The organism is Streptococcus suis YS56 (assembly GCF_000440115.1).
Classification (GTDB): Bacteria; Bacillota; Bacilli; order Lactobacillales; family Streptococcaceae; genus Streptococcus; species Streptococcus suis_L.
In genome coordinates, this window is record NZ_ALMY01000069.1 from 1 (window position 1) to 90,551 (window position 90,551).

The 90,551-nt window shown below is 41.9% G+C and carries 75 protein-coding genes, 4 pseudogenes and 1 riboswitch; of the genes and pseudogenes, 55 read left to right on the plus strand and 24 right to left on the minus strand.

Going from position 1 to position 90,551, the window contains the following annotated elements; translation table 11 throughout:
* From SST62_RS1000000112920 to SST62_RS0108120, 4 genes are all read left to right on the plus strand, one after another.
* The coding region (locus SST62_RS1000000112920; protein WP_228376855.1) for a DUF1542 domain-containing protein at positions 1-1,578 on the plus strand (1,578 nt) is incomplete at its 5' end.
* Positions 1,579-1,804: 226 nt separating this feature from the next.
* On the plus strand, positions 1,805-2,506 hold the full coding sequence (locus tag SST62_RS0108110) for an AzlC family ABC transporter permease (RefSeq protein ID WP_029186939.1): 702 nt from the start codon (positions 1,805-1,807) through the stop codon (positions 2,504-2,506).
* On the plus strand, positions 2,493-2,816 hold the full coding sequence (locus SST62_RS0108115; protein ID WP_029186940.1) for an AzlD domain-containing protein: 324 nt from the start codon (positions 2,493-2,495) through the stop codon (positions 2,814-2,816). The genes SST62_RS0108110 and SST62_RS0108115 overlap by 14 nt, the downstream gene beginning before the upstream one ends.
* A 9-nt stretch (positions 2,817-2,825) precedes the next feature.
* Positions 2,826-3,848: a YeiH family protein gene (locus tag SST62_RS0108120; RefSeq protein WP_029186941.1), complete on the plus strand. Its 1,023-nt coding sequence runs from the start codon at positions 2,826-2,828 to the stop codon at positions 3,846-3,848.
* Between the two features lie 34 nt (positions 3,849-3,882).
* On the opposite strand, the gene SST62_RS0108125 is transcribed toward SST62_RS0108120, so the two are convergent.
* The 3 genes from SST62_RS0108125 to SST62_RS0108135 form a co-directional block, all read right to left on the minus strand.
* Positions 3,883-5,505 carry a hypothetical protein gene (locus SST62_RS0108125; RefSeq protein WP_029186942.1) on the minus strand — a complete coding sequence of 541 codons (1,623 nt, stop codon included), beginning with the start codon at positions 5,503-5,505 and terminating at the stop codon, positions 3,883-3,885.
* Positions 5,506-5,514: 9 nt separating this feature from the next.
* Positions 5,515-6,213, minus strand: coding sequence for an ATP-binding cassette domain-containing protein (locus SST62_RS0108130; RefSeq protein ID WP_029186943.1), 699 nt, complete (start codon positions 6,211-6,213; stop codon positions 5,515-5,517).
* Between the two features lie 309 nt (positions 6,214-6,522).
* Positions 6,523-7,698 carry an NAD(P)/FAD-dependent oxidoreductase gene (locus tag SST62_RS0108135; RefSeq protein WP_029186944.1) on the minus strand — a complete coding sequence of 392 codons (1,176 nt, stop codon included), beginning with the start codon at positions 7,696-7,698 and terminating at the stop codon, positions 6,523-6,525.
* Between the two features lie 237 nt (positions 7,699-7,935).
* Here SST62_RS0108135 and SST62_RS01000000111680 point away from each other — a divergent pair.
* From SST62_RS01000000111680 to SST62_RS0108175, 8 genes and pseudogenes are all read left to right on the plus strand, one after another.
* A pseudogene (locus SST62_RS01000000111680) lies at positions 7,936-9,337 on the plus strand (glycoside hydrolase family 1 protein).
* Positions 9,338-9,506: 169 nt separating this feature from the next.
* Positions 9,507-10,001, plus strand: a complete 495-nt coding sequence (locus SST62_RS0108145) for a DUF536 domain-containing protein (protein WP_012774919.1) — start codon at positions 9,507-9,509, stop codon at positions 9,999-10,001.
* A 582-nt stretch (positions 10,002-10,583) separates the two neighbouring features.
* Positions 10,584-12,626 carry a BglG family transcription antiterminator gene (locus tag SST62_RS0108150; RefSeq protein ID WP_029186945.1) on the plus strand — a complete coding sequence of 681 codons (2,043 nt, stop codon included), beginning with the start codon at positions 10,584-10,586 and terminating at the stop codon, positions 12,624-12,626.
* A gap of 1 nt (position 12,627) precedes the next feature.
* Complete coding sequence (locus SST62_RS0108155; protein WP_002935998.1) at positions 12,628-12,912, plus strand: PTS sugar transporter subunit IIB; 285 nt, start codon at positions 12,628-12,630, stop codon at positions 12,910-12,912.
* A gap of 53 nt (positions 12,913-12,965) precedes the next feature.
* Positions 12,966-14,312: a PTS ascorbate transporter subunit IIC gene (locus tag SST62_RS0108160; protein ID WP_029186946.1), complete on the plus strand. Its 1,347-nt coding sequence runs from the start codon at positions 12,966-12,968 to the stop codon at positions 14,310-14,312.
* 1 nt (position 14,313) lies between these two features.
* The gene (locus SST62_RS0108165; RefSeq protein WP_029186947.1) at positions 14,314-15,162 is read left to right on the plus strand and encodes a transketolase; all 849 of its coding nucleotides are present in this window, start codon (positions 14,314-14,316) and stop codon (positions 15,160-15,162) included.
* On the plus strand, positions 15,159-16,085 hold the full coding sequence (locus SST62_RS0108170) for a transketolase family protein (RefSeq protein ID WP_029186948.1): 927 nt from the start codon (positions 15,159-15,161) through the stop codon (positions 16,083-16,085). Before SST62_RS0108165 ends, SST62_RS0108170 begins: the two co-directional genes overlap by 4 nt.
* Before the next feature lie 190 nt (positions 16,086-16,275).
* Entirely contained in the window at positions 16,276-18,042 is a 1,767-nt protein-coding gene (locus SST62_RS0108175; protein ID WP_029186949.1) for a glycerophosphodiester phosphodiesterase, read from the plus strand.
* A 41-nt stretch (positions 18,043-18,083) separates the two neighbouring features.
* Here the strand turns inward: SST62_RS0108175 and SST62_RS0108180 are convergent, their stop codons facing one another.
* Entirely contained in the window at positions 18,084-18,383 is a 300-nt protein-coding gene (locus SST62_RS0108180) for a YbaB/EbfC family nucleoid-associated protein (protein WP_002941492.1), read from the minus strand.
* 275 nt (positions 18,384-18,658) lie between these two features.
* Here SST62_RS0108180 and SST62_RS0108185 point away from each other — a divergent pair, with 275 nt between their 5' ends.
* Together SST62_RS0108185 and SST62_RS0108190 are read left to right on the plus strand one after the other, a co-directional pair.
* Complete coding sequence (locus SST62_RS0108185; protein WP_029186950.1) at positions 18,659-19,828, plus strand: SIS domain-containing protein; 1,170 nt, start codon at positions 18,659-18,661, stop codon at positions 19,826-19,828.
* 141 nt (positions 19,829-19,969) lie between these two features.
* Positions 19,970-22,369 carry a GAG-binding domain-containing protein gene (locus SST62_RS0108190; RefSeq protein ID WP_029186951.1) on the plus strand — a complete coding sequence of 800 codons (2,400 nt, stop codon included), beginning with the start codon at positions 19,970-19,972 and terminating at the stop codon, positions 22,367-22,369.
* 71 nt (positions 22,370-22,440) lie between these two features.
* Here the strand turns inward: SST62_RS0108190 and SST62_RS0108195 are convergent, their stop codons facing one another.
* Positions 22,441-24,708 (minus strand): Xaa-Pro dipeptidyl-peptidase, encoded by a 2,268-nt coding sequence (locus SST62_RS0108195; protein WP_029186952.1) that lies wholly within the window; start codon positions 24,706-24,708, stop codon positions 22,441-22,443.
* Positions 24,709-24,889: 181 nt separating this feature from the next.
* Between SST62_RS0108195 and SST62_RS0108200 the strand changes: the two genes are divergently transcribed.
* The 4 genes and pseudogenes from SST62_RS0108200 (at position 24,890) to SST62_RS0108215 (ending at position 28,164) form a co-directional block, all read left to right on the plus strand.
* A complete protein-coding gene (locus SST62_RS0108200; protein ID WP_029186953.1) occupies positions 24,890-25,624 on the plus strand; it encodes a CppA N-terminal domain-containing protein in 735 nt (244 codons plus the stop codon).
* The gene (locus SST62_RS0108205) at positions 25,621-26,562 is read left to right on the plus strand and encodes a serine hydrolase domain-containing protein (protein ID WP_029186954.1); all 942 of its coding nucleotides are present in this window, start codon (positions 25,621-25,623) and stop codon (positions 26,560-26,562) included. The genes SST62_RS0108200 and SST62_RS0108205 overlap by 4 nt, the downstream gene beginning before the upstream one ends.
* Positions 26,559-27,100: pseudogene (locus SST62_RS01000000111685) on the plus strand (DUF1697 domain-containing protein). Before SST62_RS0108205 ends, SST62_RS01000000111685 begins: the two are co-directional and overlap by 4 nt.
* Before the next feature lie 272 nt (positions 27,101-27,372).
* Positions 27,373-28,164, plus strand: a complete 792-nt coding sequence (locus SST62_RS0108215; RefSeq protein WP_029186955.1) for a LysM peptidoglycan-binding domain-containing protein — start codon at positions 27,373-27,375, stop codon at positions 28,162-28,164.
* A gap of 376 nt (positions 28,165-28,540) precedes the next feature.
* Here SST62_RS0108215 and pflB read toward each other — a convergent pair whose 3' ends face one another.
* Positions 28,541-30,886: a formate C-acetyltransferase gene (gene pflB / locus SST62_RS0108225; protein WP_029186956.1), complete on the minus strand. Its 2,346-nt coding sequence runs from the start codon at positions 30,884-30,886 to the stop codon at positions 28,541-28,543.
* A 277-nt stretch (positions 30,887-31,163) separates the two neighbouring features.
* Here pflB and dinB point away from each other — a divergent pair, with 277 nt between their 5' ends.
* From dinB to SST62_RS0108250, 5 genes are all read left to right on the plus strand, one after another.
* Positions 31,164-32,258: a DNA polymerase IV gene (dinB, locus tag SST62_RS0108230; protein ID WP_029186957.1), complete on the plus strand. Its 1,095-nt coding sequence runs from the start codon at positions 31,164-31,166 to the stop codon at positions 32,256-32,258.
* Positions 32,242-32,661 (plus strand): Rrf2 family transcriptional regulator, encoded by a 420-nt coding sequence (locus tag SST62_RS0108235; RefSeq protein WP_029186958.1) that lies wholly within the window; start codon positions 32,242-32,244, stop codon positions 32,659-32,661. The genes dinB and SST62_RS0108235 overlap by 17 nt, the downstream gene beginning before the upstream one ends.
* 137 nt (positions 32,662-32,798) lie before the next feature.
* Complete coding sequence (locus SST62_RS0108240; protein ID WP_029186959.1) at positions 32,799-33,425, plus strand: NAD(P)-dependent oxidoreductase; 627 nt, start codon at positions 32,799-32,801, stop codon at positions 33,423-33,425.
* Between the two features lie 100 nt (positions 33,426-33,525).
* Entirely contained in the window at positions 33,526-34,446 is a 921-nt protein-coding gene (locus SST62_RS0108245) for a 1-phosphofructokinase family hexose kinase (protein WP_029186960.1), read from the plus strand.
* 46 nt (positions 34,447-34,492) lie between these two features.
* Entirely contained in the window at positions 34,493-35,131 is a 639-nt protein-coding gene (locus tag SST62_RS0108250; RefSeq protein WP_029942712.1) for an endonuclease III domain-containing protein, read from the plus strand.
* Between the two features lie 272 nt (positions 35,132-35,403).
* Here SST62_RS0108250 and SST62_RS0108255 read toward each other — a convergent pair whose 3' ends face one another.
* The 3 genes from SST62_RS0108255 to rnhC all read right to left on the minus strand — a co-directional run bounded on the left by SST62_RS0108255 (position 35,404) and on the right by rnhC (position 39,483).
* Positions 35,404-37,893: an ATP-dependent RecD-like DNA helicase gene (locus SST62_RS0108255; RefSeq protein WP_029186962.1), complete on the minus strand. Its 2,490-nt coding sequence runs from the start codon at positions 37,891-37,893 to the stop codon at positions 35,404-35,406.
* Positions 37,894-37,956: 63 nt separating this feature from the next.
* Positions 37,957-38,580, minus strand: a complete 624-nt coding sequence (lepB, locus tag SST62_RS0108260; RefSeq protein ID WP_228376856.1) for a signal peptidase I — start codon at positions 38,578-38,580, stop codon at positions 37,957-37,959.
* A gap of 12 nt (positions 38,581-38,592) precedes the next feature.
* Positions 38,593-39,483: a ribonuclease HIII gene (gene rnhC, locus SST62_RS0108265; protein ID WP_029186964.1), complete on the minus strand. Its 891-nt coding sequence runs from the start codon at positions 39,481-39,483 to the stop codon at positions 38,593-38,595.
* 84 nt (positions 39,484-39,567) lie between these two features.
* Between rnhC and SST62_RS0108270 the strand changes: the two genes are divergently transcribed.
* Positions 39,568-40,551: a Gfo/Idh/MocA family protein gene (locus SST62_RS0108270; RefSeq protein WP_029186965.1), complete on the plus strand. Its 984-nt coding sequence runs from the start codon at positions 39,568-39,570 to the stop codon at positions 40,549-40,551.
* Positions 40,552-40,898: 347 nt separating this feature from the next.
* On the plus strand, positions 40,899-42,140 hold the full coding sequence (locus tag SST62_RS0108275) for a LysM peptidoglycan-binding domain-containing protein (RefSeq protein ID WP_029186966.1): 1,242 nt from the start codon (positions 40,899-40,901) through the stop codon (positions 42,138-42,140).
* Positions 42,141-42,223: 83 nt separating this feature from the next.
* Here the strand turns inward: SST62_RS0108275 and SST62_RS0108280 are convergent, their stop codons facing one another.
* From SST62_RS0108280 to treP, 3 genes are all read right to left on the minus strand, one after another.
* A complete protein-coding gene (locus SST62_RS0108280) occupies positions 42,224-42,586 on the minus strand; it encodes an iron chaperone (protein ID WP_029186967.1) in 363 nt (120 codons plus the stop codon).
* 63 nt (positions 42,587-42,649) lie between these two features.
* A complete protein-coding gene (treC, locus tag SST62_RS0108285) occupies positions 42,650-44,275 on the minus strand; it encodes an alpha,alpha-phosphotrehalase (protein WP_029186968.1) in 1,626 nt (541 codons plus the stop codon).
* Positions 44,276-44,364: 89 nt separating this feature from the next.
* Positions 44,365-46,359 carry a PTS system trehalose-specific EIIBC component gene (treP, locus tag SST62_RS0108290; RefSeq protein ID WP_029186969.1) on the minus strand — a complete coding sequence of 665 codons (1,995 nt, stop codon included), beginning with the start codon at positions 46,357-46,359 and terminating at the stop codon, positions 44,365-44,367.
* A 235-nt stretch (positions 46,360-46,594) separates the two neighbouring features.
* On the opposite strand from treP, the gene treR reads away from it, so the two are divergent.
* The 15 genes from treR to SST62_RS0108365 all read left to right on the plus strand — a co-directional run bounded on the left by treR (position 46,595) and on the right by SST62_RS0108365 (position 64,186).
* Positions 46,595-47,308, plus strand: a complete 714-nt coding sequence (treR, locus tag SST62_RS0108295) for a trehalose operon repressor (protein WP_029186970.1) — start codon at positions 46,595-46,597, stop codon at positions 47,306-47,308.
* 57 nt (positions 47,309-47,365) lie between these two features.
* On the plus strand, positions 47,366-47,677 hold the full coding sequence (locus SST62_RS0108300; protein ID WP_002935948.1) for a hypothetical protein: 312 nt from the start codon (positions 47,366-47,368) through the stop codon (positions 47,675-47,677).
* Positions 47,674-48,222 carry a CvpA family protein gene (locus SST62_RS0108305; protein ID WP_024383140.1) on the plus strand — a complete coding sequence of 183 codons (549 nt, stop codon included), beginning with the start codon at positions 47,674-47,676 and terminating at the stop codon, positions 48,220-48,222. Before SST62_RS0108300 ends, SST62_RS0108305 begins: the two co-directional genes overlap by 4 nt.
* A 414-nt stretch (positions 48,223-48,636) precedes the next feature.
* Complete coding sequence (locus tag SST62_RS0108310; protein WP_029186971.1) at positions 48,637-50,970, plus strand: endonuclease MutS2; 2,334 nt, start codon at positions 48,637-48,639, stop codon at positions 50,968-50,970.
* Positions 50,971-51,057: 87 nt separating this feature from the next.
* The gene (locus SST62_RS0108315) at positions 51,058-51,711 is read left to right on the plus strand and encodes a GNAT family N-acetyltransferase (protein ID WP_029186972.1); all 654 of its coding nucleotides are present in this window, start codon (positions 51,058-51,060) and stop codon (positions 51,709-51,711) included.
* Positions 51,712-51,916: 205 nt separating this feature from the next.
* Positions 51,917-52,231, plus strand: a complete 315-nt coding sequence (trxA, locus tag SST62_RS0108320; protein WP_002941035.1) for a thioredoxin — start codon at positions 51,917-51,919, stop codon at positions 52,229-52,231.
* A 139-nt stretch (positions 52,232-52,370) separates the two neighbouring features.
* Entirely contained in the window at positions 52,371-53,900 is a 1,530-nt protein-coding gene (locus SST62_RS0108325; RefSeq protein WP_029186973.1) for an AMP-binding protein, read from the plus strand.
* Between the two features lie 39 nt (positions 53,901-53,939).
* A complete protein-coding gene (gene msrB / locus SST62_RS0108330) occupies positions 53,940-54,878 on the plus strand; it encodes a peptide-methionine (R)-S-oxide reductase MsrB (protein ID WP_029186974.1) in 939 nt (312 codons plus the stop codon).
* 136 nt (positions 54,879-55,014) lie between these two features.
* Complete coding sequence (locus SST62_RS0108335; RefSeq protein ID WP_032499410.1) at positions 55,015-55,872, plus strand: helix-turn-helix domain-containing protein; 858 nt, start codon at positions 55,015-55,017, stop codon at positions 55,870-55,872.
* A 182-nt stretch (positions 55,873-56,054) separates the two neighbouring features.
* Positions 56,055-58,040, plus strand: a complete 1,986-nt coding sequence (locus SST62_RS0108340; protein WP_029186976.1) for a DUF1430 domain-containing protein — start codon at positions 56,055-56,057, stop codon at positions 58,038-58,040.
* A gap of 19 nt (positions 58,041-58,059) precedes the next feature.
* Positions 58,060-60,042: a DUF1430 domain-containing protein gene (locus tag SST62_RS0108345; protein WP_029186977.1), complete on the plus strand. Its 1,983-nt coding sequence runs from the start codon at positions 58,060-58,062 to the stop codon at positions 60,040-60,042.
* A 1-nt stretch (position 60,043) separates the two neighbouring features.
* Positions 60,044-60,676, plus strand: a complete 633-nt coding sequence (locus SST62_RS0108350; protein ID WP_029186978.1) for an ABC transporter ATP-binding protein — start codon at positions 60,044-60,046, stop codon at positions 60,674-60,676.
* A gap of 256 nt (positions 60,677-60,932) precedes the next feature.
* Positions 60,933-61,037, plus strand: a riboswitch (glycine riboswitch).
* Between the two features lie 109 nt (positions 61,038-61,146).
* A complete protein-coding gene (locus SST62_RS0108355; protein ID WP_029186979.1) occupies positions 61,147-62,487 on the plus strand; it encodes an alanine/glycine:cation symporter family protein in 1,341 nt (446 codons plus the stop codon).
* A gap of 252 nt (positions 62,488-62,739) precedes the next feature.
* Complete coding sequence (locus SST62_RS0108360) at positions 62,740-63,588, plus strand: mechanosensitive ion channel family protein (protein ID WP_029186980.1); 849 nt, start codon at positions 62,740-62,742, stop codon at positions 63,586-63,588.
* 10 nt (positions 63,589-63,598) lie between these two features.
* Entirely contained in the window at positions 63,599-64,186 is a 588-nt protein-coding gene (locus tag SST62_RS0108365; protein ID WP_029186981.1) for a DUF4352 domain-containing protein, read from the plus strand.
* A gap of 366 nt (positions 64,187-64,552) precedes the next feature.
* Here the strand turns inward: SST62_RS0108365 and gdhA are convergent, their stop codons facing one another.
* The gene (gene gdhA, locus SST62_RS0108370) at positions 64,553-65,899 is read right to left on the minus strand and encodes an NADP-specific glutamate dehydrogenase (protein WP_029186982.1); all 1,347 of its coding nucleotides are present in this window, start codon (positions 65,897-65,899) and stop codon (positions 64,553-64,555) included.
* 207 nt (positions 65,900-66,106) lie between these two features.
* On the opposite strand from gdhA, the gene SST62_RS0108375 reads away from it, so the two are divergent.
* Positions 66,107-67,045, plus strand: coding sequence for a dihydroorotate oxidase (locus SST62_RS0108375; RefSeq protein WP_029186983.1), 939 nt, complete (start codon positions 66,107-66,109; stop codon positions 67,043-67,045).
* A gap of 332 nt (positions 67,046-67,377) precedes the next feature.
* On the plus strand, positions 67,378-68,610 hold the full coding sequence (locus SST62_RS0108380; RefSeq protein ID WP_029186984.1) for a CapA family protein: 1,233 nt from the start codon (positions 67,378-67,380) through the stop codon (positions 68,608-68,610).
* Positions 68,611-68,827: 217 nt separating this feature from the next.
* Here SST62_RS0108380 and SST62_RS0108385 read toward each other — a convergent pair whose 3' ends face one another.
* Positions 68,828-69,676, minus strand: coding sequence for a helix-turn-helix domain-containing protein (locus SST62_RS0108385; RefSeq protein ID WP_029186985.1), 849 nt, complete (start codon positions 69,674-69,676; stop codon positions 68,828-68,830).
* Between the two features lie 81 nt (positions 69,677-69,757).
* On the opposite strand from SST62_RS0108385, the gene SST62_RS1000000113100 reads away from it, so the two are divergent.
* The 3 genes from SST62_RS1000000113100 (at position 69,758) to SST62_RS0108395 (ending at position 72,734) form a co-directional block, all read left to right on the plus strand.
* Positions 69,758-69,829 carry an SHP2/SHP3 family peptide pheromone gene (locus tag SST62_RS1000000113100; protein WP_133057281.1) on the plus strand — a complete coding sequence of 24 codons (72 nt, stop codon included), beginning with the start codon at positions 69,758-69,760 and terminating at the stop codon, positions 69,827-69,829.
* A 101-nt stretch (positions 69,830-69,930) separates the two neighbouring features.
* A complete protein-coding gene (locus SST62_RS0108390) occupies positions 69,931-71,505 on the plus strand; it encodes an ABC transporter ATP-binding protein (protein WP_029186986.1) in 1,575 nt (524 codons plus the stop codon).
* 389 nt (positions 71,506-71,894) lie between these two features.
* Complete coding sequence (locus tag SST62_RS0108395) at positions 71,895-72,734, plus strand: Cof-type HAD-IIB family hydrolase (protein WP_029186987.1); 840 nt, start codon at positions 71,895-71,897, stop codon at positions 72,732-72,734.
* 77 nt (positions 72,735-72,811) lie between these two features.
* Here the strand turns inward: SST62_RS0108395 and SST62_RS0108400 are convergent, their stop codons facing one another.
* From SST62_RS0108400 to SST62_RS0108415, 4 genes are all read right to left on the minus strand, one after another.
* Positions 72,812-73,594 carry an ABC transporter permease gene (locus SST62_RS0108400; protein WP_024411418.1) on the minus strand — a complete coding sequence of 261 codons (783 nt, stop codon included), beginning with the start codon at positions 73,592-73,594 and terminating at the stop codon, positions 72,812-72,814.
* A 1-nt stretch (position 73,595) separates the two neighbouring features.
* Positions 73,596-74,375 (minus strand): ABC transporter permease, encoded by a 780-nt coding sequence (locus tag SST62_RS0108405; protein ID WP_024380162.1) that lies wholly within the window; start codon positions 74,373-74,375, stop codon positions 73,596-73,598.
* Complete coding sequence (locus SST62_RS0108410; protein ID WP_029186988.1) at positions 74,368-75,351, minus strand: ABC transporter ATP-binding protein; 984 nt, start codon at positions 75,349-75,351, stop codon at positions 74,368-74,370. Before SST62_RS0108410 ends, SST62_RS0108405 begins: the two co-directional genes overlap by 8 nt.
* Before the next feature lie 83 nt (positions 75,352-75,434).
* Complete coding sequence (locus tag SST62_RS0108415) at positions 75,435-75,968, minus strand: TetR/AcrR family transcriptional regulator (RefSeq protein WP_029186989.1); 534 nt, start codon at positions 75,966-75,968, stop codon at positions 75,435-75,437.
* A 127-nt stretch (positions 75,969-76,095) separates the two neighbouring features.
* On the opposite strand from SST62_RS0108415, the gene SST62_RS0108420 reads away from it, so the two are divergent.
* Positions 76,096-78,555 (plus strand): YhgE/Pip domain-containing protein, encoded by a 2,460-nt coding sequence (locus tag SST62_RS0108420; RefSeq protein ID WP_029186990.1) that lies wholly within the window; start codon positions 76,096-76,098, stop codon positions 78,553-78,555.
* A gap of 49 nt (positions 78,556-78,604) precedes the next feature.
* Here the strand turns inward: SST62_RS0108420 and SST62_RS0108425 are convergent, their stop codons facing one another.
* From SST62_RS0108425 to SST62_RS0108435, 3 genes are read right to left on the minus strand one after another with little or no spacing between them, the layout of a single operon-like run.
* On the minus strand, positions 78,605-79,669 hold the full coding sequence (locus SST62_RS0108425) for a DUF4097 family beta strand repeat-containing protein (RefSeq protein WP_029186991.1): 1,065 nt from the start codon (positions 79,667-79,669) through the stop codon (positions 78,605-78,607).
* Entirely contained in the window at positions 79,666-80,421 is a 756-nt protein-coding gene (locus SST62_RS0108430) for a DUF1700 domain-containing protein (protein ID WP_029186992.1), read from the minus strand. Before SST62_RS0108430 ends, SST62_RS0108425 begins: the two co-directional genes overlap by 4 nt.
* Positions 80,408-80,734, minus strand: coding sequence for a PadR family transcriptional regulator (locus SST62_RS0108435; protein WP_002941094.1), 327 nt, complete (start codon positions 80,732-80,734; stop codon positions 80,408-80,410). The genes SST62_RS0108430 and SST62_RS0108435 overlap by 14 nt, the downstream gene beginning before the upstream one ends.
* A 293-nt stretch (positions 80,735-81,027) precedes the next feature.
* Between SST62_RS0108435 and SST62_RS0108440 the strand changes: the two genes are divergently transcribed.
* Together SST62_RS0108440 and SST62_RS0108445 are read left to right on the plus strand one after the other, a co-directional pair.
* Positions 81,028-81,408: a CidA/LrgA family protein gene (locus SST62_RS0108440; protein ID WP_024384743.1), complete on the plus strand. Its 381-nt coding sequence runs from the start codon at positions 81,028-81,030 to the stop codon at positions 81,406-81,408.
* Positions 81,401-82,096, plus strand: a complete 696-nt coding sequence (locus SST62_RS0108445; RefSeq protein ID WP_029186993.1) for an LrgB family protein — start codon at positions 81,401-81,403, stop codon at positions 82,094-82,096. The genes SST62_RS0108440 and SST62_RS0108445 overlap by 8 nt, the downstream gene beginning before the upstream one ends.
* A gap of 33 nt (positions 82,097-82,129) precedes the next feature.
* Here SST62_RS0108445 and SST62_RS0108450 read toward each other — a convergent pair whose 3' ends face one another.
* Complete coding sequence (locus SST62_RS0108450; protein WP_029186994.1) at positions 82,130-82,930, minus strand: formate/nitrite transporter family protein; 801 nt, start codon at positions 82,928-82,930, stop codon at positions 82,130-82,132.
* Between the two features lie 139 nt (positions 82,931-83,069).
* Between SST62_RS0108450 and gla the strand changes: the two genes are divergently transcribed.
* The 3 genes and pseudogenes from gla (at position 83,070) to SST62_RS0108460 (ending at position 84,911) form a co-directional block, all read left to right on the plus strand.
* Positions 83,070-83,915 carry an aquaglyceroporin Gla gene (gla, locus tag SST62_RS0108455; RefSeq protein WP_029186995.1) on the plus strand — a complete coding sequence of 282 codons (846 nt, stop codon included), beginning with the start codon at positions 83,070-83,072 and terminating at the stop codon, positions 83,913-83,915.
* Positions 83,916-84,018: 103 nt separating this feature from the next.
* Positions 84,019-84,193 (plus strand): annotated as a pseudogene (locus tag SST62_RS1000000113065) (DUF853 domain-containing protein); the annotation flags it as partial.
* Between the two features lie 112 nt (positions 84,194-84,305).
* Entirely contained in the window at positions 84,306-84,911 is a 606-nt protein-coding gene (locus tag SST62_RS0108460) for an NUDIX hydrolase (protein ID WP_029186996.1), read from the plus strand.
* Positions 84,912-85,228: 317 nt separating this feature from the next.
* On the opposite strand, the pseudogene SST62_RS1000000112350 reads toward SST62_RS0108460, so the two are convergent.
* Together SST62_RS1000000112350 and SST62_RS0108470 are read right to left on the minus strand one after the other, a co-directional pair.
* Positions 85,229-85,447 (minus strand): annotated as a pseudogene (locus SST62_RS1000000112350) (tyrosine-type recombinase/integrase); the annotation flags it as partial.
* 525 nt (positions 85,448-85,972) lie between these two features.
* Entirely contained in the window at positions 85,973-87,523 is a 1,551-nt protein-coding gene (locus SST62_RS0108470) for a DNA cytosine methyltransferase (RefSeq protein ID WP_029186997.1), read from the minus strand.
* 189 nt (positions 87,524-87,712) lie between these two features.
* Here SST62_RS0108470 and SST62_RS0108475 point away from each other — a divergent pair, with 189 nt between their 5' ends.
* The 4 genes from SST62_RS0108475 to SST62_RS0108490 all read left to right on the plus strand — a co-directional run.
* Positions 87,713-88,174 (plus strand): helix-turn-helix domain-containing protein, encoded by a 462-nt coding sequence (locus tag SST62_RS0108475; protein WP_029186998.1) that lies wholly within the window; start codon positions 87,713-87,715, stop codon positions 88,172-88,174.
* On the plus strand, positions 88,174-89,394 hold the full coding sequence (locus SST62_RS0108480; RefSeq protein ID WP_029186999.1) for an MvaI/BcnI family restriction endonuclease: 1,221 nt from the start codon (positions 88,174-88,176) through the stop codon (positions 89,392-89,394). Before SST62_RS0108475 ends, SST62_RS0108480 begins: the two co-directional genes overlap by 1 nt.
* 17 nt (positions 89,395-89,411) lie before the next feature.
* Entirely contained in the window at positions 89,412-89,606 is a 195-nt protein-coding gene (locus SST62_RS1000000112925; RefSeq protein ID WP_029187000.1) for a hypothetical protein, read from the plus strand.
* A gap of 439 nt (positions 89,607-90,045) precedes the next feature.
* Positions 90,046-90,551: DeoR/GlpR family DNA-binding transcription regulator (locus SST62_RS0108490; RefSeq protein ID WP_029187001.1), on the plus strand; the 506-nt coding region annotated here is incomplete at its 3' end.

Sequence of the window (90,551 nt, forward strand, 5' to 3'; positions counted from 1 at the left end):
ATCGACGCAGCAGCAACAGCAGATGCAGTAGATGCAGTCACTCTTGTAGGTGAAAAAGCAGTTGCTAAAGAAGAGCTTAAAGCGGCAGCTGATGATGCGAAAGCAGCTATCGATGCAAACACTCACTTGACAGACGCTGAGAAACAAGCAGCTAAAGATGCAGTAGACGCTGAATTGGCAAAAGCTAACGATGCCATCGACGTTGCAACAACAGCTGACGAAGTAGATGCGGTTACTCTTGTAGGTGAGAAAGCAGTCGCTAAAGAAGAGCTTAAAGCGGCAGCTGATGATGCGAAAGCAGCTATCGATGTAAACACTCACTTGACAGACGCTGAGAAACAAGCAGCTAAAGATGCAGTAGATGCTGAATTGGCAAAAGCTAACGAAGCTATCGATGCAGCAACAACAGCAGATGCAGTTGACGCAGTAACTCTTGTAGGTGAAAAAGCACTTGCTAAAGAAGAAATCAAGGCAGCAGCGGAAGATGCTAAGAAAGCCATTGATGCAAATCCAAACTTGTCAGATGCTGAGAAAGTAGTTGCCAAAGATGCAGTAGATGCATCAGCAGCAGAAGCAAATAAAGCAATTGACGGTTCAACGTCTTCAGCTGAAGTTCAAGCTGCTAAAGATAAGGGCAACGCTTCTATTGCAGAAAATGTTCTTGATGCAGCTAAACAAGGTGCTAAGAACAAGCTTATGGAAGAAGCAGAGAAAGCGAAAGCTGCTATCGATGCAAATCCAAACTTGACACCAGAAGAGAAAGCAGCTGCTAAAGCTGAAATCGATAAAGCTGTTGAAGAAGCGATTATTTCTATCAACGGTGCTGGAACTCATCATGCATTGGACGAAATCAAACTTCCACTTTCAGCTCTTATCAAACCAGTTGTAACAGTAACACCAGTACTTGATCCAAACAACTTGACTGAAGAAGAAATTGCTCGCATCAAGGCTCTCCTTGAAGAGAACAATACATTCCCAGAAGGAACTGAGATTATCGTTTCTAAAGGTGCTTCTGTGTCAATCAAGTACCCAGATGGTTCAATTGATGTATTGACACAAGAAGAAGTTGTTAGACGTGCGAATACAGCAGCTCCTCAAGTTACAGTAGGTAAGGAAGGAAGTGTTGTTGTCACACCTTCTAAAGAAGCAGTTGAGCTTATTATTACGTATGTAGATAAAAATGGTAAGCAACAAACAGTTATTGTTACTAAAGGTGCAAATGGGCTATGGTCAACAATTGATTCGGTAGTTACGGTGAACCCTACTACTGGTCAAGTTATGATTCCAGGTTCTGCTATCAAGCCAGGAACAGTTGTGACAGCTTACTCTAAAGATATGGCTGGAAATGTTTCAGGATTAGGTTCAGCAGAAGTTGAAGCAGTAGATGCAAACAATCCTGCAGCAGGAGTGAAAGTGAAATCTGCAGCTACAAATGCGAATAAGGCTGATAAGAAAGCTAAGCAATTGCCAAATACAGGTGAAAAAGCAACTTCAGCAACTTCACTTGGATTAGCAGTTCTTGGAATGGGCTTAGCACTTTTCGCAGCAAAGAGAAAAAAAGACGAAGAAGAAGCTTAAAATAGGCTATTCATCGAAAACTCTTTGAGGAGGAACAATCTTTTCTCAGAAAGTTGAGTACATGTGGATGCCTCTTGATGGATCATCTATCTGTACAGCTCAAATAAAAAGGATCTAAAGTCAATAGACTTTAGGTCCTTTTGTTTTTGTAGAAAATGGTTGAAAAACGAGTTACAATGTGAGAAAATGAGAGAATACTTTTTACGAATTATTAAGGAGATATGGAATGAAGGAACATGCTTTTCGTGAGGGTTTGCGGGATGCTATTCCCACAGCTCTGGGCTATGCCAGTATCGGCCTAGCCTGCGGTGTCGTTTCGGTCAATTCAGGCATTTCTGCGGTGGAAATGGGCTTAATGAGCCTCTTGGTCTATGCAGGGAGTGCTCAATTTGTCATGTGTGCCATGATTTTGGCAGGTGCTCCCTTGTTGTCGATTGCGGTGACGGTTTTCTTTGTCAACCTGAGGAATTTTCTCATGTGCCTGCATACGACGACCATTTTTCAGGGAAATAGGCTGGGCTCCAACATCTTGATTGGCTCATTTTTAACAGATGAATCCTATGCGGTTCTCTTGCGGAAACACATTGAGGAAAAGCAGATTGCCCCTAGCTGGATGTACGGTAACAACTTCGCTAGCTATGCTTCTTGGGTTATCTTTACCACTCTGGGCAATCTCATCGGTGGTTTGATTCCAAATCCCGAGCAGTTTGGCTTGGATTTTGCCTTGGTTGCCATGTTTGTCGGCATTTTTTCAGGTCAGCTGGAGGCTATGGCTCGGACTATTCCTTTGAAAAAAATCGGTTTGATTTTGCTGGCGGTTGGTCTAGCCTATGTCGGCCTGTCTGTGCTGGTATCGTCCTATGTGGCGGTGCTTCTGGCGACGCTCTTAGGTTGTTTTGTGGGGGTGATGATTGATGATAAAAACTAGTATTCTATTGATTATTCTGGCGGCGGCCCTAGTGACCTGGGTACCACGCGTCCTGCCTTTTGTACTGACGCAGAACAAATCCCTGCCTCCAAAGTTGGTGAAATTTCTCAGCTTTCTACCCATTACCATTATCTTTGCCCTGACCCTGTCCAGCATCATGGACGAAAAGGTGGGCTCCCTTCCCAGCCTTCTCCCCGTCGAAAGTCTGGCCCTCATTCCGACCTTTTTGGTGGTCCTAAGAACCAAAAATATCCTCCTCGCAGTAGTGGTTGGTGTCTTGACGACAGCTGCTCTCCGCTTGATTTTCTAGGAGGGGCTTATGGTTAAGGAAAATGCCAGAGGTATCGGATTGTGTCTGGTCTTGGCTGCAATCAGCCAGTGCTTAGGAAGTTGGGTTACACTAGTGGGTGGGCCTGTTTTTGCCCTTCTAATCGGGATGAGCTTGCATTCTTACATTTCAAGGAAAAATGCCTTTCAGTCAGGCTTGATTTTTACCTCTAAGAAGATTTTGCAGTATGCGGTGATTTGCTTGGGATTTGGATTAAACTTATCTGCGGTCCTTGCAGTCGGTCGCCAATCACTTCCAATTATTCTGTCAACCATCAGTATTGCCTTGTTTTTGGCATTTCTGATGTGGAAATGGTTGCCCATTTCCTCTCGTCTGGCGACCTTGATTGGTGTAGGGACCTCTATCTGTGGAGGGTCAGCCATTGCGGCGACAGCTCCCATTATTCAGGCGGATGATGAGGATGTGGCACAAGCTATCTCAGTCATCTTTCTCTTTAATGTCTTGGCAGCTTTGGTCTTTCCGACCTTGGCAACTTGGCTTGGGTTTTCGACCGATTCGGGTCAGGCCTTTGGGATGTTCGCCGGAACGGCGGTCAATGACACCTCGTCGGTGACCGCAACAGCAGCCACCTGGGATAGCCTTTACGGATTGGGCAGTCAGACCTTGGACACGGCAGTGACGGTTAAGTTGACACGGACTCTGGCCATTATTCCCATTACGTCGGTTTTGGCGATATGGCAGGCTCGAGGGAAGGGGGAGCAGGCAGACAAGAAGTCCCTCTTGGCAGGTTTTCCAACCTTCATTCTGTACTTTATCCTAGCCAGTTTGGTGACAAGTCTTGCAGGTCACTTTGGACTGGGTGCGGAGATTTTTACTCCGCTCAAAACCCTGTCCAAGTTCCTCATTTGTATGGCTATGGCGGCCATTGGTTTGCGGACCAATGTGCTTGCTTTGGTGAAAAATGGCAGAGCAGCTCTTTTTGTTGGACTAGTTTGTTGGCTAGGCGTGACCATGTTGACACTGGTTGGGCAGGCGATTTTGGGTATATGGTAACAGTAAAACAGCCTTCTCTTGCGAGAGGCTGTTTTTATGCTTTCAATCTAAAAGTCTGCGGAGCTTTTTTCAATAAAATCCAGTAACCGATGCTGACATAGGCAATCATAGCCAGGGAAATGAGTAGGATATACAAGTGACTGCCTAGGTCCAGCTGGGTGTTGAGGTAGGCTACCCAGTAGAGGGCACCGCTGAGAAATTTATAGACTGGGTTGACCACCTCCATATCCTTTGTAAAAGGCTGGAGGATATAGTAGATAAAGAGGTCGTGGAAGGAGAAGAGAGCTGTCAAACTCAGCAGAAGCAGAGCGGTCAGAAGAACGGTTTCCAAGCTGAGAGCAAACCGCCACAGGATCAGGATTACCAAAAAGAGGCTAGTCGCAAAGATGAAATTGAGCTTGCAGGTTTGCAAAAATCGGTAGTTAAAACCAGCGATAATGGTCTTAGCCTCACGATAAAAAGGATAGTGAAGCATGGAAATATCGCAGTTAACAAAGACCATCTGAGCCACCACCTTGCCCGACGAAGCTACATACATAATCATGAAGGAAAGCGGTAAGAATTGGAGCAAGTAGTCTTCCGTAAAGGTAAACGGCTCTAAAAAGTAACGAATCCCCTCCAGGGCTGCCAAAATGACTACTAGTGCCAAGACCCAGTTCCGCACCTTCTTATAGAGGACTTTTTTGTAGCGGTCAAATAGCAGAGCGTTTAAGTAGGTCATGCCAGACAGGTGGGACAGGTCTTTTCCCTTTTCTGTACTCAGCTTAGCCTGCATCTGCAAACCCTGACGAGTATACTCGTTACCCTTGGTCAGCTCAAACAATTTCTTATCCATTTGCAAGGACTGGTCCATGCAATAGGAAAGATAATCAAGGTGGTTGGTCTGTTGCTTCAAATAACCATAGCTAAGCCAAATCAGAAATGGTTGGACAAGCAGGATAGGGACTAGCATGCCTAAGGAGAGCTGATGACGGAAGAAAATAGCCAGAACATATAAAACAAAAACAAATGCGATCCATAGCCAAGCATGCCAAGAATTGCGACGGGTTAAAATACGATGTTCAAAGAACCAACGATTGAGAGCATGACCAGTCAGGTGACCTGCTAGTACGGTCATCAGACCGACAGGAAAGACCAGCCATTGATTTGTCATTAGGCAAAAAATAACTAAGGCTGGAAGATAGTAAATGGTAGTCAGGAAAGGTTCGATAAAGAGTTGGCTTTGCAGAAAGTTAGATTGTGAAAGACTGAAGTTCTGCATAAATTCTCTATCTGCTTTCGAGATAACTGGGTCTAGACCTTTGCTAAAACGATAGTTTAGTCCGACAAACAAAAACCAGAACATAAAGCCAAGGAGCCAAGTGTTTGGAAGAATAATCCAAAAGGTCGGTTCCCCGGTAGCTAGGATATTCATCCAGAAAGAAGCATGATAGAAATGAAAAACCAACCAGAAGCCCTTGGTCAAAAAGCGACTGGGGATGGAGAGGATGTGCAGGATCAAAAAGAGACCAGACTTAAAACTGTAAGACTTGAAAATACTTTCTGGAATGCTCTTTCCAACAAGTGGCAGTTTCCGGAGATAGTAGAAAAATCCGTTGACGGAGCGATGGAGAGCATACTTTTCCCGATACCAAAAATAACGTAGAATGGTTTTCATATGCTCCTCCTAATCTGCTGTCAGTAGCTGAACAATCTCCTGTTCAAAATCAGGGTCGTGGAGTTTGTCGCTTGGAACAGCCTGCAATTCTTGGTGATGGAGCAAAACAATCTCATCACAGAGGTCTTGTGCTAATTGGAGAATGTGGGTGGAAAAGATAATGACGGAATCTTTTTTTGCTTCCCGAATGAGCTGCTTAAACTCGTGGGCAGCCACAGGGTCAAAGGAAGTCAGCGGCTCATCTAAGAGAAGGACAGGTGGCTGGACAATCAAAGACAGAAGCAACTGGACCTTGTTCTGCATACCGTGGGAAAAATCCTTGAGCAGGCGATGCTGGTCTTCTTCCCCGATACCGACCAAGTTTAGCCATTCTTCTGGACTGCGAAGAGATTTGAGTTTATCCTTGTGAATGTCCATATAGAAACGGACAAACTCATAGGCCGTCATAAAAGCAGGCAGTTGCGGATAGGTCTGGGTAAAACCGATGTCCGTATTGTCGTAGTCAATCAGTTCTTCCCTCTCTACAAACTGGATACTGCCACTGTTTAGTGTCAGATTTCGAGCAATACAGTTAAACAAGGTTGTCTTACCAGCCCCGTTCCGTCCCAGCAAGCCGTAAATCTTGCCTTGTTCAAATTGAAAACTGGCATCCTCCAGAATCATCTTGTGGTCAAATTTTTTAGAAATAGAAGACAGTTTCAGTTGCATAGCGAATCTCCTCTTGTTATATTGTTATGACTTTATCATACAATAATGAACAAAAAAATTCAAGCAAATTTTTGCTTGAATTTTTCAGTCATGAAATAATTAGTAGTGTACTACTCAAAGGAAATCGAACTCAGACTAGCTCCAAAGGTTCGGGGAACCTTTGGAGGTTGGAGATAAGGCGAACAAAGTTCGCTACAAAAAGGTTCGGGGAACCTTTGGAGGTTGGAGATAGAGCGAACGTAGTTCGTGACACTAGATGTAGATAGAACTGAAGTTCATCAAATCAAGTCAACAACGTCTGAGTTTGATTTACGAAGAATAGGAACTCCCTGCCACCCAGCCAGTTGCTAGACAGTAGGTAATGTTAAAGCCACCTGTGTGGGCATTGATGTCCAAGACCTCACCGGCAAAGTGAAGGCCAGGAATTTTCTTACTTTCCAATGTTTTTGGATTGATTTCCTTGAGGTCAACGCCACCCTTGGTCACAAAGGATTTGGCCAGGGACATCTTGCCTGTAATCTTGATAGGTAAGGCTTTGATGAGGGTGACTAGCTGGGCCAGGTTCTTTTGAGAAACTTGCTTGACCTTGCTATCATAGTTTTCAGCGAAAAAGTCTGCTAGGCGGTCTGGCATGAGTTCTCTGAGGGCATTCTTGACGGATTTTTCCCTGTTGGCTTCTAAATGTTCAAACAAATCTTGTTCAGAATGGGTCGGCAGAGCATCGAGAAATGCGGTTTCGTCGCCTTTGACAAAACTAGACAGACGAAGGGCAGCGGGGCCCGACAGGCCAAAGTGGGTGAAGAGCAGGTCGTGGGTGATGACGTGCTTGCCGTAGGTCAGGGTGACGTCGTCCAGGGAAATGCCTTGGAGCTTCTTGTGGGGGAAGTCGGTCAGAACGGGGCTTTCTGCAGCCTCAATCTCCGTGACTTCTAGCTTGAAGTGGCGGGCAATGTCGTGACCAAAGCCAGTCGAGCCAGTGGAGGGATAGGTCTTGCCGCCGGTAGTGACAATCAGCTGGGGTGCGGTAAAGGTTTCCTCGCGGGTCTTGACATGGAAGAGGTCATCAATCTTGCGGACGGAAACCACCTCAGTTCCTGTGCGGATGTCCACGCCATTTTCCAGCATCTTCATCTCCAGACACTTGATAATGGTCTGGGAACGGTCGGTGGTCGGAAAGACACGGCCGTGGTCCTCGACTTTGAGCTTGACCCCATTTTCCTGAAAGAAATTCATGATGTCGTGGTTGTCAAACTGGGAAAAGACGCTGTAAAGAAAGCGGCCATTTCCAGGAATGCCAGCCAGCAGGTCCTCCAGTGTGCCGTTGTTGGTCACGTTGCAGCGTCCGCCACCTGTGCCAGATAGTTTTTTGCCCAAACGCTTGTTTTTTTCGAGGAGTAGGGTCTTCTTGCCGTAAAAGCTGGAAGAAATAGCGGCCATCATGCCTGCAGGCCCTGCTCCGATAATAATGGTATCTACTGTATTCATGCCTTTATTGTATCATATTTTCATCAAGAAAGTAGTTTGAGTCTTTGCTATGATTTGTGGAGTTTTTCCTTGAAATAGCGGAAGACCATTGACGGGTTAGGGGAGTATACTTAGACTGAGGGAAATTAGTTTTTATCAGGAGCCTGTATGTACAAGCAAAGTATTTTTGTGGAGGCTGCATTGTGAATTCAGGTTCTAACAATTCCGTCTGTAGTATGAAAGGAAGTAGGTAGAAGAATGGTAACTGAGCAAAGAGAGTATCGTTTTCCAGAAGGTTTTTTGTGGGGCTCCTCCACTTCAGGGTCTCAAAGTGAGGGAAGCGTAGCTGGTGATGGAAAGGGGTGGAATAACTGGGATTACTGGTACAATCAGGAACCTGAGCTCTTTCACCAGCAAATAGGATCGGAACAAACATCTACTTTCTATGAACATTTCCAGTCAGATTTGGATTTGTTGGTGGAAACAGGTCATAGTATTTTTCGCACCTCTATACAGTGGTCACGTCTGATTCCGAAAGGGATAGGCGAGGTCAATCCGCAAGCTGTGGAGTTTTATAGGGCTGTATTTGCAGGTATTCGAGAGCGTGGGATAAAGCTTTTGGTCAATCTTTATCATTTCGATTTACCCTATGTCTTACAGGAAAAAGGGGGGTGGGAAAATAAGGAGATTGTGTGGGCCTATGAGGCTTATGCTCGCCAGTGTTTCAGTCTCTTTGGAGATCTGGTGGATTATTGGATCACCTTTAATGAACCCATTGTTCCAGTAGAATGTGGCTATCTAGGAAGCTATCATTATCCTTGCAAGGTGGATGCAAAGGCAGCTGTGGTCGTAGCGTATCATACTCAACTAGCTAGTTCTTTGGCTGTTCGGGCCTGTCACCAACTACACCCAGACCACAAAATTTCCATTGTTCTCAATCTTACTCCTGCCTATCCAAGAAGTCAGAGTCCAGAAGATTTACAGGAAGCGCGGATTGCTGAGCTATTTCAAACGAGAAGCTTTTTGGATCCATCTGTTTTGGGACAATACCCGAGGGAACTGGTTGACATTCTTGAAAAACACGGTTTACGTCCAGAAACCACAGAGGAGGAATTGACCATTATCAAAGAAAATAGGGTTGACTTCCTGGGGGTAAATTACTACCAGCCCCTGCGCGTGCAGGCTCCTTCAGAAGATGGATGGAACGGAGAAGCCACTTTCCTATCCCGATATTTCCTGCCTTATGATAAGCCTGACAAGAAAATCAATCCCCATAGAGGCTGGGAAATTTATGAAGAAGGGCTGTACGACATTGCCAAAAATATCCAGGAAAACTATGGGAATATCGAATGGTTGGTAACTGAGAACGGCATGGGAGTTGAAGGGGAGGATGTTTTTGAAGAAAATGGCATGATTCAGGATGACTATCGGATTAAATTCATGGAAGACCATTTGATTCAGCTCCATCGAGGTATTGATGAAGGGGCGAACTGTAAGGGCTATATGGGTCTGGACCTTTATTGACTGCTGGTCTTGGTTAAATGCCTATAAAAACCGATACGGTTTGGTCTCGCTTGACCTCCAAACTCAGAAGCGTACTGTCAAAAAATCTGGATATTGGTTCAAGCAAGTGAGTGCTAAAAATGGTTTTATTAGATAGAATGTATATTTCGTTTCTACATAACATTGCATTGAGATAGGATGCTTTTGAGGTTTGTGATTATCCACTAATGCTTGGTAAGAAAATTCCCCTAGATTTGACAGGGATAGGGTTCTGTGGTAATATTTTAATGATACAAACTATGAGAAATGTAAGTACCGAGGATATTATGGGAATCGAAAAAACAGTCAGTGAGTTAGCTGAAATTTTAGGAGTGAGCCGGCAGGCTATGAATAATCGTGTCAAATCACTTCCTGAAGAATTTGTAGATAAAAATGACAAGGGTGTGACCGTTGTAAACCGTGCTGGCTTGATTAAGTTGGAGGAAATCTACAAAACAACCATTTTTGAAGATGAGCCGATTAGCGATGAAGTCAAGCATCGTGAATTGATGGAAATTTTAGTTGACGAGAAAAATGCTGAAATCATCCGCTTATATAGTCAATTAAAAGCCAAAGATAAGCAACTTGCCGAAAAAGATGAACAACTCAAGGTCAAAGATGTGCAGATTGCTGAGAAGGATAAACAGTTAGATCAGCAACAGCAATTGACACTAAAAGCTATGGCCGATAAGGAAGTTCTCAAGTTGGAATTGGACGAAGTTAAAGCACAGGCAGAAGAAGTGCAAGCTAAAGGCTTCTTTGCACGTTTGTTTGGGAAATAAAAAGGTCCGGGGGACCTTTTTATCATGAGCTTGAAAACAAGAGAGCGAATAAAGGTCCGGGGGACCTTTTTATCATGAGCTTGGAAACAAGAGAGCGAATAAAGGTCCGGGGGAGTGAAACAGTCTGGGAAGAGACTGTTTCAGCCCGAGCCTGGAAATAGGAAAGCGAGGTACAGTCTGGGGATAGACTGTTTCAGCCCGAGCTTGGAAATAGGAAAGTGAGGTACAGTCTGGGGATAGACTGTTTCAGCCCGCGCTTGGAAATAAGAAAGCGAGGTACAGTCTGGGGATAGACTGTTTCAGCCCGAGCTTGGAAATAGGAAAGCGAGGTACAGTCTGGGGATAGACTGTTTCAGCCCGAGCTTGGAAATAGGAAAGCGAGGTACAGTCTGGGGATAGACTGTTTCAGCCCGCGCTAAAAAATGGAAGATGATATGTGATATAAGAAGATTGGTGGGCACCAATCTTTTTTAGTTTAAGTAGTGAGCACAATTGAATTTTTGTTTTTCATTATATTAATTGGGCTCAAAGACTCTAGAAATCAGAAATGAAAAGGGATACAATTAAGACAAGGAGGAAAATATGGTTGATAATCGTACCATGGCAATTCTGATGGAATTGTTTGCGACTCGAAAAGAAAGTTTGTACGAACTTAGTATTCAAACAGGAATTGAAAAGGAGCAGCTACATTCTAATTTGGAACTAGTCAATCAATTGTTGCAAGAACATTCCTTCCCGCAGATACAATACAAAGATAGCGAGTTTGTTATTTCTACGGAGCTTTACAATCAAAAAGAAAGTGTATTTTCGCTCTTTCGCAATCGCCAGATCTATCTTTCGCAAGAAGAAAGACAGCTTCTTATCTATCTTTATACCTTTATCCGAAAAGAATTTGTATCAAACGTTCACTACCAAGAATTATTGAGTGTGAGCCGTAATACAACGTTGACGGATATTAAGAATGTAAAGGAACTTTGCTTGAACTTTCAAGTACGTTTGGAATATACGAGGGCGAAAGGCTATCATCTAATTGGTCGAGAAGAAGATAAACATCGCTTGGCGCTTTATGCACTCAGTAATTGTTTGCAGTCTTCGATTGGTGTGTGGGCTTTGGATTATATTCTTAAATCTTGGGGTGAGGAAAATCCTATTGAAGAATTGAAAATAGTGAGTCAACAAGCTTGCAATTATTATAAAGTCTCAGCTTTAGAAGAGAGATTGGATGAATATTTGTATTTTTTGATATTTTTATTTATCCGTCAGGCGCGTGTTGGCAACCTTATTAACTGGAATTTTGAAGGAAAGGTAGGGTTTGTAAAAGATTTTCTGCAACGCCTTTGGAAATTATTACGTTTAAAAAGTACTAGCACATTAGAATTAAATGCTGCGACACAAGAGTATCTATCACATTTACTGCAAGGATGCTTAGAAGGTGAGAGCGGAGAAAAGGATGACCTATTTTACCACTTGACTGTAGAAATAGTGGAAGAGATGGAACGTTTGTCCTTAATTGCTTTTGAACATCGCTCGGAAATGATTGAAGGTTTGCAACGTCACCTAATTCCTGCTTACTACCGTTTAACATCTCGTTTGGTAAATGTCAATTCATATACTGAAACCATCAAAGAAGAGCATGCCGACTTGTTCTATCTTGTAAAAAAAGCTTTGCGGCCTTTGGAAGAGCATCTAGGTTTTACTATACCAGATAGTGAGGTATCTTATTTTGTCATCCACTTTGGTGGCTACATCGAAGCAGGTCAACAACGTTCATATCGTTATCGGGCCTTGGTTGTTTGCCCAAATGGAGTGAGCTCTTCGCTGATTGTAAAAGAAAATCTACGGCAACTATTTCCTAATATCTATTTTGCCGATACCCATTCCTTACAGGATTGGAAGATGCTAGACATGACAGACTATGACATGGTATTTGGAACTATCAAGCTGAATATAGAGCTACCATTTTTCTTGGTATCCCAGCTGATGACCTCTAATCATAAAAAAGAATTATTTCATTTGGTTAATCAGCATTTCCCAAATGCAGCTTATTTTCCGATTGAGATTGAGCAGTTATTATCACTTGTTGGGAAACATGCAACCATTCATCAGGAGCAGGCTTTAAAATATGAATTGGTGCAGTTTCTCAATCAACGCTCCCATGAGCAAAGGGGAAGGAGTCCTATGTTAGAAGAATTGATTACAAAAGAGACCTTTCAATGGTCTGAGGAAGTTTTAGATTGGCAAAAAGCAGTTGCCCTGGCTGCACGACCTCTGGTAGATAAAGGAGCTATAGAAACTCGATATATTGATGCTATGATAGCGAAGGTAGAGGAGTTTGGTCCTTTTATTGACCTAGGTAAAGGAATTGCGATTCCACATGCACGACCAGAAGATGGGGTTAATGAGGTAGGGATGTCAATGTTGGTATTGGATAAGCCAGTTTATCTATTGGATGATCCTAGTCATGAAATTCAGCTGTTCATTTGTATTGCAGCCGTGGATAATCAAACCCATCTCAGAGCACTCTCGCATTTGACAAAAATTTTGCGAGAAGAAGAAAATATTCAACAACTTGTCGGCGCCAAAGAATTTGCCGACGTACAACATTTATTAAAGGAGGAACAGTAATATGTTACGAATTGGAACAGCCTGTGGCTCAGGTTTAGGCTCTAGCTTTATGGTTCAAATGAATATTGAATCCATTTTGCGAGATTTAGGTGTATCAGATGTTCATGTGGAGCATTATGATTTAGGTGGTGCCAATCCGAGTGAAGCAGATGTGTGGATTGTCGGACGTGACCTGGCTGATTCTGCAACTCATTTAGGAGATGTTCGAATATTGAATAGTATTATTGATATGAATGAGTTGAGGGAACTTGTCACGGCTATCTGTCAAGAAAAAGGTTTGGTTTAAATCGTATACACGGGGGATGACCCGCAAAGATAAAATTATAAAGGAGACAGAAAATGATATTGGATTTTCTCATTGATATTGCTAAAACTCCGGCAATTCTGGTTGCTCTCATTGCTATTCTAGGTTTAGCCTTACAGAAAAAGCCCGCAGCAGATTTAATTAAGGGGGGCTTGAAAACTTTTGTTGGTTTTATTGTTGTTGGTGGTGGAGCGAATATTATTGTTGGCTCGCTTGAGCCATTTGGTCAAATGTTTGAACAAGCTTTCAACTTGAAAGGGGTTGTTCCAAATAATGAAGCTATTGTAGCGATGGCTTTGGATAAGTATGGAACTGCTACATCCTTGATTATGTTGCTTGGAATGGTCTTCAATATTGTTATTGCTCGCTTTACACGCTTTAAATATATTTTCTTGACAGGACACCACACACTATATATGGCCTGTATGATTGCAGTTATCATGAGTGTTGCAGGATTCACTTCTGTCGGCTTAATTGTGATGGGTGGGTTGGCTTTAGGTCTGATTATGACACTCTCCCCAGCCTTCGTTCAAAAATACATGATTCAATTGACAGGAAATGATCATGTTGCTCTAGGTCACTTCAGTGCACTTGGTTACTGGTTGAGTGGTGTAGTAGGCGGTTTGGTCGGTGATAAGTCTAAGTCTACGGAGGATATTAATTTCCCTAAAGGTTTGGCATTCTTGCGTGATTCAACTGTCAGCATTGCCATTTCTATGTCCTTGATTTACATGATTGTGGCTTTGTTTGCAGGCGGTGATTATATTAAGGAAAACCTTAGTGGCGGTACTAACAGTATGATTTATGCCTTGACCCTAGGTGGAACTTTTGCAGCAGGTGTTTTTGTTATCTTATCTGGTGTACGCTTAATTTTGGCGGAAATTGTTCCAGCCTTCAAAGGAATTTCAGAGAAGTTGGTTCCGAATTCCAAACCAGCCCTAGACTGCCCAGTTGTTTATCCTTATGCACCAAACGCCGTGTTGATTGGCTTTATCTCTAGTTTTGCAGGGGGTATTGTCAGCATGATTATTCTTGCCTTGACTGGCGGTGTCGTTATCCTTCCAGGTGTCGTACCACACTTCTTCTGTGGAGCTACTGCAGGTGTTATGGGGAATGCCTCAGGTGGTGTTCGTGGAGCTGTTTGCGGTGCTTTTATGCAAGGCGTTCTCATCAGTTTCTTACCGGTGTTCTTGCTCCCAGTTTTGGGAGACCTTGGTTTTGTAGGTTCAACATTCTCAGATGCAGATTTTGGTATATCAGGTATTTTCTTGGGAATTCTTGCTAAAAATGGCGGTATTCTCACAGTTTCTGTTGGTATTTTTGCAGTATTGGCCTTGATGCTTGGATTGTCATTGGTGAAAAAAGAACAGAAAGAAGGATAATATGACTAGTGGTACAGCTGATTTGAAACGATTTGCCAAAGAAATTCGCTACCATACCTTGGCGACTTTGAATCAATTAGGATTTGGTCATTATGGTGGTAGCTTATCAATCGTAGAAGTGTTGGCTGCTCTATATGGAGAAATTCTGGACATTCGTGTCCTGAATTTCTCTTCTAAGGAGCGGGATCACTTTATTCTGTCTAAGGGACATGCAGGTCCAGCACTTTATAGTACGTTGTATTTGAAAGGCTTCTTTGATAGAGATTTTCTCTTGTCGCTAAATCAAAATGGAACACATTTGCCTTCACACCCTGACCGAAACTTAACGCCAGGGGTGGATATGACAACAGGTTCGTTGGGGCAAGGGATGAGTGTCGCGACAGGTGTTGCTTATGGTAAGAAGATAGAACAGTCACCGTACTATACCTATACTCTGGTAGGGGATGGGGAGCTTAACGAAGGTCAATGCTGGGAAGCAGCTCAGTTTGCAGCCCACCACGAATTATCGAAACTGATTCTGTTTGTGGATGACAATAAAAAACAACTAGATGGTCGTACCCATGATATTTGCCAAACCTTTGATTTTGTTGAAAAATTTCAGGCTTTTGGTTGGGAATCAGTGCGTGTGAATGGTGCCGATATAGATGCTATTATAAATGCTATTCTAACAATGAAGTCAAGTAAGTCTCCTCAACCAAAATGTATCGTTCTGGATACTACTAAGGGGCAGGGAGTTACCTTCTTAGAAGAATTAGAAAGCAATCACCATTTGCGTTTGTCGGGTCAATTACGGGAAGATTTAGAGCAAGTAACTCTTGTTTTAGCGAGAGAGTTGGAGGTGACGGAATGAGACAGACAAAGGAGATGCGACTGGTTTATAGTGATTTTCTAGCTCAGGTAGGGCAGGAAGACACAACCATAGCAGCTATTGAAGCAGATTTATCCAGTTCAATGGCTACCAACAAATTGTCCTCTGTTCTGGGTGGACGCTATGTCAATGTAGGTATCATGGAACAGGAAATGGTAGGGGTAGCAGCTGGATTATCTCTTCTAGGATACAAGCCATACATTCATACTTTCGGACCATTTGCTAGTCGTAGAGTCTATGATCAGGTGTTTATCTCTCTAGCTTATGCCCAGCTTAATGCCACGATCATTGGTTCCGATGCGGGGGTATCAGCGGAGATGAATGGTGGGACTCACATGCCGTTTGAGGAGCTGGGCTTAATGCGGCTCATTCCAAAAGCGCGTGTTTATGAGGTCAGTGACGATGTCCAGTTTCAAGCTGTTCTAAAAGAAACCATCAAGGTAGACGGGTTGAAGTACATTCGTACCATTCGGAAAGCTCCAACGGCTATTTATCAAGGTGGAGAAGATTTTAGCAAAGGCTACTGTGTCCTTAGGCAAGGGGAGGATATGACCTTGCTTGCGAGTGGTATTATGGTAGAGCAGGCATTAAAGGCGGCGGATCAGTTAGAGGCTCAAGGAGTATCTGTTCAAGTCATTGATCTTTTTCGTATCAAACCAATTCATGAAGACATACCAGCTCTATTATCAGGAAGGCCAGTATTAACCGTAGAAAATCATAATCGAATTGGCGGCCTAGGTAGTAGCATTTGTGAATTAATGGCTACAGATTTGACGACCCCAGTACATCGAATTGGTATTGAGGAGTCATTTGGTCAAGTTGGCCAACAGGCCTATTTGATGGATGTTTATGGACTGACAGCAGAGCATATTGTTAAACAAGCACAATTAATGTTACAACAATAGTGAGATAGTGATTCGTATTTTATGTAGCCTTTCGATTTACTTTGGCTTGGAAATAGGAAAGCAAATCAAATGTAAAAAATCAAGCTCCACTTAGGAGCTTGATTTTTTCTATACTTCATTCATTACTTTCACAATATTCCATCCTTGATGAAGGCTTGCAATTCCTGTCAGAATATGGGACACTAGAATCATGAAAAAGATACAACGTGAATTTCAAAAAATATATTACAACTTAGACAAGATTCTTTTGCTCTTTTTTACCCTGTTTACCTTTATGGAATTTGTTTGGATACCGCTCAATTCATGGATTTCTGAGGGACTCTTAGCTATGACAGGGCATGCCTACCTTTCACCGACGAATTTGTTGTCGGTGTTTGCTGAAAATCTGCTCGTGACAGGCTTGTTTATTCTCCTCTTTTTTGTCAACATTGCCATTGCCTATCTAGAATTAGCTCTATTGTTCACAGGGGTTTGGCAACTGTTGGATGAAAAAGTCAAGCACCTCCCCGACTATTTACGGGATGTACGAGATAGTATGGTGGCGATTATCCGTCACAGCAGCCTACCAAAGGTTTTATTTCTGCTCTTTTACTCAGTTATTCTTCTCCCGTTTTTACGACGGGTATTAAATATCTATTATTTTAATAAAATCGTAGTACCCCAATTTATCGTAGATTACCTATCTAACACAGTCTGGCTAGGGATATTGATTTTGTTCTTTCTCCTCTTGTTCTTCTGGCTCGCATCACGCTTTATGTACGCTCTGCCGAACATTTACTTTGAACACAGGAGTGTGAAGGAGTCCATCGCTTATTCTTGGAAGAAGACCAGGGGAAGAAAACAAGTCAGTTCCTTTTTCCGTCTGATTTGGCTGGTCACTTTTCCAGTCCTCCTATTCACAGGAATAGGGATATTGCTCTATCTAGTACAGCTAGTGGTTGAACCTTATCTACCAGACACAGGCCCTTCATATTGGCTGGCAGTTGTTTGTTATGCAATCCTAAAATTAGCCTACTACGGAGTAGTTGCGCTCTTTATGATGGGATTCATTAGTCTCTTAACAGGGAAACAATTGCCAAACTACCGCCGTAAACGCCTCCGTCATCGCCTGCGATTGGCAATTTTGCTAGTATCTGGTCTGGTATTCGGTACCCAAGGAGCGCTTGCACTCTACTATCCCTTCGATACCCTGCCAGTTACCATTTCCCATCGCGGTGTTGACAATGGCAATGCTGTCCAGAACTCTATCGAGGCCCTAGAGAAAACCTCTCAACTCAAGCCAGACTACATTGAGATGGATGTTCAGGAGACGAAGGATGGTCAGTTTATTGTCATGCATGATACGGATTTATTGGCTTTGACGGGCAATCCCGGAGGTACACATGACTATACTCTTGCAGAGTTGACAGGGATGACTGCATCAGAAAACGGCATGGCAGCTCCAGTTCCTTCTTTTGATGAATATCTTGAAAAAGCGGATGAGCTGGGACAGAAATTATTGGTAGAAATTAAAGTGACCAAGGCAGATTCGCCAAAACTCACCCAGAATTTTTTAAAAAAATACGGTCAACGTTTGATTGCCAAAGGACACCAAATGCAATCATTAGACTACCGTACTATTATCGAAATAAAGCAGTATAGCGAGAAATTAGTATCCTTCTTTATTCTTCCGTTCAACTCTATCTATCCGACGACGGTTGCTGACGGCTATACTATGGAGTATACCTCGCTTGATCAAAACTTTATGGTAAAATCTTGGATTCGTGGGAAGTCGGTTTATGCTTGGACACCGAATGAAGAAGAGAGTATGACCAAGATGTTGCTGCTACAAGTGGATGGTATCATCACTGACAACATGACCGATCTCCAAAGTCTGATGGAGGAAATGAAAGAGAATCGACGTTATCCAGACCTCTTTTTCCTGCAATTTCAGTCTTTGATTTATAATTTTGAATAAACAAAGACGCGAAGGCCTGGCCCAATCGCGTCTTTTCTGTCTTAAAATGGTAATTTACCTGCAAAGGCACCTAGTTTTTTCTGAGTTGCCTCGTCAACTTTTGTAAGTGCAGCGTTGACGGCTTGGATTGTCATTTCTTGCAAGGTTTCAAGGTCGTCTGCATCCACAACATCAGCCTTGAAGTCGATAGAAACCAATTTCTTATCTCCAGTAAAAGTAGCAGTAACCAAGTCCTGTACAGAGCTACCAGTAAATTGAGTGGCAGCCAACTCAGCCTGGCTCTTCTCCATTTGTTTTTGAAGTTTTTGAGCTTGGCGCATCATGTTTTGCATATTCATCATAAGATTTTTAAGATTCCTTTCCTATCAAGGGTTTAGACCTTGTTTGTAAATTTTCCTTGCCTTATTTTTCCTTATTGTTAAAAATTTTCAAAGGCAGAGGCGTAGTAAATATTATAACATGTTTTATGTAGATAATGCTACCTTCTTAAAATAAGTTATAGTCAGCAATATTGGACATCAATTTGACATATTAATCTATTTTAAATTGACTTTGAGAGATAAATTCGCTATAATATAAGAAAAAACTGGTTATAACCAGAAAACAAGGAGGAGCTATGTTCCGTTTAGCAAAAGAAGAATTAGAAAAATTGGGAGCCTTTATCACAGCGACTGAGATTTACCAACAGCCTGGCTTGTGGAAAGAGGCTCATCAACTCTATATTGACCAGCTGGAGAAGATTGAAGCCTTCCTAACAGCCATCAAGGACAAGCATGACTTTGTTCATGTGATTTTCACTGGTGCAGGGACTTCAGACTTCGTTGGTCAAAGTATTGCCAACTACCTCAACCAAGTTAATGACTTGAAACACATTCGTTTTTCTGCCATTGGTACGGTTGAATTGGTTGGTCGTCCACACGATTATTTACAGGCGGATGTCCCAACAGTTTTGGTATCCTTTGCTCGTTCAGGTAACTCCCCAGAAAGCGTCGCAGCGGTAGAAGTAGCCAAACAATTGGTTGACCAACTTTATCAAGTGACCATTACCTGTGCACCAGAGGGCAAATTGGCGATTGCGGCTGAGGGGGATGCGGAAAATCTCTTACTCTTGCAACCGGCTGGTTCAAATGACAAAGGCTTTGCCATGACAGGCTCTTATAGCTGTATGGCTCTGACAGCCCTCCTCGTATTCTCTCCAGCCAGTCAAGAAGAAAAAGCTACTTGGGTTGAGGCCATTGCCCGTCTAGGTCAAGATGTCTTGGACCGCGAGGATTATGTACAAGAATTGATTGACCTTGATTTTGAACGGGTGATTTACCTCGGTTCAGGTGGCTTCTATGGTGTAGCCCATGAAGCACAGCTCAAGATTTTGGAATTGACGGCAGGTAAGATTGCGACCATGTACGAGTCCCCACTCGGCTTCCGTCATGGACCAAAATCATTCATCAATGAAAAGACCTTGATTTTCCTCCTTGCATCAAACGATGCTTATACTCGCCAGTACGATGTGGACTTGCTCAATGAGGTGCATGGTGATGGCATAGCAGAGCGAATTGTTGCCTTGTCGGCTGATAAGCTAGCAGGTACCGAGGCAGCTAATTTTGTCCTGGCAGAGGGTGGAGCAGATTTACCAGATGTCTTCCTAACCTTCCCTTACATCATCTTTGCCCAAACAGTATCTATCATGGCAGCTATCAAATGCAAGAATTTACCAGATACACCATCACCAACAGGTACCGTCAACCGTGTGGTACAGGGTGTGATAATTCATCCTTTAGAAAAATAGGCACATCTATTCAATGATGAAGAAATAGAGCTATTCGGTAGAGTTTTAACACATAAAAAACACATAAAAAACACACCCACTCACTCGAATATCATGGTATAATGATAGTATATAATAAAATATAATTAGGAATGAATAGAAATGGAAACTGCAAATAAAAAATTCAGGTATAGTATTCGTAAATTTAAAGTCGGTGTAGGCTCGGTGTTAATTGCTACTTGCTTACTTGGGGCGGGAGTCTCGACACCAACCGCTTTTGCGATGATGGATTCTTCCCCAGCCACAGAGGATACCGAAGTTAAAAAAACACCTCTTCAACACCTCAAAGAACTTGTGGAAGAGCTAAAAATGGACTTGGCAGAGTTGGAGAAACTTGAAAAGTACGAGAAATCAGCTTACCCTATTCAAGATTATTTGTGGAAGGAGTTTTCTGATTTTGGAACAAAAGAAATGGCTCGAGTTTCTTCTTTGAAGGAGGAAGATTCCCAAATTCCAAATATTGACCCTTTAGTTGACTTTGGAAATCATATTAAATGGGAGCGTTTGACGCGTCAAGTTGCTCAGTATCGTAAAAAATATCCTGATAATAAAGAAATTGAAGAAGAGTACAAGCAACATTTGGAGCAGACCAATGGTAAAAACTATGGTAGTCAAGAAGCTTTAAATTTACAAGCTTCTGTTAACGAAGCAGAACAAGCGTTTGAAAAGATTAAAGAAATAGTTAAAAAGCTAGAGCCGAAAGCTGAAGAGCCTGCTCCAGTACCAGAAGCTCCGAAAACAGAAGAAAAAGCTCCAGAATCGAAGGAAGAAACACCGAAAACTGACACGGAAGCTCCTAAAGATGAGAAAGAGGTTCCAGCCCCAACTCCAATTCCAGACACACCAAAAGAGGAAGAGGGACCAAAACCAATGGAACCAGAGGCTGATAAGCCAACTCCTCCAACACCGGAAGCAGAAGCACCAAAAGCTGAGGAAGACACTCCAGCTCCGACTCCGATTCCAGAAGCTCCAGCACCGAAATCCGAGGAGGAAGTTCCTGCACCAATACCAGATGTCCCAGCACCGAAAGAGGACGCTCCGAAAGTAGAAGAGAAGACTCCAGAAACGAAGGAAGAAACACCAGCTCCAGTACCGACCCCGAAAGAGGAAGAGGTTCCAGCCCCAACTCCAATTCCAGACACACCAAAAGAGGAAGAGGGACCAAAACCAATGGAACCAGAGGCTGATAAGCCAACTCCTCCAGCACCGGATGCAGAGCCAACACCAGAAGCACCAAAAGCAGAGGAGGCCACTCCAACCCCGAAAGTAGAAGAGGAAACACAGGTACCTAAGACAGAAGAAAAAGCTCCAGAATCGAAGGAAGAAACACCGAAAACTGACACGGAAGCTCCTAAAGATGAGAAAGAGGTTCCAGCCCCAACTCCAATTCCAGACACACCAAAAGAGGAAGAGGGACCAAAACCAATGGAACCAGAGGCTGATAAGCCAACTCCTCCAGCACCGGATGCAGAGCCAACACCAGAAGCACCAAAAGCAGAGGAGGCCACTCCAACCCCGAAAGTAGAAGAGGAAACACAGGCACCTAAGACAGAAGAAAAAACTCCAGAATCGAAGGAAGAAACACCGAAAACTGACACGGAAGCTCCTAAAGATGAGAAAGAGGTTCCAGCCCCAACTCCAATTCCAGACACACCAAAAGAGGAAGAGGGACCAAAACCAATGGAACCAGAGGCTGATAAGCCAACACCAGAAGCGCCAAAAGCGGAGGAAGAAGCACCAGCTCCGACTCCAATGCCAGACACTCCAGCCCCAGTACCGGAAACTCCAATGGACGATCCGAAAATGGAAGAACCAAAAGCGGAAATGCCAGACACTCCAGCACCAAAAGTGGACAAACCACAAATGGAAGCACCGAAAACTGATAAAGTAGAGTCTGACAAACAGATGCCAGAGGCTAAGCAACCGGAAATGGAGCAACCGAAAGCAGAAGACATGCCGAAGGAGGAAATGCCAAAGGCAGAGAAACCAAAAGCGGAAGACTCTGCACCTAAGACAGCAGTTCCAGAAGTCGCACCAAAAACAGCGGAAAAACCAAAGCTAGACTTCACAACAAAAGAACGCAAGGTAGAAGAAGCTCTCCCTATCAAAGAAGAAATCAGATATGATGCAAGCCTAGCGCTTGGCAAATCATACCTTCTTCAAGAAGGAAAAGCAGGTAAAAAAGTATCTGTTTATCAAGATGTCATAGTTGATGGTAAAGTTGTCGCAACCAACCTATTATCAGAGACTATTGTTGAAGGTCAAAACCGTATCCTTGTAAAAGGTAGCTTGGAAATGAAGAAAGAAGAAGTAAAAACAACTCCTTCAGTACAATCGAATCCGGCAATGAGTCATAAAGGTGCACCTTCTGCAAACAAAGCAACCCTACCTGCAACAGGTGAACAACGCAATAACCTAGCCTTAGTAGGCCTTGGTTTAGCTGGAATTAGCTTGGCAGTAGTCGCTACAGCTATAAACAAAAAATCTAAAGATCAAATCTAAACCATTATGAAACAGCAACAAAGAGGCTGGGCGGAAACGCCCAGCCTCTTTTTAGAACTGAAAATCAAATATTAGTGCGGTAAAATTAACTGTGATTGACTTAAATCAAGGTGGATTTGCCATTGAGAATTATCCCGAACAGTGCATTCAAAGTCGGTGGTGTAGAGAACCAACTCCAAGACATCGCCTTTTTTCAGCTGATAAATGGTCGGCTGCAGTTTCCAGCTCAGGTCCATCCATTGGTCTGGCACCACTTCCTCGACAGTCATCAGGTCGGTGCGGTTCTGCAGGTTCATAAAGCCCTTGGTTACCAAGCGTTGTGGCATGTCTACATAAGGCAACTCCAGCAGATTTTCTTGGGCATGGTAGCGACCGTTGTCCAAGCTCAATCGCGTTTTTGGCGTTGGGATCGGGGCTAGGCGTTTTTTGCTTCCCTTGTCCAATAGCTGAGCAGATAAGAGGCCTTTGGTTACACTAGAAGCTACACGGAGTTTCAGCGTGACCTGTCCGTTGAGCAGGAGGTCCTTCGTTACAGGCAGCTCGATGCTGACTTGGTTGGCCTTGCCTGCATAGAGGTCTTGGTGGAAGGCAGGGTAAGATTTGCCGTAGCGGTCAAAATCTTCTTGGGCATACTGATTGGCAATGGTCTGGCTTCCAGTTCCCAGTGGCAAGACAGCCTCTTGTCCACCGCCAAAGGTGTCCAAGGTCGTCCAAGTTTGCTCACCGCTGTTGTCCTGCCAGATGACCGTTGGCAGTTGGTAGTTGTTCTCGTAGCCCAGCAGTTTTTGACTGAGCAGGGCGTTCATGGACTCACGGAAATCAATAGACTGCCAGTTGTTCATGTAAACATGGGCACCGTTGTGGAAGAAGAGGTGCTTTTTGATGTGGCTTGGCAGGGCATGGAACATATTCCAGACATGGATTGGCTTGACATTCCAGTCCTGTGAGCCATGGGTAAAGACCACCTCACACTTGACCTTATCAGCGTGGAGCAGGTAGTTGCGGTCATGCCAGTATTGATTATAGTCGCCGCTGGTGCGGTCCAGAGCAGCACGTTCTGCTGCCAGTCCTTTTTCGTAGGCTGTTTTATTGCGGAGGAAGTCGCCTGCTTGCAGGCTCTTGGAGTAGGTCAGGGCGGTCAAGCTGTCCAGGTCTTCGCCTGGATAGCCGCCAGGGCTGGTCACCAGCCCGTTTTCACGGTAGTAGTCATACCAAGAGGAAATCCCTGCTTCTGCGATGACGACTTCCAATCCGTCCACGCCAGTTGTTGCCAAGGCATTGGACATGGTACCGAGATAAGATAGTCCCGTCGTCGCCACCTTACCATTGGCCCAATCAGCCTTGACCTCAAGCGAGCGAGTGTGGTCTGTATAGGCCTTGGTGCGACCGTTCAGCCAGTCAATCACCGCTTTGTAACCCTCCACCTGATTGTAGTCGCCAGATGTCATGTAGCCCGTCGAACCTAGCGTGCCGACACCAGACACATGGAGGCTGGCAAAGCCGCGAGCGAGGAAGTAGTCATTGAGGGAGTAAGAGGTGATGTGCCCCAGTTTTTCAGTGGCAGGGCTGACAGGTAGGTCCCGCTGGTCCAAGTCTAGCTTGGTGATGCTGGCCTGCTTGACCTGAATGGTACCGACTTGTTTTTCAGCCAGTTCCCCTTCCATCTTATGCAGGGCCTTATCGCTGGCTACATCGTTAACTCCTTGATGATAGGGACTGTTGGTAATCACCGCAGGGATTTTCCCGTCAAAGTGAGGACGGAGAATGGATAGCTTAACAATATCTGTTTGCCCAGTCCCAGCCGTATCAACAGGTGTTTCGACATAGACTACCTCACGAATGAGGTTTTTAGTCGAAAAGGTTGCCAAGGATTTGCCGTTGAAGAAATGGTAGCGATTGTCCTCAGGGATTAGGTCGTCGCTGACCAGCTGGTCAATCAAGGTGTTTCCAGACTTGGTGCGGGTATTGAGCAGCTGGTAGAGGTTATCAACGATGTCCCCATAGACAATGGGGAAATGGCTGGTTTTGCGGAATTCTTCCACATCTGTATAATCTACACCAGGCACAAATCCCAGCAACTGAAAGGCCACTTGATAGAAGATCTGGTCTATCAACTCACGGTCAGACTGGAAGAAGGTCAGGAGATCTGTCTCCCAATCCGCAATCATGTTGGACAGGGCAAAGTCGGTATTTTCTGTCAGGAAATGGCACTTTCTGACAAAGGTTTCTAAATTTGTCTTGCTACTTGCATTAGGAATCAGTTGAAATCCCAGAGAATCAAGTTCTTGCAAGTAGATAGAGGTCTCTTTTTTTATGAAAGAAAATTGATTAAAGCGCATAAATTCTCCTCTTTTTTAGGATAATAGTCTATAATAGCTATTATATCTGATAAGCCAGTGTTTGTCTAAAAATTATCAGTATATATAAAAATATTAATGTATAAAACGACGATACAATTAGTTGTAAAATGATGAAATTTTTTATACAATATTGTAGAATGACTGAGGAGTGAAATGTATCGTGTTGAGAAAAAATGAAGCTATAGTCCCTATTTTACGTATTAATAATAGGGCTATTAATCAAGGATTTTTAGAAGAAAATCTAGGAATGAAAACCAAGCTAGAAGATGGTCCTTTTGCTGATTTTGGAGATAGAACAAGTCCAGAAACGAAGCTCGTTTTGACAGAATCTCCCGGTAATCGTACCCGTGCTGTTAAGGGACTTAAAAAATTAAATAAAATTGTCATCAAAGTAGAAGAAGCCAGTGAAATTGAAGCTTTGCTGGCGCAAGGTTCACAGTATAGTAAACTCTACCAAGGAAAAAATGGCTATGGTTTTGAAGCTGTGTCGCCAGAAGGAGACACCTTTCTTTTACATGCAGAAGCGTCTCTTGATGACCTAAAAGCAATCCTTCCACCTGTTCCATTTAAGGTGCAGGATGACTTTTCTGGTCTGACTGCTTTCACGGTGGAAGCTGTCTGGATCAATAGTCCACAAGCCAGCATTAGCCAAGATTTCTATGAGGCAATCTTACCTGAACAAGACTTTTTGCATTTTGTTGGGGCGGAAGGTGAAGATTTAGTAACCCCTGCGGATCTGGTTTGGGACTTGGACAGTTTGCGTTTTCCTGTCGAGCAGGATTTTGACTGGGCAAACTTGGAAAGCCAGTTGGAAGGTCCCTTCTTTAAAGATAAAAAAGCAAGCTTTATTCAAACGGTTGACCCAAGTGGTATTGAATTGTGGTTCGAAAAATGAGACAAGTAATTTTAGACAAGATTTCAGAGCAGATTGTAGCAGGAGTCTATCCTGGTGCCAGTCTGGCTCTTTTTTCTAAGGGGCAGTGGCTGGAGTACTATCTGGGGACTCAGGATGGGCATACGCCAGTTGAGGCGGGTTTGACCTATGATTTGGCGTCTGTTTCCAAGGTGGTTGGTGTGGGGACTCTTGCGACTTTTCTGGTTAATAGCGGAGCTTTGGAGCTAGATAGGACCTTGCAGTCTTATTATCCTGCTTTTGCGGATAGTCAGGTCACCATTCGGCAATTATTGACCCATACTAGTGGCATAGACCCCTTCATTCCCAATCGGGATAGTCTGGATGCCGACCAGCTCAAGGAAGCGATTTTGAAGATTACTGTGACGGACAAGAAAGCTTTCCTCTATACAGACATCAATTTTCTCTTGCTAGGCTTTTTGCTGGAGGAACTGGGTAGAGACAGTCTGGACCAGCTGATCAGTCGAGACGTTCTAGAGCCCTTTGGCATGTCTCAAACCTCCTTTGGACCAGTCAGTCAGGCGGTACCGACGGTACGTGGCGTCAAAGCAGGTGTGGTGCATGATCCCAAGGCGCGTGTCTTGGGCCTCCACGCGGGAAGTGCAGGTCTCTTTTCGACCGTCAAAGATTTGGAAATCTTTTTGGAGCACTATCTGACGGCTGACTTTACGGCGAATTTAACGCAGGATTACGGTTTTGATGATAAGCGCAAGCGATCTCTGGCTTGGGATAAGAAGGGGGACTGGTTGTCCCATACGGGCTATACGGGGACCTTTATCATGTACAATCGTCCCTTGCAGAAAGCTGCGATTTTTCTCTCGAATCGTACTTTTGACAAGGATGAGCGGGCTCAGTGGAAGTTGGATAGAAACCAGATTATGGCCTTGATTCGGCAAGTTCTGGAGGAAGAAGGACAATGAGATATGTTCTTCTGTTGAGAGGGATCAATGTCGGTGGTCGTAATAAAATCGTCATGGCTGAATTGCGTCAAGCGGTGGCAGATTTGGGCTATGATAAGGTTGAAACCTACATTAATAGCGGCAATCTCTTTTTTGATTCAACCAAGAATAGAGGGGACATTGTTGCTGAATTTCAAACTTTTTTCACAGAAAGATACCCCTTTGTGGAGCAATTTGCTCTACTAGATGCCCAAGATTATCAAGCAGAAATCGATCAGCTTCCAGCTTGGTGGCAAGAAGAATTGGCGAGAAAGGATGTTCTCTTTTTCACCGAAGGATTGGATAAGCAGGCTATGGTGGACTATATTCAGTCCTTGCATCTAGGTGATGAAGTTCTACATCTCTCCGAGCATGCTATTTATTGGGGCAAATATACTGAAGGCAGCTATCTACAAACAGCCTACCACAAGCGGTTGGCTAAGTCAAACAAGTGACCATTCGGAATGGGAAGACTTTCTCAGTTATATCAAACTATTTAAAGAATGAAATAAAACGATAAATCGTCACAGAACGTAGACAAACTCCTAAAAATATAAAAAATTGAAGAAGTTTGCGAAAGATAGCAAGTCATTAAACTCTTAGAAACATTGATATTTCGGCGTCTCTGAGAGTTTTTTATTTTCAACATAAAGAAAAAAAGATTGAAGAAAATTGACCAAAATGGACTTTTTCTTCAATCTGAAACGATAAATCGTTATTTATTTGTAATGCTTTCGACATCTTTTCCCGTCAAAATCTTGGTAAAATGAAATCATGATGAGGAGGTGTCATATGAAAAAGTTTAGTTGCAAATCTGTTCTAGCTCTTGCAGGGATTACGGTTGCGTTATCAACCATATCTCGTGTTCAAGCCACTAGTCATGTAGTAGTGGAAGGGGATTCCGTGTTCTCTATTGCGGAGCAATATGGGGTTGATCCCTACCAATTGGCTGAAGTGAATGCAATGGAAATAGACGGACTGATTACACCAGGTCAACATTTGGATCTTCCAGCTGGTTCTAATGAAGAAGTCTCAGTTGCGAGTCAAACAGACTATGTTGTTCAAAATGGGGATTCGTTTTATGGGATTGCAGATGCTTTTTCATTGGATGTCTACGAATTGTTAACACAAAACCAAATGACCTTAGAGACGCCGCTCTATCCTGGACAGATTTTGAAATTAACAGAAACTATCTGGAATCAGGCTAGTGAGGTAAGTGCTGATAGCTACTATCTACCAGGCTATGAGTATGAGCCAGGCATTAACTACCCTGTTGGTCAATGTACATGGGGAGTACAGAAAGTTGCTCCTTGGGCAGGTGACTGGTGGGGCGATGCAGCTTCTTGGGGTGCGAATGCGGCGCGTGGTGGTTTCCGCACAGGAACAATACCTGAAGTTGGAGCCATTATTTCTTGGAACGATGGCGCTCTGGGACACGTTGCCTATGTGACAGCTGTTAACGAGGATGGACAAATCCAAGTCCTCGAAGCCAACTATCGTGGCCAACAGTGGGTGGATAATTTCCGTGGTTGGTTCTATCCGACGGATACCATCGGAGAAATTACCTATATCTATAATAACTAGGATAAATAATCATCCCTTTTCGAATCCAATTTCGAAAGGGATTTTTTTATGAACTGGTTCTGTATCCTTCCGAAAATCTGCTGTGTATCCTTCCGCAACACTCAGAAAATTTTTCGACATAGTATAGTCTTTTAGTTTACTTTTAGTACTAGGCAACGAGCCGCAGGCATAACTCAATGCTTTCTTATTTCTAGGCATTGACTTGCAACAGTCCCCCAGACTGTTGCAATCAGGCAAGGTGAGTTCAAACACTCCACTGGAGTGTTTGAAGTTAGAAATAAGGAAACAAAGTTTCCTCATTCGTCGACGTAATAAAAGATAAACTAAATGACGATAAAAAGGACCTGCGTGTGCAAGTCCTTTTATCTTTGTTCGATTAAGCTTGGCTTGAAACTTCTGCAGCGTGGTCGTCCATTGAAAGCACTTCGTGGAAGACACGTTGAGTCAATTCAGTTTTTTGCTCTTTAGTGAGGTATTTAGTGTTTACGCAGTATCCAGAGATACGAACGATAACATCTTCACCTGCCATAATCTTGTCATAAACATCGTTCAAGTCCATAACGTTCAAGTTCACGTGCTGACCACCTTGCTCGAAGTATCCGTCAAGGATGGTTACCAAGTTTGCAACTTGCTCATCGAAGGTCTTACCAAGAGCTTTTGGAGAAACCTGAGTTGTCAATGAGATACCGTCGTTGGCATGTTTGAAGTTAAGTTTAGAAAGAGTATTCAAGTTTTGCAACCAACCACCGCGAGATTTAGAAGTTGGGTTGGCACCTGGTGGGAAGAATTCTACTTTAGAAGTGTTGACAGAGCCGTCTTCGTTGAGGAATACACCACGGTGAACTGGTGAGTTAGCTGTTTGTTTAGAGTAAGCAACGTTTGAAGTGATGGTCAAGATAGACACAGTTGCTTCAGCATTCTTGTACAATTTGTGTTTGTTCAAACGAGTGAAGAATGCTTCCATGAGCCATTTCGCAATGTCATCTACACGGTCGTCGTCTTCACCATAACGTGGGAAGTCGCCAGTTACTTCGTAATCGTAGATGAAGCCATCTTCGTCACGGATTGGTTTCACTTGTGCGTACTTGATAGCTGACAAGGAGTCAACAGTGTTTGCAAAACCACAGATACCGAAGCCCATGTTAGCACGAAGGTGAGTTGGCAAGAATGCCATTTGAACTGCTTCATAGTTGTACTTGTCAGTCATGTAGTGGATGATGTTCATAGCATCTACATAAGTGTCAGTCAACCAGTCAAGGGCTTTTTCAAAGTTGGCAATAACTTGATCGTAGTCAAAGATTTCAGAAGTATTTGGTTCAACACCATCGAAGACTTTGTAATCTTTGTGAACATCGTCGTAGCCGTTGTTCCAGCTTGAAAGAAGAGCTTTAAGAACGTTAACACGAGCACCGAAGTACTGAATGTTGTGGCGTTGGTCTTCACTTTCTGGGTCAAGTGGTGACACACAGCAAGAGATACATGACATTTCACCATAACCATCTTTGGCCATTGTAGTTACACCTTCGTATTGGATAGAAGAGTGTTTGTGGCTCATTGCCATACAGTAGCGACGGAATGCGTATGGAAGTTGGTCAGACCAAAGAACTGTCAAGTTTGGTTCTGGAGAGTTACCGATGTTGTCAAGTGTGTTCAAGAAACGGTAGTCCATCTTGGTAACACGGTGACGACCATCGTTACCCATACCTGCCATAGATGTTGTAAGGAAAGTAGGGTCACCAGAGTAGATTTCGTCAAAGGCTTTTGTACGAGCGAATTTCACTGTACGAAGTTTCAATACAAAGTCATCAACAAATTCTTGGATTTCAGATTCAGTAAATGTACCACGAGCCAAGTCACGTTCTGCGTAGATATCAAGAACGATTGGCACACGGCCAAGAGAAGTTGCTGCACCGTTGATAACACGACATACTGCCATGAAGGCGATGTTTGTCCATTGGATCGCTTCTTTGGTGTTCATCGCAGGTTTGCGCACATCAACACCGTAGTGATCACCTAAGCGTACAACTTGTTGCAATGCTTGGTATTGAAGGTTGATTTCTTCACGAAGACGGATTGATTCTTCGTCGATTTCAGTAATCGCATTCCAGTCAGCTACTTTTTCTTCCATCAAGTAGTCAGCACCGTAGAGGGCCAAACGTGCGTACATACCGATGATACGGCCACGTGAGTAAGCATCTGGAAGACCAGAAACGTGGTGTGAGTGACGAGCGCGACGGATATCAGCTGTATAAGCACGGAAGATACCATCGTTTACAGTTGTTGCGTGTTTTGTGTAGATTTCATGAAGAAGTGGATCTGGAGTGTAGCCATTCTCGATAAGAGTTGTTTCGGCCATACGAATTCCACCACGTGGCATGAAATTGAGTTTGAAGAGCTCATCGTTTTGGATACCGAAGATGAGTTCGTTCTCTTTATCGATGAAACCTGCTGGAATATCAGCGATTGAAGTAGCGCGATCTACGTCCATTGGGAAGCGAGTCGCTTCGTAGCCAGCCTTTGTTTCTTCGATGATTTTTTTGATATGAAGTGAACGCTCAGTTGGGCCTGCGAGGAAGCTTTCATCTCCATCGTATGGCGTGTAGTTAGCTTGAACAAAGCGTGTTACGCTAGCTTTATCCTGCCAATCTGTACCTTTGAAGCCTTCCCAGGCTTGGGCGAAAATGTCTTCAGTTACATTTTTTGTTTTAACTTTTGTTGACATGAGGGTTCTCCTTTTAAATGTTTTGGTCTTTTACCAACATAGACATATTATACCATTTGAAAGCACTTTCCACAAGATAAAAATGCCTGAAAATTAATTGAAAATAGTTTCAAGTAAAATGAAAACAAATAGAAAATATTTATTACTAATTTCACGAAAAAATTGTTCGACAAGGTCTTTTCTACTGAGTAGAATAATGAGTGAGATTTACAAACTGTCACTTCTGTCGATTTGATGTATAATAGTGCTATTGACGTTTCAGCAGAAAGGAGTAGCCATGTTGATTTTTCCGCTGATCAATGACTTATCTCGAAAAATTATTCATGTAGACATGGATGCTTTTTTTGCTGCCATTGAGGTCAGAGATAATCCTGATTTAAAAGGTAAACCTGTTATTATTGGGGCGGATCCGAGGTTGTCTGGCGGTCGGGGAGTCGTGTCTACCTGTAGCTATGAGGCGCGTGCCTTTGGTATTCATTCGGCCATGTCCTCCAAGGAGGCCTATGAACGTTGTCCTCAGGCGATTTTCATTTCTGGGAACTATGAAAAATACCAGGAAGTTGGGCGACAGGTTCGAGAAGTTTTCCATCGCTATACGGATCTAGTGGAGCCCATGTCCATTGACGAGGCCTATCTGGATGTGACGGAAAATAAGCTGGGAATCGGGTCAGCAGTCAAAATCGCAAAACTCATTCAATACGACATTTGGAATAAACTCCATTTGACAGCCTCTGCAGGTGTTTCTTATAATAAATTCCTAGCCAAAATTGCCTCAGATATGGAAAAACCGCACGGCTTGACCTTGATTTTGCCAGAGGATGCTATTGAAGTATTAGCTTCCCTGCCTGTTGACAAATTCCACGGTGTCGGTAAGAAAACGGTGGAACGTCTGCATGAGATGGGAGTTTTTACAGGGAAGGATTTGCTAGATGTGCCAGAGATGACCTTGATTGATACATTTGGTCGTTTTGGCTATGATTTGTATCGGAAGGCCAGGGGCATTTCAAATAGTCCAGTCAAACCAAATCGAGTGCGCAAGTCTATCGGTAAGGAAAGAACCTACCGCAAGCTCCTTTATCGTGATGAAGATGTGATGAAAGAACTGGTCAGTCTTTGCAAACGGGTTGAAGCTAGTTTGGTCAGAAATGAAAAAAAGGGCAGGACCATTGTCTTGAAGGTTCGTTATGGAGATTTTTCGACCTTGACAAAACGGCATAGTTTGGAAGAAGCTACGGATCAAGTGGATGTGATTGAAAGAGAAGTTCGGCAACTATTTGAAGAGGTTGGGCAGGCTGAAAAAGGGATCCGCTTATTAGGGGTGACCGTTACCAATTTCATGGAAGGAGATAATCAAATTGCAAATATCGAGTAGATTTACCATTGCCAGCCATATTTTGGTCTTGCTGGCCTTGGAGGGAGAAAAGGAAAAACAGACCAGCACCAGCATAGCAGGTAGTGTCGGAGTCAATCCTGTTATTATCCGCAACATTCTGGCTCAGCTCAAAGAGGCTGACTTGGTTCAAGTGGCGCGTGGAGTTGGTGGAGCCCGCTTGGCACAGGCTCCAGACCAGATTACTCTCCTTCATGTTTATCAGGCTGTGGAGTTGTTTGGAGAAAAAGGCCAACTCTTCGGCTTTCATGAGCAGCCCAATCCAAACTGTCAGGTAGGCCGAAATATTCATCCTCTACTAGATAGCCGTTTGGAAAATGCCCAGTCCGCTTTGGAAAGAGAGTTGGGACAAACGACCATAGCTGATTTATTGGCAGAATTGTAGCTATATTTTCAAGAAAAGTCATCTTTATGATGATTTTTTTAATTTTTTTAGTTGTAATGATTGACATTACAACACAATAGAGTTATACTACATATTGTAAATATAAACATTACAACGAAATAAGTGAGGTATACAATATGAAATTAGCAATTATCGCAGCCAACGGTCAAGCAGGTCAAGCTATTGCCAAGGAAGCAGTAGAGCGTGGTCATCAGGTGACGGCCATTGTTCGTTCTGAAAATAAGAGTGCGGCCCAAGAAGTAATCCAAAAAGACGCTTTGGATTTGACCAAGGAAGACTTGGCGGGATTTGATGTGGTGGTCAATGCCTTTGGTGCTTGGACGCCAGAAACCTTGCCAGGTCACAGTCGATTGGCTGAGCATCTAGCAACCATCCTTGCTGATAGTCCAACTCGTCTCTTGGTGGTTGGTGGTGCAGGTAGTCTTTATTTAGACGAGAGCCAGACAGTTATGTTGAAAGATACACCAGATTTCCCTTCGGAATACCTACCAATCGCTGAGGCTATGGGTGCTGGTCTAGACCTCTATCGTCAGGCAACAGCAATCAACTGGACCTATATCAGCCCAGCAGCCGATTTTGATGCGAAAGGTCCAAAGACAGGTGCCTATACCCTTGCTGGTGAGGTCTTCCAAGTCAATGCTCAAGGTCAAAGCTATATCAGTTACGCTGACTATGCAGTGGCTCTAGTTGACATTGCTGAAAAAGGTGGTTACAAGCAAGAACGTATTTCTGTATTTGCATAAACATAAAATGGTCCAAAAGATAGTTCCGTCTTGGAATTATCTTTTTATTTTTCTTGATATATAGTATAATAATATAAACAAAACCAAAAAGGAGACCAACATGATTCACTTGATTTGTCCTAATCCAGCCCTAGATCGCACCTTGCTTGTGGAGAAGATTGAAAAGAACATTCCCCTCCGTCCGACAGAGGTCAGGGATTATCCCGGTGGCAAGAGCTTCAACGTAGCCTATGCCCTTCGTGAAAACGGCGTGACCGATTATACCATTCATACTATTTTGGGTGGGCAGATTGGTCGCTATATCCAAGATCTCAATGTCCAAAAGGGAAATCATTTACAGGTGGTTGAAAATGACCAGAATACTCGAACCTGCAATATCTATGTGGAAACTAGTACAGGTGATGTGGTGCTCTTCTATGAAAAAGGCTTTGAACTGACAGAGGACCTGCTCAATCAATATACCCAGCAGATTGAAAAGAGCCTGCAGGATGGCGACATCCTAGTCTTTTCAGGTAGTCTTATGAAGGGCATGCCTGACGACTATATCCAGCGGTTTATTGAAAAATACCCAGAGGTTCTGACCATAGTGGACACCAGTGGACCAGCTTTACGCGCAGCTTATCAAGCACGCCCAGCCCTGATTAAAATCAATAATGAGGAGCTCAAGGACATCTATCCAGAGCTAGATGAAGAAAGTCCAGAGGATATTTTGCGGATATTAAAAGAAGTCACGCCGCATGAAAATATCATCATTACCATGGGTAGTAAGGGTAGTCTGGCCAAAATTGGTCATCGTTTCTTCCGTATCCAGTCGCCTAAGAAAGAAACTCGAAATCCGATTGCGGCAGGGGATTTCTATCTTGGTTTATTGGTTAAGGGCATCAGCCAAGGGCAAGAACCCGAAATCTTCTTGAAAGAAGCGGCAGCCTTTGCGACAGCCAATTGTTTGAATTATTTTCCAGAGGTATTGTCTGAACAGTTTGAAGCGATTGTAGATACAATATTACTAGAGGAACTGTAGTATTGTATCCCCTTACTCATCGTGCTATAATGGCAAGGAGAAAAAGGTGAGATGGGGGATGGTAGTGGAACAGTTGACGGTTCTTTACCAAAATTTAAAACGGCGATATGGTGAATTTCACTGGTGGAACGATGAAAATCCCATAAAGGATTTGGTATCTATGATTCTTATTCAGCAAACAACGGAAGCAAATGCCGAGCGTGCTTTAGAACAGTTGGAGGGACGGTTGACAATTCATTCGCTTTTAGAGATGCCTGTGGAGGATTTACAAGAATGCGTTCGCCCAGCAGGATTCTTCAAGCAAAAATCACTCTACATTCGGTCAGTGGTTGAGTGGGCCAATCAGTTCGATGGAGATTTTTCTCGCCTAGATAGTGTTGAGACAGCAGTACTCCGAAAAGAGCTGCTGAGCTTGAAGGGGGTTGGCAATGAAACTGCGGATGTTATTTTGCTCTATTTGTGTCGAAGAAGTGTTTTTGTGGCGGATCAATATGCTCTTCGACTATTTAATCGGTTAGGACTTAGTCAGTCTAAGGATTATTTGAGTTTGAGACAGGAATTTACAGAGCAGATAAAAGATTGGTCAGTAAAAGACGCTCAGGAGCTTCATGCACTGATTGATGAACATGGCAAGCAGTTCAGATTAACAAAGGGGCAGCTTGATGAATCATGGTTGATGATATAGTCATACTCTTCGAAAATCAAAATCAGACGTTGTTGACTTGATTTGATGAACTTCAGTTCTATCTGCATCTGCGTCGCCTAGCCTGATTTTGATTTTCATTGAGTATCAATTAGTGTATCTTTTATTACTACGGAGAGCGAGGAAGTCTTATTTCCGAGTTCAAACACTCCACTGGACTGATGAAGTAGCCAGCATATCGTTGCCTTGTACTAATAAGCAAACGAAACGACTATAGAAGAGTAAAACCAGCAAATCTACTGACTTGCTGGTTTTTATGCTTTAAAAAATTTTTCAATATCTGCCTGATCTATGCCAATCATAGGGTCGATGGTTAGCAGGTTGTCTACAGTCAAAATATATTCTGTGGGTTGGGGACTTGTTTTTTCTGGCTGGTCTTGATCAAGAAGGGAGAGTTGTTGGTTGTTTTCTTTGACTACTTTAACCTGTTCTTTTCTGTCTGGCTGTGTAGGGAGCTGGGTTTGCGTGGTTGTAGCTGTTTTGCTTTCGGCTTTTTCAGCTAAAGCTTCCTTGCTATCCTGCTCTGCCATTTCCCCTTGGAAACGTGGGACCAGATAGGTTTTGCGGACGGTGCCGGCGTTTTTGACGGCGTAGTCGAAGGCGGAGATTTCGCCCAGGAGGATGAGCTTACTCTTGGAGCGGGTGATGGCGGTGTAGACCAGGTTGCGCTGGAGCATACGGTGGCTGGTGCGAGTGATAGGAAGGATAACGACCTGGAACTCGCTGCCTTGGGACTTGTGGATGGACATGGCATAGGCCAGTGTGATTTTGTACCATTCGTTTCGGGGATAAGTGACCTCGCTACCGTCGAAGTTGATGGTAATCTCGTCCTGCTTGGAGTCGGTGTACTTGGCAGGCAGGAGGTCGGTAATATAGCCCAAGTCACCATTGAAGACATTGGCTTCGGCGTCGTTGACTAGATGAATGACCCGGTCGCCTTGGCGGAAGGCTTGCTCATTATGGAGGAATTCTAACTCTCCTTCTGCCAGTGGATTGAGCAGGGCCTGGGTCATGGTGTTGAGTTGGTCAATGCCTGCGGCACCACGGTACATGGGAGCGAGGATTTGGACCTCGGTGGCAGGGATACCTGACTTGATGGCTGCGCCGACAATGCGCTCAATCAGGGCTGGAATTTGTTCGTTTTGCGCTTCAAAATAGGAACGGTCAGCCTTTTTCTCACGGAAATCGCTAGGTAGAGCTCCTTGACGAATCTGGCTGGCTAGGGTAACAATGGTTGAATCGTCGGATTGGCGGTAGATGCGTTCCAGAGTGATGCTGGGCAGCTTGTCAATTTTCAATAGGTCAGCTAGGACTTGGCCGGGGCTGACAGAAGGTAATTGCTCCGCATCGCCGACAATCAGAACTTGGGTCTGGGAGGAGATGTTCTGGAAGAGCTGGTTTGCCAACCAAGTATCTACCATAGAAAACTCATCCACGATGATAAAGTCGGCATCCAAATAATCATCACGGTAGGATTCTTCCTGTCCTTCTACCAGACCGAGATGGCGGTGGATGGTGGCGGAAGGCAGGCCAGTCAATTCATTCATTCGTCTGGCTGCTCGTCCAGTTGGGGCGGCAAGGAGGACAGGGCATTCTTCTTTGTTACGTGTCAGGTCAATCTTATGCAAGATGGCATAGACCGCGATAATACCGTTGATAACCGTAGTTTTTCCTGTCCCTGGTCCGCCTGTCAGAATGAATAGCGGATTGGTAATGGCTTGGACAATGGCTTCTTTTTGAATGTCATCGTAGGTCAGGGAAGACATACTTTCCAGCTCTGCTATAGCAGTCTCAACGTCTGCGCGTGGGAAGGGCTTGAAGCCATTTTTTCCCATCAGGCGGGTCAAGTTTTTATGGATACCATGTTCGGCAAAGTAGAGGCTGTTGTCAAAAATCTTGGTACCTTCTTGCTGTACCTTGTCGTCTGCAATTAGTCCTGTCAACTCGTGAGCAACTGCGGCAGGGTCCAGTTCTGTATGGCGGGATTTTTCCAGCAGTTCAAGGGTTGCTTCCAGCAAGTCTCTGGCCTCCACATAGGTATCGCCTGTTTCCATGGAGCGATGAATGAGGCTAAAGAGCATACCTGCCCGAAAGCGTTGGGGGGAATCGCTGGCAATTCCTAGATTTTCCGCAATCCTATCGGCAATGGTAAAGCCGAGCCCTTGGACATCTTCGACCAGTTGATAGGGATTTTCTTCAATAATCTGAAGTGTTTTTTCCTTATACTGGTCTTGGATTTGAAAGGCCAATTTATTGGGAATGCCATACTCAGCTAGTTTTGCCAAGATCAGCTCGGTGCCATAATTGAGGCGGAGTTTTTCGACAAATGCCTGCATGTTCTTGCTGGATAGGCCTGTGATTTGAGTTAGTTTTTCAGGTTCAGCTAAAATCTTATCAATGGTATCTTCGCCGTAGAGTTCAACGATTTTTTCAGCTGTTTTACGTCCAATTCCTTTGAAATGGTCGCTAGAGAAATACTTAACCAGACCAGCTGAGGTAGGCTTGCTGCGTTCGTAACGCGAAATTTGCAGCTGCTGACCATACTTGGGATGGGTGACCAGGTTGCCATAGAAACGATAGTCTTCTCCCTCGATGACATCGGCAATGGTTCCAGTTACGATAATCTCGTAGTCATCATAGTCTGCGTCTGTCTCCTCGATTTCAAGGAGAAGGATTTTATAAAAATTACTAGGATTTTCAAAAATAATCCGGTCAATAGTGCCGGTAAAATACACTTCGTTCATAGAGTTTATTTCCAATAATAATGAAAAAGAAGTTTGGAACGGATTGCTCCAAACTTGTTTGTATTAATCAATAGTCCCAATACGGTTGAGAGGCCACATGCGAAAGACAACTTCTCCTTTGATGTTTTCACGGGAAAATGTTCCTACACTACGACTATCTAATGAGACAAGACGGTCATCTCCCATCAGGTAGTATTGTCCTTCTGGGACTGTCACGGTAAAGTCTACGTAACCATTGGCATCTTGTGTGAAAGCTTCAGCAGCTTGTGCAACTGCTTGGAATTGTTTATTATAAGAATACTCCTCTTGCAGTTTATCCTTCTGAAAGGCAGCTAGGTACTCATCTAGGTAAGGCTCATCAACTTCCTGATCGTTGATATAGAGGACATCGTTTTCATAGCGAATGGTATCGCCGGGCATGCCGACCACTCGTTTAACAATCAGTTTTTCTGTACCATCGCTGTCAGTTTCGCTGGCCACGACAATATCAAAACGATCTATGGATGTTGTCTTGAACATAACCAATTTTTCTTGGTGTTGCAAGGTTGGGTCCATAGAGTGCCCATCAACGGATACAGGATCCCATATAAAATACCGACTGGCAAAAATAGCTAGCATAAAGAGAATGAGTGGACCCCATTCTGCAAGAAAGCTAGCAAAGCGTGAATGTTGTTTATTTCTGGCCATAGACATTTTTCCTCATTTCAATAATTTTTGTGCTTTTTGCGTATTGGCAAAGTGGAGTTTGGCAGTTTGGTTGAGTCCTGCCATGCCATAGTCTTTTAAGATGCTTGCTGCGACTTGGTCGGATTTACTGCCCGCACCAGACGGCAAATTCCTCCCAACTAGTTGACCAAGCTGGACAAGATTTTCTAAAAACATGCTTCTTGCAATGATAGATGATACTGCCACAGCCAGATACTTGCCCTCAGCCTTTTCTTCCAGAGTGACGGGGTTGGCAAATTGGTTAGCTTCCTTCTTCAAGTACTTTTGATAGTTTTGACTGGAAGTGAAGGCGTCGATGACAATCTTCTCAGGCTGCACTCCCCTTTGCAAGAGTAGGAAAATAGCCTGATTGTGTAGGGCGACCTTGACAGACACCGCATTGTAGCCTTGCTCGATGACTTCGTTGTATTTTTTCGGTGACAATAGCAGAGCTTGGTGGGGGATTTTCTCTTTTAAGAGAGGAGCGATTTGGCAGATTTTTTGGTCTGTCATTTTCTTTGAATCATCTACACCAAGCGACTTGAGAAAGGCATGGTCTTCTGGGCGGACAAAACTAGCAACGACTGCCAAACCTCCAAAATAAGACCCGTTTCCAACCTCATCGGTACCAATCATGGGCAGGTTTTGACCAGGACTGGTCGCCTGTCCAGAGCTTTCTGGCTCATAGCCCCAGAGCACTGCTTCCTGCTCTGCCATTTCCCCCTGGAAAACGACCTTTCCAGAAGTATAGATGGAGAGGCTGGCTCCATTCAGTTTGAAAAAGGCGCTGATATAGGGATTTTTACTAGGTGCCTGATAAGCAGAGTAGTGACTGGCCATTTTGGTCGCTTCTTGTGGAGAGACCTTTAGTACGACTGTATTCATGTTTTTATTGTATCACAAAAGCTGGTTAGAGTGTGCAGAAAAAGGTGGTTTTTACTATAATAGTAGGAGAAAGTGAGGAAGACGATGGAAGAACAAGTACAGTATAAGTGGGCGACTCTGGGAACAGGTGTCATCGCCAACGAATTGGTTCAGGCCTTGCAGGCAATGGGAGGAAATCTTTATTCGGTAGCCAACCGTACCTATGACAAGGGTGTGGAATTTGCGCAAAAATATGGCATCGAGAAAGTTTATGAAGAAATCGATCAAGTATTTGAGGATCCTGAAGTAGACATTATCTACATTTCTACGCCTCACAATACCCATATCAATTATTTGAGAAAGGCTTTGAAGGCTGGAAAGCATGTCCTCTGTGAAAAATCTATTACGCTTAATTCAGAAGAATTAGCAGAAGCCATTCAACTGGCGGAGGAAAACCAGGTCATCCTGGCAGAAGCCATGACCATTTTCCACATGCCAATCTATCGTCAGTTGAGCGAAGTGGTGGCCAGTGGCAAGCTGGGAGATTTGAAGATGATTCAGATGAACTTTGGTAGCTATAAGGAATATGACATGACCAACCGCTTTTTCAATAAGAACTTGGCAGGTGGTGCCCTCTTGGATATTGGTGTCTACGCTCTGTCCTTTGTCCGTTGGTTTATGACTGAAAAGCCAAATCAGGTTTTATCTCAGGTTAAATTGGCTCCGACAGGTGTAGACGAGCAAGTAGGTATTTTGCTCAGTAATGATGCGGGTCAAATGGCGACCATCGCCCTGACCCTCCATGCCAAACAGCCAAAACGCGGAACGATTGCCTACGATAAAGGCTACATCGAGCTTTACGAGTACCCACGTGGTCAGAAAGCAGTCATTACCTATACTGAAGACGGTAGCCAAGAGGTAATCGAAGCGGGCGATACAGCCAAGGCTCTTTCTTATGAAGTGGCAGATATGGAAAAAGCTGTCGCAGGCATCGAAAACACCATGCATCTAGCATTTACCCAAGATGTCATGGACATCATGACCCAACTTCGTAAAGAATGGGGCTTGGTTTATCCTGAAGAAATGTAGGTTTTTGACTAATCCGAAAATAGAAATGAGAGTGAGTTAGTAGCCAATTGTTGGATTACTGCCTTACTCTTATTTTTTACTTATACTCTTCGAAAATCCAGACGTTGTTGACTTGATTTGGTGAACGTTAGTTCTATCTGGATCTGCGTTTCCGAGTCTGTTTTTGATGTTCATTGAGTATTATCTAATAATATGACAGTCAGATGACATTTATATTGATTGTGTGACAGAAAAGTCCTAAGATTACATAGTGGAGACAGTTTATTTAAAAGAACGGTTGAAGGCTTGTTTTTCAGATTTGATTTAGGTAAGATAGAACCATCTCAAAATAAAGAAGGAATAAGATTATGAAACGTAAGAGAACAAATAAACCACAACATATGCGTCGCAAGAGAAAAACACCTATCATGAAAAACAATAAGAAGATGTTATACACATCTTCATTGGCTCTTTCCCTATTTAGTACAGGGATGATTTCGACAAATGTTTTAGCCATCGAATGGGCTCCACGTACTGTTTCTGAAATTAGCCCAGAAATTGTACAAGAAGAAGGAAAGATGACCTATACTGTTCAGTATGGAGATACCTTATCTGCCATCGCCTTAGCTATGAATATTGATATGGACTTGCTGGCGAAAATAAATCAAATTGCAGATGTCAACTTGATTTTCCCTGATACGGTACTGACGACGACTGTTGACCAAAACAATCAAGTGACTCAGGTTGAGATTGAAGCTCCTGTTCAGGGAAACACAAATGAGACCGTTCAGGCAACTGTTGACCTAACAACCAATCAAGTAACGGTTGAGGATACGGTTGTTCCCTTGGATCAAATTTCATCAGTTACCGACTCAGCACCTGTAGAGGAAGTTGTAGAACAGCCTGTAGCAGAAGCACCTGTAGAGGAAGTTGCAGAACAACCTGTAGTAGAAGCGCCTGTAGAGGAAGTTGTAGAACAGCCTGTAGTAGAAGCACCCGTAGAGGAAGTTGTAGAACAGCCTGTAGTAGAAGCACCTGTAGAGGGAGTTGCAGAACAACCTGTGGTTGAGGCACCTGTAGAGGAAGTTGTAGAGCAGCCTGTAGTAGAAGCGCCTGTGGAGGAAGTGGTGGAGCAACCTGTGGTTGAGGCACCTGTAGAGGAAGTTGCAGAACAACCTGTAGTAGAAGCACCTGTAGAACAGCCTGTAGTTGAAACTCCACAAGTGACAGCCCTATCAACCACTACAACAAGTACAAGTGCTTATGATGTCGGTTTGCAACCTCAGGTAGCAGCCTTCCGCGCAGAAGTGGCAAATGCCTTCGGTATTACTTCTTTCTCAGGATATCGTGCTGGCGATTCTGGCGACCATGGTAAAGGCTTAGCCATTGACTTCATGGTACCACAAAGTTCAGCACTTGGGGATCAAGTAGCAGAATATGCTATTGCCAATATGGGTGCGAAAAATATTTCCTATATTATCTGGAAACAACGTTTTTATGCTCCATATGCAAGTATTTATGGACCTGCATATACTTGGAACTTGATGCCAGACCGCGGAAGTATTACTGAAAACCATTATGACCACGTACACGTGTCATTTAATCCATAAAATAATTATAGCCAAACTCACGGTGAGCTTGGCTATTTTTGCGTGCTTATTAATTGGAAGGTATGGGATACAAGTTTCTTATCTTATCTCCAGAACTTGTCATAGCCCTTCTTCTCATCCATGTTAAAGGTGATGATAGTGCGGAGCAGGTCCCAGTTGACCTCTTGGTCTTCTCTGATTTTGAAGAGGTTGGAAGTCGCTTCGTAGCCCGCCTCCTTGATGTCCTTGGCAAAGGTTTCCATAGTAACCGTTTCAGGTGCAATGGAAATATGAGCCTTGGCAGCAGAGAATCCAATGATAAAAGTTCCGTCCATGATAAACATGGGCTGGTTCCACTTGATTTCTATGGTTAGACTTGGAAATTCCTGCTGGATTTGATTGAAAATGCCTTCTAGTTTGCCCTTCAAGACAGGATTGTTGACCTTGTTTAAAAATTCTTGGAGCATGGGTGTTCCTTTTCTTTTTTATTTCATTCTATTATAAAAGAGGAGCTAGCTCCTCTTCATTCATTATTTTACCAAAATCGCCAAGGCTTGATAGGGTTTCAAGGTGATTTTCTTACCTAGTTTATTGTCAGGGTAGTTGCTGATGAGGACTTGGCCGTGGGCGTAGTCATCTTCCAGGTCTAGTTCAACCTCTTCTGCGAAGAAATTGTTGAGGACCAGTAGTTTTTCGCCGTTTAGCAAGCGTTCAAAGGCATAGACTTTCTGGCTGTCCTTGTAGGCGGCCTTGTAGTCCCCTTCTGAGATGAGGGGAAATTCTTTCCGCAGGCGAATGAGTTCTTGGTAGAAGGTAAAGATTGGGCCTGTTTTTTCCTGCTCAACGTTAATCGTTTGGTAGGATTTGCCAGCCTTCAGCCAAGGTGTACCTGTTGAGAAGCCTGCATTGTCAGAAGCGTCCCATTGCATCGGGGTGCGGGAATTGTCACGGGACTTGGCCTGGATAATCTTGAAGGCCTGCTCAGGCGTGTGACCTTGGTCCAAGAGCATCTGGTAGGCATTGATAGACTCCACATCGACATAGTCGTCCATGCTATCGTAGTCAGGGTCAATCATGCCGATTTCCTCGCCCATATAAATGTAAGGCGTGCCGCGTGATAGGTGGATAGAGGCAGCCAGCATGGTTGCTCCTTCCTTGCGGAAATTCTCCACATCAACAAAGCGGTTGAGGGCACGAGGTTGGTCGTGGTTGTTGTAGAACAAGGCATTCCAGCCATTTCCAGCTGACATCTCCTCGCCCCAAGTGTGGAAGAGGCGTTTGAGTTCTTCAAAGTCAAAGTCCATAATGGTCCATTTTTGACCGTCCTTGTAGTCCACTTTCAAGTGATGGAAGTTGAAGGCCATGGACAATTCTTCCCGCTCAGGAGCTGTGTAGAGAATGCAGTTTTCAATGGTAGTGGCAGACATTTCCCCAACGGTCATGAAGCCTTTTTCTGCTCCAAAAGTAGCATTGTTCATCATCTTGAGGTAGTCGTGGGTGATCGGGCGGTCGGTGTAGGCTGGCTTGCCGTCGTTGATTGGGCAGTCTTCGAGGACTTCATCCTTACCAATCAGGTTGATAACGTCGAAGCGGAAGCCTTTGACACCCTTTTCTTTCCAGAAATTGACCACCTTGAAGAGTTCTTCGCGGACATGCGGATTGCGCCAATTGAGGTCGGCTTGGGTCACATCAAAGAGGTGAAGATAATATTTCCCAGTATCGCCAAAAGGTGCCCAGGCATTGCCGCCAAACTTGGAAACCCAGTCAGTTGGTTGGTCACGAAGGATAAAGAAATCCTGGTAATATTTGTCGCCAGCCAAGGCTTTTTGGAACCATTCGTGGTCTGTCGAGCAGTGGTTGAGAACCATGTCCAGCATGAATTCGATTCCCAATTCTTTTCCGACAGCTACCATTTCTTCAAAATCAGCCATGGTGCCAAAATCAGGATTGACAGCTGTATAGTCTGAAATGTCATATCCGTTGTCCCGTTGCGGACTTGGGTAGAAGGGATTGAGCCAGATCATGTCAATACCTAGTTCTTTTAGATAAGGGAGTTTTTCAATAATCCCACGCAGGTCGCCGACACCATTGCCGGTCGTGTCCTTGTAAGATTTGGGGTAGATTTGATAGACGACTTTGCGTTTGTCAATGGTCATGATATGTTTACCAATTCCTTTCTTGAAAATGATGTTATCAACGGCAAAGAGTTGGGGTCACCAACTCTCTACACATATTTTGTTTTATTTTATGCTTTTGTTGCTTTCAAGACAGCTTGGCCACGTTCTACTGAACGAGGAAGCTCTCCAAGAACCTCTGTGTTGAAATCAGTTTGGTTGGTCACGATAACTGGTGTTTCAGCAACAAGACCAGCAGCCTTGATGACATCGATGTCAAAGCTAATCAATTTATCACCAGCTTTTACCTTGTCGCCTTGTTTGATGTGAGCTGTGAAGCCTTTGCCTTCCAATCCAACAGTATCCATACCGATGTGCATAAGGAGTTCAACTCCGTTCGCAGCAGTAATACCAACAGCATGATTAGTTGGGAAGAGGACGGATACTTCACCGTCAACTGGAGCAACCAAGATACCTTCGCTTGGATCAATAAGGACACCCTGTCCCATGACACCTGAAGCAAATACAGGGTCAGTAGCTTGTGACAATTCTTTGGCTTGACCAGTAAGTGGGCTGATCAATTCGATAGCAGCGCCAGTTTCAACAACTGCTTCAGCTAGGACTACAACTTCTTCAACAGTTTCTTCTTTTTTTGAAAATGCACCTGTACGTTTGAAAACAGCTGTCAAAATCATTGGGACAACAATCGCAACAATCATTGTCATAAAGAATGCACCCCAGTATTCAGCCTTGATAGACAAGATACCTGGAAGACCACCGATACCGATAGAAGCAGCTTGGATGTTGAATGTTACAGAGAGTAAGCCTGCGATACTTGAACCAATCATAGCAGCTACAAATGGGTAAACGTATTTCACGTTGACACCAAAGAGGGCTGGTTCAGTAACACCAAGATATGCAGAAATCGTTGCAGGAAGAGAAACTTGAGCTTCTTTTTCATTGTGACGATTCATGAGGAAGTAGGCAAATACTGCAGAACCTTGAGCGATGTTAGAAAGAGCAATCATTGGCCAGAGACCAGTACCACCAGTATCTGCAATCAATTGAGTATCGATCGCATTGGTCATGTGGTGAAGACCAGTGATAACGAATGGCGCATAGAGGGCACCGAATACCGCACCGAAGAGCCATTTAACTGGTCCAGTCAAACCAGCCAATACGATAGTTGACAACCATTGACCGATTGTCCAGCCGATAGGACCAAGGACAGTGTGGGCCAAGATAATCGCTGGAAGAAGTGATAGGAATGGTACGAAAATCATAGATACCACTTCAGGAATCACTTTACGCCAGAAGATTTCTAGATAAGAAAGTGCCAAACCTGCAAGGAGGGCAGGAATAACTTGTGCTTGGTAACCGATACGGGCAATGCTAAATGCGCCGAAGTTCCAAGACCATTCGCTAGCGATGGTCGCTGCGTCTGTACTTGGTACAGCATATGCGTTAAGCAACTGTGGAGACACCAAACAGATACCAAGAACGATACCAAGGATTTGTGACGTTCCCATTTTACGAGATACAGACCAAGTGATACCTACTGGCAAGAAGTGGAAGATGGCTTCACCTGGCAACCAGAGAAAGTGATTGACCCCATTCCAGAAAGGAGAAACCTGAACGATGGTGTTCCATACAGGGTTACCGTCAGCGTCAAAGACCAACTGCCCGTCTTTCATGGCTTGTCCAAGCCATTCCATCTGAACGCCTTCCAAAACGTTACGGAAACCGAGAATCAAACCGCCGACGATAAGCGCAGGGATGATTGGTGTGAAGATTTCCGCCAACATGGTCATAACACGTTGGATAGCATTTTGGTTACTTTTAGCGGCTGACTTAGCAGCTTCTTTTGATACGCCTTCGATACCAGATACCGCAGTAAAGTCATTGTAGAAGATTGGTACATCGTTGCCGATGATAACTTGGAACTGACCAGCGTTGGTGAAGGTTCCTTTTACTGCTGGAATGTCTTCGATGACTTTGACATTTGCCTTCTTGTCATCTGCAAGAACAAAACGCATACGTGTCGCACAGTGTGTTACTGCATTGACATTCTCTTTTCCACCAATAGCATCTAGGAGCTGTTTGGCTTCTTTTTCAAATTTTCCCATATATTTTTCCTTCTAGACGGCTTATGGAATCCGCCACTCTATATTTTTTGGCATACTTAAAATTATATGTCTAAATTTTGAAATTTGTACGGACAAATTTCTTTTGTGTTATCATTGTATCCGATTTCAAAAAATAATGCAAGCGTTTTTACTAACTTTTTTTAAATTTTGAAATGAATTTTGTTATAATGTTGATAGTTGTATGTTATTTGACAGATGAATTTGCGAGGAAATGATGAAAAAATACCAAGAAATTTATAATGATTTAAAAGAAAAAATCCGTACAAATACGTATCCTGCGGGAGCGTCTTTGCCAACGGAACAGCAATTACAAGAAGAATATGGGGTCAGCAGGGATACGGTAAGAAAGGCCCTTTCGATTTTGACTGAGGGAGGTTTGATTCAAAAAGTGCAAGGGCGTGGTTCAATGGTCCTTAAGCAAGAAATTCTCAATTTCCCAGTTTCAGGGTTAACTTCCTATCAGGAATTGACAAATGTTCTCCAGCTTTCTACCAAGACAGATGTTGTCAGCTTAGATATGATTACCGTTAATAGTAGCCTTTCGCATTTAACAGGCTTTGAGCCGTATAGCAAGGTGTGGAAAGTTGTCCGTACACGTTCGATTGACGGTAAGGTCTCCGTTGTGGATACAGATTATCTTGCTGTCGATGTCGTGCCAGAGTTGACAACTGCTATTGCTGAAAAATCCATTTACGAATACCTGGAAAATAAGTTAGGCCTTGATATTGCTTATGCACAAAAAGAGATTACGGTAGAGCCGACCAGTCGAGAAGAGCGCGATCTAATGCAATCGAAGGATGATTATTTGGTCTTGATTAAATCTCGTGTCTATCTCGGTGATACCCAGCAATTCCAATATACAGAAAGCAAGCATAAAATTGACAAATTCCGCTTTGTAGATTTTGCTCGTAGAAAGCATTCTTTATAGGAGAGATTAGCCAAATCAAGTTTTTTACGCTATAATAGATAGAAGAAGAGGTAAGATATGGCAAACTTAAATCGATATAAATTTACATTTGGCGAGAAGCAATTAACCTTGACAACTGAGCATGATAATTTATTCATGGAAGAAATTGAGCGTATTGCACAGGAAAAATACCAAGCTATCAAAGAAAAGATGCCGACGGCGGACCCTGAAACCCTCGCGCTTTTGTTGGCAATCAATGCTCTATCCGTTCAACTAACACGCGAGATGGCATTTGAACAAAAGGAACAAGAACTTGCAAGCGTCAAAGAAAAGGTCTTGAAAAAGAATGTGACCTTGATTGACTTAGATGAGCTTGAGGACAAGGTATGATTTCATTAGCAATTATTCTCATTTTGGCATGGAGTTTCTACATTGGCTACAGTCGTGGTCTAGTTCTACAGGCGTTTTATAGCATGGGAAGTATTATTGCTATGGTGGTTGCGACGGCTACTTATAAAAAATTGGCATCCTTCCTTTATCTCTGGGTGCCATTTGCCAATGCGACTCAGGGGAGCTCCAACTATTATTTTGATGAGAAATATCTCTTTGACCTAGATATGGTATTTTATGCGGGATTGGCCTTTCTTTTGATATACGTCTTGGTTTACGCTATTGTGCGTTTCATAGGAATATTTGTCCATCTATTAGAGGCTTTTAATCCTGATACAAAAACGACCAATCTCATAAGCGGTGCCTTGGCTGTCTTGGTGACTTTTATTTCTCTTCAGATTGTGATGGTCTTGCTATCAACTATTCCGTTAGCGATGATTCAAGATAAATTGCACAGTAGTTTTCTTGCCAACATCATGATTCAGTACACACCATTCACTAGTAGCTTTTTAAAATCTCTCTGGTTGAGTAATATAGCAGGGTAAGGGAGACCTTATCCTTTTTATCGTCATTTATACTCTTCGAAAATCAAAATAGGACGTTGTTGATTTGATGAGTGGGAGTGGGAAAGAACTCGACTGTTCAAAAAAGAGTTCGTCAACAGGTCTTTATTTCTAGTTGTTGAGCTGAAACAGTCTATTCCCAGACATCAATTTATGTTAGCTGACTGCCGTCAGCTTGTATCTCCCACTTTAAAAGGTCTCCCAGACCTTTTAAACTCCCGCCCCCGCATAGCTCTAAAGGTTCTCCGAACCTTTAGAGCAAGTCTGATTCTGATTTTCATTAAGTATTAGTTGACTGTTATCCCCTTAATGTAAGAGACTGGGAAAGACTATATTTTTATCTTATTATTGTTTTGATAATGAGATAAAGCTAAGGAAAAGACTAAGTAGGAACATATGAATAATAAAATTATTGAAACCCTTGAATTTCACAAGGTAAGACAAAAAATTGAGCCCTATCTCTTGACGGAACAGGGCTTTGAAGAATTACGACAGTTGGAGCCTATGGTGGAAGTCCATCGTATCCAACAGGCCTTCGACGAGTTGACAGACATAGCGCAGATTTTTGTGGAAAATCCCTATTTCAGTCTGGCTGCTACTAGTGACATCGGTCCAGCCATGCGTCGTTTGGAATTGGATACAGACCTCAATATCTCAGAATTATTGGCAGTCAAGCGAGTCTTGGAAGTTTCTAAATCTCTCTTGGATTTTTATGGAAATCTGGAAAATGTCAGTCTTAGCCAGCTGGATAAACTCTTTGAGAAGATTGAGCTTTTTCCACATTTACAAGGCTCCCTCCAGTCCATCAATGATGCTGGTTTTGTAGAGGATTTTGCCTCTGAAAAACTAGCCCGTATTCGAAGAAAAATCCGTGAAGCTGAAGACCAAGTTCGTCAGGTCATGCAGGATATTTTGAAGACCAAGGGGGATATGTTGTCTGATAGCATTTTGGCTAGTCGTAATGGGCGCAATGTCCTTCCTGTCAAAAATACCTATCGCAATAAGATAGCAGGGGTCGTCCATGATATTTCCGCTTCTGGCTCGACCGTTTATATTGAACCTAGAGCGGTTGTTGCGCTCAATGAAGATATTACCAATAGCAAGGCAGAGGAACGTCATGAAATCAGTCGGATTTTGCAAGAGTTGTCCGACATGTTGCGGCCTCATAGCGGTATTATCCGCAACAATGCCTGGGTGATTGGGCATTTGGATTTCATCCGCGCCAAACACCTTTTTGCACGAGATTACAAGGCCGTCGTCCCAACGATTTCAGATAAGCAAGATATCGCTCTGCTCAATGTCCGCCATCCGCTCATTGCTGAGCCTGTACCAAACGACCTTTATTTTGGTAGTCAGTTGACAGCCATCGTGATTACAGGTCCCAACACGGGTGGTAAGACCATTATGCTCAAGACCTTGGGATTAACGCACCTTATGGCTCAGTCTGGTTTGCCTATCCTGGCTGATAAGGGTAGTCGGGTGGCCATCTTCAAAGAAATTTTTGCGGATATTGGTGATGAACAGTCTATTGAGCAGAGTTTATCAACCTTCTCTAGTCACATGACCCACACGGTACAGATTTTAGCGGAGGCGGATCAAGATTCCCTTATCCTATTTGACGAGTTGGGAGCTGGGACCGATCCGCAGGAGGGTGCGTCTTTGGCAATGGCTATTTTGGACGACCTTCGTCTGCGGGGGATTAAGACCATGGCAACCACCCACTATCCTGAGCTCAAGGCCTACGGGATAGAAACCTCTGGTATTGAAAATGCCAGCATGGAATTTGATACCAATAGCCTGCGTCCAACCTATAAGTTTATGCAGGGTGTTCCTGGTCGCTCCAATGCCTTTGAAATCGCCCGCCGTCTTGGTCTATCTGATATTATTATCCAGTCAGCCCAGTCTTGGACAGATACAGACAGCGATGTGAACCGCATTATCGAGAAATTGGAAAGTCAGACGGTTGAAAGTCGCCGTCGTCTAGACAAGATTCGGGATGTAGAACAAGAAAACTACAAGATGAACCGAGCCCTTCGTAAGCTCTATGACGAGCTCAATCGTGAGCGGGAAAATGAGCTCAACAAGGCACGTTTGGAAGCCAAGGAAATTGTAGATATGGCATTGGCAGAAAGCGAGGAGATTCTTAAAAATCTCCATGCTGCAGCCATTCTTAAGCCACACCAGATTATCGAAGCCAAGGCAGAGCTGAAAAAGTTGGCGCCTGAAGTGGTAGATTTGTCTAAGAACAAAGTCTTGAAAAAAGCTAAAATTCAGAGGGAAGCCAAGGTGGGCGATGACATAATCGTAACTGCTTATGGACAACGCGGCACCTTGACCAATCAGCTCAAGGACGGGCGTTGGGAAGCTCAGGTTGGCTTGATTAAGATGACCTTGGCCAAAGATGAGTTTGAATTAGTCAAGGCGGAAAAGGCAGAGCAGCCTAAGAAACGCCAGGTTCACACGGTCAAGCGTGCCAATGTACGAGGACCAAAAGCCCGCTTAGATCTACGTGGCAAACGCTACGAAGAGGCAATGATGGAGCTGGATGAATTTATCGACCAAGCTCTGCTCAACAATCTGGCCCAAGTCGACATTGTTCACGGTATTGGTACAGGGGTTATCCGAGAAGGGGTGACAAAGTACCTTCGTCGTAACAAGCAGGTCAAGGAGTTCGGCTACGCCCCACAAAATGCAGGTGGCTCAGGCTGTACTATTGTGACCTTTAAGTAAAAAAGTAAAGCACTTGCAAGTTGCAGGTGCTTTTGAATACAGTTGCAAAACTAAAAAAAAATAGTAAAATAAAATGAGGAGGTCTATATGATTATCAGAAAATACCAGCCAGCCGATGAGAAGGGCTGGGTTTATTGTAAGGCACTCAGCTATCTCTTTTCCCCATTTTTTGACGATAGAGAAACTGAAAAGCCTGAACTAATGAAAGATGTTTATGATTATCGTGTGGAATGGGTGGCAGAAGTGGACGGGCAAATCGTTGGTCTAATCGACATCGATATTTACACGGAAGAGTGCAGCCTGTCTTATATTTACGCACCAAGTAAGCGAACAGCTTATTTTACTAACCTAGCAGTTCACCCTGATTTTCAAGGGCAGGGCATTGCACAAGCGCTTTTTGAACAGGCAGCGAATGAATTGAGAGAGCAAGGTGTACAGAAACTAGCTATCTTTACCAGAGAGGACGATGCTGCTAACCATTTGTATCAGAAATGGGGTGGGCAGCTAGTGTGTTCAGATTACCTAGTCATCGGTACCCCAAAAGACACACCTTATGTCCGTTTTGGTGTAGACCTTCCCAATGCCAAATTGGCCCTTACAGATGAAGCAGGGCAACCAGCCCCCTACTATCTCCGAGAAGGTGTCTATGTAGTCAGCGAGGAAGCCGACCTGGAGCTCTTTGACATTGAAGATGCCTATCAAGAATTAACCTATGTGGTGGATTTGACAGAAAAAAGTTGAAAATCTTTTTATGATGAACTGAGCAAGTGGAAGGAATGCTCAGTTCTCTCTCGTATTTTTGTGGTTCAGTTCGGCTTATCCAATTTGTTCTTGCGTTTGAAATTTTCATAGGTATATTTACCTAATTTTATCTCCGTAGCAAAAATTCGCATTCTGTTTTCTTTTGGTGTAGAATGATAGTAGAAAAACAGAAACGGAGAAAATTATGGTTCAAGTTATTACAGATGCAAACTTTGAAGTTGAAACACAAGAAGGCGTAGTCCTTGTTGACTTTTGGGCACCTTGGTGTGGTCCATGCCGCATGCAAGCACCAATTTTAGAGCAATTAGCAGGTGAAGTGGATGAAGATGAATTGCGCATCTACAAAATGGATGTTGATGAAAATCCAAACACAGCCCGTCAATTCGGTATCATGTCGATCCCAACCCTTTTGTTCAAAAAAGATGGACAAGTTGTGAAACAAGTTGCTGGTGTTCACACCAAAGACCAAATCAAAGCAATCTTGGCAGAGATTGGTTAATTGAAAATGTAGACAAGTAGTGAGCTCAGATTCGCTGCTTGTTTTTTTCACAACTGAGAATATGTTCAAAAAGTCAGATTGTGAAGAATGGCACAAGATGTTATAATAATCTTATCATTGTCTTTTAGAAAGGTTATATATGACAGTCATAAGCTATAAACCATTAAATCTTTATCGTCAGTTTAAAACAGCAGCTCAAGAGTTTCCAAATGTTGCCATTTATTTTGACAAACCCTACGCATCCTTTCCTGAATTAGGATTGGAAAATACCTATCAAACAGTTTTTGAGGCCATTCAAAAAAGAGCTGCCCAATTTGCAGTAGCAGGTATTGGTTATGGGGATAAGGTAATTCTATATAAGAGTCCAGCTTTTGACACCTATTTGTTAGCAGTAGCGGTAACGGCATTGGGTGCTGTTCCTGTTATGATTTCCTACCATTTGCCATCTTCAAATTTAGATGTGTTTGCGGAGCGATTGGAAAAGTCTTTCATTGTCTACGACCAAGAAACGGAAGAACGTGTAGCAGGAATGACTCGAACTGACCTGGTCACAAAGGTATTTTTACCCCAAGTCCTAGTGCAAGAAGCAGTTGCTTTTGAAGAAAATCTCCTGCCAGAAGATGTCATTCAATACATGACCCATACTTCAGGAACGACAGGTGTTCCAAAACTAATCTGCCACACAGCACAGACCATGGGCTGGCGAGTAGCTTGGCAACAAACTATTTTTGACAAGATGACGGAGAGAGGCTTACTGGCTTTCCATATCTCTCCTGTTCATTCGCGCTATAATATCGGCGTGTCGTCGGCGATTGGGCTAGGATTCCCCCTCTACCCGCTTTCTTCTGCAAGAAAAGATGATGTTGAACGGGCGCTTGCTCTTCATCGTCCAAGTGCTCTGGAAACCCATCCTAACAACTTTGTCCAATGGACAAGATTGGCCAAGGAAAAACCAGAGGTCTTTAGTAGCATTCGTTATTACCATTCAACCTTTGATGCCATCAATATTGGTACGCTTCGCGCCTTCTTGGAGGCTTCTAAAATGCAACATCCAGTCTTTATGCAGGTTTATGGTCAAAGTGAATGTGGTCCAATGATTTTACGTTACCATCGTTTGGAAAATCTAGGAACAGTTAGTGGACGAGATATGGGGATTGGTCTGGAAGGTTACACAGAAGCACGCATCACAGATGCCCAAGGGAATCCTCTCCCAGCTGGAGAAAACGGACATATCCAGTTCCTGTCAAAAGGCCGTGCTGTGACCTATTATAAAGAAGATGCCCGTTTCCAAGATAATGTGTACGGTGCTTGGTGGGATAGTGGTGACTACGGCTGCATGACTCCAGAGGGGACACTTCTTCTAAAAGACCGTCAGGTTGACCTCATTGAGCACATCGACAGCAATCTTGCCTTGGAAGATTTATTGCTGGATAAATTGGACTTTTTATCAGAAGTCGTGATTATCCGCGATGTCAATGGTGCACCGCAGCCGATTATCGCTCTGGCAGAAGATGCTGAGATGAACTGGGAAGCTTGGTGGGCTATGGTTGCAGATCTACCACTATTGAAAGAACCCATCTTGATGGCTTATGACGACATTCCACGTACTGCGACCATGAAGGTTCAACGCCTCAAAATGGAAGCAGAAATGAAAGAAAAAAATCTGTAAGGGTGACGAAACCACGCTTGCAGATAAGAAGGAGTTCACATGAAAGAAATTTATCTAGCAGGCGGTTGTTTTTGGGGAATGGAAGGTTACTTTTCCCAGATCGATGGTATTCTCGACACCAGCGTTGGCTATGCCAATGGACAGGTGGAGACGACCAATTATCAACTCCTCAAACAAACAGACCACGCAGAAACGCTCTATCTAGCCTATGATGAGACTCGTATCCATTTGCGGGAAATTCTCCTCTACTATTTCCGCGTCATTGATCCCTTCTCTGTCAATCAGCAGGGGCCAGACAAGGGGCGCCAGTATCGGACTGGTATCTATTACACAGATGAGGCTGATTTGCCGACCATCGAGCAGGTCATGACGGAGCAGTCCCAGCTCTTTGGCGGACGCCCCCTAGCCGTTGAAGTGGAGCCACTCGCGCATTACATCCCCGCCGAAGACTACCATCAGGATTATCTCAAGAAAAATCCCCAAGGGTACTGCCATATCGATCTTGCACAGGCAAAAATCCCTCTGATTGATGTTGCAGACTACCAAAAGCCAGACCAGCAAGTCTTAAAAGACAGCTTGACCGACCTCCAGTATCAAGTCACTCAAGAAGCTGCGACGGAAAGACCCTTCGAAAATGAGTTTTGGAATAGTGACCAAGCTGGCATCTATGTCGATATTACGACTGGTGAGCCCCTCTTTCTCTCGACGGACAAATTCGACTCAGACTGCGGCTGGCCCTACTTTACCAAACCCATCAGCAAGGAAGTTGCGACTTATTTCCAAGATCTCTCCCACGGCATGAACCGCATTGAAGTTCGTAGTCGGGCTGGACATGCTCATCTAGGTCATGTCTTTGATGATGGTCCGCGTGACAAAGGCGGTCTCCGTTACTGTATCAACTCAGCAGCCCTTCGTTTCATACCGAAAGAGGAAATGGAAGAAGCAGGATATGGACTGTTTTTGGAGTTGCTTAAATAAATTTATGAACGCAGAAAGTCTATTCGCAAAGAATAGGCTTTTTGTGTATTAAAATTGTATGTTCAGAAAGATAATTTTGATATAATAATCTGTATAGAGATTTTTCTTAAGGGACATATATGGAAAGGTTATGAAAATGATTCTTAGTAAACGTTTTAAAAATAGAAGAAAGGAACTTGGCTTTACTCAAAAGGAACTTGCAGAGGGAATTTGTGAGCAGAGTTTGATTAGTCGAGTTGAAAAATTAGGAGTTGCTCCTACATCGGATATATTATTTGCCTTATCACAACGCTTACAGGTGTCTATGGACTATTTTTTTGATGAAAGTGTATCAGATAAAGCGCCTGATATTACGGTATTTAAACGATTGGTGGACAAAGCTTTGTTCACTCGTTCCTATGATCAACTGGCTTATCTTGTAGAGGCAGAGAAGCAGAAAGAAGCTGTTCATTCGCAGGAAAGCAGTGAATATTTAACTTATCTGGCTTGTATAGTGGACTTCCATCATTATCATAAGGAAGATACTGCAATTGTACGTATGGAAGAACTTAGTCATCGAATCAGTAAGACATCTAGTTTTTATCTTGATGTATACAATAGCTTGGTTAATTTTTATGCCTTGACTTCTCGAGATGAGGATTTAGACGGTTTGTATGAGGGGATTTCAGAAAAGCTTAGCCACTTGGATATATCAAACACAGAGAGTTTTCATAAGTATATCAAGATTCGCTACAATCACGCTCACTATCTTTTTAAAAGGAAGAGGCAGTCACAGGCAATTGATGAATTGACAGACCTAATCGAAATCTTGCGAGACAAGAAGAGTTGTTATCTTTTGGCAGATACGCTTTGTTTAATCGCAAATGTCGGAGAGGGATTTTTGTCAAAAGATGAAATTCTCTCCTACTATCGAGAAGCGGAATGTCTATTCAAATTTTTTGGTCCACAAAATAGTTATCTTAGTTTGAAAGAATATCTATCGAAAGATATTTAATAATCAAGTATAGATTCTTTTATAAAAATAATTAAAATAGGTTGAAAACTAACTGTTAATATGTTAAGATAAAGTAAAAAGCTATATCAACGAATGTTTGAGAACATGTTGATTTTGGTTACGGGTTCTAATGATAGGGAGGTGGTGGAGTCCACCTCCTTTTTGTGCAAATGGGGTTCGTTATGAAAAAAGTATTTACTTATTTATCCACTTTTAGCATCTGTCTCTTCTGTATATGGTTAGTGAGTCTGCAACTCGATTCTTTAATTTATCATTACTATCCATCGGTTTCCATATTAAGTCGTGGGGAAGAAGTGACCTATGAAGAAGTGTCGGATGCCCTGACAAATTTAGCTGAAAAGGAAAATAGTCTAATTGCTAAGACAATAACAGAAACAGATGATAGTGGGCGAACTACTACCAGTTATGATGTTTTTGGGAAGGGGGAGCTTCCACAGGGCTTGGTCAAAGCGGATAGGTTAGTAGCTAGTCAGGCCAACTTAGCTGAAAATTACTATGTTGTAAAAGGGAATCTGGACATCAAAGCGGTAGAAAATGTCTTACAGTCACTAGGATTGGTGGATAGTTATACTTACAGACCGACCCTATTAAACAGTTTAAGTCTATTTCTTGGTAGGGGAGCTCCGAGCTTAGGCCTTATTATCTTTATACTCACAAATCTTGCATTGACAGTAGTTGGGCAGATTGTCTACTTGCGGTCAGCAGGGATAGAGATACTTTCAGGTGTGAGGAGTTGGCAGATTGCTAGTCGTTTTTTAAGAGTGGATGGAAGAGATATAGCATTGGCTACAGGAGGGGCGCTTGTTTTTGGACTGATTGCTATTTTAATTTTGGGTTGGCCAATGGTATATTATCGTTTTGTAGCAATCGGTATTGCCTTTTATGCTTGTTTGCTTTTGTTCCTGTCTTTATCGACAAGTGTTGGATTCATGATTGCATTAAACATTTCTCAGTTACAAAAGCTAATTAAGGGAGCTTTGCCTCTCAAGGCGATTTTTGCTATTTTACTAATAGGTCAGTGTTTAGCGGTTTGTATCATCTCTATTGGTGCTAGTCGAACGTTGACATATGTTGGAGTCCTCCATACACTAACGATAGGAGAAAAGGCTTGGCAAGAAAGACAAGATGTTTTTAGTCTGTCTTTGAATCGTGAAGCATTCATAGCTGATGAAGCGATGGCTCAGCAACAAAGAATAGCTTGGTCTCATGTAATTTTAGAATCATATGCGAAAAATAATGTAATGTTAGTCCAGCACCATTTACGGCATAACACAATAAAAGAACATACCATCATTGAATCCAGCAAGGAAATTCCTCTAGAAAGGGTGCTGTATGTGACGCCGAATTACATACAATCAGAAGGTGGTCGGTACGATTTCAATCAGCTGGAAGAGATAAGGCAATTAGGTAAGGGAGAAATTGCTTTATTATTACCAAAGAGTTTGCAAAATGATGCGAGTGTTTACCAAGCGTATTTTGAGGACATGGTAGGGAAATTGCTTGCGGATGGAGAAAGATCCCTAAGTTTGCATTCAAATGTTTATTACATTTCAGACGAGAAGCGATGGTTCATTTACAATCGCACACCTATAAATTATGAGCAATTTTTACAGACTCCGTTGATTGTTGTTCTATCACCTGAAAGCTTTGAAGAAACGTCCTATTTTTGGGAAAATGCCTTACCAGATTTTGTATTTTTCAAAGATAAAGAGATGCTGGAACAACTGTTGGACAAATACAATTTACAAAACACAATAGGTAGCTTGTTATCTAGCAAGCAACAGTACAACATCCTGAGAAAAAATGTTCAACTTGAAATTCTTATGACCCTATCTCCGACAATCCTTGGAATATTCACTTCCATACTATTGTTCAATACGATGAATCTTCTATACTTTGAGACCTTCAAAAGAGAAATAGCCATCAAGCGGATAGCAGGGATGCGTTTTATCGAATTGCATGGTTCTTATCTAGGAGAACAAGTCGGCTCCGCTCTTGTTGGGATGGGTTTGGCAATGTTTATGACAAAGTCAGTTATTGTTAGCCTAGGAGTAGTTGTGGCTCTGTTGATGAATAGTTGGATGTTACTGAACAATCAAGCGAAGAGGGAAGAAAAAATCCAGTTGAGTGTATTAAATGGCAGATAGTTAATGAGGTGAAGTTAGAATGAAAGGAAAATTTGTACTTGTATCGACGATCATTCTATCCGTCTTTATGATTTGGTTGGGAGTTAGCCAAAAGGAGACTATGCTAGTTTATTACTATCCTTCTGTGACCACCTTGTCGGTCTCTGAGGACGTGACGTATTCAGATGTACGACAGCGATTAGAGGACTATTCACAAAGGACGGATAGTGTCATTGCTAGACGAGTGATTGAGCCAAGTACATCAGGTGGACGTACCTTTTCCTATGACAATTTTAGTCAGTCTCCCCTGCCGAGAGGACTAGAGGAATTTCGGGCATCAGAAAAGGTGGAGTCTGCACTCCTAACCAAATATTTTATTTTCCAAGGAAAAGCAACGGCAGAGGAACTTCGTTCTCTTCTTGTCTCGCTTGGCTTTGACGAGGTTCAGATTCGGAAGCCTTCGACTATTGCTACTTTACTCGCATTTCTGACACAAGGTGGTCAATTCTTAGCCATACTGGTCTTTCTCATTACCTATATGGCTTTGGTCGTGATTGCCAATGTAAGGCAGTTGCGTACAGCAGGTATCCGTTTGATTGCAGGAGATTCACGTTGGCATTTATTTCTACTATCTCTACAGGAAAATGCGAAAGAGATAGCTCTAACTATCCCATTTGTGGTTCTTCCAGCAGTTGGACTGGCATGTCTCATTGGATTAGATGGCTATTCTGTCTACTATCTGGTCGCAGCTCTAGTGGGCTATCATTTCTTGCTTGGTTTGATTGTCCTTTTTTTCGCTGCTACATTTACCTTGGCCATTCGGACCTATCACTTTTTACCCTTGTTAAAAGGGAAGATGCCCCTGCAAGGAATCCTGACCATTATGGTTATGGGGCAAATGCTGGCTCTACTGGTGGTGTCATTGGGTGTGGCTCAAACCGTCTATTATTCAGGGATTTGGCAGGAATACCAAGTAGGTGCCCAGCAGTGGGAGAATGAAGGGGATTACTATAGTTTAGCTTGGAATATTTCTGCGGATGGTCGCTCAGGACTAAATTCGCCTGAAAATTGGTACCCTTTACTAAAGCAAGCTTTGGAGGAAGACGGCGCGCTCTTTGTCAAAAGTAATTTGAATGCCTATTTAATGGGCTCCCAACTGGAAGATGGGACAAGTCTTGACAGCTACCATCCAGCAGGCAACACCCTCTACGTTAGTCCAAATTATTTGCAGATACAGGATGTAGACTTGTCGGACGAAGCATTACCTTCTCTACAAGAAGATGAATTTCAGCTTCTCTTACCTGAAAAACTGCGTCCAGAAAGCGATACTTATCTCCATCTTTACCAAGATTATATCAATCGTATGGTTAGACCTGCTAATCAAGCAAGTTCAGCTACCATTAAGGGAAAAGTTGCCTATTTAAAAGATGGGCAGAAGCAATTTATCTACAATCATCGTTCTGGTCAACATGTGCAATACCTGACAGACCCTATTTTAGTTGTGCTGGCACCGTCAAGTCTGGGAGAGGAATCTGCTGATTTTTGGTTGAATGAAGTAGATAGCAGTATGCTATTTAAAAACAGAGATAAACTTTTACGTGAATTGAAGGAAAGAAATCTGTTTCAGTTTGTCAATGAAGTGAAAAGTAGCTCCTCCCTCTTTACGGAACTTTTAGACCGTATTCGGATAGAGACCATTTCAACCTCTATGGGTGCTATTTTGGGTATCGTGACATCGATTGTTTTGTTTAATACCATGAATCTCTTATACTTCGAAGAGTTTAAACGTGATATTTTTATCAAAGAAATTGCAGGAATGGATTTTTGGTGCATTCATCAGAAATACCTAACGGTTCAGCTAATGGCCCTTTTATTAGCCTTGGGAGCGAGTATAGTAGTAACAGGTCACATGTTCATAAGCAGTATCAGTTTTGCCTTGTTTATGGTCAATGCTCTCTGCTTATTGAGGTGGCAGACAAGAAAAGAAGGAGCTTGGAATATCCGTATTTTGAAAGGAGCCTAGTATGTTTTCTATCCAATCAATTCAAAAGAAATTTGGGAAACGTAGCTTGTTTTCTGATGTAACGCTAGACTTGCAGGCTGGAAAGGTTTATGCCTTGATAGGTGCCAGTGGTAGCGGAAAAACGACCTTGCTGAATATTTTAGCCAAGTTGGAGTCCTATGATGCAGGTGACATTCTCTACAAGCGGAAGGATTTGAAAAAGTTGAAGCCCCATCTCTTTTTTAGGGAGGAATTAGGCTATCTCTTTCAGAATTTTGGTCTTTTAGAAAGTCAGACAATCAGAGAAAATCTGGATTTGGGACTGATTGGTCAGAAATTATCTAAAGATGAAAGGAAGTTGAGGCAGGAAGAGGCACTTGATGCAGTTGGTCTGTCTTATCTGGACCTGTCCCAGCCTATCTATGAACTCTCAGGAGGAGAAGCCCAGCGGGTAGCTCTTGCTAAAGTCATTCTGAAAAATCCTCCATTGATTTTAGCAGATGAGCCAACTGCTGCCTTAGACCCTAAGAGCTCCCAAGAAATTATGGATATTTTGTTATCCTTGAAGAGCCCAGATCGGCTAATTGTGATTGCGACCCATAATCCTTTGATTTGGGAGCGAGCAGACCTTATCATAAAAATGGAAGACTTGTAAAAATTCATACTCTATCAAAATTATCCGTTGTCAAGAGCCTTGATGAGTGAAAAGCTCCGGTGGAGCTTTTCAGCCTGTTACCTTGAAACAAGACAGTAACAGAGTTCTATCTTCGGCTTCGTTTCCTAGGCTACTTTTGATTTTCATTGAGTATCAGAAAATATTCTTGATTTTTTCGTGAAATTAGATTAAAATAAAATTAGATAAAACTGAATAACCGGTTGATATTGGGTAGAAGGGAAACTGACTGTTCAATGGACGGAACTCTGGAGAGACCATTTTGGCACCGAAGGGGCAAGGTAGTTCTGCTTGGAAAAGTAGAGCTACTGAAACTCTCAGGTAAAAGGACAGAGCGTTGAAAAATAGGCTTTTTCTGTATTTTTCACGTTGATTCTAGAGGTTGAAGGGTTCAGCCTCTTTTTGTTTTTCCAGCAGCTTTATCGGATTAAGAATTATGCTTAGGAGGAACTATGTTAGAACTATTTAAGGCTATCAACAATCTTGTTTGGGGACCGCCTCTCTTAATACTTTTGGTCGGTACGGGTGTTTACTTTACACTCCGTTTAGGGATGTTTCAAGTTAGCAAGTTACCAACCGCCTTTCGTCTGATTTTCTCCAGTGACCAGTCTGGACAGGGAGATGTGTCCAGCTTTGCGGCCCTTTGTACAGCTTTGGCAGCGACAGTTGGTACAGGAAATATTGTCGGAGTTGCGACAGCTATTACTACAGGTGGTCCTGGGGCTCTTTTCTGGATGTGGGTAGCGGCCTTTTTCGGGATGGCAACCAAGTATGCGGAAGGATTTTTAGCCATTAAATACCGTACCAAGGATGCCAACGGCCAAGCAGCAGGTGGGCCTATGCACTATATCACCTTGGGGATGGGACAGAAGTGGAAACCCTTGGCTGTTTTCTTTGCTGTCTCAGGTGTCCTCGTAGCGCTTTTGGGGATGGGGACATTTTCACAGGTTAATTCGATTGCATCTTCCATGTCTTCGAGTTTTGGATTAGCTCCCCAGTTGGTCAGCATTGTGACCGCCATTTCAATTGCTTTCTTTATCTTTGGGGGAATTGAAAAAATCTCGGATGTTTCGACCAAAATCGTTCCTTTCATGGCGATTTTATATATTTTGGCAAGTTTGATAGTCTTGTTAGTTCACTGGAATGAACTGTTGCCGACACTTGGTTTGGTTCTGAAATCTGCCTTCTCACCTGCAGCAGCAGTAGGTGGCTTTGTAGGGGCAACTGTAAAAGAAGCGATCCAACGTGGTATTGCGCGTGGGGTGTTTTCAAATGAATCTGGTCTAGGTTCGGCGCCTATCGCAGCTGCAGCAGCCAAATCGGATAATCCTGTTGAGCAAGGTTTGATTTCGATGACAGGTACCTTTATTGATACCCTTATCATCTGTACATTAACTGGATTAACGATTTTGGTGACGGGTCAGTGGACGACAGAAGGATTAGCTGGTGCCCCTCTGACTCAGGCGTCTTTCGCAAGTGTTTTCGGTCAGCCTGGTGCTATAGCCCTAACTCTTAGCCTAGTCCTCTTTGCCTTTACGACTATTTTGGGTTGGTCATATTATGGGGAACGTTGTATTGAATTCCTCTTTGGAACCAAGTCTATCTTGCCATACCGTCTAGTCTTTGTAGCCATGGTTGCATTAGGTGGTTTTCTCAAGATTGACTTGATTTGGACTATCGCAGATATTGTGAATGGGCTTATGGCTCTTCCAAACTTGATTGCCTTACTAGCTCTATCTCCAATCATTATCAAGGAGACACGTCAGTATTTTGCAAAGAAGAAAATAAGATAAAAGACAGTCGTTTGGCTGTCTCAGATTGAAGAAAAAGTCCATTTTGGACAATTTTCTTCAATCTTTTTTCTTTATGTTGAAAATAAAAAACTCTCAGAAACGCGAAATATCAATGTTTCTAAGAGTTTAATGACTTGCTATCTTTCGCAAACTTCTTCAATTTTTAATATTTTTAGGAGTTTGTCTACGTTCTAAGTCAGCCACTTGGCTGTCTTTTTGTTCTTTTAGGATGTTTTCTGCTATAATTATCTCATGAATGATTTTATTACCAAGTATTTGTCTCAATTTAATATTGAGGCCATTGTGACAGCAGGTCTAAATAAGGTTTTATCGCTTGTTTTACTCTTTGTTGCATTTTACATTATCAAGAAGATAGCCAAAGCTTCTGTGAAAAAGGTTTTGGTTCCCTCTCTAAAGGTATCTACACAAGACATTGGTCGTCAGAAGACCATCAGTCGTCTGGTGGAAAGCATCCTAAATTACCTACTCTACTTTATCCTTATCTACTGTATTTTGAGTATCCTCGGTTTACCGGTATCCAGTCTTCTTGCAGGAGCCGGGATTGCTGGGGTAGCTGTTGGGCTGGGAGCACAAGGTTTTCTCTCAGACTTGGTCAATGGATTCTTTATCTTAATTGAACGACAGTTTGACGTCGGAGATGTGGTTAAGTTAACCAACGGGCCCATTACCATTTCAGGAACCATCGTTAGCATGGGAATCCGAACAACACAAGTACGTGATGCAGATGGGACATTGCATTTTATTCCCAATCGCAACATTCTAGTGGTGTCCAATCAGTCAAGAGGGGACATGCGTGCTCAAATCGATATTCCGCTCAAATTTAATACCGATTTGGAACAAGTCTATCGCGTAATAGAAGAGGTCAATTTGAGAGAAATCAGCAATTTTGACCAGATTACAGGTGTGACTGTATTAGGTCCCCAAAACGCTATTTCGGGACAGTTTGTATTTCGTATTAATCTTTTCGTAGCTAACGGTCAACAGAACAAGATCTATCACCAATTCTTTGGTTTTTATCAAGATGCTCTGCGTCAAGCAGGAATAGATTTACCTTCAAGTGGACCAACTGTTTTAAAATAAGGAGTTTATTATGCAAACAAAAGATTTTGTCGTTGAAAATGGGCAGATGTATTATAAGAAGAAACCCTTGCACAAACAGACTCTCTTTTGGACGACCATTGCTGGCGCCGTTCTCTCCTTTATCCTAGGAGTAACCTGTTTTATTTTTATGATTGGCCTAAGCGCAGCAAATTTTGATAATTGGGATACAGGTAGTGACGGATACATTGACGAGACTGTGGAATACACGGAGTATCAAGTTGGTGACTCAGTTGATTTTTCTAACGGTCTTCATGTAACCGTAACGTCGATGGGCAAAGACGATAGCGTAGAACTAGTAGATAGCTACTACAGCACAGCTTATGTTGTTGAAATGGAAGTTGAAAATTCGACCGCAGAAGAACTCTATTTTGATGAATACTATTTCAGTCTCATGGACCCCGTTAGTCAGACTCCCTTTTCCCTAGATTTACGGACCTACGATGTGAATCTAGTTGAAAAGTTGAAGCCAGGAGAGAAAGTACAAGTAAAACTTATCTACGGTATAGATAATGAAACAAACTTTGGTTTTACCTACGAAGATGCCATGTGGACGGAATTAGTCGCAGAAGGTATCTAATCGCTGTAGAAAAAGTTTTAAATACTGCACAATTTTGTGGGTTTATAACACTCCTTGGTTCAGATTGTTCGGCTTGATAATCGACCTATCTGTTATTTTTACGTTTTAAAAAGGGAGTGGGAAAGAACTCGACCAGTCTAAAAGGAGTTCGTCTTCCCACCCCCGCACAGTTGATTAGGTCAGATTTGGAGCGTGAAACACGAACAAATCTGCCAATCAACCACTGCGCTGAGATGTTGACACGAACTCTGAGTAGTGTGGCAGGACTTTTTTCCCAGCCTCTCTTCTTTTAATGAAAAATACCCCCAAAATTAGCACGTCAATTTTGGGGCGTTTTTATTATAGTTTAGTAAACTAAAAGTAAGCTTATACCAAACCTTGAGCAATCATGCTATCCGCAATTTGTTCAAAGGCTGCGATGTTAGCACCTGCAAGGTAATCTGTACCAAGGTCGTATTTTTCAGCAGTTTCTTTGGCTGTGTTGAAGATGTTTGCCATGATGTCTTTAAGACGGCCGTCTACTTCTTCACGAGTCCATGAAAGACGAAGGCTGTTTTGGCTCATTTCAAGGGCAGATACGGCTACACCACCAGCGTTGGCAGCTTTTGCAAGACCGTAAAGAACGCCGTTTTCTTTATAAACTTTGATAGCATTAAGGTCAGATGGCATGTTGGCACCTTCAGCCACACAGTAAACGCCATTTTTCACAAGGGCAGCAGCTTGCTCGCCGTTGATTTCGTTTTGAGTCGCACATGGAAGGGCAATATCAGCCTTGCCGTCGTAGTTCCATACAGAACCTTCGAAGTACTTAGCAGTCGCTTTTTCTGCAGCGTATTCTGTCAAACGAGCGCGGCGTTTTTCTTTGATGTCCACCAAGAGGTCGAAGTCGATACCAGTTTCGTCAATGATGTAACCATTTGAGTCTGAAACAGAGATGACTTTTGCACCGAGTTCAGTCGCTTTTTGAACGGCATATTGGGCAACGTTACCAGAACCTGAGATAAGGACTGTTTGGTCTTTGAAAGATTTACCATTTGCTGCTAACATGTTATCAGTGAAGTAAACCAAACCGTAACCAGTTGCTTCTGGGCGGATTAATGAACCACCGAAGCCAAGAGGTTTACCAGTCAAGACACCTGCATCAAACTGGCGAAGGCGTTTGTATTGACCGTACATGTAACCAATCTCACGACCACCGACACCGATATCACCTGCAGGGACGTCAAGTGATGGTCCGATGTGTTTTTGCAATTCAGTCATGAAGCTTTGGCAGAAGCGCATGATTTCAGCGTCTGTTTTGCCTTTAGGATCAAAGTCTGAACCACCTTTACCACCGCCGATTGGAAGACCAGTCAAGACGTTTTTGAAGATTTGCTCAAAACCGAGGAACTTCAAGATAGATTGGTTTACAGTTGGGTGGAAGCGAAGACCGCCTTTGTAAGGACCTACAGCTGAGTTGAACTGAACACGGTAGCCACGGTTGACTTGAACATTTCCGTCCTTGTCTGTCCATGGAACACGGAAGCTGATGATACGCTCAGGCTCAACGATACGGGCCAAGATGTTTTCTTCGATGTATTCTGGGTGTGCTTCAAAAACAGGCTCAAGTGTAGAGAAGAGCTCTTCTACAGCTTGGAGGAATTCTGTTTCATGTGGGTTGCGGGCTTTGACTGCTTCAAAAGAAGCTTGGATGTAAGCTTTGGCATTTGACATGGGATCACCTGATTTCTTTATTTTTTATTAAATTGTCTGACAATTTAATTTATCTGATAATTATTATAGCACTCGGATTTTTTCTTGTAAAGTAAAAAATGCAAAATATAAAAAATTATTTGGCTTGAAGACGAACGTTGCTAGAAAATACTAGTCAATCGTTTCTAATTTTTGTTATAATGAGGAAAAATCAATTAAGGAGAATCTATGGTTTCAACAGCAACGACACTTGGTGGATTTGAATTTGACAATTGCTTGATGAATGCGGCGGGGGTATGGTGCATGACCAAGGAGGAGTTGGCAGCGGTCAAGGAATCTTCGGCAGGGACCTTCGTGACCAAAACAGCAACCCTCGACTACCGAGCTGGTAATCCAGAACCCCGTTATCAAAATGTGCCCCTTGGTTCTATCAACTCTATGGGCTTGCCCAATCAGGGACTCCGTTATTATTTGGACTACCTCTTGGAATTGCAGGAAAGTGAGCCTGAGAGAACATTCGTTTTATCTCTTGTAGGTATGTCACCAGATGAAACGCATGAGATTTTAAAAACGGTAGAGGAAAGTGACTTTAAGGGGCTAATCGAGCTCAATCTTTCCTGTCCAAACGTTCCTGGCAAACCGCAGATTGCCTATGACTTTGAAACGACGGAAACCATCCTGAGAGAAGTTTTCAGTTATTTTACCAAGCCTTTAGGTATCAAATTGCCGCCATATTTTGATATCGTCCATTTTGAGCAAGCGGCTGCAATTTTTAATCAATTCCCCCTTGTCTTTGTTAACTGTGTTAACTCCATTGGAAATGGTCTTTATATAGAAGATGAGCAGGTTGTCATTAAGCCTAAAAATGGTTTTGGAGGTATCGGTGGGGAATACATCAAGCCAACTGCCTTGGCTAATGTCCATGCCTTTTACCAGCGTTTGAAACCTGAGATTCAGATTGTCGGAACGGGAGGCGTTTTGACGGGTCGAGATGCCTTCGAACATATCCTCTGCGGCGCCAGCATGGTTCAAATCGGCACAACCCTGCAAAAGGAAGGGCTGGTTGCCTTTGAACGAATAACTGCGGAATTACAAGCTATTATGGCAGAAAAAGGCTACGAGACCATTGAAGATTTTCGTGGCAAGCTACAGCACTTAGATGATTGAGATTATCTGTTGAAGACATAAAAAGAAGCTAACATTGTACCGTTCGCCCAGATAGTCTTTTAGGGAGTTAGGAAGGGATAATGTTAGCTCTTTTTAAATGGTCTGTGAAGGTCGGTCTGATAATCGTTTGAGGAATGGAAGACATAGTCGGAAACATATATTTGTGAGATGGAATTCTGATTTTATTTAGATTTTTTAGCAAAAATGTCGTATACTAATATTAGAACCTCTATTTATAAGTGATGTACTTTTATGGCAGAAATAGTTTTTTGAGGGACTACTGACTGTATTTTGAACAAAGGTTCTTAAGTAGGGAGTATGAGGGTAAAGGTATGGAGAAAAGGGCGAACTCTATTCGCAGAAAACGATATGCGTCCTATCGGACAAAGATGCATTTGTTTTTTATTTGTGGCTTAGCGACTATTATCTTGGCGATTATTATTGTAAGCGAGCACCTAGTTCCTAGGCTGAATCAGGCATCAGAATCAATGCGCTCAGATAATTCTGTTCGCATCATGGCCCACGGAGATTTACTCTATCACTTGCCTATTCTTCGAGGAGCAGAACAGCCAGATGGAAGTTACGATTTTTCTGAGAATTTTACCTACGTAAAGCCCTGGATAGAACAGGCTGATTTCGCTATCGCAGACTTTGAAGGGACCATTTCCCCAGATGTCGAATTAGCAGGTTACCCACTTTTTAATGCGCCTGCCATTGTCGCCAACAATATCCATGATGCAGGCTACGATTTGGTGGACTTAGCCCACAATCATATTTTGGACTCACATCTTTCTGGATTGGTTTCCACTGTCAATACATTTAGAGATGCAGGTGTGGATACAGTCGGTGTCTACGCTGAAGGCAATCGGGCAACTGCACCACTCTACATTCGGGAAGTCAATGGTATCCGTATAGCTGTTTTAGCCTATGCTTACGGCTTCAATGGGATGGAGGCTTTGCTGAGTCAGGAGGAATATGATGCCTATTTATCGGATTTTGATAAAGAAAAGATGCAGGCAGAGATTGAGCGAGCTGAGAAAGAGGCAGATATTACCATCGTCATGCCTCAGACGGGTGTGGAATACCAGTTGGAGCCTACGGAGGAACAGACCAGTTTGTACCATCAAATGGTTGATTGGGGAGCAGACATCGTTCTTGGTGGGCATCCGCATGTAGTCGAGCCTGCAGAGATTATTGAAAAAGATGGTCAGAGAAAATTGATTATCTATTCGATGGGGAATTTCCTGTCCAATCAGCGTATTGAAAGCATGGATGATACACCAAATTCCCAATGGACCGAGCGGGGTGTCTTGATGGATATAAGGATTCAGAAAGAGAATGGGCAGACAAGTATTCGGACAGCTCAAGCGCATCCAACCTGGGTGAATCGTATCTCTCAGGGAACGTATTCGTCAGAAGGTTATGAACAATTTGCGTATCAAACCTATATCTTGCAAGATTGGGTAGAAGGCGGTCAGTATTATGGGCAGTTGGATCCAGATACCCAGGCGCGTGTGGATACAGCCTATCAAGAAATGAAAGACTTTGTCAATTTGGTATGGTGAGGAGAGAGAAGATGACAGTTCGATTAATTGCAACAGAAGTAAGAGTTCGGTAATTGATACAACAGAATATAGAGAAAGCCTTGGAAGTAGTTGTTTCCAAGGCTTTTTATCTATCCTCAGCAGTAGATGGGTCAAAGGGAGAGGTTGAAGGGAAGGATGACTTCTCATTGAGACACCCTTGATTTGTAAATCGTTAAATTTTAGAGAAATATTCCCCTTATTTTTTATTTACCAGTTTATCAAAATGGCTAGTATAGTGTAATTTTAACTTGTTTTCTCCTAAAAGATCGAGCACTTGTATGGCTTGTTTCATTTTTTCAATTCCTTTACCTGATCGCTTAAATTCAAAGTAGCCAGTAGCATAAAGAAAAACAGTTTGTTCATAAAAGTTTAGTTCATTGTCTAATAATTTTTTTACCTCACTAATCAAATAGGAACAATTTGAAAATTTTTCCATATCTATGCTAAGAATGAAACAATTTATAGCTAGCTGAGTAACGATTCGCTTATTGGTTTTATTTAATGAAGAATAGATGTAATTATGTAGCATTTCTTTTGTTAATAGGAAGTAGGAGTCGTAATTAATTGTTCGCACACAGTTACCTAATAAAATGATTTCATAGTAACCCCAGTTTTCAATTTTAAAGAGATAGTCTGTTAGTTGAAGCAACTCTTCATCTGATGGAACAATGTTACTGTCTAGTGTATGTAGAATGGACTTTACCATAGTTCTCACATACGGATTTAAATTATATTTTGAAGAGTTTGAAAGTAATGAGGCTATATTATCTATATTTTGCGATGAATATTGTTTACGAATATACTGCATTAATTTAGCAAATGATTCTGTGTTGGTATAATCACTATCATGAAGAATAAGAAATTCATCTAGAGAAATGTTTAATTTGTCTAAAATATTGATAAGTCGAACACAAGATATTTCTGACTCTCCGCGTTCAAAACGAGATATTTGTGATTTAGAAAGATGCTCATCTGCTAGAGAACATAGACTGATTTGTTTTCCTTGTCTTACTTTTCTCAAAGTTTTTCCAAGATGTAATTTCATCTGATTTCCCACTTTCCCAACAAAAAATTGAACTAGTTTTATTTATTGTACAATAAATAAAAACGGAAAGGAAGTCCAAGTATGAAGAAAATATCAAAACTTATCCCGATTTTGGTATTGATTATGGACATCATTATCATTGTTGGTGGGTAAATCGATTAGGTGTACACCTAATTCTTTAGGCATATGCCTAAAGAATTGAGTTCGCCAGCAACAACTTTAGAAGAATTTATTGTAAATGAAGAGGGGATAGAATGAATAAAAAGCGAACAATAAGTTTTTTTAGACAATTAATTAAAAGTATAGGAATTACTCAAGTTTGTATCTATGTAGGCATCATAGTCGTTTTATTCTTATTGATAGGAATCCAGCCTTTTTTAATATCTGAACTTTTTTCATTTACTAAATCAACTATAGATTATACTTATCTATTCTTACTTTTATTATCATTTTTATCTGTATCATTTGTAGCGTTTCCGAAAAATTATATGTTGCAAAAAGTCAGAAAAGTTTCGAAATCTATTGTTTTTAAGGACATATCAGATAAAAGTTATTCTAAGTTCGTTGATATGAATTTAGGAGAAGTTCAAAATTTAGCATCTGAAATTTCATACTCAGCTAGATCGCTACAGTATGAAAGTATTAGTTTTATTTTAAATGTTATATTGATTATCTCTTTGTACGCATTTTCGCTTATAACCTATGATATTTTTATTGGTGGCGTTTATATATTATTTTGTAGTCTTTATCTATGGCTATCTATTGTATTTTCAAAAGATAATGTTCGCCTGATTCAAGATGCGTTGGATTCAACTAGTGAGACCAATTCCTTTTTTGTTGATTATTTTCAAAATGTAGAGGTAATTATTTCTACATTTAGACAATTTTTTGAAACTAAGAAATACGATACAATTTTAAGCAAAGAGCAAAAAACATATTTTAATCTACAAAAAAGGATAGATAGTCATCAGTTATTGTTACAGTTAATTCTATCAGTTATGACTGTTGTCATGATTGTATTAGTATTAAATAAAAGTAGTGATGGTAGTATGGCTTATATCCTAGTCTTAGTTTACTCATCTATTCATATGAACGGATTTGGCAAACAATTTTTATCTGTTTTAGAATCCCTAGATCGATTAGATTTAGCTTTAGATAAAATTGATTTTGGTAGATTAAATAAGGTATCTATATCACATGAGAATACAGATACAGATAGTTTGATTTCTTTAAAAAATGTTCAATTTTCCCATGGTGATAAGAAAATTTTTGATAATTTAACATTCAGCATTCGAAGAGGAAAATTTATTTTAATTAGAGGAAAAAATGGAACGGGAAAGTCAACTTTATTAAAGTTAGTAAAAGGGATGATTACTCCTGATTCTGGAAGCGTTACGCATTATTTATCTTCAGAACAAATAGGGTATTTATCACAAAAGATGACTTTATTTGATCGTACTTTGAAAGAGAACATGATATACCCTTTGGATAAGGTTGATGATGCCTTGTTAATGAACCTAATCGCAGAATTAAAAATGACAACTCTTATTCAAGATGTACATGGATGGTCTGAAAGAAAACCAGGTGATTTTGGGGATAAGTTGTCAGGTGGGGAAAAGCAAAAGATATTGATTGCCAGAGGTATACTCAATCAATATGAAGTTTTATTATTGGATGAAATAGATTCTGCTTTAGATTTAGAAATGCAGACTCAATTAATGACTATTTTAAAAAAATATTACCAAAATAAAACCGTCGTTATGGTAAGTCATAGGAAAATAGAAGAGTCGTTCTTTGATGATATAATTGATATTGAAACGATTAATTGAAATTAGAATAAACATTAGTTGTTCGAGTCAATTTTTTAGTGACTATAAGATTATTCATAGTGGTAATAAAATTATTCGATTGATTGGTGAAGTTAATTCTCAATACTCACAGGTATGTCCCAAAAGAATAGTTAGATTTTATTGGGGTAGTGATATAGACCACGGAGTAACTTTGGATGAACTAAAAAATTTATTGATAACTAAAGATATTAAGAAATGTCGAAAAAATACACTTTACATTCTTCGGTAGCATTAAAAAGCCTCTCTTAATTTTTGGGGATTATGTTTCATGCTAACTGTGTGGTATAATAAAAGAAATTATACTAGGATTTAAGATGCACACCCTACATGGTTTTTGCACCCCCTTGAAAGGGAAAAGGTTAGATTGTATGATAAAGTTGATTGCGACAGATATGGATGGGACGTTTTTGGACGGAGAAGGGAGCTTTGATCGGAAGCGGTTTGCGGTTATTTTGGCCCAGCTAGCTGAGTGGAAGATTCCCTTTGTCATCGCGAGTGGCAATGGGATTGAGCGGTTGAGGCAACTCTGTGAGGGCTTTGAGGAAGACCTGATATTTGTCGCGGATAATGGTGCCCATATCTATCAAGGGGGAGAGACACGTTTGAGGCGGGGCCTGACCCAGCAGGAGTCGGGCATGGTATTATCCTATTTCAAGGGACAGTGGGCGACCATCTGCCTCATGCTGGCCAATGACCATCATATCTATATGCAGGAGGGGGCGGGTGTTCCCTTTGAAGGGACGGGCCTTCCTATTAAGCCCGAGCAGATGAAGGCCTTCCAGAATAGGGTGGTCCAGCTGGAGGACTTGGCGGCCTACCCGACAGACCAGCCTATCTTTAAGGCGGGCTTCTGGGTGCCAGAAGAGCAGGTGGACGAGCTGGTTGGGGGCTTTAACCGTCAGTACGCAGGTCAGCTGATGGCAGTGACCAGTGGCTATGGCTCGGTGGACATTTTGCCGGCGGGGATCCACAAGGCCTGGGGCCTGGAGCAGGTCTTACAGGACCTGGGAATACAGGCAGAGCAGGTCATGGCTTTTGGAGATTCGGACAATGATTTGGAACTCTTAGCCTATGCTGGGCATTCCTATGCCATGGAAAATGCGACAGACAAGGTCAAGGCAGTAGCCAAGTACCGAGCTCCCAGCCATCTGGAGGCAGGGGTCATGCAGGTCTTGGAAAATTGGTTGTCGGAAACCAAGGGAGAGTAAAAAATCCTTGAGTATTTTTATATATCCTCATGCTCTAGTATAAAAAACAAGGTCTCTCAAGCACTGAGAGCCTTGTTTTAATTTCCAACGCTGGTGAACTTGGTCATACCATAGCGGAAGAGTTTGTAATTAATGGTAAATAGGACCAGGACAACCAGTGGCAGAGCCAGTCCCCACATAGACAGGTCTAAGAAGTAGAGGGCTGGGAAATAGGCTGTAAAAGCATAAGGGAAAACAAAAATCAGCAGGATTTGAATGATTTTTGGATAGATATTGAGTGGGTATTGAGCCATCTGATTGAGGGCGAAAATTCCCATAGTCAAAGGAAATGATTCTACAATCCAAAATGCTAAAGCAGTTGGTCCCAGCTGAATAGCTGCATAGAGTAGGCCGATACAAATGGCAATAAAGATTAGTAAGGCTAGTTTTCCAAGACTCCATTCCATACCCAATTCTTTAGAAGCTTGGACTAGTGCAAGGGAACCGATAAGCGTTGTTCCGATTCCTTGTGGCTGGATTCGTTCGCAAATTAGCTGAAAAAGAGGATTGACAGGCATGAGGAGGAGGCGTTCAAATTCGCCTTGTCGGATATAGCGACTGCCAAACATCCAGAGATTATCAAAGAAAATCAAGTGAATGGAGCGTCCGACGGTGGCTATTCCATAGATGAAAAGCATTTGACCGTAGTTGAAACCAGCGATTTCCTTGATATTTCCAAAGAGGATGTTGAGGAAAATCAGGTAGACAATTTGTTCAATCAAAGAGGAGAAAAGTCCGATGAAGAAGTCCACCCGAAAGGACATCTGGGCCATCATGTAGACCTTGATGTTATATAAATAGAGGCTGATATATTTCTTCATGTTAACCTCCAAAAATGACAATACGACGCTTGGCTTGGGACCAAAGAGCAGCGATGAAGAGAGCGAGGAATGGTATCCAGAGAACTTGCAACCCCAAAGCCCTTAGATCGCTTTCCTGTCCTAATAAAATGGAAACAGGAACGTTAACTGCATAATTATAGGGAAGGAGTTTCAAAAAGTTTTCCACAGACTGTGGATAAAAACTGAGTGGCAAGAGTGCCCCAGAAGCCAAATTGAAAAGCCCCATCCGTAGGAGCATAACTCCCCAGGCATTGACCGTAAAAAATGCTAAGAAGCCAAAAGCCATATCCAGCAATTGAACGATAAACATCCCTAGAATCGAACTGACTAGAAAGAGCAAAATGGTCTGGCCATCAGGCAGGTAGAAATCTTGATGAACAAGTAGAATACCAATAAATACGATGGCAAATTTTATCAGTTCCAAGAGCTTGTTTCCAAGGTCCTTGAAAAAGAGGGCTAGGATAAAGGAATAGGGTCTGAGAAATTCTCCAGCAATACTTCCTTTCAAAATGCTATAAGACAAATCTTCACCAAGTGAGAAAGAATTTAAACTGGCTAATAAATTAGCAAAGATGATATATGTAGTAAAGGTTTGCAGGGTAAAGCCATTGACTTCTGATTGAGTGAAGAAAATGGTTTTCCAGACATAGAGAGCTACTAAAATCTTCACTGCCAGTGAAACGAAGGTCGCTAGAAAGAAAGCCTTGTACTGCATGGCATTCATCATGGTCAGGCGGGTCATGTAGAGATATTTACGCATGGATACCCTCCTCATAAATTTGGCGGACCATGGTTTCAATTTCCAATTCCTTCATGGTAACATCTTTAATCGAATAATGATTAAAGATTTGCTCAATCACCTGAGCACTGGTCCAAAACTTGCTTTGGTAGTGGATTTCAAAGTGAAAGTCATCCATTCGTTCAAATTCCCAGCCTTCTAGTTGCAAGTCTTTTTCAATCGGCTTTTCTGTGGAAAAGAGAATGGTTTTCACTGTGGAAAAGCGTTCTTTGAGGACGGTCAGAGAACCATCGTAGACCTTCTTGCCCTTATCAATGATAAAAATCCGCTCACAGAGACTTTCAATGTCCTTCATATCATGGGAAGTAATTAGAAATGTAGTCTGGTACTGCTGATTCATGTAGCGGATGAAGGAGCGAATGGTCTCCTTGACGCTGGCATCCAAACCGATGGTTGGCTCGTCCAAAAAGACAACAGCAGGCTGGTGGATAAAGATAGCCGCAAATTCACAGCGAACCCGTTGGCCGAGTGACAGATTACGGATTGGTTGCTTCATAATATCAGCTAAGTCCAATAAATCAATCAAGACAGCCAATCGCTCTTTGAATACCTTATCTGGAACATCATAAATTTTTGCGTGTAGAATAAAAGATTCTTGGACAGGCAAGTTCCAATCCAAATGGGATTTTTGTCCAAAGAGTACCCCGATTTGCTTATTGACAGCCTTGCGGTTCTCTTGTGGATTGAGGCCGTTGATTCGGACTGAGCCCTGGTCTGGATAGAGGACTCCCGTCAGCATTTTGATAGTCGTAGATTTGCCGGAACCGTTGGAACCGATATAGCCGATGATTTCGCCTTTTTTGACCTGCAAGGAAATATCTTGGACGGCAGGGATTTTCTTTTTCTTGGGTTTGAAAAAGGCCTTAATAGAACCTTTGAGACCAACTTCCTTATCTATGATGGAATAGGTTTTTGATAGATGTTCAGCTTGAATCATTTCATCATCTCCTTTAAGAAAACGTTTGCACGATATGACTATTATACCATATTTCTTAAGGGGGTGAAGGTAGAAAATAATGATTACGGTAACATTTTGATTAGAAAATCGGTCATATATTGAGGAGATTCTTGCTTACCATTTTTAATCCATACCTGCATGATACCGAAGAAGGCATGCGAAAAATAGATGCTGCTGTATTCTTTTTCAAGTGGTGATAAATCTTCTTTCCCCAAACGCTCAGCCAAATCATTTGCGACCAGCAATCTGACTTTGTTAATCAAGAAATTTTGGATTTCTTGAGTTCCGTTATGGGTCAGTAGGGCAGAAAGCAATTTTTCACGATAGAGCAATTCGAAAATTTCTAAAAATGATGATTGGCGATTGCCATCATAACGGTCAAATATAGCCTCTAATTTGTGAAAAAGTCCCTGTTGATAGGAGTCAATCAATTCATATTTATCCTTATAATGGGTATAAAAACTAGAGCGACTGATACCAGCAGTCTGTGCTAGGTGGGTGGTTGTAATCTCATTAAACCCTTGAGTTTCTAGGCAAGTCACCATTGCTTCTAAAATAGCCTGTCGTGTCCGTTCTTTCCGATTATCTGTTCCCATTTTTTGCTCCTTTTATACATTTTTAGACACATTGTCTAAAAAACGATTCTTATTACTTGATTTTGAAAATGATACTTGTATAATGTATTTTATCAGTTTTTGGACAGGATGTCTAAAGGAGGTTCTTATGTCAGAAAAAGTAAAGAATTTTTTCAAAAAACCAATGACCTTGATCACCATTCTCGGTGTTTCCTGTGTCCCAGCCTTATATAACATTAGTTTCCTAACCTCTATGTGGGACCCTTACGGCCGACTAGACCAGTTGCCCGTAGCAGTTGTCAATCAAGACCAGTCGGCGAGCTTTCAAGATAAAACCCTCACCATTGGTGATGATATGGTGGATAATATGAAAGAGAGCAAGAGCCTGGATTTCCACTTTGTATCAGAAAAAGATGCGGAAAAAGGTTTGGAAGAAGGGGACTATTACATGGTCATCACCCTACCAGAAGATTTATCAGAAAAAGCATCTAGTCTCTTGACGGATCAGCCGGAACCACTAACAATTTCTTACCAAACCTCTAAAGGTCACAGCTTTGTCGCTTCTAAGATGGGCGAATCAGCTATGGAGAAATTAAAGACATCTGTTTCAGAGACGATTACTGAAACATATACCTCTGCTGTTTTTGATAGCATGGGAGAGATTCAAGCGGGTATGGTTGAGGCGGCAGATGGAAGTCAACAATTGACAGATGGAGCTAGTCAATTAGAAACTGGAAGTCAGACTCTATCATCAGGCCTATCTACCTTATCTTCATCAGGCCAATCACTGGTGACAGGAGCAAACCAATTGGCTACTGGAGTTGTGTCTTATACAGATGGAGTCAATCAGGCTGCTTCAGGAAGTCAAACACTTTCCAGTGGCTTAACAACCTATACAAATGGGGTAGCTAGTCTTGCTTCAGGTGCGGAGCAATTAAATGCCAATTCCTCTCAGCTCATCGCTGGGGTGGGACAATTGCAATCAGGAGCAAGTCAGGTTGAACAACTGGTAACAGGAGTCAATCAATTGCAGGCAGGCTTGGAGCAACTCGCTGGTTCAACTAGTTTGTCTGCGGAACAGTCTAGTCAGATACAGGCCTTATTGACAGGGCTTCCTCAGTTGCAAGCAGCCATCAATCAATTAAATGATAGCCTCTCAAGTATCGGAGGACTTGCAGTAGATACCTCTACTCTATCTAGCCTCTTGACAGAGATGGGGGCTCAGGCTCAAGAATTGTTGACTGCAGCCCAAGCTGATAAAACAGCAAGCATTGAAGCCTTGCAAGCAACGGCTACCTATCAAAACTTGACAGCTGATCAGCAAGCTGAATTGGTTGGAGCTCTCCAAAATTCACCTTCGACAACAATGACAGCAGCCCAAACGATTTTGGGGCAATTGTCTCAACTTAGTCAAGCCTTATCTAGCCTACAAAGTCTTTCTGGTATGGCAACACAAATGAGCCAGCTGCAATCAGCTGTTGGTCAGATCAACACGGCTGCCAATCAAGCATTGCCAGGTGCTACAACAGCCATTGAAAACCTATCAAGTGGCTTGAGTCAGGTCAACACCGCCTTGAACCAGCAAGTTCTACCAGGAACTCAAACCTTGACGAGTGGTGTGAGCCAACTTCAAACGCAACTGTCAAGTGGAGCTAGTCAACTCATGTCAGGGGTGACAGCCTATACCGCAGGTGTTGCTCAATTAGCTGAGGGCGGAGCTCAGTTGGTTGCTAACAACAGTAGTATCCAATCAGGAGGTAGTCAGTTAACATCAGGATTGGCAACCTTAGCATCCAACTCCAGTCAACTTGTCAGCGGTTCAGGACAATTGGCTTCTGGCAGTCAGCAATTGATTGCTGGTGCTGATCAATTAGCTAGTGGCGGTCAAACCTTGACAAGCGGTATTTCCAGTCTTCGTACAGGTAGTGAAACCCTAACAAATTCACTCAGCTCAGCCAGTCAACAACTATCAGTCATCTCTGTAGAAGACAAAAATGCACAAGCAGTTTCTCAACCAGTCACCTTGGAACACAGCGACCAAGATGATGTGAAGACCAACGGTGTCGGAATGGCTCCTTATATGGTCTCTGTCGCACTGATGGTTGTAGCCTTATCAGCGAATGTTATTTTTGTCAAACACATTGATAATCGCTCCTACAAGAATCGTTGGGACTGGGCTAAAGGGAAATTGTTACTTAATGGTACGATAGCCAGCCTAGCAGCACTGATTCTGTACGGTGTTCTTCGCTTGATTGGAATCGATCCGGCTCATCCAATGGCAACCTTGGGATTAATCCTCCTAGCTTCTTGGACCTTCATGGCCCTCGTTACAGCCCTGGTGGGTTGGAGCAATCGTTTCGGATCCTTCGCAAGTTTAATTATCCTGTTATTGCAACTTGGTTCAAGCGCAGGTACCTATCCAATCGAACTTAGCCCACGCTTCTTTCAAGTCATTCAGCCTTATCTTCCAATGACCTATTCTGTTTCAGGCCTTCGTCAAACCATTTCAATGGTTGGAAATAGTAGTCATCAAGTTTGGATGCTGAGCCTCTTCTTAGTAGGCTTCATGGGATTAGGTCTCTTGATTTATAATCAAAAAGATGAATAATAATAAAACCAACTGCTCCATGTGAACAGTTGGTTTTTGGTTGATGTAGTTATTTTGGTGTTGGTGTTCGTAGATTAATGGTTGCGTTAGTTGAAGTAATGGTCAGGCTATTATTGCTCTCTTTTTTCTCCAAAGTTAAGGTTTGTTTATCCTCCTCTTTTTTGATCGATAATGTTTGATACTTATCTTTAGTGAAAATACCGACGTTTTCAGCTTGTTCGTTGAAGTAACTCATATCACCAACAGCTTGCTTTAGTTCTTCGAGGGTTTCATAGTGGTAGCCTAAGTGTTCCGCAAGTGTTTTGATGTCCAGCTGTGTACTGATATTCAGATTGATGTCTTGTAAGCTCTTATCTGTTAGGTTTATATTTGTAACAGATAGGCTGTATTCGGAAGGAGTGAGGACGTTTTTTCCTAGGAGAGTCAATTGATCTGCATTCAGTTCTTGGTAATTTTTAATTGTAACATTTTCCAAACTGGTTTCAGATAAGCGGATGCTACTTTCGTGGAGGTCGATGTGCATATCTTTTAGAGTGGATTGTGTCGCTTGGAAGTAGCCTGCTTCGATCTGGCCGCTGTCAATGGTCACCTTGTCGAGATCGACACCACCAGACAGATTTGCCTCTTTGATATGGATATTCTCAATCGTGAAACCGCCAAAATCATAGAAGTGGAGATTGTGTCCCTCTAATTTATCCAGTGTCTTCCCTTTAGGCACTTCAATGGTGACGGAGAAGACATTGATACGACGTTGGGCCAACCTTTCTCCAAGATACTGCATAATTCCTTCGATAGCAAAAGATTCTTGTTGTGAAGAAAGGGTCAAAGTGCCCTCTTTTTCTGCTAGTTTTAAGGGGGATTGCATATTGTTGTCGGAGTTGGTATAGGTCACATGGTAGTTGCTATCGCTAGACTCCTTGATATAGACGCTGTGGGGGATAAAGTCAATTTTAATGGTATTCAAATCTGTGAAGGTCTTATAGACTTCCGTCGGAGCAGCAACCTCTTCCAAACGGGTTACGCCCCCAGTGAAAAATCCAATGCCTGCTAAAATCAAGCCAGCAATCAGGCTGACAAAGCCGATAATAATGGCTATGGTTAGTTTCTTTTTCATGCTCGTTTACCTCGTTTCAAGATCCATTTGAAGCAAGCCTTGACCAAGCGCCAAGACCAGTAGGCAAAAAATCCAGTCAAGATGTAGATAAGAATGGCGCCACCAATCAGTGACAATCCTGAGCCAAAGCCCATGAGGAAGATGTTAAATCCATCAGACAGAAGGCTAAAGGCTTCCCAAATCAGATAGCCACCGCTGGTGAGAAGTCCGACACCCAGAACAAAGGCACCGACGATGAGGGCCAAGATGAGCGCCACCAATCCCAATAGACTAGCTAGAAGAATGAGCAAAAGTGGAATGGCGATAGGCAGGGAAATGACAGCTAGGATAGCCAACCAGAGCGTTCGTTTTGTTTGGCTAAAATTACGGAAGTAGCGACCGAGGAAAAAGGCGCCGAGGATAAGAGTTGCAAACAGAGGAATGACTCCGATAAACTCTCCCATAATAAAGAGTAGGAAGAAAGAGAAGAGACCTGTCATACTTAAGGCTCCCAGACCAACCCAGAGTTTCCAGTTGAGTTGAATAGGTTCTTGTTGCTCCTTGTCCTCTTGAATTTGTTTGTTGAGCATGTTATTAATGAGTTCGCTGGCAGCTTCCTTTGGAGATCCTAATTCTTCGATAATCTCAGCTTCACGCTCTGGTCCAGCCTCATCAAAGTATTCATTGAAGAAGTTGATGGCTTCGAAGTATTCCTTGTGGGGCAGTTTCTTCAAGTGTTTTTCTAACTGCTCCATGTACTCAGTTCTTGTCATGGCGGACGCTCCCTTCTATAATACCATTGATGGTTGTTGTATAGGTATCCCAATCATCTTTGAGCCGAACCAGTTCTTCATGGCCCAGCTGGGTCAGGCTATAATACTTGCGCATCCGACCTTGGTATTCTTGGGAATAAGTAGTCAAAAAGTCACTTTGTTCCAATCGCTTTAGGATGGGATATAGAGCTGACTCCTTGATGTTGGCAATGAGTTTGATGGTCTGACAGATTTCATAGCCATAAGAATCATCGGATTCTAAAATAGCCATGATGAGAAATTCTGTCAGCACTGCGGGGACTGGAAAATGCATAGGACGCTCCTTTCCTTTGTTGTTAGTTAGGTTCGGTTTTGATATATAGCGTTCAGTTCTATATATCTAATTTTGTTATATATTAAATATACACCTACAAAAATAAATTGTCAAGTGATTATGTGCAAAATAAATAAAATAGCTTAAGACAAATTTTTAATGTGTAAACGTTTTATAGCCTTGAAAAATATTTTCAGAGTAGTAAACTTAATAATAGTACTAACATTAAGGGATTTTCTGGACTAAAAGAGAATGACCTCAGATGGATTAGTAGTATTTAAGGTGGTGTAAAGATGAAACTATATGTTCAGTTTATGATTATTCTAGTATTTTCATTTTTAGGGGAAGCTATTTCGACTATTTTTCATCTTCCTATTCCGGGAAGTATTATTGGCTTAATCCTCCTATTTTTAGCCCTAGAGTTCAAATTGATTCGTCTTCGCCACATTCATACGGTTGGAAATTTTTTGCTGGCTAATATGACCATTCTTTTTTTGCCTGCAGCGGTGGGCATTATGGAGAGATTTGATGCAATTAAAGATTATTTACTTCCTATTATTATCGTCATTTTAGGCGCCATTTTTTTAAATATCTTAGTAATTGGTTTTGTTGTTCAATTTGTGAAGCAAAAGTTTGAAGGTGACTACATTGATGCGGAGGGAATGCATGACTGAACTTTTTTCTAACCCTATTTTTGGTATTATGTTATCAATTGCAGCATATTTAATTGGAATGCTGATTTATCGGAGATTTCCTCATCCAATCACAACCCCACTGTTGGTAGCTACAGGATTGATTATTGTCTTTTTAAAAATGACAGGTATTTCCTATAAGGAATATTATGCAGGAGGTTCCTATCTAAATATGCTTATTGTGCCTTCAACAGTAGCTCTGGGTATCCCTTTGTATCGTTCTTTCCATCTAATGAAACATCACATTCGAAGTATTCTTTTGGGAATTTTTGTTGCCTGTATTGTCAATACTGTCTTTACTGCCCTAATTGCAAAATGGTTTGGAATGGATTTTTTTCTAGCAATCTCTCTTTTTCCAAAATCAGTCACCACTGCTATGGCTGTTGGTATTACTGATAAAATGCAAGGGATAGCGACAGTTACTCTTGTAGTCGTTGTTGCAACAGGGATTCTGACAAGTGTTCTTGCCCCAGTCTTTTTAAAGCTACTAAAAATTGAAGACCCGGTAGCTGTTGGTCTTGCTTTGGGAGGAACAGGGCATGCCATTGGAACGGGTACAGCGATAAAATATGGGCATACGCAAGGGGCGATGGCTGGCTTAGCTATTGGGATTACAGGCATCATGTATGTGGTGATTAGTCCTATAGTTGCGCAGATTATCTTACAATAAAAAAACTACGATTGGAATTCCAACCGTAGTTTTTTAGTCTACATAAAGTTTGGATTGATTATTCAACCAACTATAAAGAAGTCCAATAAAGAGACCGCCACCCACGTAGTTTCCTAATCCAGAAAAGAGGAAATTGCTTAGTACACTTAATAGAGTCATTCCCTCAACTGGTCCACCATTTGCAAAAAAGGCCAGGGAGAAGAGTGAAAAGTTCGCAATGACGTGCTCATATCCCAAGAAAGCAAAGATAAAGATGATGAAAATAACGGAAATGAGACGCCCAGCATCATCTTTGATGCGTAAGAAGGTAAATACGCCGATATTCACGACAATATTAGCAAAAATCCCTTCAATAAATTGAGTCAAAGGTGTCTTTGAAAGCTTGGCCACCGTTGCTTCAAATAGGTAGCTGTGAGCATCAACGTGCTGATAAGGTAGAGTCAGTGAGACCAAGTAACAAACAAGGACAGCACCGACAAAGTTGAAAAGGATACAGGTTGCCAACATCTTGAGGGCTGTTTTAGTAGGAATCGTTTTTCGATGGCTGGCTACTGTCATATACATCATGTTGGATGTTCCAAGTTCGGCATTCATATATAAAATCATGAGTAGCCCCCAACCAAACATCAACCCATAGCTAAATTTTCCGAGTCCTTCTGCGACATGGTTGAGTTTGTCTGCTGTATAAAGAGAAATGACAATCCCCAATCCTAAGTAAAGACTGGCTAGTATAGCTCGTACAGCGTAGGCAGAAAAACTGTGTTCAAACAAATCTGCTTTTTTCTTGATACTCTTTTCAAGTGTATACATTAATGTCTCTTGGTTAGCTCCCATCCTAATCTCCTTACTGAATCTACTACTTTTTTGAGTAAACGTTTTCTTTTTGTCGAATGGCTTTACTTTGTTTATTATACTTGATAAAATGGTTGTTGTCCAAAAAAATTTAACTTTTGAAAGGAAATATAAGAAAAATATGGATGTTACATGGACAGTGAAATATATCACTGAATTTTTAGCGACTGCACTCCTTATTATCATTGGTAATGGTACTGTTGCAAACGTTGATTTAAAAGGCACCAAAGGAAACAACTCTGGTTGGATTCTCATTGCGATTGGCTATGGTTTGGCAGTTATGATGCCAGCATTGATGTTTGGTAACGTTTCTGGTAACCATATCAACCCAGCCTTCACACTTGGTTTGGCTGTTTCAGGTCTCTTCCCTTGGGCTCACGTTGCTCAATACATTGTTGCCCAATTGTTAGGTGCAATGTTTGGTCAGTTAGTGGTTGTAGCAGTTTATAAACCTTACTTCTTGAAAACTGAAAATTCTAACCATATTCTTGGTTCATTCTCAACTATCAGTGCACTTGATAACGGAACGAAAGAAAGCCGTAAAGCTGCGACAACTAATGGTTTCTTGAATGAGTTCGTTGGTTCATTTGTATTGTTCTTCGGTGCCCTTGCTTTGACCAAACATTTCTTTGGTTCAGAGTTGGTTGGTAAATTGATTGAACAGGGCTATGATAAAACAGTCGCTGAGACAATGACTGCTCCATATACTTCAGGTTCAATTGCAGTTGCTCACTTAGGCATTGGTTTCCTTGTTATGGCACTTGTTGCTGCAGTCGGTGGTCCAACAGGTCCTGGTCTAAACCCAGCACGTGACCTCGGTCCACGTATCGTTCACCATCTCTTGCCAAAATCAGTCCTAGGTGAGAACAAATCGGATTCTAAATGGTGGTATGCTTGGGTTGCTGTATGTGCTCCAATCATCGCATCAATTGCCGCTGTTGCACTATTCAAATTCTTGTATCTATAATATAGAGAACCCGTTTTGTCGGGTTTTTCTTTTTCTCTTGGCATATCCAATATAAAGTTGTCTGCTCTGCTATTTTCCTAAAAGTTATGCTACAATAAAGCTAGAAAAAATCGGAAAAGAGGCGGCTAAAGCTGCACAAAAAACTAGTCAGCCAGCTAGTCGCAAAACAGACTCTATGATGGATCGCTTTACCAAGAACCTGATGAGCCAGCCAGGTCGGACGGGAAGTTGGGCGCGTGGTGACTCGTGGTATTATGGGCATGTTAAAAGGAAAATAAAGGACTAGACTGAGAAGGAAACTTCTCAGCTTTTTTATCTAGACAAAGTTCTTGCCAGATGCCACAAAATTCGTTAAAATAAGCATAAATCACTAGTTAGTAAGGAGTTGCCATGACTGATCAATTGCAGGCATTATTGAAAGACTATCAGCCCCAGCCATTGGGTCAAAAGCGTTCTTATGCAGTCTTCTTGCCCTTAGTCTGGTCAGACAATCAGTGGCAGGTCTTGTATGAGATTCGGAGCGAGTCTATTTCTCAACCGGGAGAAGTTTCCTTCCCAGGTGGCGGAATTGATGAAGGCGAGATAGCAGAAGAAGCAGCCATTCGTGAGGTTATCGAAGAACTTGATATTCAACAGGAACAAATTGAGTTGCTGGGGGAAATCGATTATCTAGTTTTTGGCCGCTCGACGGTTCGCTGTTTTGTCGGTCGACTTCACTTGGATTGGCAGACCCTTCAACCCAACGATGAAGTGGCTCGATTCTTCACAGTTCCACTGGAAACCTTGCTGAAAACGGCCCCTGTCTATTATCAACTGGATTCACAGATTGTCCCAGATTGTGACTTTCCCTTTGAACGTTTGATAGGTGGGGTTGACTATCCTTTCAGTCATCACAAACGCTCTGTTCCCTTTTATGAAAATCTACCAGAAAATATCTGGGGAATGACTGCCCAATTTACCCATCGTTTTGTGGAGATTGTGAACGGTAGTCTATGAGTCTGACTATTTTGCTTTATTTTTGAATTAAAAAGTGTAGAGAAAAATGTAGAGATTGTATGGCTTTATTCAGATAATTTAATGAAAATTTTACTATTTCATCAGGACAACTGTTTTTCTTTCATATATAGTCTCACCAAGCAAAAAAAAGCACTTGAAATCAATGATTTCAGGTGCTTTTTCGATTCAATTATTTCACTTCAGTGAAGGTTAAGTATTATCTTATCCCAGTTGTTGAAACTCCTTTTATAATAAGGGTTTTCGAAAAATTGTGACGATCATTTTTGTAAAAGGTAGTGACAAAGGTAGTGATGTAATTAAGCTGTCAACTCTTTCATTTTTTGAGTAAAGATGTTCACAGCGTTTTGAATTTTTTTAGGAGCTAGTTCAGCGTAGGTATCCATTGTTGTAGATATTGATTTGTGCCCTAAACGTGTCTGCAATTCCTTCCAATTTGCTCCTGCATTCAACATCAATGAAGCATGTGTATGCCGAAAGAGATGAAATCCATACTTAGGTAAGTTGATTGATTCCAAGGTGGATTGTTAAAGTAATCCATCTTTTAATAAAAATTGGATATGTATGAAGTCCATTAATAGTTGAAAAATGGTCTAAATTTATAAAGTCCATGTTTGACTAATAAATGGACAAAGTAGAACTCCATTTTTATTATTATGAAACTGAAGATTCATGCTCGTTCGCCCTAATGACGGGCAACAGCGGGGCGCTTTGCTATTCCTCGCTGGCCTATGTTCGATATTTTTGTGCTGTAAGATAAACAATTGACTTCGATTCAAGATAGATTTTTGTTACTTTTTGCCAAAAAGTAACGTTTTTGTAGTTTTGACAGCCCTGCGGTCCATCAAAACTACAAACGCTCTCCGAGGGGTCTTGCAGACGGCTGTCTGGCTAGAGAATAATAAAAATGACCTCGAATTATTTTGAAATCATTTTTTATTATTAGTAATTAATTGAAGGATGTGATAAAGTATCAAAACTCAATACTTAGTTTGTTTCATTGTAAGTTTTGGTACTGAAGTTTTCAAAGAATATTGAGTCACTTATTGTTTATTTATAGCAATCATTACTTGTTCAGCAATTGCTTTAGCAAGTAGTGGTGGAACAGCATTGCCCACCTGAGTAAACTGAGGCGTTTCTTTTGCTCGCTTATCGCCTCCAGTAGTACGTTTGCCTAGGAATTCAAAGCTATCGTCAAACGATTGTAGACGAGCCATTTCTCTTACAGTCAACACTCGGTTAAAAAATGGGTGGATATAGTCATCTGGTAATGTTACCATGGTTGGAGAAACGGTATCTTGATTAAGACGAACTCGTATACTTTTTTTAGTAAAGATTGCTTCTATTGCGTTAGGAGTTAACTCTCCTTCTCTTAACATTTTTGAAAATTTATTTTCTGTAATTTCTTTATTTAAATGATTTCTAATTTCATTCCAAAATAATTCTGCTTCTTCAAATGTTGTTTTTAATCTAAGAGCAAATGATTTTAAAATATGAACTTTGGCTGAGTTGTCATTATCATTCATAGACAGTAAGCCGAGTTGGCGATTTGTAAATTGCAACCATTTTTCAGATTTAAAACTTTCTTGAAGTAAATCTTGTTTTTTTAGCTGCTTTAGAATGAGATGTTGGTTAGCTTTTCCATTGAGTTGAAATAAACTTTCTGTGAATAGATTTGGACAATCTCTTTGTAATTCCAATCCTTCTAATTGGATCCTATTAACAGCTTTGGCTCTATTCTCACCTTGTTGATATAATGAAAATCGTTGTGTGACAATATTATCATGATTTGAAGTTTCCATATTTAATGGATTATTAGTTGTGATAGGTTGACCATCAATATTAGGAGTTCTTCCTAATCGGCTTTGTCTGGAATAATCTGTTTCGTAATCAAATTCCCTGTCATAAAGATCCCCCAGAGCATCATAAACGGTAACATTTGGAAGAACATTGTCGCTTTCTGGGTATTCAATTGGAGTCACATCGTTTCGATACGCTAAAAATACAACTCGATTTCTTTGTTGTGGGACACCGAAGTTTGCAGCGTTTAGAACTTGAACATCAAGTAGGGTGTATCCTAACTCATCCAATTCATTTCTAAGAATGGATTGAACCAGATTCTGTCCTTTGTAAATTCTATCATCAAGCACACTTGGAAAGTCTAGCATCTGCATATCTAAAATACCAGTTACGTTTTCCATAACAACATAACGTGGCATAATATCTTTTATTATGCGCAAATATTCGTGGAAGAGCATATTTCTAGGATCTTTAGCATCTCGTTTCCCTAGACGGCTAAAACCTTGACATGGAGGACCGCCAAAAATAACATCCACAGTTCCTCTTTCGAATATATTTCCATATTTCAATGAGTTGATTGATTGAAATATTTTATCAGAAGTAAGTTCTTTTATATCAGCCAGTTCAAAGTGAGTATCAACACCATTAACTAAGCCTAATTGTTGATGTCGGTTTGTATATGTTTCTTCTACCATAGGGCTTTTATCACTGGAAAAGATAATATCAAATCCAGCTTGTAGGATTCCTTCGCTAAATCCTCCAGCACCACAGAATAAGTCTATTGCATAGGGCATAATTTACCTCGAATAATGTATTTACTACCTTAGTAGTATATCAGAATTTTTTTGAAAAGTCCAGGAGTTGCTTTCTATCTTATAATATATTCGTAATAGAATTTAAAAACCAGTTAAAATGTAAATTAAAATGAATATTTTTTGGTATTTAAGTTGTAATATATAGAAAATGAGAATTGGAGAATTGTTATGGAGCGATATGTAAAAGAAAATATTGAGCGACTGCTTTATTCGAGTGAATTATCGCAAAGTGAGTTAGCTAAGAAGACAGGACTTAGTAGGCAGACGGTCAACAAATTATTATCTCCAAATGCAGATTACAACCCAAAACTTTCAACTTTGGTAGTGATTTCTAATGCTTTATCAATCAATTTTCCAGAACTTTTAATTAGAACTGAAAAGATAAGTACTTCTAAAGATTTTACTCCCAATTTAGTGGAGGATTATCAAAATATTCTTATACAAAATGTCAAACTATATTTGAGAAGTTGGAATCAATTTTCACTGAGTGCCTCGGGTGGAGTTGGAGAGTCTACTATAAGTAATCTTGTAAATGGTAAATATTCAGATATTTATTTTTCAACAATAGAAAGTCTTGCTGAAGAAATGGAAGTTTCACTTGTTGATCTATTTAAGAGGGGAGAAAACTAATGCAATTTATTCCATATGACGACGAATTAGAAGTTATCAACGCTATACATAAGTATAATTCTAATGGCTATACTGTTATCAGACTGACGCAAACTATGTTAAATAAAAGTATTATCGACGCAAATGGTTTTTTAAGGAAGTTGTTGTTAGATAATGATTTATTGGATTTTGAAAAACTAACTGATAAAGTTTATTTGATGGCTAATCTTGTATTGGAAGACCAGAAACATGAAGTAAAAATAAGTTTCTATAAAGCCAATAAAAGAGGGGATGAGCGATTCTGGATATATGGCTTGGGAGAGTTCATTAGGTCGTCTCAAATCAATGTTAATGATTTAATCTATATTACTGTAGATAATCGAAAAGAACTTACTCTATTTAATGTGACGAGAAGTATTCCTCAAAACAGTGCTATCATACAGCTATTTGGACAAGATAAGGTCGAAGATTCATTAAATAGATTGATTCCACAGATTAGAGTCATAGCAAAACAAGGATTTCATAGAAATTCAAAAGGTGCAGGTAAGATTGCACCGAAGGATGCTGGGGATACTTTAGAGTCGCTTTTGGGAATAAAAACTAATAATAGCCAAGAAGCTGATTTTGAGGGAATTATTGAGTTGAAATCAAAATCCTCCAAAACGTTAGACACCCTATTTACTCTACGTCCAGATTTTGAGGGAACGCCTGTTGCAGAGTTTGAGTCGAATGATAGAAGTAGAGTATCAGCATTTGCTCGTTTGTATGGTTATGATTCAGAGAAGCATTTAGGATATAAGAGTTTATATATTACAATAGGTTCAGAAGAAAATCCTCAAAATAATCAAGGGTTCTATCTGGAAGTTAATGATAGAGATAGTACAGTTGAGTTACGAAAACAAGAAAACAAGAAGAGTATTTTGACTGCTTTCTGGACATTCGAAGCATTAGAGGAAGAATTACACAAAAAACATCCAGCTACTTTATGGGTAAAAGTTGAATCTAAAATGGACGGCGAAGTAGGTCAATTCAAGTACGTTGAAGCAGAGCTAACACGTTCACCTCAATTTATGACTTTTCTTTCTCTGATAAAATCAGGAGCCATTACCTATGATTGGCGAGGTTATACGACCCCATCAGGCAAGTACGCAGGTAAGAATCATGGTAACGCTTGGAGGATTAAAAACAAACAAAGAAATTTGTTGTTTGGTAGTACGGAAATAATTGATTTAAAAATCTAGTAAATTGGAGAAGTTTTATGGCGATAGGCAACGGTGGAGCAATAGCGCAAAAAGGCTTTAATTATCAAAATTGTGTTGTATCTCTAGTTGCGATTAGAAACTATAAGAAGCCTAATTTAAAACATATTGACTCAAAAGTTAGTCAAGTTGTTATAGAAAGTCCTCTGTTGAAAAGTGAATGTTATGACAGACTTTCTAAAGAAGTTATTTAGATTTAAAACCCCACTGACTTTAATTAGCCAGTGGGGTTTATTACTTATCCGAATTAAAATCTTATTTCAAAAAAGATAGATTGTTTGAGAGGGCAAATAATTCTTAGATGAAAGTACAAGTCTTGAATTTCAAAATGAAGTTCAAGATTTTTTGTGATACCTTTTCCAAATCATCTCTATTATCCTAATATCATTCCTAAGAAAATCAATTCTTGATTTTTCACTGGGGGTCTGGGGGTGGAGCCACCAAGTTATCTTATCGTTAGCTGTTAAAACTGGCAGGGTATAAATGGCTAGCGATTTGATTTTGTGGATATTATGCAGTGCCGTGTCTAATATGATGGTGGGGATGTATTGATAATATTGAACAAATGTTCAAATTTCCAACATATTCTAGTTGATTTTTGATATAATGTAAAAAAACAACAAAGGATTAAACATGAATAAACGAGAACGACTAGAAGAAATTACACGATTGGTAAACAAAAAAGGTACGGTTCGAATTTCTGAGATTGTTGAATTGCTAAATGTTACTGATATGACCGTTCGACGTGATTTTATAGAGTTGGAAGAGCAAGGTGTTTTAACAAAAATCCATGGCGGTGCTAGAAGTAATAAGGCTTTTCAACATCGGGAATATTCCCATTCTGAGAAACACATTCAAAATAAGGAAGCCAAGCAAGAGATAGCAGAAAGGGCAGCACAACTGATAGAAGATGGAGACACGGTATTTTTAGGTCCAGGAACAACAGTTGCCTTTCTGGCTGAAGCTATTAAAAATCCTCGTCTCACTGTCATCACAAACTGTATGCCTGTTTTTACCATCTTATCTCAAAAGAAAACAGAGGAATTTCAAGTCTTTCTCTTAGGAGGAGAATATCGCCAAGTGACAGAATCGTTTGTAGGAGAAATTACCAATACAAGTTTAGAAAAAATGCGATTCAG

What these genes read in the sequence shown, in the direction of transcription:
- SST62_RS0108445 (WP_029186993.1), top strand. Translation starts at nt 81,401, where the DNA reads ATGACTGAACTTTTTTCTAACCCTATTTTTGGTATTATGTTATCAATT.
- SST62_RS0108365 (WP_029186981.1), top strand. Translation starts at nt 63,599, where the DNA reads ATGCAAACAAAAGATTTTGTCGTTGAAAATGGGCAGATGTATTATAAG.
- gla (WP_029186995.1), top strand. Translation starts at nt 83,070, where the DNA reads ATGGATGTTACATGGACAGTGAAATATATCACTGAATTTTTAGCGACT.
- SST62_RS0108380 (WP_029186984.1), top strand. Translation starts at nt 67,378, where the DNA reads ATGGAGAAAAGGGCGAACTCTATTCGCAGAAAACGATATGCGTCCTAT.
- SST62_RS0108355 (WP_029186979.1), top strand. Translation starts at nt 61,147, where the DNA reads ATGTTAGAACTATTTAAGGCTATCAACAATCTTGTTTGGGGACCGCCT.
- treR (WP_029186970.1), top strand. Translation starts at nt 46,595, where the DNA reads ATGAAAAAATACCAAGAAATTTATAATGATTTAAAAGAAAAAATCCGT.
- SST62_RS0108385 (WP_029186985.1), bottom strand. Translation starts at nt 69,676, where the DNA reads ATGAAATTACATCTTGGAAAAACTTTGAGAAAAGTAAGACAAGGAAAA.
- SST62_RS0108300 (WP_002935948.1), top strand. Translation starts at nt 47,366, where the DNA reads ATGGCAAACTTAAATCGATATAAATTTACATTTGGCGAGAAGCAATTA.
- SST62_RS0108480 (WP_029186999.1), top strand. Translation starts at nt 88,174, where the DNA reads ATGCAATTTATTCCATATGACGACGAATTAGAAGTTATCAACGCTATA.
- SST62_RS0108460 (WP_029186996.1), top strand. Translation starts at nt 84,306, where the DNA reads ATGACTGATCAATTGCAGGCATTATTGAAAGACTATCAGCCCCAGCCA.
- SST62_RS0108435 (WP_002941094.1), bottom strand. Translation starts at nt 80,734, where the DNA reads ATGCATTTTCCAGTCCCCGCAGTGCTGACAGAATTTCTCATCATGGCT.
- treP (WP_029186969.1), bottom strand. Translation starts at nt 46,359, where the DNA reads ATGGGAAAATTTGAAAAAGAAGCCAAACAGCTCCTAGATGCTATTGGT.
- SST62_RS0108470 (WP_029186997.1), bottom strand. Translation starts at nt 87,523, where the DNA reads ATGCCCTATGCAATAGACTTATTCTGTGGTGCTGGAGGATTTAGCGAA.
- SST62_RS0108305 (WP_024383140.1), top strand. Translation starts at nt 47,674, where the DNA reads ATGATTTCATTAGCAATTATTCTCATTTTGGCATGGAGTTTCTACATT.
- SST62_RS0108215 (WP_029186955.1), top strand. Translation starts at nt 27,373, where the DNA reads ATGAAAAAGTTTAGTTGCAAATCTGTTCTAGCTCTTGCAGGGATTACG.
- SST62_RS0108420 (WP_029186990.1), top strand. Translation starts at nt 76,096, where the DNA reads ATGTCAGAAAAAGTAAAGAATTTTTTCAAAAAACCAATGACCTTGATC.
- SST62_RS0108395 (WP_029186987.1), top strand. Translation starts at nt 71,895, where the DNA reads ATGATAAAGTTGATTGCGACAGATATGGATGGGACGTTTTTGGACGGA.
- SST62_RS0108195 (WP_029186952.1), bottom strand. Translation starts at nt 24,708, where the DNA reads ATGCGCTTTAATCAATTTTCTTTCATAAAAAAAGAGACCTCTATCTAC.
- SST62_RS0108410 (WP_029186988.1), bottom strand. Translation starts at nt 75,351, where the DNA reads ATGATTCAAGCTGAACATCTATCAAAAACCTATTCCATCATAGATAAG.
- gdhA (WP_029186982.1), bottom strand. Translation starts at nt 65,899, where the DNA reads ATGTCAAATGCCAAAGCTTACATCCAAGCTTCTTTTGAAGCAGTCAAA.
- SST62_RS0108130 (WP_029186943.1), bottom strand. Translation starts at nt 6,213, where the DNA reads ATGCAACTGAAACTGTCTTCTATTTCTAAAAAATTTGACCACAAGATG.
- SST62_RS0108240 (WP_029186959.1), top strand. Translation starts at nt 32,799, where the DNA reads ATGAAATTAGCAATTATCGCAGCCAACGGTCAAGCAGGTCAAGCTATT.
- SST62_RS0108190 (WP_029186951.1), top strand. Translation starts at nt 19,970, where the DNA reads ATGGAAACTGCAAATAAAAAATTCAGGTATAGTATTCGTAAATTTAAA.
- SST62_RS0108335 (WP_032499410.1), top strand. Translation starts at nt 55,015, where the DNA reads ATGATTCTTAGTAAACGTTTTAAAAATAGAAGAAAGGAACTTGGCTTT.
- SST62_RS0108415 (WP_029186989.1), bottom strand. Translation starts at nt 75,968, where the DNA reads ATGGGAACAGATAATCGGAAAGAACGGACACGACAGGCTATTTTAGAA.
- SST62_RS0108145 (WP_012774919.1), top strand. Translation starts at nt 9,507, where the DNA reads ATGGGAATCGAAAAAACAGTCAGTGAGTTAGCTGAAATTTTAGGAGTG.
- SST62_RS0108150 (WP_029186945.1), top strand. Translation starts at nt 10,584, where the DNA reads ATGGTTGATAATCGTACCATGGCAATTCTGATGGAATTGTTTGCGACT.
- trxA (WP_002941035.1), top strand. Translation starts at nt 51,917, where the DNA reads ATGGTTCAAGTTATTACAGATGCAAACTTTGAAGTTGAAACACAAGAA.
- SST62_RS0108125 (WP_029186942.1), bottom strand. Translation starts at nt 5,505, where the DNA reads ATGAAAACCATTCTACGTTATTTTTGGTATCGGGAAAAGTATGCTCTC.
- SST62_RS0108450 (WP_029186994.1), bottom strand. Translation starts at nt 82,930, where the DNA reads ATGGGAGCTAACCAAGAGACATTAATGTATACACTTGAAAAGAGTATC.
- SST62_RS0108170 (WP_029186948.1), top strand. Translation starts at nt 15,159, where the DNA reads ATGAGACAGACAAAGGAGATGCGACTGGTTTATAGTGATTTTCTAGCT.
- SST62_RS0108475 (WP_029186998.1), top strand. Translation starts at nt 87,713, where the DNA reads ATGGAGCGATATGTAAAAGAAAATATTGAGCGACTGCTTTATTCGAGT.
- SST62_RS0108280 (WP_029186967.1), bottom strand. Translation starts at nt 42,586, where the DNA reads ATGCTCCAAGAATTTTTAAACAAGGTCAACAATCCTGTCTTGAAGGGC.
- SST62_RS0108120 (WP_029186941.1), top strand. Translation starts at nt 2,826, where the DNA reads ATGGTTAAGGAAAATGCCAGAGGTATCGGATTGTGTCTGGTCTTGGCT.
- treC (WP_029186968.1), bottom strand. Translation starts at nt 44,275, where the DNA reads ATGACCATTGACAAACGCAAAGTCGTCTATCAAATCTACCCCAAATCT.
- SST62_RS0108400 (WP_024411418.1), bottom strand. Translation starts at nt 73,594, where the DNA reads ATGAAGAAATATATCAGCCTCTATTTATATAACATCAAGGTCTACATG.
- SST62_RS0108425 (WP_029186991.1), bottom strand. Translation starts at nt 79,669, where the DNA reads ATGAAAAAGAAACTAACCATAGCCATTATTATCGGCTTTGTCAGCCTG.
- SST62_RS0108255 (WP_029186962.1), bottom strand. Translation starts at nt 37,893, where the DNA reads ATGAACGAAGTGTATTTTACCGGCACTATTGACCGGATTATTTTTGAA.
- pflB (WP_029186956.1), bottom strand. Translation starts at nt 30,886, where the DNA reads ATGTCAACAAAAGTTAAAACAAAAAATGTAACTGAAGACATTTTCGCC.
- SST62_RS0108275 (WP_029186966.1), top strand. Translation starts at nt 40,899, where the DNA reads ATGAAACGTAAGAGAACAAATAAACCACAACATATGCGTCGCAAGAGA.
- SST62_RS0108245 (WP_029186960.1), top strand. Translation starts at nt 33,526, where the DNA reads ATGATTCACTTGATTTGTCCTAATCCAGCCCTAGATCGCACCTTGCTT.
- msrB (WP_029186974.1), top strand. Translation starts at nt 53,940, where the DNA reads ATGAAAGAAATTTATCTAGCAGGCGGTTGTTTTTGGGGAATGGAAGGT.
- SST62_RS0108350 (WP_029186978.1), top strand. Translation starts at nt 60,044, where the DNA reads ATGTTTTCTATCCAATCAATTCAAAAGAAATTTGGGAAACGTAGCTTG.
- SST62_RS0108340 (WP_029186976.1), top strand. Translation starts at nt 56,055, where the DNA reads ATGAAAAAAGTATTTACTTATTTATCCACTTTTAGCATCTGTCTCTTC.
- SST62_RS0108185 (WP_029186950.1), top strand. Translation starts at nt 18,659, where the DNA reads ATGTTCCGTTTAGCAAAAGAAGAATTAGAAAAATTGGGAGCCTTTATC.
- rnhC (WP_029186964.1), bottom strand. Translation starts at nt 39,483, where the DNA reads ATGAATACAGTCGTACTAAAGGTCTCTCCACAAGAAGCGACCAAAATG.
- SST62_RS1000000112925 (WP_029187000.1), top strand. Translation starts at nt 89,412, where the DNA reads ATGGCGATAGGCAACGGTGGAGCAATAGCGCAAAAAGGCTTTAATTAT.
- SST62_RS0108110 (WP_029186939.1), top strand. Translation starts at nt 1,805, where the DNA reads ATGAAGGAACATGCTTTTCGTGAGGGTTTGCGGGATGCTATTCCCACA.
- SST62_RS0108430 (WP_029186992.1), bottom strand. Translation starts at nt 80,421, where the DNA reads ATGACAAGAACTGAGTACATGGAGCAGTTAGAAAAACACTTGAAGAAA.
- SST62_RS0108165 (WP_029186947.1), top strand. Translation starts at nt 14,314, where the DNA reads ATGACTAGTGGTACAGCTGATTTGAAACGATTTGCCAAAGAAATTCGC.
- SST62_RS0108175 (WP_029186949.1), top strand. Translation starts at nt 16,276, where the DNA reads ATGAAAAAGATACAACGTGAATTTCAAAAAATATATTACAACTTAGAC.
- SST62_RS0108270 (WP_029186965.1), top strand. Translation starts at nt 39,568, where the DNA reads ATGGAAGAACAAGTACAGTATAAGTGGGCGACTCTGGGAACAGGTGTC.
- SST62_RS0108375 (WP_029186983.1), top strand. Translation starts at nt 66,107, where the DNA reads ATGGTTTCAACAGCAACGACACTTGGTGGATTTGAATTTGACAATTGC.
- SST62_RS0108135 (WP_029186944.1), bottom strand. Translation starts at nt 7,698, where the DNA reads ATGAATACAGTAGATACCATTATTATCGGAGCAGGGCCTGCAGGCATG.
- SST62_RS0108360 (WP_029186980.1), top strand. Translation starts at nt 62,740, where the DNA reads ATGAATGATTTTATTACCAAGTATTTGTCTCAATTTAATATTGAGGCC.
- SST62_RS0108310 (WP_029186971.1), top strand. Translation starts at nt 48,637, where the DNA reads ATGAATAATAAAATTATTGAAACCCTTGAATTTCACAAGGTAAGACAA.
- dinB (WP_029186957.1), top strand. Translation starts at nt 31,164, where the DNA reads ATGTTGATTTTTCCGCTGATCAATGACTTATCTCGAAAAATTATTCAT.
- SST62_RS0108115 (WP_029186940.1), top strand. Translation starts at nt 2,493, where the DNA reads ATGATAAAAACTAGTATTCTATTGATTATTCTGGCGGCGGCCCTAGTG.
- SST62_RS0108155 (WP_002935998.1), top strand. Translation starts at nt 12,628, where the DNA reads ATGTTACGAATTGGAACAGCCTGTGGCTCAGGTTTAGGCTCTAGCTTT.
- SST62_RS0108160 (WP_029186946.1), top strand. Translation starts at nt 12,966, where the DNA reads ATGATATTGGATTTTCTCATTGATATTGCTAAAACTCCGGCAATTCTG.
- lepB (WP_228376856.1), bottom strand. Translation starts at nt 38,580, where the DNA reads ATGGCCAGAAATAAACAACATTCACGCTTTGCTAGCTTTCTTGCAGAA.
- SST62_RS0108345 (WP_029186977.1), top strand. Translation starts at nt 58,060, where the DNA reads ATGAAAGGAAAATTTGTACTTGTATCGACGATCATTCTATCCGTCTTT.
- SST62_RS0108315 (WP_029186972.1), top strand. Translation starts at nt 51,058, where the DNA reads ATGATTATCAGAAAATACCAGCCAGCCGATGAGAAGGGCTGGGTTTAT.
- SST62_RS0108405 (WP_024380162.1), bottom strand. Translation starts at nt 74,375, where the DNA reads ATGCGTAAATATCTCTACATGACCCGCCTGACCATGATGAATGCCATG.
- SST62_RS0108390 (WP_029186986.1), top strand. Translation starts at nt 69,931, where the DNA reads ATGAATAAAAAGCGAACAATAAGTTTTTTTAGACAATTAATTAAAAGT.
- SST62_RS0108325 (WP_029186973.1), top strand. Translation starts at nt 52,371, where the DNA reads ATGACAGTCATAAGCTATAAACCATTAAATCTTTATCGTCAGTTTAAA.
- SST62_RS0108205 (WP_029186954.1), top strand. Translation starts at nt 25,621, where the DNA reads ATGAGACAAGTAATTTTAGACAAGATTTCAGAGCAGATTGTAGCAGGA.
- SST62_RS0108180 (WP_002941492.1), bottom strand. Translation starts at nt 18,383, where the DNA reads ATGATGAATATGCAAAACATGATGCGCCAAGCTCAAAAACTTCAAAAA.
- SST62_RS0108440 (WP_024384743.1), top strand. Translation starts at nt 81,028, where the DNA reads ATGAAACTATATGTTCAGTTTATGATTATTCTAGTATTTTCATTTTTA.